This is a genomic window from Thioclava sp. F34-6 (genome assembly GCF_002213235.1).
Lineage (GTDB): Bacteria > Pseudomonadota > Alphaproteobacteria > Rhodobacterales > Rhodobacteraceae > Thioclava > Thioclava nitratireducens.
This window is the reverse complement of the sequence record NZ_NBOA01000005.1, coordinates 55,930-166,782: the sequence shown is the minus strand read 5'-3', so window position 1 is coordinate 166,782 and position 110,853 is coordinate 55,930. Positions and strand designations below refer to the sequence as shown.

General features: G+C 64.9%; 105 protein-coding genes (2 of these 105 cut by a window edge). 47 read left to right on the top strand and 58 right to left on the bottom strand.

Annotated features, from left to right (window positions below; translation table 11 throughout):
- The 18 genes from B6V72_RS12025 to groES all read right to left on the bottom strand — a co-directional run.
- On the bottom strand, nt 1–70 hold the beginning of the coding sequence (locus B6V72_RS12025; protein ID WP_075774595.1) for a hypothetical protein. 362 nt of this gene lie to the left of the window's left edge; the window shows 70 of its 432 coding nt (coding positions 1–70); the start codon lies at nt 68–70; the stop codon falls past the left edge of the window.
- Nucleotides 71–222: 152 nt separating this feature from the next.
- Complete coding sequence (locus tag B6V72_RS12020) at nt 223–570, bottom strand: hypothetical protein (protein ID WP_075774596.1); 348 nt, start codon at nt 568–570, stop codon at nt 223–225.
- 236 nt (nt 571–806) lie between these two features.
- A complete protein-coding gene (locus B6V72_RS12015) occupies nt 807–1,232 on the bottom strand; it encodes an excinuclease ABC subunit A (protein ID WP_088735672.1) in 426 nt (141 codons plus the stop codon).
- A gap of 188 nt (nt 1,233–1,420) precedes the next feature.
- Nucleotides 1,421–1,618: a DUF2892 domain-containing protein gene (locus B6V72_RS12010; protein ID WP_075774598.1), complete on the bottom strand. Its 198-nt coding sequence runs from the start codon at nt 1,616–1,618 to the stop codon at nt 1,421–1,423.
- 108 nt (nt 1,619–1,726) lie between these two features.
- Complete coding sequence (mmsB, locus tag B6V72_RS12005) at nt 1,727–2,599, bottom strand: 3-hydroxyisobutyrate dehydrogenase (RefSeq protein WP_075774599.1); 873 nt, start codon at nt 2,597–2,599, stop codon at nt 1,727–1,729.
- Nucleotides 2,596–3,642: an enoyl-CoA hydratase/isomerase family protein gene (locus tag B6V72_RS12000; RefSeq protein WP_075774600.1), complete on the bottom strand. Its 1,047-nt coding sequence runs from the start codon at nt 3,640–3,642 to the stop codon at nt 2,596–2,598. The genes mmsB and B6V72_RS12000 overlap by 4 nt, the downstream gene beginning before the upstream one ends.
- The gene (locus B6V72_RS11995; protein WP_088721723.1) at nt 3,639–4,784 is read right to left on the bottom strand and encodes an acyl-CoA dehydrogenase family protein; all 1,146 of its coding nucleotides are present in this window, start codon (nt 4,782–4,784) and stop codon (nt 3,639–3,641) included. Before B6V72_RS11995 ends, B6V72_RS12000 begins: the two co-directional genes overlap by 4 nt.
- Nucleotides 4,785–4,910: 126 nt before the next feature.
- Nucleotides 4,911–6,377, bottom strand: a complete 1,467-nt coding sequence (locus B6V72_RS11990) for a mannitol dehydrogenase family protein (RefSeq protein WP_088735671.1) — start codon at nt 6,375–6,377, stop codon at nt 4,911–4,913.
- Between the two features lies 1 nt (nt 6,378).
- A complete protein-coding gene (locus tag B6V72_RS11985) occupies nt 6,379–7,143 on the bottom strand; it encodes an L-iditol 2-dehydrogenase (RefSeq protein WP_088735766.1) in 765 nt (254 codons plus the stop codon).
- Nucleotides 7,140–8,135: an ABC transporter ATP-binding protein gene (locus B6V72_RS11980; protein WP_075774604.1), complete on the bottom strand. Its 996-nt coding sequence runs from the start codon at nt 8,133–8,135 to the stop codon at nt 7,140–7,142. Before B6V72_RS11980 ends, B6V72_RS11985 begins: the two co-directional genes overlap by 4 nt.
- A gap of 12 nt (nt 8,136–8,147) precedes the next feature.
- Complete coding sequence (locus tag B6V72_RS11975) at nt 8,148–8,978, bottom strand: carbohydrate ABC transporter permease (protein ID WP_075774605.1); 831 nt, start codon at nt 8,976–8,978, stop codon at nt 8,148–8,150.
- Nucleotides 8,979–8,982: 4 nt separating this feature from the next.
- On the bottom strand, nt 8,983–9,855 hold the full coding sequence (locus B6V72_RS11970; protein WP_075774606.1) for a sugar ABC transporter permease: 873 nt from the start codon (nt 9,853–9,855) through the stop codon (nt 8,983–8,985).
- Nucleotides 9,856–9,944: 89 nt separating this feature from the next.
- Complete coding sequence (locus tag B6V72_RS11965) at nt 9,945–11,264, bottom strand: sugar ABC transporter substrate-binding protein (protein ID WP_075774607.1); 1,320 nt, start codon at nt 11,262–11,264, stop codon at nt 9,945–9,947.
- 137 nt (nt 11,265–11,401) lie between these two features.
- Nucleotides 11,402–12,349, bottom strand: coding sequence for a sugar-binding transcriptional regulator (locus B6V72_RS11960; RefSeq protein WP_088725030.1), 948 nt, complete (start codon nt 12,347–12,349; stop codon nt 11,402–11,404).
- A 5-nt stretch (nt 12,350–12,354) separates the two neighbouring features.
- Nucleotides 12,355–13,023: an HAD family hydrolase gene (locus B6V72_RS11955; RefSeq protein WP_088735670.1), complete on the bottom strand. Its 669-nt coding sequence runs from the start codon at nt 13,021–13,023 to the stop codon at nt 12,355–12,357.
- A 72-nt stretch (nt 13,024–13,095) separates the two neighbouring features.
- The gene (locus tag B6V72_RS11950) at nt 13,096–14,235 is read right to left on the bottom strand and encodes a hypothetical protein (RefSeq protein ID WP_088735669.1); all 1,140 of its coding nucleotides are present in this window, start codon (nt 14,233–14,235) and stop codon (nt 13,096–13,098) included.
- 168 nt (nt 14,236–14,403) lie between these two features.
- The gene (gene groL, locus B6V72_RS11945; protein WP_075774611.1) at nt 14,404–16,047 is read right to left on the bottom strand and encodes a chaperonin GroEL; all 1,644 of its coding nucleotides are present in this window, start codon (nt 16,045–16,047) and stop codon (nt 14,404–14,406) included.
- A 65-nt stretch (nt 16,048–16,112) separates the two neighbouring features.
- Nucleotides 16,113–16,400 (bottom strand): co-chaperone GroES, encoded by a 288-nt coding sequence (gene groES / locus B6V72_RS11940; protein ID WP_075774612.1) that lies wholly within the window; start codon nt 16,398–16,400, stop codon nt 16,113–16,115.
- A gap of 198 nt (nt 16,401–16,598) precedes the next feature.
- Between groES and B6V72_RS11935 the strand changes: the two genes are divergently transcribed.
- Nucleotides 16,599–17,600 carry a TraB/GumN family protein gene (locus B6V72_RS11935; RefSeq protein ID WP_088735668.1) on the top strand — a complete coding sequence of 334 codons (1,002 nt, stop codon included), beginning with the start codon at nt 16,599–16,601 and terminating at the stop codon, nt 17,598–17,600.
- Nucleotides 17,601–17,760: 160 nt separating this feature from the next.
- Nucleotides 17,761–18,681: a manganese-dependent inorganic pyrophosphatase gene (locus tag B6V72_RS11930; protein ID WP_088735667.1), complete on the top strand. Its 921-nt coding sequence runs from the start codon at nt 17,761–17,763 to the stop codon at nt 18,679–18,681.
- A gap of 273 nt (nt 18,682–18,954) precedes the next feature.
- On the opposite strand, the gene B6V72_RS11925 is transcribed toward B6V72_RS11930, so the two are convergent.
- Nucleotides 18,955–20,472, bottom strand: a complete 1,518-nt coding sequence (locus tag B6V72_RS11925) for an acetyl-CoA hydrolase/transferase family protein (protein ID WP_088735666.1) — start codon at nt 20,470–20,472, stop codon at nt 18,955–18,957.
- A gap of 205 nt (nt 20,473–20,677) precedes the next feature.
- The gene (locus tag B6V72_RS11920) at nt 20,678–21,064 is read right to left on the bottom strand and encodes a response regulator (RefSeq protein ID WP_143597886.1); all 387 of its coding nucleotides are present in this window, start codon (nt 21,062–21,064) and stop codon (nt 20,678–20,680) included.
- Nucleotides 21,065–21,470: 406 nt separating this feature from the next.
- Between B6V72_RS11920 and B6V72_RS11915 the strand changes: the two genes are divergently transcribed.
- The 6 genes from B6V72_RS11915 (at nt 21,471) to B6V72_RS11890 (ending at nt 27,523) form a co-directional block, all read left to right on the top strand.
- A complete protein-coding gene (locus B6V72_RS11915) occupies nt 21,471–22,199 on the top strand; it encodes a Crp/Fnr family transcriptional regulator (protein WP_075774616.1) in 729 nt (242 codons plus the stop codon).
- 201 nt (nt 22,200–22,400) lie between these two features.
- Nucleotides 22,401–23,048 (top strand): Crp/Fnr family transcriptional regulator, encoded by a 648-nt coding sequence (locus B6V72_RS11910; RefSeq protein ID WP_075774617.1) that lies wholly within the window; start codon nt 22,401–22,403, stop codon nt 23,046–23,048.
- Nucleotides 23,049–23,527: 479 nt separating this feature from the next.
- Nucleotides 23,528–24,487, top strand: a complete 960-nt coding sequence (locus B6V72_RS11905) for a cytochrome ubiquinol oxidase subunit II (protein WP_088721714.1) — start codon at nt 23,528–23,530, stop codon at nt 24,485–24,487.
- Nucleotides 24,484–26,547: a cbb3-type cytochrome c oxidase subunit I gene (locus B6V72_RS11900; RefSeq protein WP_088718822.1), complete on the top strand. Its 2,064-nt coding sequence runs from the start codon at nt 24,484–24,486 to the stop codon at nt 26,545–26,547. Before B6V72_RS11905 ends, B6V72_RS11900 begins: the two co-directional genes overlap by 4 nt.
- Before the next feature lie 8 nt (nt 26,548–26,555).
- Nucleotides 26,556–27,170, top strand: coding sequence for a cytochrome c oxidase subunit 3 (locus B6V72_RS11895; protein ID WP_199224666.1), 615 nt, complete (start codon nt 26,556–26,558; stop codon nt 27,168–27,170).
- Nucleotides 27,170–27,523: a cytochrome C oxidase subunit IV family protein gene (locus B6V72_RS11890; protein ID WP_077701192.1), complete on the top strand. Its 354-nt coding sequence runs from the start codon at nt 27,170–27,172 to the stop codon at nt 27,521–27,523. Before B6V72_RS11895 ends, B6V72_RS11890 begins: the two co-directional genes overlap by 1 nt.
- Before the next feature lie 100 nt (nt 27,524–27,623).
- Here the strand turns inward: B6V72_RS11890 and B6V72_RS11885 are convergent, their stop codons facing one another.
- Together B6V72_RS11885 and B6V72_RS11880 are read right to left on the bottom strand one after the other, a co-directional pair.
- Nucleotides 27,624–28,205 (bottom strand): DsrE family protein, encoded by a 582-nt coding sequence (locus B6V72_RS11885; RefSeq protein ID WP_088718820.1) that lies wholly within the window; start codon nt 28,203–28,205, stop codon nt 27,624–27,626.
- Between the two features lie 201 nt (nt 28,206–28,406).
- On the bottom strand, nt 28,407–28,961 hold the full coding sequence (locus B6V72_RS11880; protein ID WP_075774621.1) for a DUF882 domain-containing protein: 555 nt from the start codon (nt 28,959–28,961) through the stop codon (nt 28,407–28,409).
- A gap of 367 nt (nt 28,962–29,328) precedes the next feature.
- Here B6V72_RS11880 and B6V72_RS11875 point away from each other — a divergent pair, with 367 nt between their 5' ends.
- From B6V72_RS11875 to B6V72_RS11860, 4 genes are read left to right on the top strand one after another with little or no spacing between them, the layout of a single operon-like run.
- Complete coding sequence (locus tag B6V72_RS11875) at nt 29,329–30,969, top strand: L,D-transpeptidase family protein (RefSeq protein WP_088735665.1); 1,641 nt, start codon at nt 29,329–29,331, stop codon at nt 30,967–30,969.
- A 56-nt stretch (nt 30,970–31,025) separates the two neighbouring features.
- Nucleotides 31,026–32,126: a UDP-3-O-(3-hydroxymyristoyl)glucosamine N-acyltransferase gene (locus tag B6V72_RS11870; protein ID WP_075774622.1), complete on the top strand. Its 1,101-nt coding sequence runs from the start codon at nt 31,026–31,028 to the stop codon at nt 32,124–32,126.
- Nucleotides 32,127–32,134: 8 nt separating this feature from the next.
- Nucleotides 32,135–32,416, top strand: coding sequence for an acyl carrier protein (locus B6V72_RS11865; protein WP_088735664.1), 282 nt, complete (start codon nt 32,135–32,137; stop codon nt 32,414–32,416).
- Nucleotides 32,416–33,621 (top strand): beta-ketoacyl-[acyl-carrier-protein] synthase family protein, encoded by a 1,206-nt coding sequence (locus tag B6V72_RS11860; protein ID WP_088735663.1) that lies wholly within the window; start codon nt 32,416–32,418, stop codon nt 33,619–33,621. The genes B6V72_RS11865 and B6V72_RS11860 overlap by 1 nt, the downstream gene beginning before the upstream one ends.
- Nucleotides 33,622–33,693: 72 nt before the next feature.
- Here the strand turns inward: B6V72_RS11860 and B6V72_RS11855 are convergent, their stop codons facing one another.
- Entirely contained in the window at nt 33,694–34,431 is a 738-nt protein-coding gene (locus B6V72_RS11855) for an invasion associated locus B family protein (RefSeq protein WP_088735662.1), read from the bottom strand.
- 561 nt (nt 34,432–34,992) lie between these two features.
- On the opposite strand from B6V72_RS11855, the gene B6V72_RS11850 reads away from it, so the two are divergent.
- Nucleotides 34,993–36,573 (top strand): helicase HerA-like domain-containing protein, encoded by a 1,581-nt coding sequence (locus B6V72_RS11850; RefSeq protein WP_088735661.1) that lies wholly within the window; start codon nt 34,993–34,995, stop codon nt 36,571–36,573.
- Here the strand turns inward: B6V72_RS11850 and B6V72_RS11845 are convergent.
- Nucleotides 36,565–36,951 carry a DUF6477 family protein gene (locus B6V72_RS11845; RefSeq protein WP_346394162.1) on the bottom strand — a complete coding sequence of 129 codons (387 nt, stop codon included), beginning with the start codon at nt 36,949–36,951 and terminating at the stop codon, nt 36,565–36,567. The two genes, B6V72_RS11850 and B6V72_RS11845, sit on opposite strands and share 9 nt — an antisense overlap.
- A 215-nt stretch (nt 36,952–37,166) precedes the next feature.
- Here B6V72_RS11845 and B6V72_RS11840 point away from each other — a divergent pair, with 215 nt between their 5' ends.
- Nucleotides 37,167–38,291 carry a DUF6456 domain-containing protein gene (locus B6V72_RS11840; protein ID WP_088735660.1) on the top strand — a complete coding sequence of 375 codons (1,125 nt, stop codon included), beginning with the start codon at nt 37,167–37,169 and terminating at the stop codon, nt 38,289–38,291.
- A 271-nt stretch (nt 38,292–38,562) separates the two neighbouring features.
- The gene (locus B6V72_RS11835) at nt 38,563–39,456 is read left to right on the top strand and encodes a hydrogen peroxide-inducible genes activator (RefSeq protein ID WP_088735659.1); all 894 of its coding nucleotides are present in this window, start codon (nt 38,563–38,565) and stop codon (nt 39,454–39,456) included.
- A gap of 57 nt (nt 39,457–39,513) precedes the next feature.
- Here the strand turns inward: B6V72_RS11835 and B6V72_RS11830 are convergent, their stop codons facing one another.
- A complete protein-coding gene (locus B6V72_RS11830; protein ID WP_075774627.1) occupies nt 39,514–40,062 on the bottom strand; it encodes a peroxiredoxin in 549 nt (182 codons plus the stop codon).
- A 300-nt stretch (nt 40,063–40,362) separates the two neighbouring features.
- On the opposite strand from B6V72_RS11830, the gene lipA reads away from it, so the two are divergent.
- The 3 genes from lipA to B6V72_RS11815 all read left to right on the top strand — a co-directional run bounded on the left by lipA (nt 40,363) and on the right by B6V72_RS11815 (nt 43,037).
- The gene (lipA, locus tag B6V72_RS11825) at nt 40,363–41,313 is read left to right on the top strand and encodes a lipoyl synthase (RefSeq protein WP_075774628.1); all 951 of its coding nucleotides are present in this window, start codon (nt 40,363–40,365) and stop codon (nt 41,311–41,313) included.
- 219 nt (nt 41,314–41,532) lie between these two features.
- On the top strand, nt 41,533–42,180 hold the full coding sequence (locus B6V72_RS11820) for a DUF3047 domain-containing protein (RefSeq protein WP_088735658.1): 648 nt from the start codon (nt 41,533–41,535) through the stop codon (nt 42,178–42,180).
- Nucleotides 42,181–42,275: 95 nt separating this feature from the next.
- Nucleotides 42,276–43,037, top strand: coding sequence for a DeoR/GlpR family DNA-binding transcription regulator (locus B6V72_RS11815; RefSeq protein ID WP_088718813.1), 762 nt, complete (start codon nt 42,276–42,278; stop codon nt 43,035–43,037).
- A 3-nt stretch (nt 43,038–43,040) separates the two neighbouring features.
- Here B6V72_RS11815 and B6V72_RS11810 read toward each other — a convergent pair whose 3' ends face one another.
- Entirely contained in the window at nt 43,041–43,802 is a 762-nt protein-coding gene (locus B6V72_RS11810) for an IclR family transcriptional regulator C-terminal domain-containing protein (RefSeq protein ID WP_088735657.1), read from the bottom strand.
- Between the two features lie 104 nt (nt 43,803–43,906).
- On the opposite strand from B6V72_RS11810, the gene B6V72_RS11805 reads away from it, so the two are divergent.
- The 3 genes from B6V72_RS11805 to pcaF are packed head-to-tail and all read left to right on the top strand — an operon-like array spanning nt 43,907 to nt 46,507.
- Nucleotides 43,907–44,629, top strand: a complete 723-nt coding sequence (locus B6V72_RS11805; protein ID WP_075774632.1) for a 3-oxoacid CoA-transferase subunit A — start codon at nt 43,907–43,909, stop codon at nt 44,627–44,629.
- On the top strand, nt 44,626–45,309 hold the full coding sequence (locus B6V72_RS11800) for a CoA transferase subunit B (RefSeq protein ID WP_088718810.1): 684 nt from the start codon (nt 44,626–44,628) through the stop codon (nt 45,307–45,309). Before B6V72_RS11805 ends, B6V72_RS11800 begins: the two co-directional genes overlap by 4 nt.
- On the top strand, nt 45,302–46,507 hold the full coding sequence (gene pcaF / locus B6V72_RS11795) for a 3-oxoadipyl-CoA thiolase (protein ID WP_088735656.1): 1,206 nt from the start codon (nt 45,302–45,304) through the stop codon (nt 46,505–46,507). Before B6V72_RS11800 ends, pcaF begins: the two co-directional genes overlap by 8 nt.
- Before the next feature lie 212 nt (nt 46,508–46,719).
- On the opposite strand, the gene B6V72_RS11790 is transcribed toward pcaF, so the two are convergent.
- Genes B6V72_RS11790 through B6V72_RS11780 form a run of 3 tightly spaced genes read right to left on the bottom strand, consistent with a single transcriptional unit; the run spans nt 46,720 to nt 49,854 of the window.
- Nucleotides 46,720–47,772 carry an ABC transporter substrate-binding protein gene (locus tag B6V72_RS11790; RefSeq protein WP_088735655.1) on the bottom strand — a complete coding sequence of 351 codons (1,053 nt, stop codon included), beginning with the start codon at nt 47,770–47,772 and terminating at the stop codon, nt 46,720–46,722.
- The gene (locus tag B6V72_RS11785) at nt 47,769–49,181 is read right to left on the bottom strand and encodes a sensor histidine kinase (protein ID WP_088735654.1); all 1,413 of its coding nucleotides are present in this window, start codon (nt 49,179–49,181) and stop codon (nt 47,769–47,771) included. The genes B6V72_RS11790 and B6V72_RS11785 overlap by 4 nt, the downstream gene beginning before the upstream one ends.
- The gene (locus B6V72_RS11780) at nt 49,174–49,854 is read right to left on the bottom strand and encodes a response regulator transcription factor (protein WP_088726744.1); all 681 of its coding nucleotides are present in this window, start codon (nt 49,852–49,854) and stop codon (nt 49,174–49,176) included. Before B6V72_RS11780 ends, B6V72_RS11785 begins: the two co-directional genes overlap by 8 nt.
- A 114-nt stretch (nt 49,855–49,968) precedes the next feature.
- Here B6V72_RS11780 and B6V72_RS11775 point away from each other — a divergent pair, with 114 nt between their 5' ends.
- The 3 genes from B6V72_RS11775 (at nt 49,969) to B6V72_RS11765 (ending at nt 52,980) form a co-directional block, all read left to right on the top strand.
- Nucleotides 49,969–50,934: a tripartite tricarboxylate transporter substrate-binding protein gene (locus B6V72_RS11775; protein ID WP_199224664.1), complete on the top strand. Its 966-nt coding sequence runs from the start codon at nt 49,969–49,971 to the stop codon at nt 50,932–50,934.
- Between the two features lie 66 nt (nt 50,935–51,000).
- On the top strand, nt 51,001–51,432 hold the full coding sequence (locus tag B6V72_RS11770) for a tripartite tricarboxylate transporter TctB family protein (protein ID WP_075774638.1): 432 nt from the start codon (nt 51,001–51,003) through the stop codon (nt 51,430–51,432).
- A 9-nt stretch (nt 51,433–51,441) separates the two neighbouring features.
- On the top strand, nt 51,442–52,980 hold the full coding sequence (locus B6V72_RS11765; protein WP_075774750.1) for a tripartite tricarboxylate transporter permease: 1,539 nt from the start codon (nt 51,442–51,444) through the stop codon (nt 52,978–52,980).
- Between the two features lie 105 nt (nt 52,981–53,085).
- Here the strand turns inward: B6V72_RS11765 and B6V72_RS11760 are convergent, their stop codons facing one another.
- The 3 genes from B6V72_RS11760 to B6V72_RS11750 are packed head-to-tail and all read right to left on the bottom strand — an operon-like array spanning nt 53,086 to nt 56,554.
- Nucleotides 53,086–53,889, bottom strand: a complete 804-nt coding sequence (locus tag B6V72_RS11760; protein WP_088735653.1) for a 3-hydroxybutyrate dehydrogenase — start codon at nt 53,887–53,889, stop codon at nt 53,086–53,088.
- Nucleotides 53,889–55,391 (bottom strand): AMP-binding protein, encoded by a 1,503-nt coding sequence (locus tag B6V72_RS11755; RefSeq protein ID WP_088735652.1) that lies wholly within the window; start codon nt 55,389–55,391, stop codon nt 53,889–53,891. Before B6V72_RS11755 ends, B6V72_RS11760 begins: the two co-directional genes overlap by 1 nt.
- Nucleotides 55,388–56,554 (bottom strand): acetyl-CoA acetyltransferase, encoded by a 1,167-nt coding sequence (locus B6V72_RS11750; protein ID WP_075774641.1) that lies wholly within the window; start codon nt 56,552–56,554, stop codon nt 55,388–55,390. Before B6V72_RS11750 ends, B6V72_RS11755 begins: the two co-directional genes overlap by 4 nt.
- A gap of 124 nt (nt 56,555–56,678) precedes the next feature.
- Here B6V72_RS11750 and B6V72_RS11745 point away from each other — a divergent pair, with 124 nt between their 5' ends.
- Nucleotides 56,679–57,215, top strand: coding sequence for a PAS and helix-turn-helix domain-containing protein (locus tag B6V72_RS11745; RefSeq protein WP_088719385.1), 537 nt, complete (start codon nt 56,679–56,681; stop codon nt 57,213–57,215).
- 56 nt (nt 57,216–57,271) lie between these two features.
- On the opposite strand, the gene B6V72_RS11740 is transcribed toward B6V72_RS11745, so the two are convergent.
- Nucleotides 57,272–58,378 carry a cache domain-containing protein gene (locus tag B6V72_RS11740; RefSeq protein WP_168173045.1) on the bottom strand — a complete coding sequence of 369 codons (1,107 nt, stop codon included), beginning with the start codon at nt 58,376–58,378 and terminating at the stop codon, nt 57,272–57,274.
- Nucleotides 58,379–58,664: 286 nt separating this feature from the next.
- Here B6V72_RS11740 and B6V72_RS11735 point away from each other — a divergent pair, with 286 nt between their 5' ends.
- Entirely contained in the window at nt 58,665–59,243 is a 579-nt protein-coding gene (locus B6V72_RS11735; protein ID WP_088735651.1) for a hypothetical protein, read from the top strand.
- 17 nt (nt 59,244–59,260) lie between these two features.
- Here the strand turns inward: B6V72_RS11735 and B6V72_RS11730 are convergent, their stop codons facing one another.
- Entirely contained in the window at nt 59,261–61,249 is a 1,989-nt protein-coding gene (locus tag B6V72_RS11730) for a cellulose synthase catalytic subunit (RefSeq protein WP_088735650.1), read from the bottom strand.
- 12 nt (nt 61,250–61,261) lie between these two features.
- The gene (locus B6V72_RS11725; RefSeq protein ID WP_088735649.1) at nt 61,262–62,401 is read right to left on the bottom strand and encodes an HlyD family efflux transporter periplasmic adaptor subunit; all 1,140 of its coding nucleotides are present in this window, start codon (nt 62,399–62,401) and stop codon (nt 61,262–61,264) included.
- A gap of 259 nt (nt 62,402–62,660) precedes the next feature.
- Here B6V72_RS11725 and yghX point away from each other — a divergent pair, with 259 nt between their 5' ends.
- Complete coding sequence (gene yghX, locus B6V72_RS11720) at nt 62,661–63,575, top strand: YghX family hydrolase (RefSeq protein WP_088735648.1); 915 nt, start codon at nt 62,661–62,663, stop codon at nt 63,573–63,575.
- 110 nt (nt 63,576–63,685) lie between these two features.
- Nucleotides 63,686–65,362 carry a thiamine pyrophosphate-dependent enzyme gene (locus B6V72_RS11715; RefSeq protein WP_088735647.1) on the top strand — a complete coding sequence of 559 codons (1,677 nt, stop codon included), beginning with the start codon at nt 63,686–63,688 and terminating at the stop codon, nt 65,360–65,362.
- 12 nt (nt 65,363–65,374) lie between these two features.
- On the opposite strand, the gene B6V72_RS11710 is transcribed toward B6V72_RS11715, so the two are convergent.
- The 3 genes from B6V72_RS11710 to B6V72_RS11700 all read right to left on the bottom strand — a co-directional run bounded on the left by B6V72_RS11710 (nt 65,375) and on the right by B6V72_RS11700 (nt 68,250).
- Entirely contained in the window at nt 65,375–66,070 is a 696-nt protein-coding gene (locus tag B6V72_RS11710) for an SDR family NAD(P)-dependent oxidoreductase (RefSeq protein WP_088721695.1), read from the bottom strand.
- A 328-nt stretch (nt 66,071–66,398) separates the two neighbouring features.
- On the bottom strand, nt 66,399–67,523 hold the full coding sequence (locus tag B6V72_RS11705) for a Gfo/Idh/MocA family oxidoreductase (protein WP_088735646.1): 1,125 nt from the start codon (nt 67,521–67,523) through the stop codon (nt 66,399–66,401).
- Between the two features lie 10 nt (nt 67,524–67,533).
- Nucleotides 67,534–68,250 (bottom strand): GntR family transcriptional regulator, encoded by a 717-nt coding sequence (locus B6V72_RS11700; RefSeq protein WP_088718798.1) that lies wholly within the window; start codon nt 68,248–68,250, stop codon nt 67,534–67,536.
- Nucleotides 68,251–68,342: 92 nt separating this feature from the next.
- On the opposite strand from B6V72_RS11700, the gene B6V72_RS11695 reads away from it, so the two are divergent.
- From B6V72_RS11695 to dctP, 6 genes are all read left to right on the top strand, one after another.
- The gene (locus tag B6V72_RS11695) at nt 68,343–69,497 is read left to right on the top strand and encodes an LLM class flavin-dependent oxidoreductase (RefSeq protein WP_075774650.1); all 1,155 of its coding nucleotides are present in this window, start codon (nt 68,343–68,345) and stop codon (nt 69,495–69,497) included.
- Nucleotides 69,497–70,387: an aldo/keto reductase gene (locus B6V72_RS11690; RefSeq protein WP_088735645.1), complete on the top strand. Its 891-nt coding sequence runs from the start codon at nt 69,497–69,499 to the stop codon at nt 70,385–70,387. Before B6V72_RS11695 ends, B6V72_RS11690 begins: the two co-directional genes overlap by 1 nt.
- Complete coding sequence (locus B6V72_RS11685; RefSeq protein ID WP_075774753.1) at nt 70,387–70,905, top strand: flavin reductase family protein; 519 nt, start codon at nt 70,387–70,389, stop codon at nt 70,903–70,905. Before B6V72_RS11690 ends, B6V72_RS11685 begins: the two co-directional genes overlap by 1 nt.
- 81 nt (nt 70,906–70,986) lie before the next feature.
- Nucleotides 70,987–71,574 (top strand): TRAP transporter small permease subunit, encoded by a 588-nt coding sequence (locus B6V72_RS11680; protein WP_075774652.1) that lies wholly within the window; start codon nt 70,987–70,989, stop codon nt 71,572–71,574.
- On the top strand, nt 71,574–72,863 hold the full coding sequence (locus B6V72_RS11675; protein ID WP_075774653.1) for a TRAP transporter large permease: 1,290 nt from the start codon (nt 71,574–71,576) through the stop codon (nt 72,861–72,863). The genes B6V72_RS11680 and B6V72_RS11675 overlap by 1 nt, the downstream gene beginning before the upstream one ends.
- Before the next feature lie 30 nt (nt 72,864–72,893).
- Nucleotides 72,894–73,964 carry a TRAP transporter substrate-binding protein DctP gene (gene dctP, locus B6V72_RS11670; protein WP_088725007.1) on the top strand — a complete coding sequence of 357 codons (1,071 nt, stop codon included), beginning with the start codon at nt 72,894–72,896 and terminating at the stop codon, nt 73,962–73,964.
- 84 nt (nt 73,965–74,048) lie between these two features.
- Here dctP and B6V72_RS11665 read toward each other — a convergent pair whose 3' ends face one another.
- The 6 genes from B6V72_RS11665 to B6V72_RS11640 all read right to left on the bottom strand — a co-directional run bounded on the left by B6V72_RS11665 (nt 74,049) and on the right by B6V72_RS11640 (nt 79,441).
- Nucleotides 74,049–74,285, bottom strand: coding sequence for a thioredoxin family protein (locus B6V72_RS11665; RefSeq protein ID WP_088735644.1), 237 nt, complete (start codon nt 74,283–74,285; stop codon nt 74,049–74,051).
- A gap of 11 nt (nt 74,286–74,296) precedes the next feature.
- A complete protein-coding gene (locus tag B6V72_RS11660; RefSeq protein ID WP_088735643.1) occupies nt 74,297–75,322 on the bottom strand; it encodes a permease in 1,026 nt (341 codons plus the stop codon).
- A gap of 198 nt (nt 75,323–75,520) precedes the next feature.
- Complete coding sequence (locus tag B6V72_RS11655) at nt 75,521–76,291, bottom strand: SDR family NAD(P)-dependent oxidoreductase (protein ID WP_088718792.1); 771 nt, start codon at nt 76,289–76,291, stop codon at nt 75,521–75,523.
- Complete coding sequence (locus tag B6V72_RS11650) at nt 76,288–77,226, bottom strand: SDR family oxidoreductase (RefSeq protein WP_088735642.1); 939 nt, start codon at nt 77,224–77,226, stop codon at nt 76,288–76,290. The genes B6V72_RS11655 and B6V72_RS11650 overlap by 4 nt, the downstream gene beginning before the upstream one ends.
- On the bottom strand, nt 77,223–78,125 hold the full coding sequence (locus B6V72_RS11645) for a bile acid:sodium symporter family protein (RefSeq protein ID WP_088735641.1): 903 nt from the start codon (nt 78,123–78,125) through the stop codon (nt 77,223–77,225). The genes B6V72_RS11650 and B6V72_RS11645 overlap by 4 nt, the downstream gene beginning before the upstream one ends.
- Nucleotides 78,122–79,441 (bottom strand): NAD(P)-binding domain-containing protein, encoded by a 1,320-nt coding sequence (locus B6V72_RS11640; protein ID WP_088735640.1) that lies wholly within the window; start codon nt 79,439–79,441, stop codon nt 78,122–78,124. The genes B6V72_RS11645 and B6V72_RS11640 overlap by 4 nt, the downstream gene beginning before the upstream one ends.
- Before the next feature lie 64 nt (nt 79,442–79,505).
- On the opposite strand from B6V72_RS11640, the gene B6V72_RS11635 reads away from it, so the two are divergent.
- Nucleotides 79,506–80,171, top strand: a complete 666-nt coding sequence (locus B6V72_RS11635) for a TetR/AcrR family transcriptional regulator (protein WP_206184175.1) — start codon at nt 79,506–79,508, stop codon at nt 80,169–80,171.
- A 4-nt stretch (nt 80,172–80,175) separates the two neighbouring features.
- The gene (locus B6V72_RS11630; protein WP_088735639.1) at nt 80,176–80,916 is read left to right on the top strand and encodes a sulfite exporter TauE/SafE family protein; all 741 of its coding nucleotides are present in this window, start codon (nt 80,176–80,178) and stop codon (nt 80,914–80,916) included.
- Between the two features lie 21 nt (nt 80,917–80,937).
- Here B6V72_RS11630 and B6V72_RS11625 read toward each other — a convergent pair whose 3' ends face one another.
- The 4 genes from B6V72_RS11625 to B6V72_RS11610 all read right to left on the bottom strand — a co-directional run bounded on the left by B6V72_RS11625 (nt 80,938) and on the right by B6V72_RS11610 (nt 84,639).
- Nucleotides 80,938–82,032: a site-2 protease family protein gene (locus B6V72_RS11625; protein ID WP_088735638.1), complete on the bottom strand. Its 1,095-nt coding sequence runs from the start codon at nt 82,030–82,032 to the stop codon at nt 80,938–80,940.
- A 115-nt stretch (nt 82,033–82,147) separates the two neighbouring features.
- The gene (locus B6V72_RS11620) at nt 82,148–83,137 is read right to left on the bottom strand and encodes an MBL fold metallo-hydrolase (RefSeq protein WP_088735637.1); all 990 of its coding nucleotides are present in this window, start codon (nt 83,135–83,137) and stop codon (nt 82,148–82,150) included.
- Between the two features lie 83 nt (nt 83,138–83,220).
- Nucleotides 83,221–84,144 (bottom strand): histone deacetylase family protein, encoded by a 924-nt coding sequence (locus B6V72_RS11615; RefSeq protein ID WP_088735636.1) that lies wholly within the window; start codon nt 84,142–84,144, stop codon nt 83,221–83,223.
- A gap of 186 nt (nt 84,145–84,330) precedes the next feature.
- Entirely contained in the window at nt 84,331–84,639 is a 309-nt protein-coding gene (locus B6V72_RS11610; RefSeq protein WP_233243080.1) for a hypothetical protein, read from the bottom strand.
- A 238-nt stretch (nt 84,640–84,877) separates the two neighbouring features.
- Between B6V72_RS11610 and B6V72_RS11605 the strand changes: the two genes are divergently transcribed.
- A complete protein-coding gene (locus B6V72_RS11605; protein ID WP_088735635.1) occupies nt 84,878–86,611 on the top strand; it encodes an AMP-binding protein in 1,734 nt (577 codons plus the stop codon).
- Between the two features lie 45 nt (nt 86,612–86,656).
- Here the strand turns inward: B6V72_RS11605 and B6V72_RS11600 are convergent, their stop codons facing one another.
- From B6V72_RS11600 to B6V72_RS11585, 4 genes are all read right to left on the bottom strand, one after another.
- Nucleotides 86,657–87,904: an MFS transporter gene (locus tag B6V72_RS11600; RefSeq protein ID WP_088735634.1), complete on the bottom strand. Its 1,248-nt coding sequence runs from the start codon at nt 87,902–87,904 to the stop codon at nt 86,657–86,659.
- A gap of 27 nt (nt 87,905–87,931) precedes the next feature.
- Complete coding sequence (locus tag B6V72_RS11595) at nt 87,932–90,340, bottom strand: plasma-membrane proton-efflux P-type ATPase (RefSeq protein ID WP_088735633.1); 2,409 nt, start codon at nt 90,338–90,340, stop codon at nt 87,932–87,934.
- Nucleotides 90,321–91,466, bottom strand: a complete 1,146-nt coding sequence (locus B6V72_RS11590; RefSeq protein ID WP_206185793.1) for an alpha/beta fold hydrolase — start codon at nt 91,464–91,466, stop codon at nt 90,321–90,323. The genes B6V72_RS11595 and B6V72_RS11590 overlap by 20 nt, the downstream gene beginning before the upstream one ends.
- A 150-nt stretch (nt 91,467–91,616) precedes the next feature.
- The gene (locus B6V72_RS11585) at nt 91,617–92,429 is read right to left on the bottom strand and encodes an alpha/beta hydrolase (RefSeq protein ID WP_088735632.1); all 813 of its coding nucleotides are present in this window, start codon (nt 92,427–92,429) and stop codon (nt 91,617–91,619) included.
- A 173-nt stretch (nt 92,430–92,602) separates the two neighbouring features.
- Between B6V72_RS11585 and kynU the strand changes: the two genes are divergently transcribed.
- Entirely contained in the window at nt 92,603–93,793 is a 1,191-nt protein-coding gene (gene kynU, locus B6V72_RS11580; RefSeq protein ID WP_088735631.1) for a kynureninase, read from the top strand.
- 21 nt (nt 93,794–93,814) lie between these two features.
- Here the strand turns inward: kynU and B6V72_RS11575 are convergent, their stop codons facing one another.
- On the bottom strand, nt 93,815–94,723 hold the full coding sequence (locus B6V72_RS11575) for a LysR family transcriptional regulator (RefSeq protein ID WP_075774669.1): 909 nt from the start codon (nt 94,721–94,723) through the stop codon (nt 93,815–93,817).
- A gap of 143 nt (nt 94,724–94,866) precedes the next feature.
- On the opposite strand from B6V72_RS11575, the gene B6V72_RS11570 reads away from it, so the two are divergent.
- Both B6V72_RS11570 and B6V72_RS11565 read left to right on the top strand, forming a co-directional pair.
- On the top strand, nt 94,867–95,550 hold the full coding sequence (locus B6V72_RS11570; RefSeq protein ID WP_075774670.1) for a type 1 glutamine amidotransferase domain-containing protein: 684 nt from the start codon (nt 94,867–94,869) through the stop codon (nt 95,548–95,550).
- Nucleotides 95,551–95,616: 66 nt separating this feature from the next.
- The gene (locus B6V72_RS11565; protein WP_088735630.1) at nt 95,617–96,300 is read left to right on the top strand and encodes an SDR family oxidoreductase; all 684 of its coding nucleotides are present in this window, start codon (nt 95,617–95,619) and stop codon (nt 96,298–96,300) included.
- A gap of 32 nt (nt 96,301–96,332) precedes the next feature.
- On the opposite strand, the gene B6V72_RS11560 is transcribed toward B6V72_RS11565, so the two are convergent.
- Complete coding sequence (locus B6V72_RS11560; RefSeq protein WP_088735629.1) at nt 96,333–99,476, bottom strand: efflux RND transporter permease subunit; 3,144 nt, start codon at nt 99,474–99,476, stop codon at nt 96,333–96,335.
- A complete protein-coding gene (locus B6V72_RS11555) occupies nt 99,473–100,861 on the bottom strand; it encodes an efflux RND transporter periplasmic adaptor subunit (protein ID WP_168173044.1) in 1,389 nt (462 codons plus the stop codon). The genes B6V72_RS11560 and B6V72_RS11555 overlap by 4 nt, the downstream gene beginning before the upstream one ends.
- A gap of 227 nt (nt 100,862–101,088) precedes the next feature.
- Between B6V72_RS11555 and B6V72_RS11550 the strand changes: the two genes are divergently transcribed.
- The 7 genes from B6V72_RS11550 (at nt 101,089) to B6V72_RS11520 (ending at nt 107,409) form a co-directional block, all read left to right on the top strand.
- Nucleotides 101,089–101,994 (top strand): ABC transporter substrate-binding protein, encoded by a 906-nt coding sequence (locus tag B6V72_RS11550; RefSeq protein ID WP_088735627.1) that lies wholly within the window; start codon nt 101,089–101,091, stop codon nt 101,992–101,994.
- 11 nt (nt 101,995–102,005) lie between these two features.
- Complete coding sequence (locus B6V72_RS11545; protein ID WP_088735626.1) at nt 102,006–103,178, top strand: ABC transporter permease; 1,173 nt, start codon at nt 102,006–102,008, stop codon at nt 103,176–103,178.
- A complete protein-coding gene (locus B6V72_RS11540) occupies nt 103,175–104,110 on the top strand; it encodes an ABC transporter ATP-binding protein (RefSeq protein ID WP_088721673.1) in 936 nt (311 codons plus the stop codon). The genes B6V72_RS11545 and B6V72_RS11540 overlap by 4 nt, the downstream gene beginning before the upstream one ends.
- Nucleotides 104,107–104,862, top strand: a complete 756-nt coding sequence (locus B6V72_RS11535; RefSeq protein ID WP_088718773.1) for an ABC transporter permease — start codon at nt 104,107–104,109, stop codon at nt 104,860–104,862. Before B6V72_RS11540 ends, B6V72_RS11535 begins: the two co-directional genes overlap by 4 nt.
- Nucleotides 104,863–105,103: 241 nt before the next feature.
- The gene (locus B6V72_RS11530) at nt 105,104–105,874 is read left to right on the top strand and encodes an amino acid ABC transporter substrate-binding protein (RefSeq protein ID WP_075774678.1); all 771 of its coding nucleotides are present in this window, start codon (nt 105,104–105,106) and stop codon (nt 105,872–105,874) included.
- A gap of 72 nt (nt 105,875–105,946) precedes the next feature.
- Complete coding sequence (locus B6V72_RS11525) at nt 105,947–106,627, top strand: amino acid ABC transporter permease (protein WP_088735625.1); 681 nt, start codon at nt 105,947–105,949, stop codon at nt 106,625–106,627.
- Nucleotides 106,624–107,409 carry an amino acid ABC transporter ATP-binding protein gene (locus tag B6V72_RS11520; RefSeq protein WP_088735624.1) on the top strand — a complete coding sequence of 262 codons (786 nt, stop codon included), beginning with the start codon at nt 106,624–106,626 and terminating at the stop codon, nt 107,407–107,409. The genes B6V72_RS11525 and B6V72_RS11520 overlap by 4 nt, the downstream gene beginning before the upstream one ends.
- A 19-nt stretch (nt 107,410–107,428) precedes the next feature.
- Here B6V72_RS11520 and nrdF read toward each other — a convergent pair whose 3' ends face one another.
- The 3 genes in view from nrdF to nrdI are tightly spaced (at most 8 nt apart) and all read right to left on the bottom strand, a layout consistent with a single transcriptional unit that may run on beyond the window.
- Entirely contained in the window at nt 107,429–108,406 is a 978-nt protein-coding gene (nrdF, locus tag B6V72_RS11515; RefSeq protein WP_088735623.1) for a class 1b ribonucleoside-diphosphate reductase subunit beta, read from the bottom strand.
- 8 nt (nt 108,407–108,414) lie between these two features.
- Nucleotides 108,415–110,574 carry a class 1b ribonucleoside-diphosphate reductase subunit alpha gene (gene nrdE, locus B6V72_RS11510; RefSeq protein WP_088735622.1) on the bottom strand — a complete coding sequence of 720 codons (2,160 nt, stop codon included), beginning with the start codon at nt 110,572–110,574 and terminating at the stop codon, nt 108,415–108,417.
- A protein-coding gene (nrdI, locus tag B6V72_RS11505) for a class Ib ribonucleoside-diphosphate reductase assembly flavoprotein NrdI (RefSeq protein WP_088735621.1) crosses the window boundary here: on the bottom strand, nt 110,556–110,853 show its 3' portion. Its footprint extends 125 nt past the window's final position; 298 of the gene's 423 nt are visible here — the last part of the coding sequence; the start codon falls outside the window, past its right edge; its stop codon occupies nt 110,556–110,558. The genes nrdE and nrdI overlap by 19 nt, the downstream gene beginning before the upstream one ends.

Sequence of the window (110,853 nt, the reverse complement as noted above, 5' to 3'; positions counted from 1 at the left end):
GCGCCGATCCTTCGGCAGAGGCGAGGGCGGGCAGGGCGCAGGTCAGCGCAATCAGGGCGAGTGGGCGCATCACGATCCTCATCTTGAAAGCCTATCCACGCGCGTGTCATCGGGCAACGAAATTGAGAATCGATACATCTTTCTGTCCTCCAACCTTTCGAGGACAATAAAAAACGGGCGGAGTGGTTCCGCCCGTTTTTCAATTTCCGTCCGGACTGTGGCTCAGAAGCCGACGATGTCCGTGGCCTTGCCGACCTGGGCGAGCACTTCGCCGCTCTCGGGGCTGACTTCGTAGATGTAGCCGAACGAGCGCCAGTAGGTCGCGTCAGCCTTCAGGCCGAACGCGGCGGGCTGGCGGAGGCGAACGTGGTTCTCGGTGATCTGCTGGCCAACTTGCCAAAGCAGGTCGTTGCGAACCGAGGGCTTCTGGTCATGCGACTGGTTCGCGACCGAGACGCTTGCTGCCATTTTCGAACCTGCGGCGCTCATCGGACCATCTGCGAGAGCTGCCATCGGGGTAAAAGCTGCGCCGATCACCGCGATCAGCGCGACACGGGGGAGATAAGTCATGCGCGTTTTCCTTTCGTCGTGAGGGACCAAATGCCGCATTGCGGCGAAAAGGTCCATTGCAGATTCCGCATTGCCGCCATGCGTAGAAGCGAAAGCTGTTGCGCGCTGTAAGTTGCTGTTATTGCTTAATAAAAAATTACGATATTTCCGTGTCAAATCACAAAGGCCTCCACTTTACGTGAAGGCCTCGTGTTCAGATGCGGCGCTATGTCGCGGTTGACGCTGCGTCTGCGAAGTCAGTAGCCGAGGATCGAACGCGCGAGTCCGATCAGAGCGAGCACTTCGCCGGTCTGGCGGTCGACCTGATAGACGTAGCCGTTGGAGCGCCAATAGGTGCGATTGTCGTTCAGGCCGTAGCGGTTCGGGTCGCGGATCAGGACGTAGTCGCCGGTGATCCGGTCACCGCGGCGCCAACGGCGCTCCGCGTCCCGCCATTCGTCGTCGCGCTCGTCGTCGTGGCGATAGCTTTTCTTGGCGAGACCGGGCGGACGGCAGCCATTGTTCTTCTTGGCCAGTCCGGGCGGGCAGCCCCTGTAATCGCGCTCTGCGTGGCCGCGGTCGTTCTTCCATTTGCCGTGGCCATGGCCGTCAGCAAGGGCGGACCCGGGCAGAAGGCTCGCCCCGAGGGCAGCGGCAAGGGTAAGCTGGGTCAGGTGTTTCATGTGACCTCTCCTTTCCTGACGCGCCTCATGCGCGTGTTGGGATATAAATGAACGTAGCTGGCCAGCCGTTCCATCGCGGAATCGGGCTTTGTCCACGCGCAACCCTCTCACAAGCAAGACCCCGCCGAAGACGCGCGGTCATTCGGCGGGGTCCGGCTCGCCCTCGGGGCGAAATCAGGCTTCTGGGGTTACTTCTTACAGGTATTGACGCCGAGCATCGAGTAGAGCGGGCAGGTGCCCAGCAACCCGGTCCCGAGCGGAATCAGCCCCACCCAGAAAAGCCAGCGATAGGGGCCGGGCGGGGTCATGAAGAAGGCGATGATCAGGGCCAGCCCGACCACGATGCGCAGAGTGCGGTCGATGCCGCCGACATTGTTCTTGAACATTCAAAGCCCTTTCCGTGGCGCAGCTTCCTTGCAACTTGATACTGTTACGCGAACTCAGGCGGCAAGGATTAACTGCGGGAGGCGCGATGACGCGCCTCCGCTCGGAATTCAGGTGCGGCTGCGCTTTTCGAAACGCGGCAGCATGGCCGAGAAGTCACGGCCCTTGCCGCCTTCGGTTTCCACGAAGGCCGAATAGAGCGCGGCGGCCAGCTTGCCCATCGGCGTGTCGGCATCGGCGCTCTCGGCGGCCTGCTGGCTCAGCCGCAGGTCCTTGAGCATCAGCTCGGCGGCGAAGCCCGGCTTGTAATCGTTGTCGGCGGGCGATTGCGGGCCGACGCCCGGCGCCGGGCAATAGGTGTTCATCGACCAGCTCTGACCCGAGGAGGTCGAGACCACGTCGAACATCTTCTCGCGGTCGAGGCCCAGCTTGTCGGCCAACGCGAAGGCTTCGCACGTCGCGATCATCGTCACGCCGAGGATCATGTTGTTGCAGATCTTGGCCGCCTGACCCGCGCCCGCTTCGCCGCAATGCACGGCCTTCTGGCCCATCACGTCGAAGAGGGGCTTCACGATCTCGAAGCTTTTCGCGTCACCACCCACCATGAAGGTCAGCGTGCCGTTGGTCGCGCCGCCCACGCCACCGGAGACAGGCGCGTCGAGCGAACCGAGGCCGCGCTCTGCCGCCATCGCCGCGACCGCTTTCGCGCTGTCGACATCGACGGTCGAGCAATCGCACAGCACCGCATCTTCCTGCATCGCCGGGATCACTTCCTTCGCGACGTCGCGCAGGATCTGGCCGTTGGGGAGCATGGTGATGACGACCTCGGCCTCCTGCGCCGCCGCCGCTGCGGTCGTCGCCCGACCCACGCCCTCGGGCGGCGGGGCGGTGAGGTCGAAGCCGATCACTTTGTGACCCGCGGCGACCAGATTGGCCGCCATGGGCCCACCCATGTTTCCAAGCCCGATGAATGCGATTTTCATGTCGTCTCCTCCCAGATGGCCCATTCGGGGCCGAGCGGCTCCAGCATCTGCGCGACCGCCTCTTCCGGCAGCGCATCCAGAGCATATTTCCATTGCGGATTGCGATCCTTGTCTATGATCTGCGCCCGCACGCCCTCAAGAAAATCACCTAGCTCCGCCGCACGCCAGGTAAAGCGGAACTCATGGGTGAGGGCGGCGCGGATCGTGTTCTCGGCGCGGGTCATGCGGATCAGGCGCAGCGTCGCCTCCATCGACAGCGCGGAGTTGCGCAGCACCGTCTTGTAGGTCTTCTCGGCGAACTCGCTGCCCGAAGTCTCGAGCTTGGCGACGATCGCGCTGAGGTTCTCGGCCCAGAAGATGCGGTCGATCTCGGGGCGCAGGCCCTCGAGCTTGCCGGGTTCGGGCGGGGTGCGCGGATGGGGCAGGGTGTCGATATTGCCGGTCTCGATGAGCCGGGTCTTCAACTCCTCCCAATCGGCCTCGGGCACGAACATATCGGCGAACCCGGCATAGAGCGCGTCGGTTGCGTTCATTCGCGCCCCCGTGAGGCCGAGATATTCGCCCACGTGGCCCGGCGCGCGCGCCAGCAAGAGCGTGCCGCCCACGTCCGGGATCAGCCCGATCCCGCTTTCCGGCATCGCGACCTGCGTGCTTTCGCCCACGATCCGGTGGCTGGCATGGCCGCCGACGCCGACGCCGCCGCCCATCACGAAGCCCTGCATGAAGGCGACGATGGGCTTGGGATATTCCGCGATCTTTGCGTTCATCCGGTATTCGTCGCGCCAGAAGTCGCGTCCCGGTGCATAATCGCCAGCGATCCCGGCCCGGTACACGGCGGCGATGTCGCCGCCCGAGCAGAAGGCGCGATCACCCGCTGCGTCGATCACGACAAGATCGACCTCCGGGTCGTCGCGCCATGCGTCGAGCGCCGCCTCGATCGCCATGGCCATCTCGTGATCGAGCGCGTTGAGCGCCTTGGGTCGATTGAAGGTCAGCCGTCCGGCGTGGCCTTCCTTTCTCGCGATCATCGTTTCTTCGGTCATCCACGCTCCGCCAGCATCGCGCGGCTGACGATCAGCCGCATGATTTCATTCGTGCCTTCAAGGATCTGGTGCACGCGCAGGTCGCGCACGATCTTCTCGATCCCGTAATCGGCAAGATAGCCGTAACCACCATGCAATTGCAGGCATTGGTTTGCCACATCGAATGAGGCATCCGTCACATAGAGTTTAGCCATGGCGCAGAACTTCGTCGCATCATGGGTCTTGTTGTCGAGCTTCCATGCCGCCTGACGCAGGAAGGTGCGCGCGGATTCCAGCTTCACCTCCATATCGGCGAGGCGGAATTGCAGCGCCTGGAACTGGTCGAGCGATTTACCGAAGGCCTTTCGCTCGCCCATATAGGCCAGCGTCTTGTTGAGCGCGGCCTGCGCGCCGCCCAGGGCGGAGGCCGCGATATTCAGACGCCCGCCATCGAGACCCGCCATCGCATAAGTAAAGCCTTTGCCCTCTTCGCCCAGCAAGTTCTCCGCCGGAATGTGGCAATCGTCGAATTGCACCTGCGCGGTCGGCTGGGCTTTCCAGCCCATCTTGCGCTCGAGCCCGCCGAAGCTGAGCCCCTTTGCACCGTCCTCGACCACGACCGTCGAGATGCCCTTGGGCCCCGGATCGCCGGTGCGGACCATGGTCACATAGACATCCGAATAGCCGCCGCCCGAGATGAACGCCTTGGTGCCGTTCAGGATCCAGCCCTCGTTCGAGCGCTCGGCCTTGGTCCGCAGCGCCGCGGCGTCCGAGCCCGAACCCGGCTCGGTCAGGCAGTAGGAGAAGACCTTTTTCATGCTGACCAGATCGGGCAGCCAGCGCGCCTTGTCCTCGTCCGAGCCGAACTTGTCGATCATGCCGCCGCACATGTTGTGAATCGACAGGAACGAGCCCACGGCGGGGCAGGACATTGCGAGCGCCTCGAAGACGAGCGTGGCATCGAGGCGCGACAGGCCCGATCCGCCATAGTCTTCGGAGACGTAGATGCCGCCCAGACCCAGCTCGGCCACTTTCGGCCAGAGCTCTTTCGGGATCGTGCCAGCCTCTTCCCACGCGTCCGCATGGGGGGCGATCTCGTCCTGCCCGAAGGCATAAGCCATGTCGAAAATGGCCTGCTGTTCCTCGCTGAGCGCGTAATCCATGAAACTCCTCCCCGAGCTCACTTTCGGCAAAGGCTCGACCTCAACCGGATGAATTGAACACCCGTTTAATTTCGAATCCTTGCGAGAGTTTTGCAAGGGGGAGCTTGTGCAAGTGCAAGCGTGCCGTCAGCCCGCCAGATAATCCGCGATCACCGAGTGCGACCCGCGTGCCCAGACGTCGTTAAGAAGCGCGGTGAATTTCGCCACGACCTCGGCATTCTCGGCCAGATCGCCGTAGATCTCGGACATCTCCAGCCACGCGGCGGGACGCTCCTTCGCCAGCTTCGACTGCGCGACGAGGCGATCCCAATTCGGATCGTTCGGCGCGATCTCGGCGCCGGTCTCGCTGGTGCCGTAGCAATAGCGGCACCAGAGCGCGCTCTCGAGGATCAGCCCGGTGCAATCCCGGCCCTGAGCGAGGCAATCGCTGATCGAGGTGATGATGAACTTCGGTTGCCGGTTCGAGCCGTCATGGCACAGGCGGCGGATCGTGTCGGCCACTTCCGGGTTCGAGAAGCGGCTCAAGATCAGCTGCTTGTAATCGTTCAGGTCGGTGTCGGGCACCGGCGGCACGATGGGCAGGATCTCGGTCGTCTCGATCTTGTCGAGATAGGCGCGGATCTGATCATCTGCCATCGCCTCATGCGCGTATTCGATGTCCCGCAGGCCTGCGGCATAGGCGATGATCGCGTGCCCGCCATTGAGGATACGGATCTTCATCGTCTCGAACCGGTCGACCGCATCGGTGAAGGTCACGCCGACTTTCTCCAGCGCGGGGCGGCCCGCAGGGAAATTGTCCTCCATCACCCATTGCCGGAAGGGCTCGCAGGTGACGGGGGCGGCGTCTTCGATCCCGAAGCTTTGGGCAAGCGCACGTTCGCGCGGGCCGGTGGCGGGGGTGATCCGGTCCACCATCGAGTTCGGAAAGGCGACATTGGTCTTGATCCATGCGGCCAGTTCCGGGTCCGACAGTTCCGCCAGTCCGCAAACCGCGTCACGTGTGACATGGCCGTTATGGGGGACGTTATCGCAACACATCACGGTGAAGGGCGGCACGCCCGAGGCTCGGCGCGCCTTCAGCGCGGCGATGATCGCGCCGAACGCGGTCTCGGGATGGTCCGGATTGGCCGCATCGGCCTGAATGTCGGGATGGGTCGGGCTGAACGTGCCGGTCTTCGGGTCGATGTAATAGCCGCCCTCGGTCACGGTAAGCGACACGATCCGAACGCTGGGCTGCGACATGGCGGCGATCAGCGGCGCATTTCCGGAGGCCACTTCGGCAAAACCAACCATCGAGCCTATCACGCGGGCCGATTTCGCCGCCGGGTCCAGCTCGATCACGCTATAGAGCCCGTCCTGTGCTAGAACCGCATCGCGCATCTTCGCATCGCCCGGTCGAACGCCCGCGCCCATGAGCGCCCAGTCATGGCCTTCGCCCAAATTGAACAGATCGTCGAGATAGACCGCCTGATGCGCCCGGTGGAAATTGCCGCAGCCGATGTGAACGATGCCGGGGGTGAGCGCCGCGCGGTCGTAACCGGGGCGCGCCACGTCTGCGGGAAGCTCGGAGAGGGTGTCGTTGGAAAGTGTCATGTCAGCTCATCCAGTTTCCGCCGTCGACATTGTAGGTCTGGGCGACGATGTATTCGGCCTCGTCCGAGGCGAGGAAAACGGCCATGCCGGTCAGGTCGGCGGCGGTCCCCATGCGGCCATAGGGGACGGACTCGCCGACCTCTTTCTTCTTCTGGCCCAGGGGTTTGTTCTCGTATTTCGCGAAGAAGGCATCGACGCCGTCCCAATGCTCGCCATCGACCACGCCGGGCGCGATCGCGTTCACGTTGATGCCATGTTCGATCAGGTTCAGCCCCGCCGATTGCGTAAGGCTGATGACGGCGGCCTTGGAGGCGCAATATACCGCGACCAATGCCTCGCCCCGACGTCCGGCCTGAGACGCCATGTTGATGATCTTGCCGCCACGGGCCTGCGCGATCATCTCCTTCGCCGCCGCCTGCATCATGAAGAGCGTGCCTTCGACATTGATCTTGAAGACGCGGGCGTAATCCTCGCGGGAGATTTCCACGAGCGGCGCGGCGGTGAAGATCGCGGCGTTGTTGATCAGGATGTCGATCCCGCCCGAGGCGCGCATCTTCTCCATCGCGGCGTCGATGCTCGCCGCGTCGGTCACGTCGAGCTTGAGCGCGACCGCGCCGATCTCGGCCGCGGTGTCCTCGGCCCGCGCGATGTCGATATCGCCGATCACGACCTCCGCGCCTTCCGCGATGTATTTCTCCGCGAAAGCGCGGCCGATCCCACGGGCTGCCCCGGTGATCAGGGCGCGTTTGCCATTCAGTCGCATCAGATTGCCTGTCCTTGCGCGTCGAATTTGTGGAGTTGGTTGAGGTCGGGGGTCAGGTAGACCTTGTCGCCCGAATGCAGCCCGATCTCGCCGCCGCCGCGCACGTTGATCACGCCATGCTTCGTTTCGACATGCAGGAACGTGTCGGAGCCCAAGTGCTCGGACACGCCGACCGTGCCCTCCCACGCGCCTTCGGTCGTCGAGACCTCGATATGCTCCGGGCGGATGCCGATGCTGTCGGCGCCGTATTTCGCAGCTTCGTCGCCCTCGATGAAGTTCATCTTCGGCGAGCCGATGAAGCCCGCGACGAACTTGTTGCGCGGCGAGCGATACAGTTCCAGCGGCGAGCCAACCTGTTCGATCCGGCCGGCCTGCAGCACGACGATCTTGTCGGCCATGGTCATCGCCTCGACCTGATCGTGGGTGACGTAGATCATCGTGGTCTTGAGCTTCTGGTGCAGTTCCGAGATCTCCAGCCGCATGTTCACCCGCAGCGCCGCATCGAGGTTCGACAGCGGTTCGTCGAAAAGGAACGCCGCCGGTTCGCGCACGATGGCCCGACCGATTGCGACGCGCTGGCGCTGACCGCCCGAAAGCTGGCCGGGGCGACGGTCGAGATAGTCGGTCAGGTTGAGGATGCGCGCGGCATTGTCGACCTTCTCTTTGGCCGCCGCCGCGTCCAGCTTTGCCATCTTCAGCGGGAAGGCGATGTTCTTGCGCACCGACATATGCGGGTAGAGCGCGTAGCTCTGGAACACCATCGCCAGACCGCGCTTGGCGGGGGGCAGGTCGCTCGAAGGTTGACCGTTGATCTCGATTTCGCCGCCCGAGACGTCTTCCAGACCCGCGATCAGGCGCAGAAGGGTGGATTTGCCGCAGCCCGAGGGGCCGACGAAGACGACGAACTCGCCTTCGTTGATTTCCAGATCGAGCGGCGGGATGACCTCGACATCGCCGAAGGCCTTGCGGACGCCCTTGAGGGTAATCTGTCCCATGGGTTTAGCTCCTTATTTCACGGCGCCGAAGGTCAGGCCACGCACCAGCTGTTTCTGGCTGAACCAGCCGAGGATCAGGATCGGTGCGATAGCCAGCGTCGAGGCGGCAGAGAGTTTCGCGTAGAACAGCCCTTCGGGGCTGGAATAGGCGGCAATGAAAGCGGTGAGGGGGGCGGCATTCGCCGCCGTCAGGTTCAGCGTCCAGAAGGCTTCGTTCCAGGCGAGGATCACGTTGAGCAGAAGCGTCGAGGCGATGCCGGGAACGGCCATCGGGGTCAGCACGTAGAGGATCTCGCCGCTCAAGGTCGCGCCATCCATGCGGGCGGCCTCGAGGATGTCCTTCGGAATTTCCTTGAAATAGGTGAAGAGCATCCAGATCACGATCGGCAGGTTCATCAGGCACAGCACGATGACCAGACCGGTCCGGGTATCCAGCAGGCCCCAGTCGCGGAACATCAGGTAGATCGGGACGAGCACCCCCACGGCGGGCATCATCTTGGTGGACAGCATCCACATCAGCACGTCCTTGGTGCGCTTGCCCGGCACGAAGGCCATGGCCCAGGCCGAGGGGATCGCGACGATGAGCGCCAGCAGGGTGGAACCGAACGAGATCACCACCGAATTCATGAAGTGGCGGAAGTAGTTCGAGCGCTCCTGAACGAGATGGTAGCTGTCGACGGTCCAGGCCGAGGTCAGCACGTCCCACGGGGCCTTGATCGCGTCGCCCTCGGTCTTGAACGACAGGATGATCGTCCAGAGGATCGGGAAGAAGATCACGAAGGCCAGCGCCCATGCGATCACGGACATGATCGTGCGGCGGCGGTTGGAGATTTTGCGCGCCATTGGATTACGCCTCCAGGTTCTTGCCGATCATCCGCATCAGGAAGATCGCGACGATATTTGCGAGGATCACGGCGATCACACCGCCCGCGGCGCCTCCGCCCACGTCGAATTGCAACAGCGACTGGACATAGACGAGGTAGGTCAGCGTGGTGGACGCGTTGCCCGGCCCGCCATTCGTGGTCACGAGGATTTCCGCGAAGGTCGAGAGCAGGAAGATCGTCTGGATGAGGATCACCACGGTCGCGGCCCGCGCGAGGTGCGGCAGCATGATGTAGAAGAACCGCGACAGCGCGCCCGCGCCGTCCATCTCGGCGGCTTCCAGCTGCTCGGAATCCAGCGATTGCAGCGCGGTCAACAGGATCAGCGTCGCGAAGGGCAGCCACTGCCATGCCACGATTATGGTGATCGAAAGCATCGGCGCATGGGCGAGAAAGTCATATGGCTGTAGCCCTATCGCCTTGGCGATATAGGCGAAAATGCCGTTCACCGGATTGTAGAGCATGTTCTTCCAGACCAGTGCGGACACGGTCGGCATGACGAAGAAGGGCGCGATCACGAGAACCCGTACGATGCCCTGGCCGAAGATCGGCTGATCGAGGAGCAGCGCCAGCAGGATGCCCCCGATCACGGTGATCAGCAGCACGCCCCCCACCAGCACCAAAGTGTTCTTGAGCGCAGTGAAGAAGGCGGGATCGGTGAGGAAGTAATAGTAATTGTCCCAGCCCACGAAGCCGCCCTGACCGGGCATCAGCAGGTTGTAGCGCTGGAACGAGAACCAGATCGTCATGCCCAGCGGCACGGCCATCCACATGAACAGCAGGATGACGGATGGCGAAATCATGAGACGCGCGGCAGAGCGCGAGGCTTGCGTGGACATCGGTCCGGCTCCGGTTATCGGAAGTTGAAAAAAAAGAGGCACGGGGCGGTCAGACCCAAAATGACCGCCCCGGCCGGGGAGGGGCCTGGTTACTTGATGTAACCGGCCTTCTTCATCTCGCGCTCGGTCAGGCTCTGTGCGTTTTGCAGTGCCTGATCGCCGGAGATTTGCCCTGCGAGCGCAGCCGAGAACTGCTGACCGACGGCGGTGCCGATCGCCTGGAACTCGGGGATCGCGACGAACTGGACGCCGGTATAGGGAACCGGGTCAACCGTCGGATTGGTCGGGTCAGCCGCGTTGATCGAGTCCAGCGTCAGCTTCGCGAAGGGAGCCGCTTCGAGATATTTCGGGTTCTCGTAGAGCGAGGTGCGGGTGCCCGGGGGCACGTTCGCCCACCCCTCTTTCTCGGCCACGAGCTCGGTATAGTGCTTCGAGGTCGCCCATTCGATGAAGGTCTTCGCGGCGTCTTCCTTCTGGGTGCCCGCCGGGATCGCCAGCGACCAGGCCCAGAGCCAGTTCGCGCGCTTGTCGACGCCTTCCTTGTTCGGCGCGAGCGCGAAGCCGACCTTGTCGGCCACGGTCGAGTCCTTGGGGTTGGTCACGAAGGACGCAGCCACCGTGGCGTCGATCCACATGCCGCATTTGCCTTGCTGGAACAGTGCGAGGTTCTCGTTGAAGCCGTTGGCCGACGCGCCGGGCGGGCCGTATTTGTTCATCATGTCGAGGTAACGCGACATGGTCTCTTTCCACGGGGCCGTGTTGAATTGCGGCTGCCAGTTCTCGTCGAACCAACGTCCGCCCATCGAGTTGTCCATCGTGGTCAGGAAGGCGGCGTTCTCGCCCCAACCGGCCTTGCCGCGCAGACAGATGCCGTAGACTTCATTGTCCTTGTCGGTCATCGCGGCAGCGGCTTTTTCGATGTCGGACCAGGTCGGCTTCTCGGGCATTTCCATCCCGGCCTTTTCCATCAGGTCCTTGCGATACATCACGAAGGAGCTTTCGCCGTAGAAGGGCGCTGCATAGAGCTTGCCATCCACGGTGAGGCCTTTGCGGATCTGCGGCAGCAGGTCGTTCACGTCATAGCTGTCGGGCATGCCGTCGAGCGGCACGAGCCAGCCCTGCTTGCCCCAGATCGGAACCTCGTAGGTGCCGATGGTCAGCACGTCGAACTGGCCGCCCTTGGTGGCGATGTCGGTGGTGACCTTCTGGCGCAGGACGTTCTCTTCCAGCGTGACCCATTCCACCTTGATGTCGGGATGCTCGGCATAGAAGTCGTCCATCAGGCCCTGCATGCGGACCATATCGCCGTTGTTCACGGTTGCGACGGTGATGGTGGTCTCGGCTGCCGCAGCAGTCGCAAGCGCGCCGAGAGCACAGGCGCCCATGAGCGCCCGGATCGTATAAGTCATAGATTTCCTCCCTTGCGGTCTGAGCATATGCCCAAACTGTGAGAAAATATTCACAAACAGAACCCAAGCTGTCAATCAAGAATTACTGCGATGTCTTGATTTATTATGAACGCCGTCTCTAACGCCTTGTTTCGGCGTCAGTCTTCCAACAGGGCCTGAGCCGTCGGCTCGTCGGTCACGAGCCCGTTGAGAAGCCCGCCTTCCAGAGCGGCACGAATCGCGACCAGTTTCGAGCTGCCAGCGGCGATGCCGATCACCGGGGCGTCGCGCTTGGGCTCGATCCGGAACGAGCCGAAACGCGTCGTGGTGGGAGTGGTGATGTAGTTGCCCTGCGCATCGTAGAACGAGCCCACGAGCTCGCCCACGCCGCCAGCCGCGCGCAGCTCCTCGAGTTCGGCGAGGGTGACGAAGCCGTCCTTGTGCACCGGCGCGTCCTCGCCCAGCTGGCCGACGCCGACGAAGGTCGCATCCGCCTCCGCCGCGAGCCGCTTCACGGCCTGCACCGGCTTGAGCCGGTCGAACATCGCACGTTCCTCCACCGTTTCCGAGATCACCGGAACCAGCATGGGATAATGCGGCAGGCGCAGCTTGTCGGCCATCCGCATGATGACGTCATAGAACGAGGCAGAACCGTCCGGGGCGATGTTGCCGATCAGCGAGACGATCTTGTGCTCGGTCGCGGGGCGCTGCATCACCTCGTTCACCATCGCAGAGAGCGAGCGGCCCGTCCCGAAGGCGATCACCTGCGGCTCGGACCGTGCGAGGATCCGTTCGAGAAGCGTGGCGGCGAAAGCGGCGGTGGCCGTGGCCGGGTCGCCGCGTTCACCCAGCGACGGCGCGACGCGCACCGTCTGCAGCCCGAAGCGACGCATCAGCGCCGCTTCCAGTTCCAGACAGGCGCCGATCTTGTGCTCGATCCGCACCCGCACCAGTCCTTCTGAAACCGCGCGGCTCACCAGCCGCTGCGCGCGCTGACGCGACACGCCGAGCTCGGCGGCGATCTGGTCCTGCGTCATGCCGCCGACGTAATAGAGCCATCCGGCCCGTGCCGCCTCGTCATCGCGCGAAGTTTCGGCCTCATTCATACGGCTCACGACTCTTTCTCCCTGATGAGTCCATTCTGGAAGAACTCGGTGAAATGCGCAAATTCGCGATGCGGACGGGCATCCTCGGGCGGCGTCAGGTCGCGCCCGGCCAGATGGCTGCCGCCGGTGAAACGCCAGACTTCCATCCCCGCCGCAAGCCCTGCACGAATGCCGTTGAGGCTGTCCTCGATCACCAGCGTGCGGGCAGGGGCCGCGCCCATCTTCTCCGCCGCGTGCAGGAACAGGTCGGGTGCGGGCTTTCCATGGGCGACCTCGCTCGCGGTGAACAGCCGATCGCCCACCCGGTCGCGCAGGCCTGCGATTTCCAGCGAGCGTTCGGCGCGCGGCAGGCTCGACGACGTGGCCACGCACCATGGCACGTCGAGTGCCTCCAGCACATCGGCCACGCCCTGAGTCACTCGCAGGTCCCGCTCGAACGCGTCGAGCAGACGCGCGCGATACTGCGCCTCGAACTCCTCCGGAAGATCAAGCCCGAACTCGGAGCGGATCTGCTTCATCACCGTGGGATAGGACCGGCCGAGGAAATGGTGCGCGACGTAATCGAGGTCGATATTCACTTGCAGCGTGGCCAGCTCGTCGATCAGCATCTGCGCCGAAATGATCTCGGAATCGATCAGCACCCCGTCGCAGTCGAAAATCACCAGATCGGTCATGGTTCCTCCCCCCTGTCATTCGCGCAGCGATAGCGTGCGAAACCGGGGATGGCCAGAGGCGGAAACGGTCTGTCAGACCATGGCCTCCTGCGCACCGATCCCGGTCACCCGAAGCACGATCGCGCCCGCGCCGAACAGGAAGATCGCCATCACGCCGAGCCAACCGACCCACGGGATGATCCAGATCAGCGCGCCGATCGCCGCGCCACCGAACGCCGCGAGGGCGCATTCGCCCGGCGTGACCGGCTGGCCGCGCCCGATCAGATCATGCAACCACGCGCCGATGACCCAGATCCCCACGATATAGCCGCCGAAGCCCAGCACCAGCGCTCCGAGCAGCGAGAACGGCACCAGCACCAGCCCGATCACGGTCATCGCAAGCAGCAAGATCGATCCCACGAGCGCCGAGAGCCCGACGAACCCCGCAAGGCCCGCGCGCAAGGGATGGGCGAGGCTGCGCCGGCGCATGCGGTCCATCAAGCCCGGCGCGAAGACCGCGAGAAGCGTGGCCACGATCCCGACCACGAGCACGCCGCCCAGCCAGTCGCGGATCTCGATCAGGTAATTGCGCGCCGGGGCAGGGCGTGCCTTCGCCTCTTCGAATTCCTTCGCCTGATGAATGCTTACCCGTTCGGCCGGGGCGACGCTGGAGGGGACGGTCACCTCACCGGGCGTGTCGGTATAGACCTGAACCTTGCCTGTGACCGTCGCGCCATCGCCCCAGGTGACGGTCTTTGTTCCCAGCACGAGATCGCCCGAAATTTCGGCGTCGATCAGCGCCTCGTCGGCGCCGATGACCGCGCTGCCCGCGACAGGAGCCTCGAGCCGAACCTGCTGCCCCATCGCGCGCAGGTTGCCCGAGATCGTCCCCTTGACGGTAAGCGCCTGACCCGCGAGCGTCGCCGCACCCGCGACCGGGGCCGCGAGGTCGATATCCTGACCCGCCGCATAAAGGTCGCCGCCCACCCGTGCGCCGATCACGATATTCTGGCCCGCGAGATGCGCCGCGCCCGTGATCGGGCTACCCATAGTGACGTGCTGACCAGCGGCGAAAAGATCGTGGATGTTCTCACCCGTGGCACTCACGGTGCGGCCCGCGAGATAGGCGTCGCCGCCGAAGCGCCAGTCTTGAGTTTCCTCGGCCGCCGCGACCGAGGCGGCCAGAGCGACAGCGAGGCAGGCGAGGGATTTGACGAGGAAATTGCGCGACATAACCGGGGCCTTCCAGCGAAATTGACGATGGGGAAGTGTAACACCAATCGTTCACGGCCACGTGACATAGCTCAATACGGGCATAAAAACCTGCGATTTACGCATGTGAAAAGGGGCGCCCCTTCCGGAGCGCCCCTTCCCATAGATCCCTGAAGCGGGAACGGCCGATTACATCATGCCGCCCATGCCGCCCATGCCGCCCATGTCGGGGGCACCGCCAGCGCCTTTCGGCTCCGGCTTCTCGGCGATCATCGCTTCGGTGGTGATCAGCAGGCCAGCAACCGAGGCCGCGTCTTCGAGCGCGGTGCGGGTCACTTTCGCCGGGTCGATCACGCCGAACTCGAACATGTTGCCGTACTCTTCGGTCTGCGCGTTGAAGCCGAAGTTCAGGTCGTCGCTCTCGCGGACCTTGCCGGCCACGACAGCACCGTCCACACCGGCGTTTTCTGCGATCTGACGCAGCGGCGCTTCGAGGGCGCGCTTGACGATCGCGATACCGGCTTCCTGGTCGGAGTTCGCACCGGAGAGACCGGCGAGCACTTTCGCGCCCTGAACGAGGCTGACGCCACCGCCGACAACGATGCCTTCCTGAACGGCCGCACGGGTCGCGTTCAGAGCGTCGTCCACACGGTCCTTGCGCTCTTTCACTTCGACTTCGGTCATGCCGCCGACGCGGATGACAGCCACGCCACCGGCCAGTTTCGCGACGCGCTCTTGCAGCTTCTCGCGGTCGTAGTCCGAGGTGGTTTCCTCGATCTGGGTGCGGATCTGGCTGACGCGCGCTTCGATCTCGGCCTTGTCACCAGCGCCTTCGACGATGGTGGTGTCGTCCTTGGTGATGCTCACCTTCTTGGCGGTGCCCAGCATGTCCATGCCGACGTTCTCGAGCTTCATGCCGAGGTCTTCCGAGATCACCTGGCCGCCGGTCAGGATCGCGATGTCCTGCAGCATGGCCTTGCGGCGGTCGCCGAAGCCCGGTGCTTTCACGGCTGCGATCTTCAGGCCGCCGCGCAGCTTGTTGACCACGAGGGTCGCGAGCGCTTCGCCTTCGACGTCTTCAGCGATGATGAGGAGCGGCTTTTGCGACTGGATGACCTGCTCGAGCAGCGGCACCATCGGCTGCAGCGACGAGAGCTTCTTCTCGTGGAGCAGGATGTAGCAGTCTTCGAGTTCCGCGACCATCTTGTCGGGGTTGGTCACGAAGTAGGGCGACAGGTAGCCACGGTCGAACTGCATACCTTCGACGACTTCGACTTCGGTCTCCATGCCGCGGGCTTCTTCCACGGTGATGACGCCGTCATTGCCGACTTTCTGCATCGCGTTGGCGATCATCTTGCCGATGGCTTCTTCGCCGTTCGCCGAGATGGTGCCGACCTGAGCGACTTCGTCCGAGTCCTTGACCGGGCGGGCCGCGCTCTTGATCGCGTCGACGACTTTCGAGGTCGCGAGATCGATGCCGCGCTTGAGGTCCATCGGGTTCATGCCAGCGGCCACGGCTTTCAGGCCGTCCTTGACGATCGCCTGAGCGAGCACGGTGGCGGTGGTGGTGCCGTCGCCAGCCTCGTCATTGGTGCGCGAGGCGACTTCTTTCACCATTTGCGCGCCCATGTTCTCGAACTTGTCCGAAAGTTCGATCTCTTTGGCGACCGACACACCGTCTTTGGTGATGCGCGGCGAGCCGAACGACTTTTCGATCACGACGTTGCGGCCTTTCGGGCCCAGCGTGACCTTCACCGCGTCGGCGAGGATGTTGACGCCGTCGAGCATACGATCGCGGGCGTCGGTGGAGAATTTCACGTCCTTGGCTGCCATGTTTGTTGGCTCCTTGACTGAGTTGTTCTTGGGATATCAGGGGGTCTCGGTAAGGGCAGGGCGCCTTACGAGATGATGCCCATGATGTCGCTTTCTTTCATGATGAGCAGCTCTTCGCCGTCGAGGGTCACTTCCGTGCCCGACCACTTGCCGAAGAGAACGCGGTCGCCAGCTTTGACGCCCGGTGCGATCAGCTCGCCCGATTCCTTGCGCGCGCCGTCACCCACTGCGACGACTTCACCCTCTGCGGGCTTTTCCTTCGCGCTGTCGGGGATGATCAGGCCACCCTTGGTTTTTTCTTCGCTCTCCACGCGCTTGACCAGCACACGGTCATGAAGCGGTTTGAATGCCATCTGGGTCACTCCCTAAAGGTTCCAGGTTCGAAAACTTTTAGCACTCGTTATTGGTGAGTGCTAACGATGGCGGAGTTAGTCACTGAGGCGGGCGGCTGTCAATAACCGAAAAGCGAATTTTTTGCGTCAATTCGAACGATCGGGGCGCGGCGATTTCGCCTCTATGCGGAACGCATATCGCGTGGCACTCTCGCCCTCATGAAATTCGCCAAGCTCCTTCGGCCTTTGCTGGCCCCCGCGCTTTCTCTCTGCCTCGCACTACCCGCATGGGCGGAGTGCCGCGGCTCGAATATCTTTGACGCGCTGCCCAAGGCCGAGCAGGAGGCGCTGACCGCCGCCGCCGATTCCGCGCCCTTCTCTCGCGGATTGCTGTTCTCTGCAACCAAGGGCACGGAAAAGATCACGCTGGCCGGCACCTACCATCTGCCTGATCCGCGCCATGACAAGCTGGTCGGGGCGCTCTCGAAGGCGCTCGAGAAAGCGTCGCGGCTGCTGGTGGAGGCGGGCCCGGACGAGCAGGCGCGGCTGGAGCACGCGATCCAGACCGACCCGACGCTGATGTTCTCGACCGGCAAGACCCTGCCACAGATGATGTCCGAGCAGGACTGGAACATGACCAAGGCGGCGCTCGCGGCCCATGGGATGCCCGCTTTCCTCGCCGCCAAGATGCGCCCCGCTTTCGTCGCGATGACGCTGTCGCTGCCGCCCTGTGCCACGGCCGAGCTCGCCAAGGGGGAGGGCGGTCTGGACCTGCAGGTAATGACGCAGGCCGAGGCCGACGGCGTGCCGGTCGAGGCGCTGGAGCCGTGGGACACTGTCTTCAAGCTGTTCAACGGCATCACCGAGACCGAGGCACTGGAAATGCTCCGCGCGGCAGTGATCGGCGCGCCCTTGGCTGACGATATGGGCGTGACGATGGGCGATCTCTATTTCCGGGGCGAACCGCGCCTGATCTGGGAACTGGCGCGCGAACAGGCCGTCACGGCAGGCATGAATGCCGATGAGGTCGAGCGCCAGATGAAGCTCTCCGAGGATCTGCTGATGGTCGCCCGCAACCGCAACTGGCTGCCCAAGATCGAAGCCGCGGCGAAGCAGGGGCCGGTCGTGGTCGCGGTGGGCGCGCTGCACCTTTCGGGTAAAGAGGGGTTGTTGCGGTTGCTCGAGAAGGACGGCTGGAGCATCGAGCGGCTCGATAGCTGAGACGTCGAAATGCAGCTTGCCCCGGGGTGCCCCGCCCCGGTCCGCGCCTGTCCGGTTGCTCGCTTGCGGCCCTTTCCGCATCGCCAGCCCCCTAGGTGACAAGCCCAGACACAGCGCCTATAACCTGCGCCGACAGTTGATTATCCGAGAGGATCTCCCCATGACGATTAAGGTTTTCGGCCACAAGGCCCCCGACACCGACTCGACCGGCTCGCCCATTGCCTGGGCGTGGTATCTCAACGAAGTCAAAGGCACCCCGGCCAAGCCCTGCCTGCTGGGAGAGCCCAATACCGAGGCGGCTTTCGTCATCGAGCATTGGGGCCTCGACAAGCCCGAGATCATCTCTGACGTGGAAGAAGGCGAGGACGTGGTCGTCGTCGACACCAACAACCCCGCCGAGCTGCCGAGCAGTATCAACGCTGCCAACGTCATCCAGATCATCGATCACCACAAGCTGACCGGCGGGATCGAGACCAAGGGTCCGATCGACATCACGATGCGCCCGCTCGCCTGCACCGCGACCATCCTCTACGATCTGATGGGCGACGACGTGGCGAAAGCGCCGCGCGGCATCAAGGGCGCGATGCTCAGCTGCATCCTGTCGGATACGCTGGAATTCCGCTCGCCCACCACGACCGATCACGACCGCGCCGTCTGCGACGCGCTGGCGAGCGATCTGGGCATCGACATGCACGAGCTGGCCGAGAAGATGTTCGAAGCGAAATCGGACGTCTCCGCCTTCACCGATGCAGAACTGCTGCGGATGGATTCCAAGGAATACCCGGTCGACGGCACGACCTTCCGCGTTTCCGTGCTGGAGACCACCGCGCCGAAGATGGTGCTGGACCGGAAGGCCTCGCTGATGACCTCGATGGAAGAGGTCGCGAAGGAAGACGGCGTCGATCAGGTGCTGCTGTTCGTGATCGACATCCTGAAGGAAGAGGCGACGCTGCTGGTGCCGAACGATCTGGTGAAGGGCGTGGCCGAGAAGAGCTTCGACGCCACGGTCGAGGGCGACACGGTGGTGCTGCCCGGCGTTATGAGCCGCAAGAAGCAGATCATCCCGTCGCTCAAGGTCTGAGCTTTCGGGATTTGAGGTAGGGAAGGGGCGTCCGGTCGGGCGCCCCTTTTTTCTTATTTGGTCGCCCAGTTCGGGCGCAATCGCGAAGCGGGAGCATTTTGCTCTGGCGCGGGGCGACCAGCCCCGAGCCGCGCCGCGCCCGACCCTCCCCCCGGGAGGGCGCATTGGCGATGTCAGCGCGGGCTCGAACGTCATTCGGGCTTGCGAGATAGACCGCCAAGCCACCCGCCGATCGAAGCGCTCACCCGAGGCTCAGGCCCGCAACTTATTGCCTCACTCTTCCATCGTCCCCGTTTCCACGAAGCGCTGGTGCCAGCTCAGCGCCTCGCCCAGCAGGTTCGGGGCATGATTGGCGAAGCTGCCCTTCTTGGCGCGCTCGAAATAGTCGCGCAGCATCGGGCGATAGGCGGGATGGGCGCAGGTCTCGATGATCGTCTCGGCGCGCTGCTTCGGAGACAGCCCGCGCAGATCGGCCAGACCGTGCTCGGTCACGATCACCTGCACGTCCTGCGCGATGTGATCGACATGGGCGGCCATCGGCACGATCGCCGAAATCTTACCACCTTTGGCGACCGACGGAGTCATGAAGATCGAGACATAGCCGTTGCGCGCGAAATCGCCCGAACCGCCGATGCCGTTCTGGATCTTCGAGCCCATCACATGTGTCGAGTTCACGTTGCCATAGATATCCGCTTCGATCAGCCCGTTCATCGCGATGCAGCCCAATCGGCGCACCAGCTCTGGATGGTTCGAGATTTCCTGCGGGCGCAGGATCAGCTTGTCGCGGAAATAGGCGGCGTTGTCGTTGAAATACTGCGCCTTCTCGGGCGAGAGCGAAAAGGCGGTGGCCGAGGCCATGCGCAGCTTGCCGGCCTCGATCATGTCGAGCATCCCGTCCTGAATGACCTCGGTGAAGGCGGTCATCTGGTCGAAGGGGGCCTCGATCAGCCCGGCCATCACCGCGTTCGGCACGTTGCCCACGCCGGATTGCAGCGGCAGCAGCGCGCGCGGCAGGCGGCCCTGTTTCACCTCGTTGCCGAGAAAGTCGAGGATATGGCCCGCAATCGCCTCGGCCACCGCATCGGGCGGGCTGAAGGGCGCGTTGCGGTCGGGCGCGTCGGTCTCGACCACGGCCACGACTTTCTCGGGATCGACCTCGAAATAGGTCTGGCCGATGCGGTCGTCAGGCTTCACCAGCGGAATCGGCACGCGGTTCGGGGGCAGGGCGGTGCCGTAATAGATGTCATGCATCCCCTCCAGCATCGGTGACTGCCAGCGGTTCACTTCGAGGATGATCTTGTCAGCACAGTCGAGCCACGTCTTGTTATTGCCGACCGAGCTCGACGGGATCAGCTTGCCATCCTCGGTGAAGCCGGAAATCTCGATCACCGCCGTGTCGAGCTTGCCCATGAACCCCATCCACGCCATCGGGGCGACCTGGCTCAGGTGCATGTCGAAATATTTCATCTGACCCGCATTGATCCGTTCGCGCGCGATCGGGTCGGAATTGTAGGGCAGGCGGAATTCGATCCCGTCGGCCTTGGCCAGAGCGCCGTCCAGCTCGGGGCCCGTCGAAGCGCCCGACCAAATCTTCACCTTGAACGGGCGGCCCGCCGCGTGCTCGGCCTCGATCCGGGAAGCGAGCGCCATCGGCACCGCCTTGGGATAGCCCGAGCCGGTGAAGCCCGACATGCCGATCGTCGCGCCATTGTCGATCAGGGCGGCGGCGTCTTCGGCGGACATCACCTTGGCGGCGAGCCCGGCATGGGCTTTGCGGATCGTGTGGTTCATGAGCAAGCGCCTCCTTCGCGATGGTTCGGTCGCGATGGCGCGGAGCGGGGCTCCTCTCTGCCTCCCATCGCCGCGCGACCTCGTGTTCCGCTGACGAGGAACGCGAGGTTGCGCGGGATGTCCATGTTTGGCCGGTATGCGCTGGACGCATGACTCATGTCGCTGGGCGCATGGCGTAGAGTTTGCGGCGCCGGGAGCGTTGAGATCAGGCTTCGACAAACCCCATCGAAATCAGGGCTTGGGCGAAATCGTCGTCGGTGAAGGGCTTGATCAGTATTTTGCCTTCAGGGAAACCATCCATCATCACGGATTTTTCATCATAGCCGGTCGAATAGAGGATTGGCACCGCGCGTTCGCGCAGCGCCTTGGCAGCTTCCAGCGAGGTTTCGTCGCCGAGATTGATGTCGAGCAGCGCCATCGAGATATCGTTGCCGCCAGCGATGTGCTGCAACGCTTCATCGACGGTGCCGAAGATGACCACGTCGCGCGCACCGAATTCGCTTAGCATCGCGGCCGCGTCATAGGCCACGATCATTGCGTCTTCGAGAACCAGCGCGGTGCCGTCGATCCGAGGTGGCGCACAAAGAGTCACGAGGACCGCCTAGCCGCGCGGCGGGCATCGCTTGCGCGATTCTCGCTTCGTTCGTGCTGGATATTCCGGGGCATCAGCATCCTGTCCTTGCAGATAACTGCGTTCGAAGGGGGAAGGGATCGTAGTTGATCCGGCGTCGCATCTGAAATTTAGGCGTCAGTCCCGGTCGACGGTGCGCTGAGAGGCCTCGTGAACCTTAATGCACGTCATAATCTTCGGGGTCATTTAACTATGACATACCTTCGCAATTCGTCTAGCCGCTTGTTTCCGGCTCTACAAAGCATCGTGAACGCCTGTCGGCGGAAACGTGAGGCAAATAACGGGAAACACTCGCTTCCTCCCGAAGATCGAAAGGAACCCGCCAAGGCCATCCGCGTTGCCTTATGACGCAAAAGTGAGCCAAGGCATGACAAGTAACTGTAGAAATTGCCCCTTCGTCGATAATCCCGCCTTCATGGCGCCGGATCCGGGTGAAGAAGCGATCACTGAAGCCGCCCGGGCGGGCGAGCTGCGGATGCCCTCGGGCCAGGCCGTGGTGATGGAAGGGAACGAGCCGCAGCGCTTTTTCACTCTGCTCGAGGGTCAGGCGATGCGCTACCGGATGCTGGAAGACGGACGGCGGCAGGTACTCAATTTCCTCTTTCCCGGCGATCTGATCGGTCTCGACGCGATCATGATGGGCGTGGCCTCGCATACCACCGAGGCGCTGACGCCGGTGAAGCTCAGCGTATTCGACCGCAGACAGGTCTGGGAACTGTTCTCGAAAATGCCGCAGCGCGCGATGATGCTGACATGGCAGGTCGCGCGCGAGGAGCATTTCCTCGGCGATGCGCTGGTGACGGTTGGCCAGCGCTCGGCGCGCGAGGCGCTCGCATGGGCCTTCGTGACGCTCTACGAGCGCGGCATGCAGACCGGGCTGGTGCGCGATGGCAAGATGCCGTTCCCCGTCCGCCAGCAGGATCTTGCGGATGCGCTTGGGCTGTCACTGGTTCACACCAACAAGACTCTCGCCCGCCTGCGCAGCGAAGGGTTGGTTCAGTGGGCGCAGGGGATTCTCCAACTGCCAGATCTGGAAAAGCTCGCCGACATAGGAGTCGTCGAGCTCGGATCCGGGAAGCCACGCTACTATTTGTAGTGGCGTAGTTCCCCAGCCCGACCGCAGCCGCACACCGATTCTCGAAGCTTTTCACATAGGCGAAAAGCGATTTTTCGCAGGGTGACGCAGAGGAATACCGGAAAAGATCTGCAGCGATGTCCTATGACGTAGCGCGTTCATCGGTTTCGCGGCAGATGCTGGCTTTCTTCGAATAAGTTAACAAAACGGAACCGAGCAAGCTTGGAAGACCTGTCTCGAAAATCTGACTTCGCCAATCTGGCGGACGTTTCCCATTCGCAACGCGCGGTGCCCGTGGGCGCGGCGCTTCTGCCCGAGTCCACGCCGCTGATCGCGCGGATCGAGCGCGGCATCGCCATGCGCTATACTCTGATCGAAGACGGGCGTCGGCAGGTCGAGGCGCTGGTTTATCCCGGCGATCTCTGCGGCCTCACCAGTGTGCTGCACGGCCCCGGGGCGAGTTACTACGAGGCGCTCACGCCGGTGATACTGTCGAGCTTCGATCCGGCCGATCTGCGCCAACCCGCGATCAACGGCCCAGATCGCGACACTGCGCTTCTTTGGCTGATGACGCGCGAACTGACGCGGCTTTCGGGCTGGCTGGCCTCCGTCGGGCAGCGCAACGCCAACGAGGGCATCGCCTGGTTCGTGATGCACGCATGGGAGCGCGCCGAGGCGGTCGGTCTGATCGAGAAGGACAGCGCCCCGTTCCCCTTCGCCCAGCAGGTCGTGGCAGATTCCCTCGGGCTCTCGCTGGTGCATACCAACAAGACGATCCGCCGTCTGCGCGATCAGGGGCTCTTCCGCATCTCCGGCGGGCGCGTAAGGATTTCCTCGCTTCCGGCGCTGCGTCGGGCGGCCGCTCTCTAAGCTCTTCCCTGTCGCCCAAACGACGCGCTGCGACCTTGTTTGGCGCCGGTCCGACACAGCGCCCAGGAGGGCCAGATCAGGCCTCCAAAGCGAGTCCCGCATCCGGCGACGCCCCTCACATCCGGCGTGACCTCAAGCGCGCGTGATCGGCTAAGTTGCTCATTTTGCTCACGGATCGCTCACCGCTGCATCACAAGCGCGAGAGATTGGCCCGTTTGCCCCTGTGTTTCGATGCGCGCGTTCAAGCCCAACCCCCTTTATTTATTGGGAATTTTTTCGTGTGTCGCAGGACTGTGATGGAAATTGTGCATATATTTCATATGTTTGCGGCTGTTCCTGCGACAATTTGTCAGGACCGATTGACCTCAAGGGCGCTGCCCTAGAGTGGAAGGCAACGCGCGGGATGGGAGCCCTCGCGGCCTCCCCCGAGAGACCCCTATGCCCCCGCGCCAAGAAGAGGGAATAGGAAAGGTATTTCCGTGTTGTTTGAAAAAATCTACAAGCGGCCCAGCCGCCTCGCTGCCCCGGTCCTGTTGACCGTCGCGGCTGCATGGCTGTCAGGTTGCGCGGAGAACGGGGTGATGACCCCGCTCGGGCCGGTCGCGGCCGGAGAACGCGCGCACTTGATCAGCTTCTTTCTCTGGATGCTGCCCATCACGTTGCCGATCCTGATCGGTACGCCGTGGATCGCGATGCGCTATCGCCGCCATGGCGGCAAGGGCAAGTACGACCCGAACTGGGCACACTCGGTTGGGGCCGAAGTCGTGATCTGGGGCGGTGCCACGCTCACCTTCCTCATCGTCGGCTGGCTCACCTGGGGCCACGTGCAGGGCGAAGACCCCTACAAGCCGACGGGCAAGGACCCGATGCATGTGAAGGTCATCGGTTCCGAGTGGAAATGGATGTTCATCTATCCCGGCAAGGTCGCCGCCGTGAACCGGCTGGTTCTTCCCGAGAACACCCCGGTCGAGTTCGACCTGACCGCGACCGGCGCGATGCAGAGCTTCTGGATTCCGCGTCTCGCGGGCCAGATCTACGCGATGCCCGGCATGAAGACGAAGATGAACCTGACCACCTCGGAGAACCCGTCGCAGACCTATGGCTTCAACAGCCAGTTCAACGGCGCGGCTTTCCCGCTCAACAAGTTCGAAGTGGACGTGGTGAGCCAGGATCAGTTCAACGCCTTCCTGCAAGAGCCCAAGCACCCCTTCGCCCAGCTCGAGAAGCAGTTCAAGAAAACCGCGACCTGGTCGGGGCCTGAACTCTTCGAGCCGCCGGAGACCGGTTTCTGGGACAAGGTGGCAATGAACCCCGACATGCTGACCGATGGTGGCGCCGCCATCCTTCCCGACAACGCGCCCGAGCAGAAACAGATCGATGACGCGATCCGCGACGAGCTGCATGTCTCGCAAATTCAACCTCAAGGGGACGCGCAATGAGTATTCTTGGTAGTCTCGACTGGAACGATATCTTCATCGTTCCCTTCTTTACGGAGCCGTCTCTGTCCACCGGGATCGCGGCCGGCGCCGGCGGCGTCGTCGTGCTCGGCGCGCTCGCGGTCATGGTTCTGCTGACCGTCAAAGGCTGGTGGAAACCGCTCTGGTCCAACTGGATCACTACGCTCGATCACAAGAAGATCGGCGTCATCTACATCGTTCTTGCCCTGATCATGCTGATCCGCGGCGTGCTCGAGGCGGTCGTGATGCGCGCCCAGCAGGTCTCGCCCGCACCGGGCTTCCTGTCGGTCGAACACCACGCAGAGCTGTTCTCGACCCACGGCACGATCATGATCTTCTTCGTGGCGATGCCCTTCCTGACCGGCGTCATCAACGTCGTCATGCCGCTCCAGATCGGTGCGCGCGACATGGAGTTCCCCTTCATGAACGCGGTTTCGCTCTGGCTGTCGATCGGCGGTGCGGCGCTCGTGATGGCCTCGCTCGTCGTCGGTCACTTCGAGACCGGCGGTTGGACCGCTTACCCGCCCTACACGGGCATCAAGCTGTCGCCGAACGAGGGCGTGGATTACTGGATCTGGTCGCTGGGCCTGACATCGGTGGGCTCGACGCTTTCCGGCATCAACTTCCTCGTGACGATCTACAAGCAGCGTGCCCCCGGCATGAAACTGTTCGACATGTCGATCTTCGCCTGGGCGACGCTGTGCACCGCGATCCTGATGATCTTCGCAATGATGCCGCTGACGGTGGCCTCGCTGATGCTGGCGCTTGACCGTCAGGCGGGCTTCCACTTCTTCACCGCCACCCAAGGCGGGAACATGATGAACTTCGCCAACATGTTCTGGCTGTTCGGTCACCCGGAAGTCTACATCCTGATCCTGCCGGCCTTCGGCGTGTTCTCGGAAGTCATCCCGACCTTCTCGGGCAAGAAGATCTACGGCTACACCTCGCTGGTCTGGGCCACCATTGCCATCGCAGTGCTGTCCTTCACGGTCTGGGTGCACCACTTCTTCACTATGGGCCAGACGGCCAACCTGAACGCGATCTTCGGGATCGCCACGATGACGATCGGCGTGCCGACGGGCGTGAAGGTCTTCAACTGGATGCTGACGATGTGGCGCGGCAAGCTGCGGTTCTCGACCGCGATGCTGTTCTCCACCGGCTTCATCTTCACCTTCGTGATCGGCGGGATCACGGGCGTCATGCTCGCCAACCCGACGATCGACTTCGCAACCCACAACTCGCTGTTCCTGGTGGCGCACTTCCACAACATGCTCATCCCGGGCCTGCTGTTCGGTATGTTCGCGGCCGTGAACTTCTGGTTCCCGCTCTGCTTCGGCTTCCGCCTGGACGAGAAATGGGGCCGTCGCAGCTTCTGGCTGTGGATGATCGGCTTCTACGGGGCCTTCATGCCGCTCTACGCGATCGGCCTGATGGGCGCGCCGCGCCGCATGGCCTTCTTCACCGAGCCGGCCTACTTCCCGTGGCTGGTGATCGCGATGCTCGGAGCGCTCTGCGTGCTGGCGGGTCTGACCGCGCAGGTCATCCAGATCTGGGTCTCGGTCAAGAACCGTGAGAGCCTGATGGTGCCGGCGGGCGATCCGTGGGACGGTCGTGGTATCGAATGGTCGCTGGGCTGCCCGGTGCCGGAATACGACTTCACCACCATTCCCGCGATGACCTCGCGCGAGCCGTGGGTCGATGCGAAGGAAGCGGGCAAGCGGATCATGGATCCGACCGAGTTCGTCGACATCCATCTGCCGAAGCCGACCGGTATGCCCTTCCTCGTGGGCCTCGTCGCGACGCTCTTCGCGTTCGCCATGATCTTCCAGATGTGGCTGATCGCGGCGGTGGGCTTCGTGGCCATGTGGGTGCTGGTGCTGATCCGCTCCTACGACACCGATTGGGAAGAAACCATCACTGCGGAAGAACTGCGTGAGGGCTATGAAGCCCATAAGCGCCTCGTCGAAACCACGCCGCAAATCCGGCTCGACGATGAGTTCACCACCAAGAACCGCGGCCTGATCATGGAGACGCAGGTATGAGTGCAACTATGAGCAACACGGGGGCAGCGCACGCTGCCTCCCACGATCACGGCCATCACGACAAGACGGGCACGGTGATCTTCGGCTTCTGGATCTTCCTGATGTCGGATCTCATCGCCTTCTCGCTGATGATCGCCAACTACGCCGATGCCGAATGGCACGGCATCGCGAACGGGCCGAGCCCGCATGAGCTGTTCAGCCTCGGCCTGCCCACGATCGAGACGATGGCGCTGCTGATCTCGACCTTCACCTTCGGCATCTGCACGCTGGGGATGAAATACGGCGCGTCGATGAAGCGCACCGTGGGCTGGCTCGTCCTGACGCTGGCGCTCGGCGCGATCTTCCTCGGGATCGAACTCTACGAATTCCACGAGTTCTGGACCGAGGGCAACACGCCGCAAGTGTCGGGCTTCCTGACCGCCTATTACTCGCTGGTGGGTCTGCACGGTCTGCACGTCACCTCGGGTATCATCTGGGGCATCCTGCTGATGGTTCAGATGAAGACCTTCGGGATGAACGACCTGATCAAGTCGCGTCTCGTGCGTCTGGGCCTGTTCTGGCACATGCTGGACATCGTCTGGATCGCGCTGTTCACGAAAGTCTACCTGATGGGGGTGCTGTGATGGACTATATCAACTCCGACGTCGGCATGGACTCGGCTGAGTACAAGCACGACATGGCGCGCTATGTCTGGGGCTTCGCCCTCTCGGTGGTCCTGACGCTCGCAGGCGTCGTGATCGTCGCGGGCGGCATGTTCTCGGTCGGTGTCGCATGGTCCCTCGTGGGGCTGCTCGGCATCGCGCAGCTGGTGATCCAGTTCTGGGCCTTCATGCACCTCGATTTCTCGAAAGAGGCGCGGCCGGACCTGTATCTGGTGCTGTTCACCTTCCTGCTCATCATCCTTATGGCCGCGGGCACCGTCTGGGTGCTGGCCGATCTGGCAAGCCGGATGGGTATGGGCGCCGGCAGCATGTGAGCCGAGGGGTCGGGGCCTTCGGTCCCGCGCCGCCAAGACAAAAAGAAACGCGGGCAGCGAAAACTGCCCGCGTTTTTTCATGTCCGCCTTTGCTGCGCGGTCACATCGGGAAAAGCTGGTAGCCTTGGCTCTCGAGCACCGGAACCGCCGCCAGCGCGGAGAGCGCCACATCCACATTCGGCCCGACCTGATCCTCGCTGAAGCCGTGATCGGCCAGCGCCTGCCCGCAGACGTAGAGCGTGACGCCTGCCTCCGCGAGCTCCTTCTTGAGCTTCGTGTCTGGATCATCGTTACCGAATTTCTTCTTATACGCTTCCGGCGAGAGGGCGAGCTTGGTCGCCGCGCCGTGCAGCACCACCGCGAACTTGCGATGCTCCTTGTCGACCCCCGCATTGCCGTAGACGTTGACCGCGCGCGCGACATGCCAGAGCGCCGCGTTCACGCCGTCTTCCATCGTCTTGTCGCCGCCGACGTCGAAGACGATCTTCCAGTCCTTTTTCGGGTCAGGGGTCAGCGCGCCATCGGGCACGGGATGCATCTTGCCGTAATCCTTCACGACCGGGTTGATCCATTCGGTCTGACCGGAGCCTGTTCCGGGATCGTCCGAGGCGGCATAGGCCATGGTGCTGCCAAGCGCGATCGCGGCGAAATAGGGGATGACGAGGCGGGCGGGATAGCGCATCGGGAAACTCCTCGGATTGCAGGTGCCTTCGGGCTGCGAAATCGCAGCTCAGGGACAATCCGAAGACGGGGGCGCACGTTCCTCTACGATTTCTCACGCGCGATCCAGTTTTTGTGAGCGCAGGTTCGGGCGCGAGAACGCAAAGAAAAACGCCGCTCGAATAAGCGGCGTTCAGGGTGGTCTAGACGGTGCAGGCGGGGCTCAGGAGCCCCAGTGCCGCACCGGACCGCAATCCATATGCACGAAGTTCGAGCGCGAGTACTTGCCCACGCCGCCGGCATGGCAGGCGGTCGCTGCCTTGTACATCTGGCTGACCGAGCGCGACTTCAGCCGCAGGTCCATCGCCAGCCCCTTCATGTGCAGCGAGTTCTTCGCGACGCCTTTCGAGCGGGCGCGCAGCATCGCGTTGGTCTTGGGCGAGCGGTAGCCCGAGAGCAGCATGTAAGGTTCGTTCGATTCCATCAGGTTGTGTGCGGCCGCCGCGATGTCCACGGTGCGCGCGTCGATGTTTTTCAGCTGGTTGGTGCGCCAGTCGCGGGCGAAGTAGGTGATTTCCTTCAGCGCGTCCGGGATATACTCGCCTTCGATCCAGTAAACGGTGTCGAGCGTCTCGCCGGTACGACCGTTATACATCTTGATCCGTCGGATATCCCCAGCGCCCTTGAGTAGACCGAAAGCGTTACTCATGGTGGGGGCTGCCGTCACCATGGTCGCAGCAAATGCGCCCAGAAGGCCGCGCCGGGAAATCGTCGTCATAGCAAGTTCCTGTGTTCGCCTGTCTCTCGATTTACCCGCCCTGTTTCGGGCGGTTGAGGGATGGTAGACCCAAACTTCTCACTTCTTATGGCATAGACCGATTAATCGATAAAGAACGGAACTGATGCATCTTTGCCATAACAAGGCGGGTCGGCAAAAATTCGCCTGCCGGTAGTAAAAATCTCCTCACAGCCATGTGGGAGCGGCGCGAGGCCGCGGCTCCGGGTGGAGGAAAGGCGCTGTTGCGCGCCTGCATCTTTCCTCGGGCCTCGGCTCAATTCGTTGCGCGCAGGCAACGCTTCGCTGGACAGTTGCGGGTAAGTTTGGAACATCTGGAACGAAGGGTCCGGGCAGGGGTTTAGACGCCATGACGCGCAATTTCCGTAAGATAGGGCTGGCCTTCGCGCTGGCTACGCTCGCCGCCGGCGCCCAGGCGCAAGGCACTGCCCAGATCGCCGCCCAAGGGGCCATGTCGCCATTGGCAGGGGTCGAACTCTCGGGATTCACCCAAGCTGTCGCCGAAGCCGCCGCCAAGACTCCCGCCCTCGCCGCCTTCTACGCCGCGCGCGATTACCGACCGATCTGGACCGCCGCCGGGGATGCCGACCGCCGCGCGGCCTTCATGCGTGCGCTCGACCTGTCGAGCCTGCAGGGACTTCCGACCGCGCATTACGATCCCGCGGGTCTGCGTGTCGCCTTCGCCGCCGTCCAGTCCGAGCGCCAGCGCGGTCTGCTCGAAGTGAAGATGAGCCAGATCTTCCTCGATTACGCGCATGACCTGTCGCATGGCGTGCTCGATCCGCACAGCGTGATTTCCGATATCAAGCGCGAACCCAAGCGCGCCGATCCCGAGGCCCGGATCACTGCCTTCGCGGCCTCGACGAACCCCGCGCTGTTCCTGCGCGAACTCGCTCCGCAGATGCCGCAATATGCGCAGCTCGTGAAAGCGCGTCTCGATCTGGAGCATCAGATAGAAGCGGGTGGCTGGGGGCCGACGGTGCCCGGCTCCAAACTCGAGCCCGGCGACACCGGGCCGGACGTGATCGCGCTTCGGGACCGGCTGCAGAAGATGGGCTATCTGGGCCGCACCGCCAGCGCGAGTTACGACGCCGATATGCAGAAGGCGGTGCAGGCCTACCAGGCCGATCAGGGGCTCGCGACCGACGGCATCGCCGGGCCGAGCACGCTGGGCGAGTTGAACAAGAGCCCGGAGGCGCGGATGAAATCCATCCTCGTCGCGATGGAACGTCTGCGCTGGATGAACGGCATCGATTTCTCGCAACGCTACGTCTGGGTCAACATCACCGATTTTTCGGTTCGCGTGGTCGATCATGGAAAGACCATTTTCCGCTCGGTCACGGTGGTCGGGCAGAATAGCTCGGATCGCCGCACGCCGGAGTTCTCCGACGAAATGGAGCGGATGGTCATCAACCCGGCCTGGCATGTGCCGCGCTCGATCGTGACCAAGGAATATCTGCCGAAGATGCAGCGCAATCCGAACGCGGCGAGCCAGCTTCAGTTGATCGACAGCCAAGGCCGGGTCGTGCCGCGCTCGGCGGTGAATTTCGCGGCTTATAATGCGAGCAACTTCCCCTTCGCGATGAAAGAGCCGCCATCGAGCCGCAATGCGCTCGGGCTGGTGAAATTCCTGTTCCCGAACCGCTGGAATATCTACCTGCACGACACGCCGTCGAAATCGCTCTTCCAGAAAGAGACGCGGGCGTTCAGTCACGGCTGCGTGCGCGTCGGCGACCCCTTCGATCTGGCATATACCCTTCTGAGCGCGCAAAGCGACAATCCCGAGGCGGAGTTCAAGCGCATCCTCAATTCGGGGCGCGAAACTGTGGTGCCGCTGGAAAAGCACGTTCCGGTGCACCTGACCTACTTCACCGCCTGGCCGACCGCGACCGGCCATGTCGAGTATCGCCGCGACGTCTACGGGCGTGACGCGATCCTCTTCGACGCGCTGCAAAAGGCCGGGGTGGAATTGGGTGCGCAGGACAGCTAAATCTCTGGCAACGGGGGCGGTACTCCCGCCCCCAAGCGACCATGAGAGGATCGGCCATGTCCCAGACAATCGAGCAAATCGCGAAGGCGCTGGAGGCCCGCGCCGAAGGCGACCTGACGATCGAGGTGACGGGAGCTTCCGAGCCCGCCGCTGCGGGGCCCGACCAGATCGCGCTGGCGATGAGCGAGAAATACGCCGAAGGTCTGCAAGCCGGGAAGGCCCGCGCCGCGCTGGTATGGGAAGGCGCGGATTGGCGCGCCTACGGGCTGGAGGCCGCGGTTTTCGTGACCCGGCCCCGGCTCGCGATGGCGGGGCTGTCGAAAGCCTTCGACCCGGGCCCCTCGATCGCCTCCGGCGTTCACCCCTCCTGCGTGATCGACCCGACCGCCGTGATCGGCGCGGACGCGGCCATCGGTCCGTTCACCATCGTCGGGCCGGACGTGCGGATCGGCCCGGGCGCGCGCATCGTCGGGCAGGTCACGATCGGTGAGGGCGCCCGGATCGGGGCCGAGGCGCTGATCCATGCCGGAGTGCGCATCGGCGCGCAGGTGGTGATCGGCGACCGGTTCGTCTGCCAGCCCGGCGCGGTGATCGGCTCGGACGGGTTTTCCTTCGTTACGCCCGATCCCTCCGGCGTCGAGGAAATCCGCCAAACGCTCGAGCAGCGCGAAGAGATCACCGAGCAGAAATGGACCCGCATCCATTCTCTGGGAACGGTCGAGATCGGCGACGATGTCGAGATCGGCGCCAATACCTGCATCGACCGTGGCACCGTGCGCGCGACGGCCATCGGCTCGGGCAGCAAGCTCGATAACCTCGTCCATATCGGTCACAACGTGCAGGTCGGCGAGGATTGTCTGCTCTGCGGGCAGGTCGGTGTCGCGGGCTCCACCCGGATCGGGCACCGCGTGGTGCTCGCAGGCCAATGCGGCGTGTCGGACAATATCACCGTGGGCGACGACGTGATCGCGGCGGGCGGGACCAATATCTACACCAACGTGCCGAAGGGCCGCACGATCTGGGGCAGCCCGGCGGTGAAGATGGAAACGCAGCTCGAGATCAACAAATCTCTGCGCAGACTGCCGAGATTGTTTGCGCAAATGGCCGAGCTTCGAGAAACTGTTACGAAACTCACGCAAAAAGGCGGCACGGAGTAACGCCAGACATGAGGTCAGACGTGCAAGACCAGGTTTTCTCGATCATCGCCCGCGAAGCCCTTCGTGAGCCCTCCGAGCTTTCGCCCGAAATGACCCTCGACGAATTGGGGCTCGACAGTCTCGGTCTGGTGGAGGTGATCTTCGCCATCGAAGAGACGTTTGACGTTTCGGTGCCTTTCAACGCCAACGAGCCCGCCGCCTCGCAATTCGACATGTCCTCGATCGGGGCGATCGTCGGCGCGGTGGAGCGTCTCGTCTCGGGTGGCAAACCCTCGACCGCCGTCGCCTGATGCGGCGCGTCGTCATCACGGGCGCGGGCACGATCAACGCGCTTGGAGAGGGCGTTGCGGCAACCAAGACGGCCATGGCGGAGGGGCGCAGCGGTATCGGGCCGCTCTCCTTCGCTGATGTGGAGCGGTTGAGCATTCGCATCGGCGGCCAGATCCACGGCTTCGATGCCACCAGCCGCTTCACCTCGGCGCAGCTCGCGCAATACGATCCTTTCACCCAATACGCGCTGGTCGCGGGGGCGGAGGCGATGGCTCAAGCCGGGCTTGAGCGCGCCCCCGATCCCGCGGCCTGGGGCTGCATCATCGGCACGGCGGGCGGGGGACACACCACCGCGAACAACGCCTATCGCGCTGTTTTTGCCGACCAAAAGAACCGCGTTCACCCGCTGACGGTGCCCAAGCTGATGGGCAATTCCGCGCCTTCGCATCTCTCGATCCGCTACGGGCTGCAGGGGCCGAGCTTCGCCGTCGCCACCGCCTGCGCCAGTTCGAACCACGCGATCGGCCTCGCCTTCCAGATGGTGCGTTCCGGCATGGCCGAGGGGATGCTCGCGGGCGGCTCGGAAGCGATGCTCAATTTCGGTGGGCTGAAAGCGTGGGAAGGGCTGCGGGTGATGTCGCCCGATGGCTGCCGCCCGTTTTCGGCGGATCGCAACGGCATGGTGCAGGGCGAGGGCGCGGGCGTTTTCGTGATCGAAACGCTGGAAAGCGCCGAGGCGCGCGGCGCGCGGCCCTTGGCCGAGATTGCGGGCTTCGCGATGAATTCCGATGCGCGTGACGTCGTAATGCCCTCGCGCGAGGGGGCGAGCGCGGCGATCTCAGGCGCGCTGCGCGATGCGGCTATGGCGCCTGAAGAGGTCGGCTATATCAACGCCCACGGTACCGGCACGGCGGCCAATGACCGGATCGAGACAGCCGCGATCCGCGCGGCGCTAGGTCCGACGGCCGATCAGGTCGCGGTTTCCTCGACCAAGGCGCTGCACGGCCACTGCATCGGCGGCACGGGGGCGGTGGAGCTGATCGCCTGCCTGATGGCGCTTGGCGACGGGGTGATCGCGCCCACGGCGAATTACACCACACCCGATCCCGACTGCGATCTCGATTACGTGCCCAATACCGCCCGCAAGGCACAGGTCGGCGCGGCGCTGTCCAATGCTTTCGCCTTCGGTGGGCTCAACGCGGTTCTCGCGCTGCGTGCGATATGAAAACGCCGCGCCCGGATCGGGCGCGGCGTCTTTGAACTCAAATGGTTATGAGCCAAAGCTCATCCCTCCAGCTTACTGCTGAATGCCATTTTCCTTGTTGGTTTTCACGGTTTCCTCGAAGGCCTTGGTGAAGCCCTTGAGCGAGATATCCGCTTTCACCTTCTGCTGCGGGTTGGACAGCGGCGTGATCGTGATCGTCGCCTTGCTGCCTTTCTTGAGCGAGTCCAGTTCGGCCTTGCTGACACCGAAACGGGCGAAGCAGCCCATCATCCGCGGGTCGCAGAAGGAATAGGGGTAGACCATCGGCTTGCCGCCATCGACCTGCATCACGAGGTTCTGCGACAGGAGCGTCTGGATCGGCACCATGATGGTGAGGCCGGCTGCGGCCTGGCTGCCATCGGGCAGGCCGATCACCGAGATGTCGGCCACGTTGCCGCCATTCTGGTCCTTGATCACCTGGTACATCTGGCAGGGATCCTTGCCGTCGGGCGACTTGGCGCATTGCAGCTCCCAGTCTTCGTAGGTCGCCTTGACGTAGGTCTGCGGCTCCTGCGGCTTCTGGGCCTGCTGGTCGGCGCCGGGCATGGTCGGGGCGTCCGCAGCCGCATCGGGCGCGGTCTGGCCGTCGGTCGCCTGATCGGTGTTGGTCGCATCCGCAGCCGGGGCCGTCGTGCCATCGGCGCTTGCGCCTGCGGTCGCATCCGCCGACGGGGTCGTGGAGGTGTCGCTCGACGTGGTGTCTTGTGCCCAAGCCCCGCTTGCAAGGCCGAGGGCCAGAGCGAGGGCGAGCGGTTTCGTCAGTTGAGACATATTACTCTTCTCCTGAAACGTATTGGGCGAAGGCTTAACACGGGTCCGCGGCGCTGTCAGTGATGAATTCGGCAGCCGCGCTCACGGATAGGCGGCATGCTGCCACAGTTTCGTGAGGTGCCGGGACGCGCGCGTCGGGCTGGCTGTGAGCGGGAAATGCCGAGAGGCTCAGAGGGGCGATTCATCTGCGACGGGCGCGGGTGTGACGGGGCGTTTCGGGGCCACGATAGAGGGGCTTTCCAAGCGAAAGGGGCCCGTTCAGGACCCCTTCCTTTTCCCCCTGTCGGACTGGCCGACTTCGTCATTGACGCCACGCTAGGCTGTAATTTTTCACAGGTCAACAGGCAAAGTTGAGGAAGTGTTACGCGCGGTGAGGGGATGAGGCGCGCGGCGCAATCCCTTGGCATGCAAGAAAAAGACCGCGCCGAGGAGGGCGCGGCCAGTCTGACAGGGAGGAAGTGCCCCCGTCTGCGCAAAAGCGTAACCCGAGGGCAGGATCACACTGGCGCAAAGGGGTTAAGATAGTATTGTCTGAGCCGGGATTTGTTTGGCGAGGGCGAAATGACAGGTGTTCTGACCGAAGAGGGCGTGTTCGTTGGTGGCGGCGGCGAAGGCTACGCGACCCCGCAGGAATTGAAGCTCCAATACGGCAACCGTCACGGGCTCGTGGCGGGCGCGACGGGCACCGGAAAGACGGTGACGCTGCAGATCCTCGCCGAGGGATTTTCGCAGGCGGGCGTGCCGGTCTTCATGGCCGATGTGAAGGGCGATCTTTCGGGTATCGCGGCCTCCGGCTCGACCGAGGCCAAGCTGCATGACGCCTTCATGGAGCGCGCGCAGACGATCGGCTTCGATCTGGACTACCGCGCCTATCCGACGGTCTTCTGGGACATGTTCGGCGAGAAGGGCCACCCGGTGCGCACGACCGTCTCCGAGATGGGGCCGCTGCTGCTGAGCCGGCTGCTGGGGTTGTCCGAGGCGCAGGAAGGCGCGCTTAACATCGCCTTCCATATCGCCGACAAGGAGGGGCTGGCGTTGCTCGATCTCGATGATCTGCGCGCGATGCTACGCCATATCGGCGAGCGCGCGGACGAGATCGCGCTGGAATACGGCAATGTCGGCACCGCGACGATCGGGGCGATCCAGCGCGACCTGCTGGTGCTGGAGAACCAGGGCGGCGGGCAATTCTTCGGCGAGCCGGCGCTTGACCTGACCGACCTGATCCGAGCCGATGAGAACGGGATGGGCCAGATCAACATCCTTGCTGCCGACAAGCTGATGGGAAATCCGCAGCTCTACGCCACCTTCCTTTTGTGGCTGCTTTCGGAACTGTTCGAGGAACTGCCCGAGGTCGGCAACCCGGACAAGCCGAAGCTCGTGTTCTTCTTCGACGAGGCGCACCTGCTGTTCGACGACGCGCCCAAGGCGCTGGTCGACAAGGTAGAGCAAGTGGCGCGGCTGATCCGCTCTAAGGGGGTGGGCGTGTTCTTCATCACCCAGAATCCCGGTGACGTGCCCGACGGCATTCTCAGCCAACTCGGCAACCGGGTGCAGCATGCGCTGCGGGCCTTCACCGCGAAGGATCAGCGCGACCTGCACCGCGCGGCCGAGAACTACCGCGCCAATCCGAGCTTCGACACCGAGATCGCGATAAAGGAGGTCGGCACCGGCGAGGCTGTCACCTCTTTCCTCGAGAAGAAGGGCGTGCCGGGGATGGTCGAGCGCACGCTGATCCGCCCGCCGCAATCGCGCCTCGGCCCGCTTAGCGATACCGAGCGCGCCGCGGTAATCGCGGAAAGCGGTTTGGGCGACAAGTATGACACGCCGGTGGATCGCGAGTCGGCGCAGGAAATCCTTGCCAAGCGCGCCGAACTGGCCGCGCGCGAGGCGGCGGAGGCGGAAGCGCGCGAGAAGGCCGCCAAGACCGCCGCGGGCCGCTCCGAGCTCGATGCGGGGTTCGAGAATTTCAACAACGCGCGGCGCTACGATCCGACGGCGAAGTCGAAGCCGACGCGCAGATCCTCGAGCCGATCCGATACGATACTCGAGACCTTTGGCAAGAGCCTCGCGCGTCAGCTGGGCACCAAGACGGGCCAGACGATCGTGCGCGGGGTTCTCGGCTCGCTCTTCAAGTCACGCTGAGGCTGACATCGATTTTCGGGCCAGCCGGGCTTCGGCGAGCAGGGCGATCAGCACTTCAAGATGGCGGGCGACCGAGTAGGTGGCCTCGCCCGCGCGCCGCGCCTGATCGAGCGCCATTTCCTCCGCCATCAATGCGCGCAGCGCCGCGCCGGGGCGCGGCAGCTCGCTCATCCGCATCACACGCTTGAGGTCGCGTTTACGGCTGTAATCGCTCAGTCCGAAGCGCGCGGCGCGGATCAGCAGGCGCGGGCGACGCATTCTCGCGACCCCGGCGACGGGATCGGACGCGACGCTAGCGGGTGCCGTGGTTTCGACGAGATACAGTTGAGCGGAAGGGCGGAGAGCGGGCGTGTTTTTCTGGCGAAATGCGGCGGTCATCGGAAACTCCCTTGAGGTGAGATCCCGAGCGTGACGCAGCTTCACACGGTGTTGCGCAAATTTCGGCGTCAGCGCGCGCCCGGCAAAGCTTTGTTTAGGAAGTTTAAGGAATTCTTGCTGGCGTCCCGTTTGTTAACGAACGGGTAACCAAAGCAACTCACGGTTGTTACCGGACGGACTCGCCGAGCTTTGCCCGGCGTAATCTGGGGGACAGTATGAATTCGATCGCACCGGCCCCGGCGGAACTTCCCGCCTGGCTGCCCAAACATGCCCAACTCTATCTGCGCCATGTCGAAGACGGCATTCCGATCAGGGAGTTGGCACGGGCCGAAGGCTGTGCGGCCTCGACAATCCTGCGCCGCGTGCGCCGGATCGAGGCGCGTCGGGATGATCCGCTGGTCGACGAGGCGCTGGAACGTCTCGGCCGTGCGGCCGGATCGGGCGCTGCCAATCCCTCTATCGCTCCGGGACCGACCGTGCTCCAGAAGGACACGCCCATGACTGCAGCTTTCCGCCCTAGTGAAACTCCCGCCAACGAAGAGCAACTGCGCCGCGAGACGCGCCGCATCCTGCGCCGCCTGTCCGAGCCGGGCGCGCTGTTGATCGTGGGGCGCGAGATGGACAAGGCCGTGGTGCTGCGTGGCACGGTGCGCACGGCGGTGCTGGAGCGGGCGGTGGCGCAGGCCTTCGCACTGAAGGACTGGATCGAGGTGGCCCATGAGGGGCGCGTCACCAGCTACAAGATCACGCATGCGGGGCGCGCAGCGCTGAAGCGTGTGCTAGAAGAAGAGGCGGCCGCGCGCGGGGAGACCGCCGCCAGTCCCTTCGCTGCGCAACATGGCGAGTTCGCCCAGGAGACGCGCGCCGACGCCCACGGGCACCAGCGCCGTGTGCGCGCCAATCTCGCCGAGAGCCCGCTCGCAGTGCTGGCGCGGCGGCGCGACAAGCAGGGACGGCCGTTCCTGAGCGCCGATCTGGTCGCCGCAGGCGAGCGGCTACGCGAGGATTTCGAATTGGCGCAGATGGGTCCGCGGGTCGGGCAGAACTGGGAACGCTTCCTGACCGGCGGTGGCGGGCGCGGGCAGTATCGCCCCGAACTTGCGATGGGCGGCGGCTCCGACACCGCGCGGGAGCGGGTGGCGCTGGCACTGCGCGATCTGGGGCCGGGCCTGGGCGACATGGCGCTGCGCTGCTGCTGTTTCCTCGAAGGGCTGGAGACGGCGGAGAAGCGGCTGGGCTGGTCGGCGCGGTCGGGCAAGATCGTCCTGCGGATCGCCCTGCAACGCCTCAAGCGGCATTACGACGAGACCTATGGCGGGGCCAGTCCGATGATTGGATGAGCGGTGAGGCCGTGAACGCGCAATGCGCCACCCAATGCTCAAACCTAACGGGTCGCTAAAGTTAAGGTATCACTTCAATTAAGACCCGTAGGTGACTAGAAAATATAAGAAAAGGCGCGAAAAAATTTTTCGCCGTTTTCACTGTTCGCGGGCCAACGTCTTCCTCGCTGCGAGAATTTTAATTGGAGAGTGGCCTCTTCGTATGCGTCCTTTATCAATATTTACATAAAGAGAAATTGTAAAAATATCCAAGTTTCGATAATTGAAGACTATGAATATAACGCTTCGCCAACTCACCTATCTGCGTGCGCTCGCCCAGGCGCGCTCGTTCTCGCGCGCCGCCGAACTGGTCCATGTCAGCCAACCCGCGCTCTCGGTCCAAATCCGCGAGCTGGAGGAGCAGGTCGGTCAGCCGCTGGTCGAGCGCCGCCCGCGCGACGTGCGGTTGACGCGGGCGGGTCGGCGGGTGCTGGAGACCGCCGAGCGCGTCGCGGGCGAGTTGCGCGATCTGCAGTCCGAGGCGCGGCGCGGGCTGGGGCAGATCAATCTCGGCGTGATCCCGACCATCGCGCCCTATCTGCTGCCCGCCGCCTTGCCCGGGCTGCGCGCGCAAGGGGCGCTGCGGCTGCGCGAGGCCACGACCGAGACGCTGCTGACCGAGATTGCCGAGGGCCGCCTCGATGCCGCGATCATCGCCACCCCGGCACCGGAACTGTTCGAGGTCCCGCTGTTCGAGGATCGCTTTCTGCTGGCGGGCACGCCGGACCAGCTGACGATGGTGCGCGGCCTCAGCCCGCAGGCGATCGACCCGGATCAGTTGCTGCTTCTGGATGAGGGGCATTGCCTTGCCGATCAGGCGCTCGCGCTGTGCGGGCTGACGCGGGCGGCGCAACGCATCGACCTTGGTGCGTCGTCGCTGAGCACGCTCTGTGCGCTGGCGGGGCAGGCGATGGGGCTGACGCTGGTGCCCGAGATCGCGAGCCTGCAGGAAACGCGCGCCGTCCCGACGCTCGCGCTCAGCCGTTTCGACGAGGAGCCCGCGCGGATGGTCCGGCTGGTGCGGGCCCGCGAGGTCTCCGATGCCGAGGCATGGTTCGATCCGCTGGTGCGCGTATTGCGAAAGGCGGGCGAGGGGCTGGTCGCGCAGGGGCGCAGACGGTTCTGATACCCGCCGTGCGCCCCGTGGCTTAGAGCGCCGGCCCGAAACCGGGCCGGCAGTTGGTCACGCCGCCGCTTCGGCGTTGGCGTCGACCAGCCAGTTCAAGACGGTCTCGGGCGAGGACACGCCGTAGGGATCTTCGCCGTGGTTGTCTTCGAGGCCGGGCTCCTCGAACCAGGCTTCGATCACGCCGTCATTGACGACGGCCGCATAGCGCCACGACCGCAGACCGAAGCCGAGATTGTCCTTGCGTACCAGCATGCCGACGCGGCGGGTGAACTCGCCCGAACCATCGGGGATCACCTGCACGTTCTCGAGGCCCTGCGCCTTGGCCCACTGGTTCATGACGAAGCTGTCATTGACCGACAGGCAATAGATCGCGTCGATGCCCTGTTCGGCGAAATCGTCGAAGCCCTTCTCGAAACCGGGCAGCTGGTAGGTCGAGCAGGTCGGCGTGAAGGCGCCGGGCAGCGCAAACAGCACCACGCGCTTGCCAGCGAAGAAATCCGCGGTGGTCTTGTCCTGCCAGCGGAACGGGTTCGGCCCCTCGATGCTTTCGTCGCGCACGCGGGTGTGGAAGGTGACGTCGGGCAGTTTCGAACCGGGAAGCATAGGGAGGTCTCCTTGATCGGTTGGGAAGGTTGCGTTTTGGAGAGAGGCCTGACTAACGGATGTCGCTTTCGGTCGCAATCGCTGACTTTGCAGATGCAGCATTCGCCGCGCGACCTTCACAAGAGGCCGTTGGCGGATGTCGGCGTTGCGAATGTTCGTCCCCGCTCTGTCCGCTTGCCACGGCCTCGGGCAGATCGCGCAGCCTCGCGCGGTGTGCAATACTGCCTTTGGGCCTGCGCATTTGCATCCTGCACGCAATCGGCTTATGTGACGATCAACCGCACTCCGAAAGGATGGATCATGCGCGATCTCAAGATGCCCGGTGAACGCCACCCCGAAAAGGCGCATCGCGCCGACAATGCTCAGCCCAAGAAACCCGACTGGATCCGCGTGAAAGCGCCGGTTTCGGAAGGCTACAAGAAGACGCGTGACATTCTGAAGACCAACAAGCTGGTCACCGTCTGCGAAGAGGCGGGCTGCCCGAATGTCGGCGAATGCTGGAGCCAGGGCCACGCCACCATGATGATCATGGGCGAAATCTGTACCCGTGGCTGTTCCTTCTGCAACGTGGCCACCGGTCGCCCCGACGCGCTCGACGTGTTCGAGCCGGGCCGCGTCGCCCACGCGGTCGAGACGCTGGGCCTGAACCACGTCGTGATCACCTCGGTCGACCGCGACGATCTGGACGATGGCGGGGCGGAGCATTTCGCCCAGACGATCCGCGCGATCCGTCACCGCTCGCCCGACACCACGATCGAGATCCTGACGCCGGACTTCCTCAAATGCGAGCCCGCCGCGCTGGAGAAGGTTGTCGAGGCGCGCCCCGACGTGTTCAACCACAATCTCGAAACCGTGCCGGGCCTCTATCCCGGCGTGCGCCCCGGCGCGCGCTACTTCCACTCGCTGCGTCTGCTGCAGCGCGTGAAAGAGCTGGACCCGTCGATGTTCACCAAATCGGGCATCATGGTGGGTCTGGGGGAAGAGGCGCCGCAGGTCCGTCAGGTGATGGATGACATGCGCTCGGCCGATGTCGATTTCCTGACCATCGGGCAATATCTGCAGCCGACGCCGAAGCACCACGCGGTGATGCGTTTTGTCACGCCGGAAGAGTTCCGCGACTATGAGAAAGCGGCCTACGGCAAGGGCTTCCTGATGGTCTCCGCGACGCCGCTGACCCGCTCGAGCTATCACGCGGGCGACGACTTTGCGCGGCTGCGCGAGAACCGGCTGAAGAAGCTCGGCCTGAGCTGAGCGCGCCAGAAGCGATTTGAAAGAACCCGGCCCCGGTGGCCGGGTTTTTCATTTCGCGAGTCGGGTGAGTTTTTCTCCACGCCGAACAGGTCGCGAAACTGCAGCGCATCGCGCGCGCCCTGTCTTGACGGTCTGCGACCTGCGGGCATCATCCGGGCCAAGTGATCCGGCGCGCCGATTGCCTGCGTAGCCCTGTCAGCCAAGCAAGAGGAGAGTGTCATGCGCCGCCTGCCGATCGCCTTTCTCGCATCAAGCTTCTGCGTGGGGCTGATGCCGGGCCTAGCCCCGGCCTCGATCTTCGGTGGCTGGACCGAGCAGCGGTTCTCGCTGTTTTCCTCGAATGACTGGGAACAATCGCCAAACGGCGTGGAGATGCGCTCGGACGGGGCGGTGTCGTTGATCTGGCGTGCGCTGCCTCAGGCAGATTGGGGCGCGCGCAAGGCCGCGTGGCAATGGTCGGTCAGCCAAAGCGTCCCGCCGACGAAGCTCGACCGAAAGGGCGGCGACGATCGCGACCTCTCGCTCTATTTCGTCTTCATGCCGGAGGCGGTCGCCCGGGCCAATCAGGGGGCGGGCATCCGCAAGCTTCTGGCGGTGAAGGAAGCGCGGGTGCTGATGTATGTCTGGGGTGGTGCGCATGGGCGCGGGGCGCTCTTGCCGTCGCCCTATCTGGGTGCGCGCGGCAAAACGGTGGTGCTGCGCCCGGCGGGCACCGGATCGCATTCCGAGAGCGTCGATCTGGCGCGCGACTATCAGCGCGCCTTCGGGGGCCAGCCGACGCAGCTCGTGGGGCTGGCGCTGTCAGGGGACAGCGACGACACTGACAGCGCGATCCGTGCCCGGATCTCGGGGCTGAAGCTGAACTGACCGCGCCACACGGCCTCCGGTGATTTCACACAAAAACACTGCCAAGACATGACTTTGTCGGTAACCTGTGGCAGCAAGACCCAAAAGGGGGCAGGATGGCGCTCAATTTCCGACAGTCCGAAATTCTCGAGATCGCGCGCGACGAGGGCCGTGTGGTGGTCGAAGCCTTGGCCGAACGCTTCAATGTGTCAGTCCAGACGATCCGGCGCGACCTGACGGAGCTCTCCGAAGCTGGGCATCTGGAACGCGTGCATGGCGGGGCGGTGATCCGCACCGGCGTTGTGAATTTCGCCTATGAAGAGCGCCGCCGGATGAACGAGGCGGCGAAGGCGGCGATCGGACGGGCCTGTGCGCAGGCGATCCCCGACAACAGCTCCATCGTGCTGACGCTGGGCACCACGACCGAGGCGGTGGCGCGAGAGCTTCTGCATCACCGCAACATCACCGTGGTCACGAATAACATCAATGTCGCCAATATCCTGCTGGCCAATGAGAGCTGCGATATCCTCGTCGCGGGCGGCAATCTGCGCCGCTCGGATGGCGGGCTGGTGGGTGACCTGACGGCGGATTTCATGGGCGAATTCAAAGCCGATTTCGCGGTGATCGGGACCTCCGCGCTCGATTCCGACGGCGACATGCTCGATTACGATCTCGCCGAAGTGCGCGTCAGCCGCCGGATCTTGCGGCAGGCGCGGCAGAGCTTTCTGGTGACCGACGCGTCGAAGCTGGAACGCTCCGCGCCGGTGCGGCTCGCCTCGCTCTCCGACATCGACCGGGTTTTCATCGACAAGCCCTTGCCGGATGCGCTCACGGCGCTTTGCGCGCAATGGGACACCGAGATTACCGTGGCGGGGTGAGGCTCAGCGCATCACGCGCCGCAGCCCCGTCTGCACCCGCGTGAGTTCCGGCAGATAGGTCTCTATCAGCGTCTCCGCCGGATCGGCGCTCGCCGCCATCCCGGTATTGAGCGCGGCCACGACCCGCCCATGGATGTCGTAAAGCGGCACCGCGATGGAGCGCAGCCCAATCTCCACCTCCTGATCGATCACCGCATAGCCGTCGCGGCGCACCTGATCGATGCGCGCGAGGATTTCGCCCGGATCGGTGAGGCTATAGGCCGTGCGCGGCGTCAGGTCCGAGGCCTCCACGGCTGCGCGGGCGTCCTCCGGGGGCAGGGCGGCCAGCAACACGCGCCCCATCGAGGTACAATGCGCGGGTAACCGCGAGCCCGGCATCAACCCGATCGACATCACCCGCCTCTGCGCCGCCCGCGCGAGATAGACGATTTCGGTGCCGTCGAGGATCGAGACCGAGCAGCTTTGCCCGATCCGATCGGTCAGCTGATCGAGCCACGGCTGCACGATCTGCGGCAGCGGTAGCGAGGCCAGCGCCCCCATCCCGAGCCGCAGAACCTTCGGCGTCAGCGTGAAGAACTTGCCGTCGTATTCCGCGTAGCCCTCCGCATTCAGCGTCAGCAGGCAGCGCCGCGCCGTGGCCCGGTCGAAGCCCGTCGCCTGCGCCACCTCGGCAATCGAGAGCCGCGGCGTCTCGGCCCCGAAACATTCGATGACGCGTAGTCCCTTGGCGAAAGAGGCGATGAAATCGGTCGGTTTGTTCAACATGCGAACAGGTTTTCGCGCGATGCGAACAAATGTCAAGATGCGCACGAAATCCGTGGAAAGCCGTCCCACGCAGGTCTAAATCCAAGCCCTCAGGAGGACCGCAAATGGACAAGAGACTTTCCTCGCTGACCGAGGCCGTGGCCGATATTCAAGACGGCGCCACGGTGATGGTCGGCGGTTTCGGCGGCTCGGGCGCGCCGATCGAACTGATCCACGCCCTGATCGACCGCTATCTGGAGACCGGATCGCCCAAGGGGCTGACCGTGATCAACAACAACGCAGGCAACGGCCATGTCGGCATCGCCGCGATGATCGAGCAGGGTATGGTCAAGAAGATGATCTGCTCTTTCCCGCGCTCGGCCGATCCGACGGTGTTTACCGAACGCTATCTGGCGGGCGAGATCGAGCTGGAACTGGTGCCCCAGGGCACGCTCGCCGAACGTATCCGCGCAGGCGGCGCGGGCATTCCGGCCTTCTTCACGCCGACCTCCGTGGGCACCGATCTGGCCGAGGGCAAGCCGGTGCAGCAATTCGACGGCCGCGACTACGTGATGGAGCGCTGGCTCAAGGCCGATCACGCGCTGATCAAGGCCGAGCAGGGCGACGCTCTTGGCAACCTGACCTACCGGATGGCCGCGCGGAACTTCTCGCCGCTGATGGCGACGGCGGCAGACAAGGTCGTCGTTCAGGTGAGCAAGGCGGTCGAGCCGGGCGAGATCGACCCGGAAGTCATCGTCACCCCGGGCATCTTCGTGGATGCGATCGTCGAGGTCGCCAATCCCGCCCAGGAAGAAGAGTTGAACCGCGCCGGAGCCCATCACCCATGACCCAGAAACTGAGCAATGCACAGATCGCCTGGCGCGCCGCGCAGGACATCGAGGACGGCGCCTATGTGAACCTCGGGATCGGCTTTCCCGAGATGGTCGCGCGCTTCCAGCCTGAAGGCCGCGAGGCGATCTTCCATACGGAAAACGGCGTGTTGGGCTTCGGTCGTGCGCCCGAACCCGGTCAGGAGGACTGGGACCTCATCAATGCCGGGAAAAAGGCGATCACGCTGAAGCCCGGCACCGCGTTTTTCCACCATGCCGACAGCTTCGCAATGGTGCGCGGCGGGCATCTCGACGTGGCGATCCTCGGCGCTTATCAGGTGGCCGAAACGGGCGATCTGGCGAACTGGTCGACCGGGCCGAAAGGCGTGCCGGCCGTGGGCGGGGCGATGGACCTCGTGCATGGCGCGAAACGCGTGGCTGTCATCACCGACCACGTCACCAAGAAGGGCCAGCCGAAGCTGGTGGAAAGCTGCACCTTCCCGCTGACCGGCGTGGGCTGCGTGACCCGCGTCTATACGTCGCTCGCCGTCGTGGACGTGGTCGATAGCCGCTTCGTCCTGCGTGAAAAGCTCCCCGCGATCTCGATGGAGGAGCTGCAATCCGTCACCGGCGCGACCCTCCATGTCGAGGGCGAGGTGGGTGACCTGATCTGTCCCGAGGAGTTGGCCGATGCGTGACGCTTATATCTGCGACTATATCCGAACCCCGATCGGCCGTTTCGGCGGCGCTCTGGCACCTGTCCGCGCCGACGATCTGGGGGCGATCCCGCTGAAAACTCTGATGGCGCGCAATACGGGCGTCGATTGGGAAGCGGTCGACGACGTGATCTTCGGCTGCGCCAATCAGGCGGGCGAAGACAACCGCAACGTGGCGCGGATGTCGGCGCTGCTCGCGGGTCTGCCGGTGAACGTGCCGGGGACCACGATCAACCGGCTTTGCGGCTCGGGGATGGATGCGGTCATCACAGCCGCCCGCGCGATCAAGGCGGGCGAGGCCGATCTGATGATCGCGGGCGGCGTCGAGAGCATGTCGCGCGCGCCCTTCGTGATGCCGAAAGCCGAGGCCGCCTTTAGCCGCGCCAATGCGGTCTATGACACGACCATCGGCTGGCGCTTCGTGAACAAGCTGATGAAAGAAGCCCATGGTGTCGACTCGATGCCCGAGACGGCGGAGAACGTGGCCGATGATTTCGGCGTGAGCCGCGAAGATCAGGACGCCTTCGCGGTCCGCTCGCAGGAGGCTGCGGCCAAGGCGATGGAAGCGGGCCGTCTGGCCGAGGAGATTACCCCGGTCACGATCCCGCAGCGCAAGGGAGATCCAGTCGTGGTCGACACTGACGAGCACCCGCGCCCCGGCACGACGCTTGAGGCGCTGGCCAAGCTGCGGCCCATCGTGCGCCCCGACGGCACGGTCACGGCGGGCAATGCGTCCGGCGTGAACGATGGCGCGGCGGCGCTGATCATCGCCTCCGAGGAGGCCGTGCGCAAACATGGGCTGACGCCACTGGTGAAGATCTCGGGCGGGGCCGCGGCTGGCGTGCCGCCCCGGATCATGGGCTTCGGACCCGCTCCTGCCAGCAAGAAGCTGATGGCGCGGCTGGGACTCGCTCAGGACGCCTTCGATGTTATCGAGCTGAACGAGGCCTTTGCCAGCCAAGGTCTGGCCACGCTGCGCGATCTCGGCATTGCGGATGACGATGCGCGCGTGAACCCCAATGGCGGGGCGATCGCTCTGGGGCATCCTCTGGGCATGTCGGGCGCGCGGATCACCGGCACCGCGGCGCTGGAGCTGGTGCGCCGCAAGGGCCAACGGGCGCTGGCCACGATGTGCATCGGCGTGGGTCAGGGCATCGCCGTGGCGCTGGAGGCGGTGTAACCGAGACTGCGCCCGCTACGTGCCGAAGGCGCAGGGCGTGCGCCAGTCCGTCCCGGCGGGCTGGCGCATCTGCCATTCGCGCGCCGCTCGGCGAATGGAGGGGCGGGGCGGGGATTGACCGCCCAGCCCGAGGGTCGCGTGCGCCATCCCACGGACCGGCGCACACCCTTTTCAGATGGAGCGCGTCTCTGCTTGAGCCGCCCCTCCGCCACTCATTGCGCAAAGGTATCGCGCCAGCGCTCCAGAAACCGCGCGGCTTTCATCGTGTCGGTCGCAACCAGCAGCGGCGGGCCCAGTGCGATGAGGCGTTGCAAGGTCAGCGTCTCGTCGCTGTCGCTGCCGCCCCCGTCATTCGCGATCGGGTCGATCAGCTTGGTCTGCGCCAGCGCCCGTTGGCCCGCGGGTGAGAGCAGAAAATCCAGCAGTTTGGCGGCGGTCGGATCGGGCTCGGGCCCCGGGAGGTAGGCCGCGCGCGAGAGCACCAGCGTGTAATCGGCGGGCGCGATGATACCCAGATCGGGATTGTCGCGCGCCGCCTGCGCCGCGTAGGAGCCGAGGATGTTGTAGGCGATCAGGTAGCGGCCGCCCGCGACACCGTCGATGATCTCGGCCGAGCAGCAGGTCGCGACCGCGCCGGAGCGCGCAAAGGCTTCCATCAAGCCGCCGAAGGTGCTGGCCTCTTGGCTGTCGAGAAAAGCGAAGAGGAACCCCAGCCCGGAATCCGCTATGTCATAGGTCGCGATCTTGCCGGTATAGGGCGATTGCGCGGGCCGCAGCAGGTCCACCAGATCGAAACGCGTGCGCGGCACGTCCTCGGGCGGAACCAGCGCGCGGTTGTAGATCATCACCGCGGGTTCGCGCGAGATGCCCCAGACCTGATCGCGCCAGCGCAGATCCTTCGGCAGTGCCGTCGTCTCGGGCGAGATCCATGTGGCGGCGCAATTGTCGTTCACCAGCTTGACCACATGTTGCACGCCCGAGCTGATCACCAGTTCGGCGCCGGGCTTGCCCTTCGCGCAGTCGGCCTCGGAGATATCGTAGAGGTCGTTCGAGCCCCATTGCTCGAACCGGATCGCGAGGCCGGGCTGGGTGTCGAGAAACGCCTTGATCGCGGGGGCGAGGATATTGACGTCGGTCGTGGTGCGCAGGGTGATCTTGCGGGCGGGCTGATCTGGGCCGAAGGTGCGGACGGCCTCGGGCTCTGCGGCCAAAAGGGGGACGCTCAGGCACAGCCAGAGCGTCAGGGACAGGAGCGTGCGGATCATGGTGCCTCCTCGGCTCGGGGCAGGGTGATCGCGATGGTGAAGCCTGCCGCATCGCTTTCCATCTCCAGCGTGCCGCCATAGGTCTCGGCCACCGATTGCGCAATGGCGAGACCCAGCCCGCTGCTCGCGCCGCGCCGCCGCGTGTCCGTGCGCCCAGGCGCGAAACGCTCGCCCAGGCGCGCGCGCAGTTCGGGGGAGGGGCCGGGCCCCGCATCGCGCACCCAGACCCGGGCGCGCCCGTCGCGCAGCTCCGCGCCGATGGTGACCGGGGCCTCGCCATGCGCCAGCGCGTTACCCAGCAGGTTCTTGGCTGCCTCTGACAGCGAGAGCTCATCGGCCAGCACGGGCACCTCCGCCTCGGCGATCTCCAGCCGGATGTCGCTGCCCGGCGCGAGAGCCGCATGATCGCCTTCCTCGAAGATATCCAAGGCGATGTTGCGCAGATCGACCCGCTCGCGCCGCGCACTGTCGGCGCGGTGGATCACAAGCGCGCGCGACAGCATCTGGTCGAGCAGGCGGCTCAGCCGCACCGTTCCGGAATGCATCTTCGCGACGATCTGGTCGCGCCGCGCCGGGTCGTCTTCCTCGGCGGCGAGGTCGGATTGCGCGCGCAGGGCGGCGACGGGTGTCCGCAACTGATGCGCGGTGTCCGAGATCAGGCTTTTCATCGTGGCGAACTGCCGGTCGAGCCGCCCCATGAACCCGTTCGTGGCCTGCACCAGCACATCGACCTCGCGCGGGACGGCGGCGCGGATCGGGGTCAGGTCCTGTGGATCGCGTTCCGAGATGCCATGAGCCAGCCGCTCCAGCGGGCGCAGCGCGCTATGCACGATGATGATCGCGAAAGCGAGCATGGCGATGCCGCCGACCGCCAGCCCGCCAAGCGCGTTGCGAGTGATGCTGAGCGCAAGCTGGGTGCGCGCCCGCAGGGTTTGCCCCACGATCACCTCCACCGTGCCGGAGAACTGGCGTTCCGCGAAACGGCGCGTGACCCGGATGTAGCGCGCGGGCTCTCCCTTGAAGCGCGCATCGTAAAGCTCCGAGTCCTGTGCCGTCGTGTTCGGGCGGGGAAGGTCCTTGTAGCCTGTGAGCACCGCGCCTTTAGGCCCGCTGACCTGATAGGCGATGCGGTCGTCGGGGGCGAGGGCCAAGAGTTCGAAGGCTGAGACCGGAAGATCGACCACCGGCGCGCCGTCGCGGATCGAGATCGAAGCGGCGATGTCATTGGCGGCCCCCACCAGCAACCGGTCGAAGGCGTCGCGGGCCGCCGTGCGCCCATAGGCGAAGGCTGCGAGCGCGAGGATCAGTCCGCCGACGATCATCAGCCCCGACAGCCCGGTCACCAGCCGCGCGGTCAGGGATCGCGTGGCGGCGAGGCCGGTGTCGTGGGAGCGCGCGCCGTCAGACATCGCCGCCGCGCGCCGCCAGACGGTAGCCGCGTCCGCGCAGGGTCTCGATCTCGACCCCGCTGCCGGTAAGCTTCTTGCGCAGCCGAGCTATATAAAGCTCGATCGCGTTGTCGCCCGGCACGGCGTCGTCGAAGGCGTAAAGCCCCTCGTGCAGCCGGTCCTTCGACATCACTTGCCCCGCATTGCGCATCAGAATTCCCAGCAGCGCGAATTCGCGGCCCGTCAGTTTCAGCGCCTGATCTCCGACCGAGGCGCTGCCCGCCGTTGCGTTGTAGCGCAGATGTCCGAGTTCGAGATCGGCGGAGCGGTCGGTCGCCTGACGTCGCCCGATCGCATGAAGTCTTGCTTCCAACTCGCGGTGATCAAAGGGTTTTACGAGGTAGTCGTCCGCCCCGAGCTGGAAGGCGGAGATCTTGTCGTCGACCGAGAATTGCGCGGTCAGCATCAGCACCGGCATCATCGCGGCCTGCGCGCGCATCTCGCGCAAGAGGTCGGTGCCGCTGCCATCGGGGAGGTTGATGTCGAGGATCACCGCGTCATAGGCCTGCACCGCCAGAAAATCGCGCGCCTCCTCTACGGTGGCGGCGAGATCGCAGGCCATGCCGGACCGCGCAAGCCGACGCTGCGTGGCCTCGGCCAGTTCCTCGGCATCCTCCACTAGCAGAAGCCGCATCCATCCTCCCCGTTTCGGCTCCGAACCTGTGACAGGTTCGTGACAGGTTCAAGCGGTAAAACCCGTCCCATAGCCCGCTGCGGGAGGCAACGGGCGGACAGTGGAGGATATACCATGGCTTTTAAACTCATGCGCGCGGCGATTGCTGCCGCGGCGCTCACCGTCGCGACCGGCGCGTCGGCACAGGAATGCATCGCACCGGCGAACCCCGGCGGCGGCTGGGACTTCACTTGCCGTCAGGTCGGCAAGACCATGCAGGATCTGGGGCTGATCGACTCGACCATGCAGGTCGTGAACCTCGCCGGCGGCGGCGGTGGCGTGGCCTTCGCCGAAGTGGTGAATAAGCGCAACGACGACGATAACCTGATCGTCGCGGCCTCCTCGGCCACCGCGACCCGTCTGGCGCAGGGCGCCTATCCGGGCAACTCGATGGATCAGGTCCGCTGGGTCGGATCGATCGGCGCGGATTACGGCGTGATCGCCGTGGCTGCCGACAGCGACATCCAGACGCTTCCGGAACTGCTCGACAAGATCAAGGCCGACCCGAACTCGGTCTCCGTCGCGGGCGGCTCGGCCGTGGGTGGCTGGGACCACCTCAAGGTTCTGATCGCGGCTGACGCTTACGGCATCGACGATGTGCGCAAGGTCAAGTACATCGCCTTCGACGGCGGCGGCGAAGCGGTGACCCAGCTTCTCGCGGGTTCGGTCCAAGCCTTTACCGGCGATCTGTCGGAAGCCAAGGGCTTCGTCGATTCCGGCGATATCCGCGTGATCGCGGTGCTGGCACCCGAGCGTCTGGACGGTGAATTCTCGAAATTCCCGACCGCGAAAGAGCAGGGCATCGATGCGATCGGCGCCAACTGGCGCGGCTTCTACGCACCGGGCGGCATGTCCGACGAAGCCTATCAGGCTTGGGTCGACAAGGTCGGCAAGCTCTACGCTTCGGACGAGTGGAAGCAGGTGATGGCGGCCAACGGTCTGGCCCCGCTCGACCTGCAGGGCGCCGAATTCGAGGCCTTCGTCGAGAAGTCGGTCCAGCAGATCCAGGACATCTCGCGCCAGATCGGCATCATCAAGTAAGCGAGACACCCATGCGCGCGGCGGGCCCAAGGGCGCCGCCGCGCCTTCATTTCAAGGGAGGGGATCATGAGTGATCGCATCTTCGGCGCCGTCGGCCTGTGCCTCGCGCTGTTCTACGGCTGGGCGACGCTGCAAATCCAAGAAAGTTTCCTGTCGGATGCGGTGGGGCCGAAAACCTTTCCGCTGGTGATCGCGGTGATCCTCGGGCTAGCTTCGCTCGCGATCCTGCTCAAGCCCGATCCCGACCCGGTCTGGCCGAGCCTCTCGCGGCTCGCTGAAATCCTCGCCGCCGTCGTGGTGATGATCCTCTATGCGGAATTCCTGCCCATCGCGGGCTTCCTGATCGCGACCGCTTTTGCCAGCGCCTACCTGACATGGCGGCTGGGCACGCGTCCGCTGCAATCCGTCGTCGTCGGCGTCGCCACCTCGATCGGTATCTACGTAATTTTCAAGCTGGTGCTGGGGCTGTCGCTCGCCAGCGGCCCCTTCGGTTTCTGAGGTGAAATGATGGACACCCTGATGTCACTCGCAGACGGTTTTCACACCGCTCTGACCTTCGAAAACCTGCTGCTCGCGCTTTTGGGCACGTTCCTCGGCACCATGATGGGCGCGCTGCCCGGCCTCGGCCCGTCCAACGGCGTCGCGATCCTGATCCCGCTGGCGTTTACGCTGGGGCTGGGAGCCACGCCCTCGCTGATCTTGCTCACGAGCGTCTATTACGGGGCGATGTATGGCGGGCGGATCAGTTCGATCCTGCTGAATATTCCGGGCGACGAACCCGCGATGATGACCTGTCTCGACGGCTACCCGATGGCCAAGAAGGGGCTTGCGGGCGAGGCGCTGTCGCTCTCGGGTATCGCAAGCTTCGTGGGTGCTTTCATCGCCACCTGGGGCCTGATCCTGCTGGCACCGCAGCTGGTGAAATTCGCGCTGCTGTTCGGTCCGGCGGAATATTTCGCGCTGTTCGCGCTGGCCTTTGCCACGCTGGGCGGGGTCTCCTCGACCAATCAGGCGAAATCGGCCTTCGCCGCGATGCTGGGCCTCGGCCTGTCGGTGATCGGGGTGGACACGCAGACCGGCGTGCCGCGTCTGACCTTCGGCGAGGTGCACCTCTATGACGGGCTCGATTTCCTCGTCGCTATCGTCGGTCTTTTCGCGCTGTCGGAAGTGTTCATCTTCCTCGAGCACCGCCACGGTTCGGCCACCGGCGCGGGTCACAAGGTCTCGGTCGGGCGCATCACACCCCCGTGGAAGATGGTGAAAGAGACGACGCCGACCATGCTGCGCTCGTCGCTCTTGGGCTTCGTCGCGGGCGTGCTGCCGGGGGCAGGGGCGTCGCTGGGCTCCTTCATCTCCTACTCGATGGAGAAGAAGCTGGTGGACCGCAAGAACACCTTCGGCACGGGCGACCCGCGCGGTGTCGCGGCCCCCGAGGCGGGCAACAATGCGGCCGCAGGCGGTGCGCTTGTGCCGATGCTGGCGCTCGGCGTGCCGGGCTCGGGGACGACCGCCGTGCTGCTGGCAGTGCTTCTGTCGCTCAACATCACGCCCGGCCCCTTGCTGTTCCAGAACAACCCCGATGTCGTCTGGGGCCTGATCGCGGCGCTCTTCATCGCCAACTTCATGCTGCTTGCGATGAACATCCCGATGGTGGGCATCTTCACCCGCGTCCTGATGATCCCGCCGCGCATCCTGATGCCGATCGTCGCGATGGTGTCCTTCGTGGGGATCTACGGGATTTCCGGCTCCAGCTTCGATCTGCTGGTGATGATCGGCTTCGGCGTGATGGGCTGGGTACTGCGCAAGCTCGACGTGCCGCTGGTGCCGATCATTCTCGGCACCCTTCTGGGCAACACGATGGAGAACAACCTGCGCCGGGCGGTCACGATCTCGAATGGCGATTACGGAACGCTGGTCGGCAGCCCGCTGGCAATCGGCCTGTGGACGGTGGCGATCGTCGGCTTCATCCTACCGCTATTCCTCGGGCGCTTCGTGAAAGCGCGGATGCATGAGCGCCGCGATGACGAGGGTGCGATCGAAGACTGATCGCACCCCCAAGCGCAGGCACCGCACCTCCCCCGCGGTGCCTGCGCCGGATTGAAGGCAGGGGCGGCGGTGGTCAATCCGCCGCCCCTTTTTGCCTCCGATCCGTTACTGCGTGGTCCAACCACCATCGACCGGAATGGACGTGCCGGTCACGTTGTGGGCGATCGGCGCACAGAGCCAAAGCGCGAGCGCCCCGATCTCGGACGGGTCCGAGAGACGTCGCGTCGGCTGCTTCTCCGCCAGAAGATCCGCGATCCCCGCGGCCCGGTCGCCGCCATGGGCTGCTGCGCGTTCCGCGATCTGCGGCCCGAGAATGTCGGTCTCGGTCCAGCCCGGGCAGATGCAGTTCACCGTCACGCCGCCCGCTTCACGCGTGCCCGCCTGCGCATATTCCAGCGCCGCGACGCGGCTCATGCCGACGAGGCCGAATTTCGAGGCGACATAGGGCGCCTTGTTGGCCGAGGCCACAAGCCCATGCACCGAGGCGATATTGATCACCCGCCCGTAGCCGCGCTCGGCCATGTCCGGCATCGCGCGGCGCATCGTATGGAATGCACCCGAGAGGTTCACCGCGAGCACCGCGTTCCAGATCTCGGGCGTGGCGTCGGCAAGGCTGGTGGTGCGCTGGATGCCTGCGTTGTTCACGAGGATATCCGCGCCGCCCCACTCCGCGACCGCGTCCATCATCGCGTCGATTTGCGTGGGATCGGCCATGTCGGCGTCGAAGAACTTCACCTCGGGCGAACCCGCCTTTTCCAGCACCGCCGTCGCCATGGCGATCTGCGCCTCATCGGCCAGCCCGTGCAGCGCGATACGCGCGCCCGCCTCGGCCAGCGACTTGGCGATGGCGAGCCCGATCCCCTGCACCGAGCCTGTGACCAGTGCGGTCTTTCCCTCCAGTTGCGACATCAATCCTCCTCCGTCACCAGTTTGCGAAGCTCGGTTTTCAGAACCTTGCCGTAATTGTTCTTGGGTAGCTGCGCGATCACGCGATACGCCTTCGGGCGCTTGAAGCGTGCGATCTGCTCGCAGCAGTGTTGATCGAGGGCGGCCGGGTCGATCTCGGCTCCCGGCGCGGGCGTGACGAAGGCCACGACGCTCTCGCCCCATTCCGGGTCGGGTTTTCCGACCACCGCGACCTCGTGGACGGAAGGGTGCAGCAGCAGAACCTCCTCGACCTCGCGGGGATAGATGTTGGTGCCGCCCGAAATGATGACATCCTTGGAGCGATCCTGCAGCGTGACGAAGCCGTCCGCATCCATCGTGCCCAGATCGCCGGTCCAGAGCCAGCCGCCGCGGAGCGCCTTCGCACTCGCCTCCGGGTTTTGCCAGTAGCCCGACATCACCGCCGCGCCGCGCACGAGGATCTCGCCGGTCTCGCCAGCGGGCAGGGGGCGGCCATCGGGATCAGCGATCCGCACCGAGACCGGGCTATGCGCGAGTCCGACCGAGGCCAGTCGTTCGCGCCAGCGCGGGTGGGTGCGATCCGCCACCAGCTCGCGCGACAGGGCGGTGATCGTCATCGGGCTCTCGCCCTGGCCGTAGATCTGCACGAAGCGCGGCCCCATCACCTCGACTGCCTCGATGATATCGGCGACATACATCGGCCCACCGCCATAGACGATGGTCTTGATGCCCTCGCCGGTTTGCCCCGCGGCGCGGGCGCGGTCCACCAGACGACGGATCATGGTGGGGGCGGCGAACATCGAGACATGTTGCAGCTTCGGCGCGAGGTCGAGAATTTCGTCGGCCTCGAACCCGCCCGAGCGCGGCACCACATGGCGCGCGCCGCGCATCACATGGACGAAGTTGTAAAGCCCCGCGCCATGCGACATCGGCGCGGCGTAGAGGATCGCGTCCTGCGGCTCGACGCTGTCGACGTCCGAGAAATACCCAAGACACATCGCCTGCACATTGGCCGAGGTGATGCACACGCCCTTGGGCCGCCCGGTCGTGCCGGAGGTGTAGAACAGCCAAACCGTCTGGTCGGCGGCGATCTCGACCGGGGCGAGCATCGGGACATGGTGCAGGAGATCGGCATAGGCCGGGCCTCTCAGGTCCACCGTCTCGACGCCCAAATCGCTTTCCGGCCCCCCGGTGAAGGCAAGCTTCGCCTCGGAGGCTTCAACGATCCATGCGGCCTCGCGCGGGTGCAGCTTGCCGTTGATCGGCACCGCCACTGCGCCTGCGAACCACGCGCCATACATCGCCTCGAGATATTCCGGGCAGTTCTTGGCGAACAGCGCGACGCGGTCGCCCGGAGCGATCCCTTTCGCGACCAGCGCAGCCCCGATCCGGGCGGCGCGATCGGCGAATTCCGCATAGGTGGCGCGCAGCTCCTCGCCCTGAAGCAGCGCGGGGGCGTCGGGGGTGCGGATCGCGCTGCGGATCAGCCACTCCGCCGGGTTCATGCCGCGCGCTCCGCTTCGAGGATCGAGCAGTAATTCGCGACGCCCGAGCCGCCCATGTTGAAGACGCAGCCCAGTTCCGCGCCGGGCAGTTGCATCTCGCCCGCCTGACCGGTGAGCTGCATCGCGGCCAGCACATGCATCGACACGCCGGTCGCGCCCACGGGATGCCCCTTGGCCTTCAGCCCGCCCGAAAGGTTCACCGGAAGCTTCCCGTCGCGCAGCACGAGCCCGTCGTCGATGGCGCGCGCGCCGGCGCCTTGCGGCACCAGCCCCATCGCCTCGTAGACGAGCAATTCCGCGATGGTGAAACAGTCATGGACCTCGGCGAAGGAGAGATCACCGACCCCCACGCCCGCCGAAGCATAGGCACGGCGGAAAGCCTCCGCCGGGCCCTCGAAGGCCAGCAGATCGCGGCGCGACATCGGCAGATAGTCATTGACCTGCTCGGCGGCGCGGAAACCTATGGAATTGGCGAAATCGCCCGCGCGGTCGTCCGCGACCATGACCAGCGCCGCCGCCCCGTCGGAGATCAGCGAGCAATCGGTCATCCGCAGCGGCGGGGCGATCATCGGGTTCTTGTCGCTCACCGTGTTGCAGAACTCGAACCCCACATCCTTGCGCATCTGCGCCAGCGGGTTGGCGAGCGCATTGTGGTGGTTCTTCGCCGCGATCCGGGCCAGCGCGGCCGAGCGGTCGCCATGCGACTGATAATAGGCCTGCGCGAAACGCGCGAAAATCTGCGGGAACGAAACGCCCGCCTCCTCCATCTGGTAAGATGCCCCGGCCAGTGCCTCGGTCACGCCAGCGGTGTCCTTCGCGGTCATCTTCTCGGCCCCGATGACCAGCGCGGCCTTCACCCGGCCCGAGCGGATCGCATCGCGCGCGGCATAGATCGCAGCCGAGCCCGACGCGCAGGCGTTCTCGACGCGGGTCGCAGGCGTGAAGCGCAGCTTGTCGTCGATCCCCAGCGCCAGCGAGCTTGCGAACCCGTCCGGCACCAGCCCGGAGTTGAAATGCCCCAGCCAGATGCCGTCGATCTCTGCCGGGTCGATCCCGGCGTGCTCCAACGCGCCGCCGCCCGCTTCGAGAACCAGATCCTCGAGCGTGCGCCCCTCCAGCTTGCCGAATTTCGTATGGCCCCAGCCGACGATCTTCGCGTCCATGCGGCTCTCCTCCCAATGGTTCTCCGTTGCGGCGGAGACTAGCGCAGGGGCGGCACGACCTCTATTCGTAGAACTACGCTATCGGGAGAAGAGGATGGAGCAGGACCTGCTGGACAGCGATGACATGGCGGTGCTGGCCTTCGATCATGCGCCGGTCGGGCTGGCGGTCACCCGCAATCGGGTGATCGAGCGGTGCAACGCGCGGTTTTGCGAAACCTTCGGCTATGCCGAAGACGAGTTGCCGCAGCGCTCGCTCGCGGTGCTCTACCCGTCGCAGGAGGAGTTTCTGCGCATCGGCGAGATCGGGTTGCGGCGGATGCGTGAGACCGGGCGCTATGCCGATGAGCGGATCATGCAGCGCCGGAACGGGGCACTGTTCTGGTGCCGGGTGCGCGGGCAATCCCTGACGCCGGACGATCCTTTCGCGCGCGCGGTCTGGAGCTTTGCGGATCTCTCGGAATCGCGCCCCGTCGCCGATCTGACGGCGCGAGAGCGGCAGGTGGCAGCGCTTCTGGCCGAGGGGCAGACCAACAAGGAAATCGCGCGGGTGCTGGAGCTGTCGCCGCGCACGGCAGAGGCGCATCGCGCGCGGCTGCAGGCCAAGCTCGGCGCGCGCAACACTGCCGAATTGGTGGCGCGGCTGACGGGGCTGCCGCTGTAAGGCTAATTCCAGATGAAAAAGGGGCGCCCGAGCGCCCCTTCGAGTTCGCTCCCTCGTCAGGGATTGGGTTTGGGTTCCCGTGGGACGCCGTTCTTGGGCGATAGCTTGCTCTGGATGATCGCGAGAGCGCTCGACAACGAGGCGGCCTCACGCGAGCTTGTCGCCTCTTCGGGGAAGACGTAATTGCCGTCCGCGATGCTCTTGGCATCCCGTGCGAGCCGCTCGACCGGGCGCAGCAGCAGCTTGAGGAAGACCAGCGTCACGATCAGCATGCACAGCGCCGCCGCCGCGACCGTCGCCAGCGTCACCTGCGTCAGCATCGGAAGATCGGTCGAAACGTTGTCGCGGCGCAGGACCGCGAAGACCCGCCAGCCGAAGTTGGGCAGCTCGTCCTCGACGAAATTCGGTGCGAAAGCATAGGTTTCCCCGTTCTTGTCGTCCACGATGTGGAAGACGCCGGAGGACTTGCTGCGCAGGCTCGCGCCCGATGTCAGATTGTCGGGGAGGGGGGTGCCGTGGTGACGGGTGTCGATCACGGTATCGCCGTTGATGTCCTGCACGACCACGTCGATGCCAAGCTCCTTGCTGGCTTCGAACAGGAAACTGCGCACCCACGCGATCCGCACGCGGTAGACCAGCACACCGGCCTTCTGTCCGTTCGCGCCTTTCACCGGGGTCGAGAGGTTCAGGTAACGCTCCGGCTCGCCGGTCTGCGCATTGGTGATCACCTCGGTGATGGAATCGATCGACGGCACGCGTATGCCGTCGCGGAACCACCGCTTGGAGCTGACATTCTTGCCGACGTCATAGCCGTTCGAGCCGGAGATGATCGTGCCATCGGGCGCGGCGAAGCCTGCCCAGGCGACCTGACCGCCGGTCCGCGAGACGGCGTCCATGAACCTGTCGATGTCGTCTTGCGTTGCAGAACCGAGGGCCCGCGCCACGGCGTGCATACTGTCCCATTCCCGCGTCAAAGCCGTGTTGAAGCTGAGCGCGATCGCGTCCGAGCCTCGGAGGACCAATTTGTGCTCGATAGCTACCTGGTACTCGTGGGCCCGGTCCGAGACGATCTTTGCGACGAAGACTGCAGTCGCGGCCACGACAAGTACCATCGCCATAGCGGTACGCAGGAAAATGCCCCCGAGATTGTGATTTCGACGCATGGTCATCCTCGTTTCAATCCTAAGTTATGTACAGGAGGGAACGCCTATAAGTCATAGTTAATGGTTAATTACGGCGAGAAAGTGGTGTCGGGTTGTTGTTGTGAACCTTTTTGAGGGACCGGGGTCAGGCCGCTTGCAAAGCGCAAATCGACGCCGAACACTCGCCATCGAAGGATACGCGTTGTTCCCGTATTGGACGGCGCTGAAAAACATGAGTTTCCCTAAGGTTAAGGGGAATCAGAGGAGGCCGCCAAGGTCTCAGGCAGAGCTATACAGGATTCGCAGAATGCACAAGATTCACTGGCTGAGCGTCGCGCTCGCGACGTCGCTGACACTGTCGCTGGGGCCGGTCTCGCCCGCCCGTGCAGACGGGACGTTCTTGCAGGCCGATCTCGGGACGAACACCTCCGATGCGGTGTTTGCGATATCGCGCGGCAAGGTGAGTTTCGGAGCGAATTTCTCTGATTACGAGGGCGGCTGGTCGACCGGGGCCGTGGTGACGCGTGACTTCGCGCTTGGGGGAAGCGGAACGCTGAAGGTCGGGCCCAGCATCGGGCGGACGCTGTCGGACGATAACTGGCGACTCGGGGTGCGGGCGGGACTGGAGCACTATTCGCCGACTCGTTTCGGGCATGTCTTCCTGCTGGCCCAGTACAACACGATCGATCAGGATTGGTTCGCGCTGTTTCAGGCCGGGAATCGCTCCGGTCTGGGGCTCGAGCTTTCGGCGGGGGGAAGCGACACTTATTCCGAGCGGACGATTGCGGTGACCCAGAAAATCGGCGACGGGCCGGTCTCGATCCGGGCTGGCTGGCGGGCCTTCGCCAAGGAAGCCTTCGTGGGTCTTTCCATCAACACCTATTGATGCCTGCCGTCGCGGGGTCACTCGTCCGACGAGTATTTCGGCAGGAAACGGCGGTAGATGTCGTGCAGGAGGGCGCCCGGGCGGACATGGCTGACGCCGGGCTCGTCGCCTTCCGCGTAGAAGCGCACGAATAGCTGTTCGCGCTGCTCCTCGGTCGGGAGCAGCTGCAACCGCGCGCCGTCCCGCGTCTTCGCGATGACGTAGCACTCGATCGGGCCGGTGATCTGGTCGATCGTCAGTTTGCCGCGGGTCTGTTCCGGTAAGGTCAGGCCGCGAAGGCGCACCGTGTCCATCGTGAAAGAGGTCATCCAGACCCAGTATTCCACGCCGTCGGAGTCGAAGGAAATCCGCTCGGGCTTGTCCGCGACATGGATTTCCCGCCGGGGCAGCTCAACACAGGCGCGACAGGTCGCGGCGAGCAGGAACAGATTGTAGATGGTCCAGAACAGGATCACCCATTTACCGTCCCCCGCGTCGAAATAGGCGAAGCGATCCCAGATGATCCCGATCAGAAGGCCGCCCAGCGTCAGGAAAAGCAGGATCAGGAAGGGCATCATGATCCGCCACTGCACGACGACTTTCGACCGATCCCCGCCTTTCGCGGTCACCGAGAACGGGTGGCCATGGGGGCGCAGCAGACCTGTGAAGGCGGCGCGAGCGATCGGGATCGCGCCGATCAATTGGCTGACATCGTTCAGGATCGGCACGACCATACCGCGGCTGAGCATGTTGAGCGTCATCAGGCTCCACAGGTAGTAGACACCGAAATAGCTCAGTACGTCCGCGAGGCCCGCATTCACCACCGTGATGTTGAAATACCAGTAGAGCAGCGGATAGCAGATCGCCGCGATCCGGAAGGGGAAGGTCGTGGTCCAATAGAGGATCGAGTCGATCACGCTCCAGCGGTCGCGCAGGCGCAGGTTGCTCTTCGAGAACGGTCCGAGCGAGGAGCGCGCGATCTGCATCAGGCCGAGGCACCAGCGGGCGCGCTGGGTGATGTATTCCTTGAGCCCTTCCGGGGCGAGCCCCTCGGTCAGTGGCTCGGCCAGATAGACGGTGCGCCAGCCCGCGTTCTGCAACGCCAGCGTCAGCATGAAATCCTCGGTCACGCTCTCGGTGTTAAAGCCGCCGATCTCGCGCAACGCGCTCCAGCGGCAGACCGAGGAGGTGCCGCAACAAAAGGCGATCCCCCAGCCGTCGCGCGACGGCTGCATCTGATCGAAGAAGAAACGCTGCTCGTCGGGATAGGAGCTGTCGAGGCGGAAATTGTGCTGGATCGGGTCGGAGTTGAAGAAGTGTTGCGGCGTCTGCACGAGCCCCACTTCGGGGTCGTGAAACAGCGCCAGCGTGCGTGAGATGAAGCCGCGATGGGGCACGAAATCCGCATCGAGGATTGCGACGAAGTCGGGCTGCACCTCTTCTTCGGCCAGCCGGTCCAGCGCGTGGTTGATATTGCCCGCCTTCTGCCCTTCGTTGTCGGCCCGGCGCATGTAGCGCACGCCCTTGGCCTCGCAGAAATCGCGCAGCCAGTCGCGGCGGCTGTCGTCGCAGACGATGATCGTCTTGTTGCGGTGACGCAGGAACTTCGCGCCCACGATGGTGCGTTCGAGAACGTCGCGATCCTCGTTATAGGTGGCGATCAGGATCGCGACGAGCGGCTCTCGCTCGGTCGGGAGATTGACGTATCGATCCGCGTCCTCGCTGCGCAGCTTGATCCGCGACAGGACCAGAAAGGCGCTGAGCGAGCCGATCATGGTGAGACCTTCGAGTGCATAGAGCGACCAGCTCGCCAGCGCGTCCAGCGTCAGGCCGGGCGGGGCGAGGGTCTCGGTTCCGCGCCACCAGATATAGCGCAGCGCCAGAACGGCGCTGATCCCCAGCAAGACCGTGCGGTGCCAGTTGCGCCGCGTGTTGACGAAGCTCGGCAGGATGGCCGTGATGCCCACCACGAGGATGAGCTGCATCGCCGCCGAGCCAAGCTCTCCCAGTTGCGGATAGAAGAACATGCCGTCCCGCCCTCAGCGCAGGAAGTCGAGGGGGCGGCGCTCGAAGAATACCCGCCCGGTCCGCCCCACGGGACAGTCGAGATCGGGATCCGATTTCAGTTCCGGGACGAGAAGGGTCACGTCGTAACGCTCGAGATGTTCCTTGTTCGGCGCGATCGCGAGATGCTGGTAGACCTCCGCCGCGCCACTCCCTGCGAGCCGGGCGACCGTCGCGTCGTAAATCCTGTCGCGCGAAGCCAGTTTGAACGTCGCGGAATCGCCCACCTTGAGGCTGTTATAGACCCCTTCGCTCACCGAGGCGGTCACCAGCGGGACGTCGCAATCGACAAGCTCCATGATCGGATCGCCCCGCTGCACCGTCACGCCATCCGCCTGCAGTGTCTCCCAGTAGATCCCGTTCGCAGGCGAGGTCACATGGCTGGAGGACATCGTGGCCACCCGCGTCTGTTCCTGCGCGCGGCGGTCTTCCAGCGTCTTGAGGCGGGTCTGGGCCTCCGTGAGGTTCGCTTCGAGCGAGGCGATCGCCCCGTCCAGATCGGCACCGCGCTGTTCGGAGCTCGGCGCGTCGTTATAGCCGTCGCCGAGAAAGACGCCCGACTTGGCCGCGTCGAGCGAAATTTCGAGCAGCGCCACGTCTTCGCGCGCCTGCATCAGAGGAGCGGTGTCCGTGGTGGCGGGCGGGGCGGTCTGCGCAACCTTGGTCGCGCTCGTCTCCGAGCCTTGCGCCTTCGGCTGGAGCCGGTCGAGCCGCGCGCGGGCGAATTTCAGCTTGGTCTCGATCTCGGCAATGCGATGTTCGCGATAAATCTTGGTGCGCTCGCCATAGGATTTGCGTTGCGCCCGTTTTGCGTCGAGATCGCTCTCGATACGATCGACGGTCGCCTGCGCGTTCGCGACCTCCATCCGCAGGTCGTCGAGCCGCGTCCTGTCGGGCAGGCTGTCATCTACAGTGGCAAGTCGTTCGCCCTTGGCGACATCCGCGCCGAGCGGGCGCTTCGGCATCGAAAGCTTGCCCGCAGTGCTACTGCGCACGGTGACGACGGGCGCATTGACGACGGCGTCGGCACTGACGCCCGACATCTGCTCTCCGACGATGACCCACAGAGCGCCCGCGACGAGGACAAGGCCGATGACGGGGCGTAGCGTTTTCAATTCGAGGCTCCTCGAGAATGCGCGTTTCAGCGGGGCGGGGCGATGACGCCAGACAACTTATAAACGTAACGTAATTGCAAGATGCAACCCAAGGCCGATAGGGAAATTTGATCTGTGATCTATGCGCTATGCCCATGCGGCTGGCGGTGGCGGCAGCGGCGGCGTTGGGCGGGCGCCTTGCCTGAACTATCCGTCAATAAGATGAGGGCAATTCACGCGTCCGTGATATGCTTCTTCCTCTCAGGAGGAGGATTCATCCATGACCGACCCAGCCAACGCGCGTCGCTTGACGGCGGCCGATTTCGACCAGGAACTTCTCGATCTTTATGACTATTATGTCTATGGCAAAATCTCGAAACGGGAATTTCTCGACCGCGCGGGGAAATGGGCGGTGGGTGGCCTGACCGCCGTCGCGATTCTCGGGGCGCTCGCGCCGAATTACGCGCTCGCCCAGCAGGTGGCCGAGGACGATCCCGACATTCAGGGCGAGGACATAACCTATCCCAGCCCGAATGGCACCGGCGAGATCACCGCCTATCTGGTGCGCCCGACGCAGATCGACCCGGACAATCCGCCGGCCGCTATCCTCGTCGTGCACGAGAACCGCGGCCTCAATCCCTATATCCGCGACGTCGTTCGCAGGCTCGCCAAGGCGGGGTTCGTGGCGATGGGGCCCGATGGGTTGTCCTCTCTCGGCGGCTATCCGGGCAATGACGACGAGGGCCGCGAGATGCAGCGCAGTCTCGATCAGGGGGCGCTGCTCAATGATTTCTTCGCGGGATTCGAGTATCTCCAGACGCTCGACGGCACCAACGGCAAGGTCGGCGCGACCGGATTCTGCTATGGCGGGGGCGTGGTGAACAAGCTCGCTGTCGCCTACCCGGAAATGGGCGCGGGCGTGTCGTTCTACGGGGCCGCGCCCGACAGCGCACAGGTCGCAATGATCGAGGCGCCGCTACTGATCCAACTCGCCGCGCTCGATCAGCGCATCAATGCGATGTGGCCCGAGTATCAAAAGGCGCTCGAGGAAAACGACAAGCGCTACGAGGCTTATATCTATCCGGGCGTGAACCACGGGTTCCACAACGACACGACGCCGCGCTACGACGAGGCCGCCGCTAAGCTGGCAGAGGAGCGCATGATCGCGTGGTTCCGGACCTACCTCGCCGGGTGATCTGCCGCGCTTGCGACGTGCCGGGGGTGCGCTCGGATTTGGCGCGTGCTACGCCTCTCGCAGATCCGCGCCGAAGCGCGGAGCGGCACAAGAGGGAGAGAGGCGCGCGCATGAGAAACGGTGGTCAACTTCTGGTCGAGAGCCTCGTAGGGCTCGGTGCGCGCAAGGCGTTCGGGGTGCCGGGCGAAAGCTATCTCGCGGTGCTCGATGCGCTGCACGACACGCAAGGCACGCTCGATTTCGTGCTGTGCCGTCAGGAAGGCGGGGCGAGTTTCATGGCCGCCGCATATGGTAAGCTGACCGGGGAGCCGGGCATCTGCATGGTGACGCGCGGCCCCGGGGCGACCAATGCCTCGATCGGGGTGCATACCGCGATGCAGGATTCCGCACCGATGATCCTCTTCGTGGGGCAGGTCGGCACCGATATGAAGGGCCGCGAGGCGTTTCAGGAGCTCGATTACAAGGCGGTTTTCGGGACGATGGCGAAATGGGCGGTCGAGATAGACCGGGTCGAACGTATCCCCGAAATTCTGTCGCGGGCGTGGACGATGGCTGTGAGCGGGCGGCCCGGCCCGGTCGTGGTTGCGCTGCCCGAGGACATGCTGACCGCGAGGACCGAGGCCGCGCCGCTTGGCGCGCCCGTCCGGATCACCGAGCCGCAGCCCGATCCGACGGCGATGGGCGAACTGCGCGAGATGCTCGCCGGGGCCGAGCGTCCCTTGATCCTCTACGGTGGGTGCAACTGGCGCGGGGACGGCACGTCGCCCATTAAGTTCTTCGCGGAAGCTTCTGATATCCCTGTGCTTTCGGTCTTTCGCTATCAAGACCAGTTCGACAATAATTCACCCGTTTTCTGTGGCGATGCGGGCGTCGGGATGGCGCCGCATGTGAAGCGTCTGATGCGCGAGGCCGACGTGATCCTCGCGATCAATGCACGCTTTGGCGAGAATACGACCGACGGCTACACGCTCTTGGATGTGCCGCAGCCCGCGCAGCGGCTGATCCATGTCCACGGCTCAGATCTGGAGATCGGCAAGATCTACCGTCCCGAACTTGGCATCCATGCCGGACCGAACGCCTTTGCCGCCGCACTTGGCGCAATGGACCCGGTCAAAGGCGGCTGGGCCGATTGGCGCGCCGAGGGACGGGCGGCCTATGACGCTGGCTTCGATCTGCCGGAGCTGCCCTCGCCGGTCGATATGGGCAAGGTCTGCGCCTATCTGCGCGAGGAACTGCCCGAGGACATGATCCTGACCAACGGGGCGGGCAATTTCGCGGTCTGGCCGGGGCGGTTCTTCCGCTTCGGGCCGAAGGCCACGCTGCTTGCGCCGCAATCGGGCGCGATGGGCTATGGGGTGCCCGCCGCGATTGCCGCCAAGGTGGCGCAGCCCGAGCGGACCGTGGTCTGCTTCGCGGGCGACGGCGATTTCCAGATGACCTCGCAGGAGCTTGCCACCGCCGCGCAGGCGGGCGCACAGCCGATCATTCTGATCCTCAATAACGGGATTTACGGCACGATCCGCGCCCATCAGGAGCGCAATTATCCGACCCGCGTGTCGGGCACGACGATGGCGGTGAACCCGGATTTCGCGGCGTTGGCGAAGGCCTATGGCTTCCACGGCGAGCGGGTCGAGCGGACGGAGGATTTCGCCGCCGCCTTTGAACGTGCGCGGGCGTCCGAGACCGGCGCGGTGCTGGACCTCGTGATCTCGCCCGAGGCGCTGACCCCGCGCCAGTCGCTCTCGGCGATGCGTTCGGCGGCACTGGAGGCGGGCAAGGGGCGCTGAGCGCCTGCCGCCTCAGAACGTCTCGACCCAGGGGCGCAGCGTGATCTCGTTTGTCCAGGCGCTGCGATCCTGCTCGATCAGTTGGCGGTAGGTCTTCGCGATCGCCTCGGGGCGCAGCATCGAGCCGGGCTCGTCCGGCGCCTCGTTGCGACCGGGGTTGAGGATCATTCCGTCGATATTCACCCAGGCGACATGGATACCCTTGGGGTGCAACTCTCGCGCCATGCTCTCCGCCAGCCCGCGTTGCGCGAATTTGCCCATCGCGAAGGGGGCGGAGCGTGCGAATCCTTTCACCCCGGCGGACGCTCCGGTGAACAGGATCGTGCCGCGAGTGCCGTCGGCGGGCTCCGCCGTCAGCATCCGGCGCGCGGCGTGTTTGCCGGTGAGAAACGCCCCGATCGCAGTGATCTCGACGGCGGCGCGGACCTCTTCGGCGTCGAGCTCCGCAACCGGGCCGCGCACCCGTCCCGAGGGGTTGTAGACCACGACGCGCGGCGGCTCTGGCAGAGCGTCGAACAGCGCCGCGATGGCGGCCTCGTCGGTCGCGTCCAGCTGCACCGTGCGCGCACCGATTTCCTCGGCCAGCGCCTGCATCCGCACGGTGCTGCGGGCCGCGAGAGTCAGATCATAATCGGGCGCAAGCTCCCGCGCCACGGCGGCGGAAAGCCCGTCGCCCACCCCGATGATCACCGCCTGTGCCTTGCTCATGGCCTGTCCTCCTTGCTCGGTTTCGGTCCCGCGCGCGCCGCGGATGCCCTATGACATAGTCCGGTGCGACAGTGGCCCAAACCGGGCCTCGCGTCCGCGCCAGCGACAGCTTACCCGAAAAGTTTAAGATGCGAGCGCCTGATCACGATCGGGCAGACGGCCCCGAAACCGGCGAGCCCGGTTATCGAACAGACCAGCAGGCGGCCCGGCCAGTGGCGGCGACCGGCAGATGATCGGTCAGCAGGATTGCCTGCAGCGGGGTCGCGGGCGCGCCGTCAGCAGCGCCACGCCCACGCCCTGCGTACAGGCCCGGCTGACCGTTCTGTCTTCAGGCCACGCGGCGCCAAGGCTGCGCAGGGAAGTGCACGGCCTCGCCGGTCTCGATCGAGCGTTGCACGGCCTGACCGATCGCGACCGCGGCCCAACCATCTTCCAGCGTGACCTCGGGTGCTGCGCGCTCCCCGCGCACGAGAGCGAGGAAGCCGACATGCTGGTGATAGGTGGAGCCGTTGTGATCGCCAGCGGCGAGCAATTCCTCGGGCACGGGCAACTCGCGCTCCACCGGGCCCTTCGGATCGCGCGGCGAGATCACCAGCTTCGGTACCGGCGGCAGACCCAGATGCTCGGGCCAGAAGCGGGTCGGGCCGGGCACCAGCGCCTCGATCTTGCCGTTGGGCCCGACGGCGGTGACCTCCTCCTGATAGCGCGCGCCCTCGGCATACATGCACAGTTCCAGCATCGCCCGCGCGCCGTTCTCGAATTCGACGATCGCGAAGCCCGCGTCGAGGATGTCGGGTGCTCCGTCCTCGGAGACGTGGTTCACCGGCGCAGGAGCCGAGGCCATGACGCGCACCGGCTCGGACTTCAGCGCGAGGCGCATCAGGTCGAAGAAGTGGCAGCATTTCTCGACGAAGGTGCCGCCGGTATAGCGATTGAAGCGGTTCCAGTTGCCGACCTTGAACAGGAAGGGGAAGCGGTGTTCGCGGACCGTTAGCATAGTGATCCCGCCCGTCGCTGCCTCGGCCTCCTCAAGGAAGGCGGCGATCGGCGGCATGTAGCGATATTCCATCGCGACCCAAACCGGGGCGGGGTAGTTGTCGCGGAAGGCTTGCAGCCGCTCGGCATGGGTCGGGTCGGTGAAGAGCGGCTTTTCCACGAGCACCGGCAGCGGGCGTGTCGATGCGATTTCTTCGAGCTGTTCGAGATGGCGGAAATTCGGGCTGGTGATGACGAGGCAGTCGAGCGCCTCCACCGCCAGAAGCTCCGCCACCGACGCCACCATCTGCGCCCCCGGGGCGAGCGTCTGCGCGGCCTGCGCCATCTCTGCGTCGGGCTCGAAGATCGCCGCGACCTCCGCCCCGTCGAGCAGTGCGATATTGCGCAGGTGTTCCTGTCCCATCATGCCGCAGCCGATCATGCCGTAGCGAACGGGTTCCGTCTTGGTGGCGCTCATCCGAGCCTCCTCATCTCATGCGTTGAACGTAATGCGCGCGGCTGGTGTCGAACCATGTGCGCGAAAATTCGACCGGGGCAGACCCGTCGGCCCAGCTGAAGCGCTCGATATAGCCAGCGGTCTCACCGGGGCGGCAGTCGAGCTCCGACGGCCCCCAGTCCGGCATCGGGGCGAAGCTGACCCGGTCTTCGGCGCTCGCGATCCAGAAACCGAGCGCGCGTTGGTAGTAGGCGTAAAGCGAGTCCTCGAGATCCTCGGCTTTCACCTCGCCCTTCGAGGCGTCGAGCCAGATTTCTTCCGCCGCGACTGGCGTCTCATCGAGGAAACGCAGGCGGCGCACCCGGCTCGCACGCGAGGCTGTGCCGAAGGCAGGCAGGTCGGCGGGCTTGTCCATCACGTCGACCGAGAGGATGCGGGCATTCGGGAAGCCGCCGCCCGAGAGCAGTTCGATCCGCAGCATGGAGTAGAAATGGTCGCGCAGGTTGCGGGTGCGGATGTAATTGCCCGAGCCTTGCACACGCTCCAGCAAGCCTTTCTCCTCGAGATCCTCCAGCGCGCGCCGCAACGTCCCCACTGCGATCTTCAGCTGCGCGGACATCGTTCGTTCCGGGGGCAGGCGCTCCCCGTCGGTGAGTCGTCCCGCCGCGATATCTCGAATCAGCATCTCGGAAATCTGCTGATAGATCGGCAGTCCGGTGCGCTCTGACCCTTGATTTGCCTGTGTCACTTGGTCGCCCCAAAAATTGATACAGTATTGATCTATATCAAGGCGGCTGCTAAGTGAAGGGAAATCGAACGGGAATCGCGAGGGAGGAACGCATGACTGTTGTGCCGGTAAGATCGGCCGATCTCGATGCCGCGGAGGTGTCCTGGTTCTCGGCGCTTTGCTCGGATGATTATCGCTATCTGGGCCAGCCCGAAGGCGATCTGCGCTCCAGCTGGGCGCATTGCTCCGACATCGTGCGCGAAGCCGAGCGGCAGGGGTTCCGCAACATCCTGTGCCCGTCGAGCTATCAGGTGGGCCAAGACACGCTGAGCTTCGTCGCTGGCGCCAGCCAGATCACGAACCGGATGAATTTCCTCGCCGCCGTGCGCTGCGGGGAGATGCAACCGATCATGCTGGCGCGGACCATCGCCACGCTCGACCACATGCTCGAGGGGCGTCTGACGGTGAACATCATCTCGTCCGATTTCCCGGGCGAGAAGGAAGAGAGCGAATTCCGCTACCAGCGCTCGCGCGAAGTGGTGGAGATCCTCAAACAGGCATGGACCCGCGACGAGATCAATTACGAAGGTCAGATCTACAATTTCAAAGGCCTCACCACCGACCCGGCGAAGCCTTATCAGCAGGGCGGCCCGCTCCTTTATTTCGGGGGCTATTCCCCGGCGGCGGTCGAGCTTTGCGCAGAGCATTGCGACGTCTACCTGATGTGGCCCGAGACCAAGGAAGAGCTGGAAGGCCGGATGAAGGTCGTCAACGAGGCCGCCGAGCGTCATGGCCGTGTGCTCGATTACGGGCTGCGGGTCCATGTGATCGTGCGCGACACCGAGGCCGAGGCGAAGGAATACGCGCAGGAGCTGGTGTCCAAGCTCGATGACGAGGAAGGTCGCAAGATCCGCGAGCGGGCGCATGATGCAAGCTCGCTCGGCGTGTCGAAACAGGCGCGCAACCGCGAGATCGCGGATGAGAGCGGCTATGTCGAGCCGAACCTCTGGACCGGGGTCGGGCGCGCGCGCTCTGGCTGCGGTGCGGCGCTGGTGGGTTCGGCCGATCAGGTGCTCACGAAGCTCGAGGAATATCGCAAGATGGGCATTCGCGCCTTCATCCTCTCGGGCTATCCGCATATCGACGAGGCCCGCCAGTTCGGCCGTCTCGTGATGCCGCATCTCGACACGGTCTCGCTGCCCGAAGTCTATGGCCGCGTCCCGATGGGACCGCCCGCAACACCGCTCGCAGAAGGGGAACGCCGTTAATGGAAAAGATCGACCTCACCTCCGACGTGGCGCTCAGCCGGATCGTCTATGGCATGTGGCGCCTCGGCGACGATGCCGATACCTCGCCCGCCCATGTGCGCGCCAAGATCGACGCCTGTCTGGAGCAGGGGATCACCACCTTCGACCATGCCGACATCTATGGCGGCTACACGGCGGAGGGCATCTTCGGCGCGGCGATGCGCGAGGACCCGTCGCTGCGCGATCAGATGGAAATCGTCACGAAATGCGACATCATCGTCTCGGCGGGGCGTCATTCCCACCGCAAGGTGAAGCACTACGATACCTCGCGCGCGCATATCGAAGCCTCGGTCGAGACCTCGCTGCGGGAGCTTGCCACCGACCGGATCGATCTGCTGCTGATCCACCGCCCCGATCCGCTGATGGATCATCACGAGACAGGCGCAGTGCTCGATGATCTCGTAGCCTTGGGCAAGGTGCGTGCGGTGGGCGTGTCGAACTTCCGCCCCTGGGACTGGGAACTGCTGCAATCGGCGATGAAGACGCCGCTCGTGACCAACCAGATCGAGATCAGCCTCGGCTGCCTCGCGCCCTTCACCAATGGCGACCTGGCCTTCCACCAGCGTCAGTCCCAACCCCCGATGGCATGGTCGCCGCTGGGTGGCGGCGCGCTGATGACAGGCGAGGGCCCTGTGCAGGCGGTGCTCGACGAGATCGCACAGGCGCAGGGCGTTGATCGCGCAGCTGTCGCGACCGCTTTCCTGCTCGCCCATCCGGCGCGGATCATCCCGGTGATGGGCACCAACAATCTCGAGCGCATCGCGAAGCTCTCCGATGCTTTGAAGGTTCAGATCGACAGGGAGACGTGGTTCCGCCTCTACGAGGCCGGACTCGGTCAGGAGGTCCCATGATGAACGCCACCCGCCAGTTTACCCCGCGCACCTTCGTGCCGGGCCCCGAGAACACCCGCCTGCTGCGCGACGCCTTCGGGCGTTTCGCGACAGGCATCACCATCGTGACCGCCGCCAGCGAGAATGGCCCGGTCGCGATCACGGCGAACAGTTTCTCTTCGGTCTCGCTCGATCCTCCGCTGGTGATCTGGGCCCCGGACCGCAATTCGCGACGTTTCGTGCATTTCGAGAAGGCCGAGCATTACGCGATCCACGTGCTCGCCGCCGATCAGGACGATCTCTGCTTTGCGACTACGAAGAACGCCCACGCGCTGCTCGATCACGCCTATCACCTGAACGATCACGGCGTGCCGCTGATCGACGGTTGCCTCGCGCGGTTCGAATGTCACCGCGTGGCCTGTCACGAGGGCGGCGACCACCTGCTGGTGCTGGGTCAGGTCGAGCGCGCGGTGATGCGTGACGATGGCGATGCGCTGGCCTTCTACCGCGGCCAGGTGCGGCGCATCGAGATGAACTGAGACGGCACATATACGGCCCGGGCCGCGCAGGAGGAGCGCGGCGCCGGGCCTTCAAGGGATCGCGAGGGAGGAAACGCGCGCATGACCCTGCTGACAATCCTGGCCAGGCCTCTGGTCCGGCTGAACGACATCCTGCTCGCGATCGGACGCTGGGCGGGCGTCGTCGCCGTGGCGGCGATGGTCATCGCGATCCTGATCCAGATCTGGTTTCGCTACGTGCTCAACAACGCGCTGCCCTGGCCTGACGAGGCGGCGCGGTTCTGCATGCTCTGGATGGGGGGGCTGATGGCGCCCTCGGCCTTCCGCTCGGGCGGGTTCGTGGCGATCGACATGCTCGCGGCGATGCTGCCGAAGCTCGTCGCGCGCGGCCTGACGCTGGTGCTTCTGGTGTTCTCGCTGATGGTCTCGGTCGCGGCGCTGAAACTCGGCTGGGACGGGATCACCGGCTTTGGCGGCAAATTCGCGACCGCCTCTCTCTGGGTGCCCGACAGCCTTGCCTTCGACGCTTGGATCCGTGTGCCGCGCAGCTGGATGATGGCCTCGCTCGTGGTGGGCTTCGCGCTTCTGGTGCTGGTCAATATCGAGCTGATCCTGCGCAACCTGCTGGCCCTGCGCACCGGGGACGACCCGCTGCCGCCCGTGCTCGCGATCGCTGGAGGGGCAGAGTGATGCTGGTCTGGTTCCTTCCGCTTTTCCTCGTCCTGATCCTGATCGGCTTCCCGATCTTCTTCGCGCTGCTCGCGGCCCCGGGCGCGATGCTGCTCCTGAACGGGCAGGAGCGCGACTTCGCGCTGCTTTACCGCAACCTCTACAACGGGATGGACAGCTTCCCGCTGCTTGCCATCCCGTTCTTCATGCTCGCCGGCGAGATGATGAACTCGGGCGGCATCACGCGCCGTCTGGTGGAGTTCTCCGAGGCGATGATGGGCCATCTCCGCGGCGGCCTCGCGCATGTGAATATCCTGTCCTCGATGCTGTTCGCGGGGCTTTCGGGCTCGGCAGTGGCCGATACGTCCGCGCTGGGCTCTATGCTGATTCCGGCGATGGAGCAGCAGGGCTACACCCGTAAATTCGCCGCTGCGATCACCGCGGCCAGTTCGGTGATCGGGCCGATCATCCCGCCTTCGGGCATTATGATCATCTATGCCTATGTGATGGGCCAGTCGGTCGCGGCGCTTTTCCTTGCGGGGATCGTGCCTGGCGTTCTGGTCGGTGTCGGGCTGATGGTGATGGTCAAGTTCATGGCCAACAAACACGGGTTTCCGCCCGCCTCGAAGAAACACACATGGCCCGAGCGGGGACAGGCGAGTTTGCGCGCCTTCTTCCCGCTGATGACGCCGGTCATCATTCTGGGCGGTATCTTGGGCGGCGTCTTCACCCCGACCGAGGCCGCCGCGATCGCCGTGGCCTACGCGCTGATCGTCGGCCTCTTCATCCTGCGCACGCTGCGCTGGAGCGACCTGCCGCATATCCTGATGCGGGCGGGGCTGACGTCCTCGGTGGTGCTGCTGCTCGTGGGCGCGGCGATGGCGTTCAAGACGGTCGTCAGCCTGTCGCACGCCCCCGAAGCGCTGGCGGAGTTCATCCTCGGCCTGTCGCAGAACCCGCTGATCCTGCTGTTCCTGATCAACATCCTGCTGTTCATCGTCGGGATGTTCCTCGACGCGGGCCCGGCGATCATCGTGCTGGGGCCGATCCTCGCGCCGATCTTCACCGGGCTCGGGGTCGATCCGATTCATTTCGCGATCATCATGAGCGTGAACCTGACCGTGGGGCTCGCCACGCCGCCGATGGGGCTGGTGCTGTTCGTGGCCGCCGCGGTGTCGAAGGAACGGGTGGAGACCATCGCCCGTGCGATCCTGCCGTTCCTCGCGGTCGAAGTGGCCGTGATCTTCCTGATCACCTACTTCCCCGCGATTTCGATGACCATTCCCCGTCTGACGGGGTTCGCCAACTAAAACGATACTGAAGCATATAGGGAGGAAATGATGCTCAGAACTTTCGTGAAATCGCTTGCGCTGGGGGCCGTTCTGGCCTCGGGGCTCGGCATGGCCGCACAAGCTCAGGACGATACGATCACGCTGCGCGCGGTCGCCAACTCGAACACGAATGACGAGGATTACGACGGTCTCGTCGTGTTCAAGAACTATGTCGAGAACGCCTCGAACGGGAAGATCAAGGTCGACCTCTTCATCGGCACGCAGCTGTGCTCGAACGGGGCAGAGTGTCTGCAGGGCATCGCGGATGGCTCGCTCGACATCTACATCTCGACCTCGGGCGGGGCTGCGGGGATCTTCCCCTATGTGCAGGTGCTTGACCTGCCGTATCTGATGCCGAACGACCGGGTTGCCGAAGAGGTGCTGACCCATACCGACTTCACCTCGCAGCTGCGCAAGATGGCGCTGGCGGACAGCGACAACATGATCCGCCTGATGACGATCGGAAACACCGGCGGCTGGCGCAACTTCGCCAACACCAAGCACACGGTGAAAACGCCCGAGGATCTGAAAGGCATGAAGATCCGCACCATCGTCGCCGACCTGCCGCAGGAACTGGTGAAAGCGATGGGTGCCTCGCCGACCCCGATCCCGTGGCCGGAACTGTTCACCGCGCTGCAGACCGGCGTCGTGGACGGCACCAAGAACGGCATCACCGACATCATGAACATGAAATTCCCCGAGGCCGGGCTGAAATACGTCACGCTCGACGGGCATGCCTACATGGCGGCGCTGTGGTGGATGAACAACCAGAAGTTCAAGGACATGTCGCCCGACATGCAGCGCGTGATCGTGGACGGGTTCGCGGCGCTCCAGCAGGCGACCTTCGCTTCGCCCAAGCGCAAGTCGATCGCCGCCTATGAGGAGTTCAAGAAGGACGGCGGCGAGATCTACGTGCCGACGCCCGAGCAGAAACAGCAGTTCCAGGATGCGGCGCAGCCGGTCTATGGCTGGTTCAAGGACAACGTCCAGAACGGTGGCGAAGTGTTCGACGACCTGCAATCCGCGGTCGACGAGGCTTCGAAGACGGTCGATGCCGAGCGCGCGAGCGAACTGAACTGAGCCTTCGCGCTTTGAAATGAGAGACCCCGCGCCACCCGGCGCGGGGTCTTCTTTTTGGCTAACTTTCGGTGGGGTAGGGTTCGCTCAGGCCGATAGCCACCGCTCGAGCTTGCCGCTATCCGGCAGGCCGCCCGTATGCACCAGCTTCCCGTCGACCGAGACGCCGGGGGTCGACATCACGCCTGCCATGGCGATCGCACGGGGGTCGGTAACCTTCTCGACCGACACCTCGATGCCGAGCTTGGCGGCCGCTGCCTTGACCAACTCCTCGGTCTTTTCGCAGCGCTTGCAGCCGGGGCCGTAAACCTTGACGTCCTTCATATCTTTTCTCCTTAGAACAATGCGTTGAACAGGAAGCCGACGGCAAGGATCCCGCTGGCGACGACCCCGATGAACACCGCGATCAGGCGCAGTTTCAGGACCTGACGCAGGATGATCATCTCGGGCATCGACAGCGCGATCACCGACATCATGAAGGCCAGAACCGTGCCGAGCGCCGCGCCCTTGCCCAGAAGCGCCTCGACGATCGGGATGACGCCAGCGGCGTTGGTGTACATCGGTACGCCCATCAGCACCGCCGCGGGCACCGACCACCACGTGCCCGAACCCATGATACGCACCATCAGGTCTTGCGGCACATAGCCGTGGATCAGCGCGCCCATCGCGATACCGATGATGATCCAGATCCAGACCCTGGAGAAGATCTCGCGCACCGCCTCGAGGCCAAGGCGATAGCGGTCGGTCATACTTAGTTCGTCGCTCTCGACCGCGCCCGGGGTGGTCGCGCCGGAATGGATGTCGCGCACCCAGTCCTGCAGCCAGCCCTCGACATGGAGCCTGCCGATCACCCAGCCCGCGACGATCGCGATGGCGAGGCCGAAGCCGAGATAGACCAGCGCCACGGGCCAGCCGACGAGGCCGATGAGCAGGATCAGCGCCACTTCGTTGACCATCGGGGCTGCGATCAGGAACGAAAAGGTGACGCCCAGCGGAATGCCCGCGGAGACGAAGCCGATGAAGAGCGGCACCGCCGAGCAGGAGCAGAACGGCGTCAAGACGCCCAAGCCCGCCGCCATCACATTGCCGACGCCCTCGCGCTTGCCCGAGAGAAGCGCGCGGGTTTTTTCCGGGCTGAAGAAGCTGCGCACGACCCCCATCGCGAAGACGATCAGCGTTAGCAGCATCATCACTTTCGGGACGTCGTAGAAGAAGAAGGCCAGCGCCTCGCGAGTATGCGTGTCGCGGGCGACCGGCAGCAACGAGACGATCCATTCGGAGAGGGCCGGGAGCTGGCGGTAGATCCCCCACCACGCAACGAGGCCTGCCGCGACGACCACGCTCCACGCCCAGCCGGGCATCCCGCCATGCGGGGTTTCATGCTGTGTCACACTCATGTCGCGTTCCCCTTGAAGCTCGTTCGGTGAGGGGGGCGCAAAACGCGACCCGGTGCCTCATCACGGGCAGATTAGCGCCGGGGGCACGGGTCGCTTCAATGCGCTCGATCAAGTTGGGCGCAATTTCTCATGTCCTGCTGCGAAAGGTCGCGGCTGCGGAAGTCAGGAAGGATCGCGCGCGATGTTACGCTCCATGAGCCGCTGGAACAGCCCGGGCGAGGCGCGGTTGATCCACCACGCGAGCCGCGCGACGCGGCCTACCGGGATCATCGGGCGGTTGCGCTTCAGCCCGGCGAGGATCACCTGCGCGGCAGCCTCGGGCGTCATGTAATCCACCCCGTCCGCAGCCGCTCCGGGACGTGCGATGCCGTCTGATTGCCGCTCGGCCCGGTCTAGATTTGTCGCCACGAAGGAGGGGGCTGCGATCTGCACGCGCACGCCGTGAGGGGCCTCCTCCGAACGCAACGATTTGAAGAACCCTTCCAACGCATGTTTCGACGCGGCATAGGCGGTGCGGTGATAGAGCGGCGAGAATCCCGCCACCGAAGAAATCGCCAGATGCGTGCCGTGGCTTTCCCGCAGCGGTTCGAGGAAATGCCGCGCCATCGCGGTTGCCGCGAAATAGTTGATTTCGAAGACCTTGCGATGTGCGGCCTCGCTCAGCTCGGAGAACGGCCCGATCTGGGTGACGCCCGCGTTGTAGATCGCGAGCTCGATCCGGGGGTGACGTGCGCGGATGTCATCGCAGGCTGTCTCCAGTTGCGCCGGATCGGTCAGATCGCAGGCGATGGCCTCTTCATTCGGCGCGGCGGTAAGGCCCGAGATATCCCGGTCGAGCAGCACGACCTGCCAGCCCTCGGCGCGCAGCCCCGCCGAGAGCGCCTGCCCAAGCCCCCCGGCGCCGCCCGAGATTACCGCGACGCGCGCGCTCATAGCCCGGCCTCGCGCGCCCAGAGGTCAAAGACTTCGGCGCTGGTCAGCTCTGGCGTGTAGCCGAAGACTTCCTTCAATGCGTCGTTCGCAAGGACGGGGCGGTATTGCAGAAAGCGCACCTGTTCGGGCCCGTAGCGGCTCAGGCCCAGCGGATGGGCGATGGCAAGCGCGGCCTTGATGCCGAGCGCGGGCAGGCGGCGCACCGGTTTGCCCAGACGTCTTGCGAGGTCGGTGACGCCCAGTGCGCCGTCTCCCGCGACGTTGAAGATGCCAGGCGGGCCATCGGTCGCGGCACGTATAAGGATGCGCGCCAGATCGCGGGTCCAGATGAAGACGAAAGGGCTCTCGCAACCCCGGATCGCGAGCAGGCGCGGCTTGCGAAACAGCGCGGTGATCTGGTTGTCGGTGCCCTTCCCAAGAACCGTTCCAACCCGCAGCACGACCTGCTCGAGGGCAGGGTGGGTGGCGCGCGCTTCGGCCAGCATCTCCTCGACCTGCCGCTTGTGATCGGCATAGGCGAACTCGGGATTGCCGCGCACCGGATCGCTTTCGCGCAGCGGCACGGGGTTGTCGGCGTGATAGCCATAGGCCGCGCCCGAGGAGGTCACGACAAGTCGCCGAACCCCGACCGAAAGCGCAGCCGCGAGCACCTTGCGCGTGCCCTCCACATCGACGCGGTAGGCTAGCTCACGCCCCATGCCGGGACCGGGCGTCACGATGGAGGCGAGATGCACGATCACCTCTGGCCGTTCGCGCGCGATGACCTTGCCGGGGGCGTCGGTGGTGACGTCCATCGCCACGAAGCGCACGGCTTTAGGCAGGGTCTCGGGGGATGCCAGATCGGTCGCGATGACCTCGTGGCCACTTTCGGCGAGTTCGGCGGTCAGCACGCGGCCGATCATGCCGCCCGCACCAGTAATCAGGATCCGGGTCATCGCGCGGCCTCCTTTCGTCTCATGAATGTCGAGATCGCGAAGCCCGCGATGATGTGCCAGATGCCCCAGAAAGCCGCGACGATTGCCATGCCGCCCAAACCTCCGAAGAAGGCGAATATCAGCACGAGGCCGAGACCTGAATTCTGGATACCCGTCTCGATAGTGATCGCGCGCCGGTCGAAGGGCGAAAGCCGCGCCAGCGTCGCGGTGCCATAGCCGCCCGCGAAGGCCAGTGCGTTGTGCAGCACCACCATCCCTGCGATCAGCCCGACGAATTGCACGAAATACTGCCAGTTGGCGCTGAGCGAGAGCGCCACGAAAGCCCCGAAAATCGCCATCGACACCCATTTCAGCGGATCACGAATGCGGGTCGTCAGATCGTAGCGGTAATGGTTCAGCGCGATCCCGGCGATCAGCGGCAACAGCAGCATGACACCCACGGTGATCGCCACGCTCACCGGGTCGATATGGGTCTCGTGCAGCAGCGCGCGCGTCGGGGCGTAAAGGCTGCCCCAGAACGCGATATTGAGCGGCGTCAGCACGATCGCCGCCACCGTGGCGAAGGCGGTCAGCGAGACCGACAGCGCCGTGTTCCCGCCCGCCCGATGGGTGAAGAAGTTCGAGACATTCCCGCCGGGACAAGCCGCGACGAGGATCAGCCCGAGCGCAATCGACGGGCTGGGCTGCAGCGCCAGCACCAGCCCGAAGGTCAGCGCGGGCAGCACCAGAAACTGCGACGTGAACCCCACGATCAGCGCCCAGGGCCTGCGCACCAGCGGGCGGAAATCGCGGGGGGAGAGGTCGATCGCGACCGAGAACATGACGATGCCGAGGATCGCGTTGAGCAGATGCAGGGCGCCGGGGCTGAAATTCAGCCGGACCGCGTCGAGCCCGGTCATGCCGGGGCCTTCCCGCCGAGCGCCTTGATCCAGCCGGTGACCGCCTTGCGATAGGTCGCCTCGTCCACGTAATAAGCCATCCGCGCGAGCTTGAGATAGGCCATGCCGCCGGTCGCACGCTCGAACCCCTCGGCCTTCTTCGCCTGCAGGCGCTTCGCGGCCTCCGATCCCTCGCGCAGCCCGCGAATGTAGCGCGCCACCATCTCGGCTTGTTCGTGACGGCCCTGCCAGCCAAGCCCGCTCGCCTCGAGCATTCCCAGCACGAAGAGATCGTCGCGCTTGGGGTGCATCGCGTTAAGGTACAGATGCGGTGCGTCGCCTTGCCAGTTCAGCAGCTCCGGCGCGATGAAGGGGTAGTGCAGCTTGTAGCCGGTGGCCGCGAGGATCATGTCATACTCGGCCTGCGCGCCATCCTTGAAGTGCACCGTTTTGCCGTCGAGCCTTTCGATATCCGCGCGCACTTTCAGATCGCCGTGACCTGCGTGGAACAGCACCAGCGAGTTCACGATCGGATGGCTCTCGTAGAGTTTGTAATCGGGCTTGGGAAACCCGTATTTCTGCGGATCGCCGACGAACCATTTCAGCAGCGCGCCGTCGATCTTGCGCTTGAGCCACATCGGCAGCTTGATCGCCCCGCCCAGCGTGTCGGCGGGTTTGCCGAAGACGTATTTCGGCACGAAGTAATAGCCGCGCCGCATCGAGAGATCGCAGCTTTTGCCGTGATGGATCGCGTCCACCGCGATGTCGCAGCCCGAATTACCCGCGCCCACGACGAGCACGCGCTTGCCGGTGAATTGCGACGGGTCGCGATAGGCCGAGGAGTGGATCAACTCGCCGTCGAACTGGCCGGGGAACTCCGGCATGTTCGGTTCGGAGAGCGTGCCATTGGCGATCAGCACGCCCGCATAAATCTCGGAATGCTCGCCCTCGCTATCGCGCCAACCGACCCGCCAGCCTTCGCCATCGCCTCCCAGCGGTTCAACCTTCGTCACCTTGGCGTTGAAGCGGTAATGGCGCCGAATGTCGAAATGATCGGCGAAATCGCGGAAATACTGCGCCATCTCGCGGTGGCTGGGATATTCCGCCACCTCATCGCGCATCGGGAAATCGGTGAATTCCGTCATCCGCTTCGAGGAAATCAGATGCGCGCTTTCATACATCGTCGAATGCGCGCCCTCGATATCCCAGAGCCCGCCCACATCGCTGTGCAGTTCGAACCCCTGATAGTCTACCCCTTGTTCGCCCAGCACCTTGGCCGCGGCCAGACCCATCGGGCCCGCGCCGATCAGGGCGAACCTGCCCCTCGTATCTGTCATCTTGCGTCTCCTCCCAGACGTTCTTAAATTGAACCATTGTTCAAAATAAACAAGCCCCGATCTGATGACGAAAAAGACGACCGAGAAACAAAGGCTTAGAGCGCCGTCGAAGCGCTCTCTCGCGAGTCGTTCACGGATTCTCGATGCGGCGGAAACGGTGTTCGCGCGGGACGGATTCGAGGGCGCGAAGGTGCGCGACATCGCCGCGCTGGCCGAGGTGCCGCTGGGTCTGGTGAACCATCACGGGGGCTCAAAAGAGGCGCTGTTTCGCGAAGTGGTGGAGCGGCGCGCCGAAGAGCTGGCGCGTCTGCGTCTGGAGGCTCTGGCGCAGGCGAAGGGGCAGGGGGCGCTCGATCTGACGGCGATCCTCGGCTGCTTCTTCCGGCCCTATCTTGCGAAGGCGGCAGGCAGCGATCCGCAATGGCTGGCCTATGCGCGGCTGGTGGCGATGGTCTCGGCCGATCCGGCCTGGGCCGATATTTCTACCGATCTTTTCGACCCGACCGCACAGCGTTTCATGGATGAAATCTGCGCGCTGCATCCCAAGGTGGGCCGGGCGGTGGTGGCAGAAGGGTTCGTCTATTCGGTTGCAGCCCTTCTGGCCTTCCTCACCTCGGAATGGCGGATCGCGGCGCTGGCCTCGCAGTCCGATGCGCAAGCCTCGGTCGAGGGGCTGGTCGCCTTCTGTGCCGCAGGCTGTGCAGCGCGCATCGCGCAGGCCGAGACGTGACCGGATGCTAAGCGCAACGACCCTGCTGGTCATCACCGCCGTGTTCTTCTCGGCCTTCCTGCGCGGCGTCGCGGGGTTCGGTTTCGCGCTGGCCGTGGTGCCGATCGTCTCGCTGATGGTGCCGCCGATCGAGGCGGTGACGCTGGCGGTGCTGCTGCAGGTCGTGGTCGGGTGCCGCGATCTTTTCACGCTTCACGGGCATGTGCACAAACCCTCGCTTGCGCGGCTGTCGCTGGGAGCGATTGTGGGCACGCCGGTCGGGATTTTCGCGCTCAGCACGGTCAGCGCCGATGCCGCGCGGGTGATGATCGCGCTCGCCGTACTCGCGGGGCTGACGCTGCTGTTGCGCTACAAGCCTGCGCGCCCGCATCCCCATGGCGGGCTCGCGCTGCTGGCGGGCGTCGCCTCGGGCGCGTTTTCCGGGCTCGCGGCGATGCCGGGGCCGCCCGCAGTGGCCTATTACCTCGGGGCAGGCACCACGGCGATGCAGACGCGGGCCTCGTTGCTGCTATTCTTCTTCGTGGCCTCGCTGTTGGCAACGCCCGGGCTGATCCTTGCGGGGGCCGTGAATGGCGATGCGCTCTGGCTGACGCTGGTTTCGGTGCCCGCGCTGGCGCTCGGCACATGGGCGGGCACTACGGCCTTCGCGCGGCTCGACAACGCCCAGTACCGGACGATCGCCATCGTGGTCATGGCGATTTCGGCTGTGCTTGCGGGCTGGCGAGGCTTGTCGGTCTATCTCTAGAGCAGGGCGCCGCTTTCGGGCTTACCCTCCGCGCCGCACGCTAGGGGCGCGGGCGAGGATGAACCATTCGCCGATATTCTCGCGGTTGATGAAGCCCACGAAATTGCCGTTCGCCCCCACCACCGCCACCGCCGGGATGCGCTGCCGCGCGAAGGCGTCGAGCACGTCGTCCATCCCGGTCTTCAGCGAAACGACCGGCACATCGCTGAACATGATCTCGGAGACCGGTGTCTGTCGGAACTCGGGATCGGGCCGGGCCAGCACGCTCTCGCGGGTGATGAAGCCGAGGATCTGTCCTTCGGGCGAGAGCACGGGAAACTCCGATTGCGAGCTGTGCAGGATCGCCTGCGCGGCGGTGCCGATCGTATCTTCCGGTGTCAGCGACACGAAGGAGGTGATGACGGCGTCGCGCGCCGCCGCCCGATGGGCCAGACCGCGCATCGCCGCGTCAGAGCTTTCCGATCCCGCCGCGAAGAAGATGAATACCGCGATCAGCACGAGGATTGGGTTGCCGTTCGTCAGACCCCAATAGGCGAAGAGCAAGGCGATGACCTGTCCGGTTCGGGCCGCGACCTGCGTCGCTTTCACCCGGTCCATGAACAGCGCGAGAGCCGCTCGGAAGACCCGCCCGCCATCCATCGGGAAGGCCGGGATCAGGTTGAACGCGACGAGAAGCGCGTTGACCAGCGCAAGCCGGCCCCAGAAACTTTGCGCGGGATTGTCGAGCGATTGCAGATCGCTGAGCCAGCCGCGACCGCCGAGGAAGATCGTCAGGATCAGGAAGATCACGACATTGACCGCGGGCCCCGCCACGGCGATCAGGATTTCCTGCTTGGGATTTTCCGGAATCCGCTCCAGCCGCGCGAGGCCGCCGATCGGCAGAAGCGTGATGTCGGGCGTTCGCACGCCGAACCGCGCCGCCATCGTCGCATGGCCGAATTCATGGAGTACGACGCAGGCGAAGACCGACAGGATGAAGAGCATGTTGACCAGCGCCGCCTGCGGCCCCTCCGCTGCCCAGGCGGTGGCGGTGATCCAGATGATCAGCAGAACGAAGGTGACATGGACCCTGAGCACAGTGCCGCCGATCTTGCCGAGTGAATAGGACCAGCTCATCTCAACCCTCTCTTTCCGCCGCGTGATCGTCCCGGGGAAGGGGACGGCACAGCCGAATTCCCGCTGCCCTCAATTTGACCGCTCGATTGCGTTACCACAAGAAGGTGCGACGCTGTTACCCTGTCGAGGGTGCCAGATAGACCTCGCCGGGCGCGAAGGCTCGGAACCGGTCCGCCGCGATCCCGGAGGCCGCGAGGCTTTGACCGAGCAGGGTGGGCGGCTCCTCGCGCGGCTCGTCGGTCAGCTGGAACGTGCCCCAATGACAGCCGAGCGCTTGGGCGGGGCCGATATCGGTGAAGATGCGCACGGCCTCTTCGGGCGCGACATGCTGGGGCTGCATGAACCAGCGCGGCTCATAGGCTCCGATCGGGATCACCGCGATGTCTGGCGCACCGTGCCGGGCGCGGAGGTCGCGAAAAATCGCCCCGTCGCCATAGCCGGTATCGCCCGCGAACCAGATCCGGCTCTGCGGCGTGTCGATCCAGAAGCCGCTCCAGAGAGCCATGCGCCGGTCGCCGAGGCCCCGTGCCGACCAGTGGTTCGCGGGCGTCAGCGTGACCGAGATCTCTGGGGTCAGCGCGATGCGGTCGTGCCAATCGCCGGTCTCGATCCGCGCCCCGCGTACCGCCTTTCGCACCGTCGCATCGGTCCCCAGCGGCATCACCATCCGTGGACGGTGGCGTTTGTGCAGTTTGCGCAAAGTGACGGTGTCGAGATGGTCGTAATGGTTATGGCTGATCAGGACCGCGTCGATGAGCGGAAGGTGGTCGAAGGCGATCCCGGGCGCGGTGACGCGCCTAGGCCCGGCAAAGCGCAGCGGGCTCGCGCGGTCCGACCAGACCGGATCGGTCAGCAGGTTAAGCCCCGCGACCTGAATGAGAACCGAGGCATGACCGACCATGGTGAGCCGCGCCGCGTCGCTGCGCTCGGGCGGCACGCTCGGCTCAATGGGGACGTGCTTGGGCCACCGGGCGCGCTGCCCTTCGCGCCGCCATTTGAGGATGTCGCGAAAGGAGCGATCCGTGGACGGCTGGCCATGCGGGTGAAAACGCTCGCCGTCGAAATGGTCGCTGACCGGGCCGGTGTAATAGCGGTTAGGTGCCATTTCGTGCCTGCTTCAGGTTTTCGCGGAAACTGAGCGGACCGGGCATCGCCTGTCGCGCCCCTGATATGAGCGCGCCGCGGCGATCACTGCGCAAGCGCCTCGAGATGCGCGGCTGCGCCTTCCGCGAGCGCGGTCGGGTTGTAGCCGCCTTCGAGGCAGGAAACCAAGCGTCCGTCGCAGCAACGGCGCGCGACGCCACGGATCGCGCTCGTCAGCCACCAGTAATCCCCGGCGGTCCAGAGCAGGCCCGAGATATCGTCCTCGCGATGCGCGTCGAACCCGGCGGATACGATGATCAAATCTGGATTGAAGGCCTCCAACCGGGCAAGCCCGTCCTCCCAGGCGACCTTCATCTCGGACGCGCCGCTGCCACTGGCGAGCGGCAGGTTGAGCACGTTGTCATGCGCGCCCGTCTCCGACCGCGCCCCGGTGCCGGGCCAGAGCGACTTGGGCTCCTGATGCGACGAGATGAACAGGCTGCGCGGCTCGTCCCAAAGGATGTCCTGCGTGCCGTTGCCGTGATGCACGTCGAAATCGAGCACCGCGACGCGCGACAGGCCGTGACGTTCGAGCGCATGCAGCGCCGCAAGCCCGGTATTGCCGTAGATGCAGAACCCCATCGCCCGCGTCCGCGTTGCGTGGTGCCCGGGCGGGCGAGTCGCGACGAACACGCGCTCGGCCTCGCCCGTGAGAACGAGATCGACGGCCTGCAAGGCCCCGCCCGCGCCCAGGCGGCTCGCACGGCGCGAGCCCGGCGAAACATGCGTGTCCGAATCGAGATCTGCATGTTCCTCACGTGCGAAGACCTCTTCGAGCGCTTCAAGATAAGCCGCGTTGTGGCCCAGCAGGAGATCCTCGTCGCTCGCCTCGCGCGCCTCGATGACCGGCAGCTCCATCTCGTCGATCAGGCCGCGCACCGTCTCGAGGCGCCACGGCCGCTCGCGATGGGTGGGCCCGGTGTCGTGAGCGAGGCAATCCTCGTGGGTGATCGTGACGAACGTGCGCATGAAGCTCTCCAGAAAGGTCGTATCGGGGGCCTATCGGCGAGTCGCGACCCGCGCCGCGCCGTCGCTCGAACGGTGCTGCCCGTTGCGAAGCTGCGTCAGAGTTTTGGAAATGACAAGCACCCCCGGACGGAGGACACGTGCCGCCGCCGTCCTGTCGGGTGAAATCTGCGAGTGCGTCGCCCTTGCTCAGCAGGGCGGCCCGATCAGAAACACGGGCGGCAGCTCGCGCGCGCGGCGCTCTGCCAGTCGCCGTTTCGCAGTGGCCAGTTTGACCTGCGTGACTTCTAGGCGCAGCAGCGCCCGGCTGCGCGCATCGTAAAGCCGTCGGATCGGCGAACCCGGATTTCCGATCAACCCCGGACGACGGTTCGCGCTGCGCGGAAACCAGTCGTTCAAGCCCACGAGCGCGTCGCGCCACGCCTTGTCCGCCTCGATGTAACGCTCGAACGCGAGACGCAATGCGCGGCGGCGTGTCATGAGTTCCGGTCGCATCATCGCTCCTCCCTCAGAAGATTAGACCACTTCCAACTATAGCAGAAATGCCGCGAGTCGTCAGGTTTTGCAGGGCTCCGAAGGCGCGATCGCCTCGAACACGGTTTCGCGAGCGCAGCATGATTTTCTTGTTTCTGCGGTTTAGGGTTGCATTAAATGAACCATCGTTCATTTAATGTGAGCGCCCCAAGGAGGATCATCGGCCGAATGTGCCGGCGATGGGGAGCCAGAGGAGGAAGTCATGCAAAGCGAGAGCAACCCGCACTCAGATCTCGGCGTGGTGCCGAAACGTGGTCTGGCCCATGTAGCCGGGCCGACCGATACCCCGCTGATCGAGGATACGATCCCGGCCGTGCTCAAGCGCACTGCCGAGCGTTGGCCCGATCGCGACGGCGCCATCTTCACCTCGGAGGGCATTCGCTGGACCTGGGCGGAGTTCGCGCAGCGGGTCGACCGGCTCGCCTCGGGGCTGCTCGCGCTCGGGCTTCGGCATGGCGACCGGCTCGGTATCTGGTCGCCCAACCGTTCGGAATGGCTGCTGACGCAGTTCGCGACGGCGCGGATCGGGGTGATCCTCGTGAACATCAACCCGGCCTATCGCCTGCACGAGCTGGAATTTGCGCTGCGCAAGACCGGCTGCCGGGCGCTGGTGCTGGCCGAGACCTTCAAGAGCTCGGATTACCTGTCGATGATCCAGCGCCTGCTGCCGGAGCTTGCGAAGAGTGAGCCCGGTCAGCTGGAAACCATGAAACTGCCCGATCTGCGCGACATCATCACTCTGGGAGAGACCCAGCATCCCGGCTGTCATCGCTTCTCGGATGTCGAGGCGATGGGCGCGACGCAGGACCAAGGCGCGCTCGACGCTGTCACCGAACATCTCGACCCGAACGAGCCGATCAACATCCAGTTCACCTCCGGCACCACCGGATCGCCGAAAGGCGCGACCCTGACGCATCGCAATATCGTCAACAACGCGCATTTCGTGACCCGCGCGATGCTGGCGACCGAACAGGACCGCGTCTGCATCCCGGTGCCGTTCTACCATTGCTTCGGGATGGTGATGGGCACGCTGGGCTGCGTCACCAAGGGCGCGGCTATCGTCGTGCCGAGCGAAGGCTTCGACGCGCCCGTCACGCTGGCATGTGTCGCGGCCGAACGCTGCACCGCACTTTACGGCGTGCCGACCATGTTCGTCGCGATGCTGGAGCATCCCGATTTCGCGAACCATGACCTTTCGTCGCTGCGCACCGGCATCATGGCGGGCGCACCCTGTCCGATCGAGGTGATGAAGCAGGTGCAATCGAAGATGCACATGTCGGAAGTGACGATCGCCTACGGGATGACCGAGACCGCCCCGGTCTCCTTCCAGTCGGCCACCGATACACCCTTGGAAAAACGTGTGTCCTCGGTGGGTCAGGTGCAGCCGCATCTCGAGGTGAAGATCGTGCGCGAGGATGGCTCGCTCGCCAATGTGGGCGAGCAGGGCGAGCTGCTGACGCGTGGCTACTCGGTGATGTGCGGCTATTGGGGCGAGCCCGAGCGTACGAATGATGCGCTCGATGCGGATGGCTGGATGCATACGGGCGATCTCGCCCGGATCGACAGCGAGGGCTATTGCAACATCACCGGACGAGTGAAGGACATGATCCTGCGGGGCGGCGAAAACGTCTATCCGCGGGAGGTCGAGGAGTTCCTCTACACCCATCCCGATATCAGTCAGGCGCAGGTCTTCGGCATCCCGGATCACCGGCTGGGCGAGATCGTCGCCGCATGGATCGTGCCGCGCAATGGCGCCGAGTTGACCGAGGAGGCTATCCGCGAGTTCTGCCGCGACGAGATCGCGCATTTCAAGATTCCGGCGGTGATCCGGTTCAAGGAGAGCCTGCCGCTGACGGTTTCCGGCAAGCCGCAGAAATTCGTCATGCGCGATGCAATGATCGAGGAGCTGGGGCTCGCGGTCGAGGAAACTGCCTGATCTGACGAAAGCGCCGCGCGTCTTCCGCGCGGCGCAATTTTTGCGTCAGCAGCCTACGCTCTTGGGCTTGTGCGTCCCGTTGAGCCGGCTGCGCAGCGGCAGCAGGCCCAGCACCGCCGTCGTCGCGAAGCCCGCGCCCGCAAGGAAGGTCCATTGCGCGCCGCCGAACTCCCATAGCGCCCCTGCGATCACGCTGGCGATCAGCAACGCCACGCCGGTGACGAGGTTGAACATGCCAAAGGCGGTGCCGCGCAGCTCTGCCGGGACGGCTTCGGCCACCAGCGCGGCCAACAGCCCCTGGGTGAAGCCCATATGCATTCCCCACAGGAGCACACCGATCGCAAGACCGCCGATCCCGCCGACCAGCGCGAGCGTCAGGTCCGCCGCGATCAACAACCCCAGCCCGACCAGCAGCAGCCCGACACGACCGACCCGGTCGGAAAGCGCCCCGACCGGATAGGCGATCAGCGCATAGACCGCGTTCATCCCCACCAGAACCAGCGGCACCAGCATCACCGGGATGCCGTCGTCATTGGCGCGCAGGATCAGGAAGGCCTCGCTGAACCGGGCGAGCGTGAACAGCGTCGCGACGACCACGACCCACCAGAACACGTTACCCAAGAGCTTGAGCTCTGACCGGGCGAGGGGGTTGCGCACCTGCCGCTGCGCGCGGGGATGGGCGGGCTCTTTCACCACGAACAGGATCAGCCCGAGCGACAGGAAAGCCGGGATCACCGCGACCCAGAAGACCGAGCGGAAATCGTCCGAGAACAGCCACATCAGCCCAATCGCGGCGAGCGGCCCGAGGAAGGCGCCCACCGTGTCGAGCGATTGCCGAAGCCCGAAGGCGGCACCGCGCATCTTGCCCGGCGCAAGGTCGGCGATCAGCGCGTCGCGCGGGGCGCCCCGGATGCCTTTGCCCACCCGGTCGATGAAGCGCGCGGCCACAAGCCAGTCGAAGGTCGGCGCGAGCGGAAAGATCGGTTTCGTCACAGCCGCCAGCCCGTAGCCGAGCGCGGCCAGCTCCTTGCGCCGCCCGATCCGGTCCGACAGCGCCCCCGAGAAGACCTTGGTGATCGCGGCGGTGGCTTCGGCGATCCCTTCGATCACACCCACCGCCAGCGCCGTCGCGCCAAGTCCGGTCATCAGGTAGACCGGCAGCAGCGCATGGATCATCTCGGAGGAGACATCCATGAAAAGCGACACGAACCCCAGCGCCCAGATGCCGATCGGCAATCCGCGCCCGCGTTTACCTGTCGGGGTTTCCATTGCCTCTTGCGTGTCGTCCGTCATGTGCCTCCTGCAAGCGCCGTGATGGGCTTACTGCCCGCGCGCTTGTGCCCTGCGATCATAAAGCGCGCGTATGAGCAAGGCCATCGCCCCCTCGAGGGGCAGCCAGACGAGGCAATAGAGCCAGACCAGCAGCGCGGGCCCCCAGCCGATCGGCGTCACGAACAGCCCATAGACCGCGATCAGCGTGCCCAGCAATTGCGTAGCCTCCGTCGTCGCGAACAGGCGCAGCGCCGGGAAGGGGCGCCGCCAGAACCAGCTTTGATGGCGCGTGACGAACAGCGTCATGTGCCCCGAGACGAGAAGCTTGAGGAAGATGATCGTCTGGATCTGGTCGCGCGGCAGGCCGAGATAGGCATCGACGAACCAGAACAGCACGAAGGTCTCGATCACCCCGGTCACGCCAAGCGTCGCCGCCACCGTCAGCACGCGCCGCATGTCCCAGCGCACCGGGCGTGGCGAGACCGAGACATTGTCGTAGGCGATCATCATGATCGGGAAATCATTCAGCACCGCCAGCAGCACGATCATGATCGCAGTGACAGGGTAGAAATCGAAGACGAGAATCGAGAGCGTCATGAATAGCAGCACCCGGATCGTCTCGGCGACGCGGAAGGTGGCATAGCTCGTCATCCGCTCGAAGATGCGGCGGGCTTCCTCGATTGCCGTGGTGATGATCGACAGGCCCTTGTCGGTCAGCACCAGATCGGCGGCGGCGCGCGCGGCATCGGTGGCCCCGCTCACCGCGATCCCGGCATCGGCCTTGCGCAGGGCAGGGGCGTCGTTCACGCCGTCCCCGGTCATCGCGACGATGGAATGTCCGGCCTGCAACACCTCGACGATCCGGAACTTGTGTTCGGGCAGGACCCGCGCGAAACCGTCGGCGGCGCGGACATTGGCCTCCACCGTGGCCGGGTCGCCGTCGAGCAACTCGCCTGCGGGATAGATCTTCTGCCCGAGGTCGAGTTTGCCCGCGATCTGGCGCGCGATGGCTTCGTGGTCGCCGGTGATGATTTTGACATCGATCCCCATGCCGCGCGCGTCCGCGATGGTGCTGGCCGCATCCGGGCGCGGCGGATCGATGATCGGCAGCAGACCGAGGAATTCCCAGTCCTGCCCGGCGCGTTTCTGTGCGGCCCCGAGCGCGCGGTAGCCCTGCTGCGCAAGGGTTTCGACTTCGTCCTCCACCGCCTTGCGTGCGTCATCTGTCAGGGCTGCAAGCTCCACGATCACCTGCGGCGCGCCTTTCGCGACTTGCCAGCGATCGGCCTCGTGGCGCAGCTCCGCCTCGCTGCGTTTGCTGACCGGATCGAAGGGCGTGAAGCTGAGGGTCTCGATAGCGTCGAGCGCGATGCCCTCCGCCGCCGCCAGCACCGCGGTGTCGATCGCATCGGGCGCGTCGCGGTCGCAGGCAAGCGCCGATGCGCGCAGCAGGTCTCCAACCGCGATGCTCTCTGCCGGGCGCGGGTCCTCGACGGTCAATTCGTTGAGTGTCAGGGTCCCGGTCTTGTCCGAGCACAGCACATCGACGCCCGCCAGCTCCTCGATCGAGACCAGCCGCGAGACGATCGCCTTCATCCGCGCGAGCCGTTCCGCGCCCACCGCCATCGTCACCGACAAAACCGTGGGCAGCGCGACCGGGATCGCCGCGACCGTCAGGATCAGCGCGAACTGGATCACCTCGAGCGGCGGGTTGTTCCGCTGAAACGAGACGATCACGATCATCGCCACCAGAACCAGCGCCGCTGCGATCAGGAAATTCCCGATCTGCATCACGGCTTTCTGGAAATGCGATTTGCCATTCGTGGTCTGCACCAGCGAGGCGGTGTGCCCGAAATAGGTCTCCATCCCGGTCGCGGTGACCTCGCCGGTCATCTCGCCCAGCTTCACGACCGAGCCGGAATAGGCGCTGTCACCGACCGCCTTGTCGACGGGAAGGGACTCGCCCGTCAGAGCCGCCTCGTCGATCGAGAGATATTTGCCCTCGAACAGTGTCAGGTCGGCTGGGACGATCTGGCCGATCGACAGGCGCACGATGTCGCCGGGCACCAGATCACGCGCCGCGATCTCCTGCCATGTCCCGTCGCGTTTGACCCGCGCACTCGGCGCCAGCTGCGCCTTGAGCGCCGCGATGGCGGAACTCGCCTTGCTCTCTTCCTTGAAACCCACGGCCGCGTTGAGCAGCAGCATCACGAAGATCACGCCGAAATCGGACCAGTCGCGCAACACGAGCGACAGAAGCGCTGCAAGTTCGATCAGCCACGGGATCGGCCCCCAGAAATACCCCGCGATCCGCTGTAGCAGAGTTTTCTCGTCGCTTTTGAGCGCGTTCGGACCGTATCGCTCGAGCCTCTCTGCCGCCTCTGCCGCGCTCAGACCTGTCTTGCGGTCTGTTTTCGGCACATCCTGCGTCATCGGTTCAGCGACGGTCTGGTCCATTGTGCGTGTCTCCAGCTTTGGCCCCGAGCTTTCCGAGCCATTGGCCGATTTCCGGCCAGACATTCGAAAGGGTATGGCTGCCCATGAAGAGGCCGATATGCCCGCCTTCGACGAGGCGGCTCACGATATCCTTGCGCGGCGTGCCGAGCAGCGTCTCGGCGGCAAACACCTGTTCGCGCGTGGTGATGTCGTCCGCCTTGCCCGCCAGCAGGAAGGCCGGGCAGGTGATCGCGCCCAGATCGAGCTTGCGCCCGAGGCCCACGAACTCTCCCTTGGCGAACAGGTTCTGTTTGAACAGCAGGTCGATCGCCTGCAGGTAATAGCGCCCCGGCAGGTCGATGGGGTTCTCGTACCAGCTCTCGAACCGCTCGGTGCGCTTCATGAAGTTCCGGTCGTCGATATGCTGGTAGAGATCGACGAACTTGCCGAAATACTGCTGATCGGCATGCATGTTCTTCCAGCCGGTGAGCATGAACCGCCCCGGCATCCGGCCTTCACCCGCCTCGACCATCTCCTGATAGGCCGAAAGCGGCATCTCATGGGCGAGCTTGCGTATCGGCCCGTGCCCGGCATCGGTGTCGATGGGCGAGCCCGCCAGCACGAGACCCGCGACCTTCTCGGGGAAGCGCGCGGCATACATCGCCGACATCCAGCCGCCCTGACACAGCCCCACCAGCATCACCCGCCCGCCGAGATCATCGACCGCGACATTGATCTCGGCCAGATACTTGTCGATGTCGAAATCGCGCATCTCGGGCGTCGCGCTTTTCCAGTCGGTGCAGAGAACACGCCCCAGCCCTGCATCCAAAAGCGTCTCGATCAGGCTCTGGCCCTTGGCGTAATCCGCGATGGTCGAGGAATGCCCGGCATAGGGCGCATCGACGATCACCGGAATGCCGCCGCCCGTGCCGCCGAAATCGCGCAGCCGCATCGTGTCGAGATCGAGCAGCACGTCGTTCTTCGTGGCCCATTCCGGGTCTGGCGGGTGCGTGATCTTGGCCGCCTCGTCGAGATAGGTCAGACCTTTCTCGACCGCGTCGAGCCCGATCTTCTGCCATTCCATCGCCGCAGCCATCGGCCAGAAGAAGGGAACGCTGTGTTCGTAGGTATTCTTGGCATCGCTCATGTTCGACACTCGCAAGACGCTTTGGTGCACAGATGCACTCTTTTGAGACCCCAAGGCCCGTTAGAATGCAAGTGCAGCGAAGCCCGAGCGCGCGAACGTGAAGCTGATGTGTGGAACGGTGAGGCGGTTTGGGCGGCGGATGACGCTTTCTTAATCCGTGCTCAGAAGCGCCGTGATCAGCGCGCTGGACGGGTCCGACAGCTCCTCGATCACGTCGAAATGGTGCCGCGCGTAGGCGGCGACCAGATCGGAAGACGACCAATGCTCGGCCAGCAAGGACGACTGGCGCAGGAATTCCGGACGCTCCGCCGCGCCGACCCAGACGGTGACTTTTACGCCTGGGCGCAGCTTCAGAAGGGCGGGGCTCTCGCTCGCGGCGATCTCGGGCGTGATCCCCAGCCGCGCATTCATCGAATGCATCTGCAGCGGACGCAGATCATGCACACCGCTTACCGAGATCACCCGCCGGATGCGCGCCGCGGTTTCGTCGGAGAGCGCGCTCCCCGACGAAACCGACCGCGTCACGAGATGCCCGCCCGCGGAATGGCCGACGAGATGGATCGGGCCCTCCACCAGCCCCGCCGCGTGATCGATGGCCCGCGCGATCTGCTGCGCGATGCCGGGGATGCTGTTTTCCGGGGCGAGCGTGTAGCCGGGCAGGGCGACGGTCCAGCCCTGAGACAGCGCGCCTTCCGCCAGATGGGACCACATGTCCTTGCTGAATTTCAGCCAGTAGCCGCCATGCACGAAGACCACGAGCCCCTTGGACGCGCCGTCGGGGCGGAAGATGTCGATCCTTTCGCGGGGCGCATCCCCATAGGCCACCTCGCTCATCCGATCGGCATGGCGCGACCGGAATTCGGCGGCGCGCTTGGCCCACAGATCCGGGTAGCTGCTGCCATTCTCGATATAGCCGCCATTCTCGAAAGCGTCTTCCCAGTCGATCCCGCTCAGGTCTTCCATGTTCTCTCCCGCTCGTTTCGCATCCTGTACGGAGACAGAGCATATCGCGCGGGATATTGCGAGGGCAGGGTTCGCCGGGTAGCGTGCGCCCGACCCGAAACTTTCGTGATGCATCAGCAGATTGCCGGGTTTGGAGCCGCGCCGCGGGCCGCGACAACAAGAGGAAGACCATCATGCCGAACCTGCCGAGAAAGCACCTATTCGATCTGCCCGAGGGGGTGATCTATCTCGACGGGAACTCGCTCGGGCCGCTGCCGCGCGGCGTGGCGGAGCGGCTGGAGAGCTGCGCGCGCGACGAATGGGGGCAGATGCTCATCCGGGGGTGGAACGAGGCGCAATGGATGGATCAGCCCGCCCGCGTCGGCAACCTCATCGGTCGGCTGATCGGGGCGCCGGAAGGGTCGGTCGTGCTGGGCGATACGCTCTCGATCAAGGTCTATCAGGCGCTGGCGGCAGCGCTGGAAATGCGCCCCGACCGCAAAGTGATCCTGTCGGACACGGGCAATTTCCCGACCGATCTCTACATGGCGGATGGGCTCATCCGCTCACTGGGTCGCGGGCATGAGCTGCGCACGCCCGCCCCGGAAAATGTGGCGGACGCGATCACCGGAGAGGTCGCGGTGGTGATGCTGACGCAGGTCGATTACCGCACGGGCCGGATGCACGACTTCGACGCGATCACGCGCAAGGCCCACGCGGTCGGGGCGGTGATGATCTGGGATCTCGCACATAGCGCCGGCGCGGTGCCGGTGGACATGACGGCGAACGGGGCCGAATTCGCCGTCGGCTGCACCTACAAATATCTCAATGGCGGCCCCGGCGCCCCGGCATTCATCTATGTCCGCCCCGACATTGCCGAGACGGTGCGCCCCGCACTCAGCGGCTGGCTCGGCCATGAGGCGCCCTTCGCCTTCGATCTCGACTATCGCCCCGGCCGCGCGGTCGAGCGGATGCGCGTCGGCACGCCGCCGGTCCTGCAGATGACCGCGCTCGAAGAGGCGCTCAAGGTCTGGGACGGGCTGACGATGGATGAGGTGCGGGCGCGCTCCGTCGCGTTGTCGGAGCTGTTCATCCGCGAGGTCGAGGCGCGCTGCCCCGAGCTGACGCTGCTCAGCCCGCGCGGCCCGGAGGCGCGCGGCAGCCAGGTCTCGTTCGGTTTCGCTGACAGTTACGCCGTGGTTCAGGCCCTCATCGCGCGCGGAGTGATCGGGGATTTCCGCGCCCCGGATGCGATGCGTTTCGGCTTCACGCCCCTTTACCTCGATGAGGGCGACGTGACGCGCGCCGCCGAAATCCTCGGCGAGGTAATGGCCGAGCGGGCTTGGGATACCCCCGCTTTCAAGGCGCGTGGGCGGGTCACTTGAGCGGACGTATTAGAACTTCCGTCAGTCCGGCGACGTGAATTCGGCGACGACCTCTCGGATCAGCTCGCGCAGCCAGACATGGCCCTGATCGCGGCGCAGATGTGGGTGCCATGCGATCTGGCTGGGAAAGGTGCCGAGGTCGACCGGCACAGGCACGTTGCGCAAGCCGTAGGGGCCGGCGGTCATCGCGGCCACACGGGCTGGCACCGTGGCGATGCCGCCCAGCCGCGCGACGGCGGGTGCAGCGGTCAGGAAATGCGTGACCACGACGGCCGTGTTGCGGCGCAGACCAGTCGCTTCCGTGCGCTTGTGAACGCCAGTGCGCCAATTGCCGGGCGGCGAGACGACCACATGCGGCAGGCTCTCGTAGAGGTCACGATCCAGCATCACGCTTTCCGGCAAGGCTTGCGGCGCGACGATACAGCGGAACCCGTCGTCGAACAGCTCCGAGACCACGAGATCCTCAGGCGGCGAGTCGAAGCGCCCGACCGCCAGATCGAAGGCCCGACCGGCGAGTTGTCGCGGGTCCAGGTCGGGCCCGATCGGCGCGATCTCCAGCCGGGCCGACGGGGCCCGCTCCGCAAAGGCGGCAGCGAGCTCCGGCACCAGCACGATCTCGGCGTACGGCCCCAGCAAGAGCCGGAAGCGGCGCGTGGTGCGCGCGGGATCGAAGGGCTCGGCGGCACGGAAGGCCTGTTCCAGCCGTTCCAGTCCGGCGGCGATGTCGGGCGCGATCTCGAGCGCCTTCTCGGTCGGTTCCACGCCGTAGCGGGCGCGCAGGAACAGCTCGTCACCCAGCGCCGCACGCAGACGTGACAGCGCAGCGCTCACCGTGCTCTGGGATTGGCCGAGCCGTTGGGCCGCGGCGGTGACATTGCGTTCTTCCATGACCGCATGGAACACGCGCAAAAGCGATATGTCGGGCGTCATGTCTCCAGAATATCGATTTCTGACGTGGCGTGCATCAATTTCTCGATCAGTAAACGCAACCTATCTCTGCTGGGACGCGTTGACGGCCCGAGACGAACAGGACCGGAAATGCCCTGAAACGCACAACCAAGGAGGCCAAACCCATGGCACGCATTCTTATTCTTTCGACCGCAGCCGATGCCCTTGGCGATACCGGCAAGTCCACCGGTGTCTGGTACGAGGAACTGGCGACGCCCTATTACGCCTTCCTCGATGCCGGTCACGAGGTGAAAGTCGCCACGATCGGCGGCCGCTCGATCCCGATCGACCCGAATTCGGACGTGACCGGCGACGACGCTCCGGCCTCGGTCACCCGCTTCCGCGACGATGCAGAGGCGAAGGCGGTTCTGGAAAACCCCTCGCGCATCGAAGACGAGGACATCACCGCCTACGACGCGCTCTACATTCCCGGCGGCCACGGCGCGATGTACGACCTCGCCGAGAGTGATATCGCCGCGAAGGCGATCAGCACCGCCTGGGATGGCGGCAAGATCGTCGCCTCGGTCTGTCACGGCCCGGCGGCCTTCGACAAGGTGAAGGACAAGAATGGCGACTCCATCGTGAAAGGCCGCAAGGTCTCCGCCTTCACCGACAGCGAAGAGCGTGGCGTTGGTCTTGCCGATGTCGTGCCCTTCCTGCTGGAGACCCGCCTGCGCGAACTCGGCGCGAAGTTCGAGAGCGTCGACGACTGGCAGCCCCATGCGGTCGCCGACGGGCGTCTGGTGACGGGCCAGAATCCGGCGTCGTCCGAGGCGGCGGCGAAAGAAGTACTGGCCCTGCTGGGCTGATATCGAGAGGCGCTGCCCGGTCCGGGTGGCGCCTTCTTCGTGCCCACCAAATTCAGAGAGGCTGACATGTCGAAAATCATTCTCATCACCGGCGCATCCACCGGGATCGGCGAGAGCTGCGCGCGCCATGCGGTCGAGGCGGGTCACAAGGTGGCGTTGGTCGCACGCTCCGCGGACAAGCTCGAAGCGCTGGTCAAGGATCTGGGCGAAGAAAACGCCCTCGCGCTGCCCACCGATGTGACCGACCCCGATGCGCAGGAGCGCATGGTCGCCCGCGCGGTGGAGCATTACGGTCGACTCGACGTGGTTCTGGCCAATGCGGGCGTCGGCGCCTCGGCGCGCGGCACCGAGGCCGGATCGGTCGAGAGCTTCCAGAAGATGATCGAGGTGAACTGCCTCGCCGTGACCTACACCGCGAAATTCACCCTGCCGCATCTGCGCGCCTCAAAGGGGCATATGGTGCTGACCGGCTCGAAGGCGTCGCAGGGCGCGATGTTCGGCTCGGTCTATTCGGCGACCAAGTGGTTCATCCGCGGCTATGCCGACAATCTCGGCGAGGAGCTAGGTGAAGCCGGTGGCCGCGTCACCTGCCTGCATCCGGGCATGGTCGATACGCCGTTCTTCGACGAGGCGAAACCCGACGCGCTGCGCCCCGACGACATCGCGCGCGCCTTCCTCTTCGCGATCGATCAGCCAGATCACGTCCTGATCCCGCATCTGCCGGTTTATCCGAAGCCGAAGAAAGACTGATCGGGTCGGGGCGCGTCTGTTCGCGCCCCGTCTCAGACGGGCAAGGCGTCGACCGGGTGTTCGACCGGAGGCTCCGGCGCCTCCGGCTCGGGATCGGCGGTGCGGACGCCGAAATCCTCGAGCACGGCGAGGATCGCCGGTGTCACGAAGAGCGACAGCACCGTCGCCGCGCTCAGACCGAAGGCGAGGCTCGCCACGATCGGGCGCAGGAATTGCGCCTGCGTCGAGCTCTCCAGCAAAAGCGGGCCGAGCCCGACCACCGTCGTCAGCGAGGTCAGGAAGATCGCGCGGAAGCGGTCGCGCACGGCCTCTTTGCCAGCCTCGAGCATCGGGGTTCCGGTCGCGCGTCTCTCGCCGATGAAGGCGTCGAGCAGGATCGCGTCGTTCACCACGACGCCCGCCAGCGTCGCCAGCCCCACGAGGCTCGGCAGCGAGAGAGGCAGGCCAAGCAGCACATGCCCCCACATCACGCCGATCAGGCTGAGCGGGATCGTCGCGATCACCGCGACGGGTCGGATGAAGCTGCCCATGTAGAAGGCCAGCAGCAGGTAGACCCCGACCGCGCCCGCCGTCATGAAACGCACGAGCGACGCGCCGGTGGTCGCGGTGTCCTGTTCCTCGCCCAGAACCTGCACCTTCACGTCGGGACGCTTCTGCGCCAGTTCGGGCAGGTAATCGGCCCGCATTGCCGCCATCAGCTCGCGCGAATTGGCCCGCGTCGGGTCGATCGTGCCCTGCACCGAGACCGCGCGCTGCCCGTTCACATGGGTGATCGTGGTGTAACCGCGCGTCTCGCTGACCGTCGCTACCGCCGAGAGCGGCACCAGCGCGCCGTTCTTGCCGGGCACCCGCAGCGTCAGAACGTCGCCGATAGCGCGCCGCTCGGAGGGCGCGAGCCGGGCCACGATATCGACCTGACCGCGCGCATCGGCAAAGCTGACCGCGCTGTCGCCACGGAAGGCCGCGCGCAACTCACCGGCCAGCGCGGCAGGCGTCACGCCCAGCAGGTTTGCGACGCCCGGCTTCATCCGCACCACCAGCTCGGGCTTGCCCGGCTGCAGATCGAAGGTCACGTCGCGTACCCCGTCGAAGCCACGGAAGAAGCGGCGCAACTCGCGCGCGGTGGTCGCCAGTTCGCCAAGATCCGGGCCGGTGACGAGCAGATCGATCGGTTTGCCGCCCGCGCCGCGCTCCTTGTCGGTGATCCGGAAAGCGGCCATGTCGGGCATCTTGCCGACCAGCTGCTTCCAGCGATCGAGCACAGTGCCGACATCGGTGGTGCGCGTCCCTGCGGGCAGAAGCGAAGCGCTCACCGTGGCCATGTTCGGCCCCGTGGTCGGGCTGTCGGCATTGCTGCCATAGGTGATCGTGTAGCTTCGGACGAGCGGCTGGCCGTCTGGTTGAGCGGGGCTCAGTTCGGCATCCATCTCCTTGAGCGCTTTGACGACCTTGCTCACCCGCGCTTCGGTCAGCGAAAGCGGTGCGCCCGCAGGCAGCAGAAGCCGTGCCTCGACCGTGTCGCTCTCCAGCGTCGGGAAGCTCTGGTATTTCAGGAAGCCCCCGGTGAAGGGCGCGATCGAAAGCGACACGAGGAAGATCGCGAGCCCTATGGTCAGGTAGCGCCAGCGTAGCGCCACCCCGGCAAGCGGCACGATGACCCGGTCGCGCAGCCGATCAAACGCGCCGTTCACCGCGCGCTGCACGGGGCCGGGACGCATGTCGTGGCGCAGCGAGTGGCGCATATGGGCGGGCAGGATCAGGAAGGCTTCGATCAGGCTGACCGTCAGCGTGATGAGCAATACGATGGGGATGTATTTCAGCAGCGCGCCGATATTGCCGGTCAGGAAACTGAGCGGCCCGATCACCATTGCCGTGGTCAGGAAGGAAGCCAGAACGCCGGGAAAGACCTGCATCGTGCCTTTGACGGCAGCGACTTGCGCAGGTTCGCCCTGTTGCCGACGGCGTACGATGTTTTCGGAGATCACGATCGCATCGTCCATCAACAGGCCCGTCGCGACCAAGAGCGCCACCATCGTCATCATGTTGATCGTGTAGCCGAGGAATTGCATCGCGAAGATCGCGCCGAGGAAGCTGATCGGCAGGCCCATCGCGACCCAGAAGGACATGCGCAGCCCGAAGAACAGCCACATCGCGACGAGCACGAGGATCAGACCCTGCAACCCGTTGATCCCGATGATGCGCAGGCGCTCCACGATGTTGCGCGTGGAATCCGCCGAGATCGCGAGCTGGATATTGCCCGGTGCCTCGGCCTGCGCCTGCGCCATCTCGCGATCGAGCGCGGCCCGCACCCGCAGCGCATCCTGCGAGGCGGTCTTCTGGACCGAGACGATGGCGGCGCGCTTGCCGTCGAAATAGGTGGCCTGCGAGGGATCGGCGAAGCCTTCGCGGATCGTGGCGACGTCGCCCAGCCGCACCTCGCCGCCCGCAGCACTTCCCGCAATCGGAATCTGCGCCAGCTCGGCAGGCGTGCGCCTCTCGCCGAGGAATCGGATCGCCACCTCGCCCGAGCGCCCCTCGAGCGAGCCCGCGGGCATGTCGAGGCTGTAGCGCGCCAGCGTCGCACCCACGGCGCCCATGTCGAGCCCGAAGCGCTCCAGCGCGGAACGGTCGAACTCGATCGCGATTTCGCGGTCGGAGAAGCCGTTCACCGAGACCAGCGAGATCGCGGGATCGGCGCGCAGTTGATCGGCGAAGCTCTGGGCATAGGCGTAGAGGACCGCCGGATCGTCCGGCCCGGTCACCGCCACCGACGAGACCGAGGCAGTGCGCTCGACGATCTGCACCACCGGATCGTCAGCCTTGTCGGGGAACGAATTGATCCCGTCCACCGCGTCCTTGATGTCGTTGTAGAAGCGCGTCATATCCGCGCCCTCGATCATCTCTGCGGTGATCTGGGCGCTGTTGTCGCGCGCGAGGCAAGTCAGCTTCGCAAGGTTCTCGACCCGCGTGAGGATCGGATCGGTCACGGTGCAGATGCCGGTCTCGACCTCCGAAGGCGCGGCGCCCGGGTAGGTAATACGGACCGAGACATCCGAGGGCGGGGTCGCCGGGAAAGTGTCGCGCTGCAGGCTCGGCAGCGCCATCAGCCCGAGGCCCGCAATCGCGATCATCGCGATATTGGCCGCCGTGCGATGGCCGGCAAAAAGCGCGATCATTGCGCGGCCCCCGCGGGCTTGGCGGCGTCGCCCTCGGGCGCGGCTCCTTTGCCGCCGCCGCCGCCGCCACCGCCACCGCTGCCCGGTTGCGGGCTCGAAGGTGTCTGACCGATCGCCTCGGCGGCGATCTCCGACTTGCGAGCCTCGTCCTCGGTCGCTTTCACCGCCATGCCCGGTACCGCGATCGACGGGTCGGTGATCACCAGTTGATCGCCCGCCTTGAGGCCCTGTGCGATCACCGCCAGATCGCCCGAAACGAAGCTGGTCTTAACTGCGCGCTTCGCCAGCGTCCCATCCTCGGAGACGACCATTGCACTCCCAACCGCCACCGCTTCGGCGGGCACGACGAGCAGGCTCTGCTTGGGCGCGGCGAGTTCCACCGCGACGACCATGTTGCGCCGGAGGGGCGGGCGCTCGCCCGCCTGCGCCTGACCCAACGGATCGTCGACCCGCACCACGACGGGCGCGCTTTGCGTGGTCTCGTCGATCGCGTCGCCCATCCGCTCGACCCGGGCCTTCCAGACAATGGGATGCTCGGGTTCGGGCAGGGTGACGCGCGCCTTCAGATCCGTGACCTTCGTGCCGTCGCCCGCGAGCCGGAGCAGGGGCCCCATCCGCCCGATCGGGAATTGCGCCGAGATGTCGACGGCCTCGATGCCTTCGCCGCTCAGCAGGACCTGACCGCGATTGACGTATTGCCCGAGATCCGCGTCGAGCGAATTGACCCGCAGGTCGAAAGGCGCCGTGATCGTCGACAGCCCGATCGCACGGTCGATCGTCGCCGCCTGCGTATCCAGCACTTCGCGCTCTGCCTCGTTCAGCTTCAGCTGGCTTTCGAGATCGGCGACCTTGGTCTGCGCGGTCAGCAGTTGGCGGCGCACCCCGTCGAGTTGGGTCTGAGTGATCCGGCCCAGATCGTGGAGAGATTTCTGCCGGTCGAACTCATCCTGTGCCAGCGCGAGGTCGGATTGCGCCAGATCCAGGCTCGTGCGCACCGTGTCGTCCTTGACCTTCGAGGCGGCGACCTGCGCCTCGAGACTGGCGCGCTGCAGTTTCAGATCGCTGTCGTCGATGGTGAAAAGCGGCGTACCTTTCGCCACGATGTCACCGGGCGCGAGCGGCTTGGCGATGTCGCGGATCTCGCCCTCGATCCGGGCGATGGCGCGCCACTCGCGCACCGGGGCGACCATGCCGTAGCCGCTGACGCGCGGGATCATCTCGGTGGGCGCGAGCGTGATCACCCGCACCAGCGCCGCCGGGCGGTTCGCCTCGCTCGGACTGGGCAGCGATTTCAGATCGCCCGCAAAGACGATCGCCGCCACACCGAGCGCGGTCGGCACCGCCACCATCGCGAGCCTTGCCAGACCCGTGCCAATTCCCGCCATGATGTCCCTCATCACTCATGTCATTTCACTATCTACCCAGAACTTCGCGCATCGACCTAGCGTAAATGTGACGCACCCCCCGGAGGGAGGGGGACGCGCGCGGCGCGAGCCTCTCAATACCAAAGACGATCGGAGCAAGGCTTGGCGGGCGCGGGCCGGGCCCTACACTCAACCTAGATCACATCTCGAGACGACCACAGCCACCTGTTCAGGGAGCCAGACACGCCATGAAATATCCTCTTATCCTGGCCGCCGCGGTCTTCGGGGGCGCACTCGCCTCCACCGCGCAGGCCGATATCACCGTCTCCTCCAAGATCGACACCGAGGGCGGTCTCTTGGGCAATATCATCGCGCTATCGCTGGAAAATGCCGGGATGCCGGTGGAGCGGCGGCTGCAATTGGGCGGCACGCAGGTCGTTCGCAAGGCGATCCTCGCGGGCCAGATCGACATCTATCCCGAATATACCGGCAACGCGGCCTATTTCTTCAACGAGGCCGATAGCGATATCTGGAAGGATGCGGCAAAGGCCCATGATCGCGCGGCCGAACTGGACAAGCAGAACGATATCACCTGGCTCGATTCCGCGCCGGCCAACAACACCTGGGCGATTGCGGTGACGGGCGATCTGGCCAAAAAGAACGACCTCACCACGATGTCCGATTTCGGCAACTGGGTGTCGAATGGCGGTGACGTGAAGCTCGCGGCCTCGACCGAATTCGTTTCGTCCCCCGCCGTGCTGCCCGCGATGGAGAAGGCTTACGGATTCAAATTGAGCCCCGATCAGACCGTGGTTCTCTCGGGTGGCGACACGGCGGCGACCATTCAGGCGGCGGCGCGCGGCACTTCGGGCGTGAACGCGGCGATGGCCTATGGCACCGATGGTGGCGTGGGCGCGGCGGGGCTCGTCGTGATGGAAGACGACAAGGGCGTGCAGCCGGTCTACGAGCCCACCCCGATCGTGCGCGACGCGGTGCTGAAGGAATATCCGAAGATCCCCGAAGTGCTGAACCCGATCTTCGACAAGCTCGACATGCAGACGCTTCAGAAACTTAACGGCCGTATCCAGGTCGGCGGTGAACCTGCCGAGGCGGTCGCGAAGGATTACCTGACGCAGATCGGGGTGTTGAACTGAGCGCCGCAGCGATGCGTGTGCGGGGCGTGACCGCTGGCCTCTCGCCGCCCGGGGTGCTCTTCGCGCTCTTGGGGCTGGCTGCGATCTTCACGCCTTTCCTCACGCTCGCCGCGAACCGGATCGTGGCGGGCGAGGGGCGCGCCCTGTGGACCGTCGCCGCGCCGCAGGTCACGGCGCCCGCGATGGCGCTGATGCTGCTGGGGCTCGCCTTTGGCCTGCCCGCCGCGCGGCCTTACTTGCGCATCGCGGGCGCGGCGCTTGGCCTCGCGGGACTGGTCTGGCTGCTGATCGCGGGCGCGTCGTTTCTGCTGACCGAGGCGGGCGAGTATGCGCGTGTCTCGCCGGCTGCCGGGTTCTGGTTCCTGCTGGTGGTCTTCGCGCTGATGATGGCCGACGCGCTTTCCGCGCTGTCGCCGGGGCCTGCAGCGCGGGCGGGAATTTTAGGGCTGGTGATCGCGCTCGTCGCGGCGCTGCTGTGGTCGGGGGCGCTGAGCGATCTGTCTATCGCGCAGGAATTCGCGAGCCGCAAGGACGCCTTCTACACCGCGAGCCTGCGCCATCTGGGCCTTGCCTTCGGCTCGCTGCTGGCCGCGGCGGTGATCGGCCTGCCGCTGGGCGTGATGTGCCACCGCAATGCGGCGCTGCGCGGTGCATTGCTTCCGGTGCTGAGCTTCCTGCAGACGATCCCCTCGCTCGCGATGTTCGGGCTCATGATCCCGGTGCTGAGCTGGCTGAGCGGGATCATCCCCGGCGCCCGCGCGATCGGTATTGCGGGGATCGGCTTCGCGCCTGCCTTCCTTGCACTCACCCTCTATTCGCTGCTGCCGGTCGTCGCCAACGTGCTGGCGGGTCTGCGCAGCGCACCTGCCTCCGCGCTCGAGGCTGCGCGTGGGATGGGCATGACATGGCGCCAGCGTCTCGCGCGGGTGGAACTGCCGCTGGGCTTGCCGGTGGTGCTGGCCGGGCTGCGCATCGTGCTGGTTCAGAATATCGGGCTGGCAGTGATCGCCGGGCTGATCGGCGGCGGCGGCTATGGCACATTCGTCTTTCAGGGCCTCAACCAGACGGCGGGCGACCTGATCTTGCTGGGCGCGCTGCCCACTGTCGCCCTGGCGCTGGTTTCGGCCATCGCAATGGACATCCTCGTCGAACTGACGACCCCCCGAACGGAGCGTGAAGAATGATCGAAATCGACGAGATCACGAAGCTCTATGACGACACGACGGCGGTGGACCACGTTTCGATGACGGTCGAGACCGGAACGATCACGGTGATCGTGGGCACCTCCGGTTCGGGCAAGACGACGCTTCTGCGGATGATCAACCGGCTGATCGAGCCGAGTTCCGGCGAGGTGCGGATCAATGGCGAGTCCACCGCCGCGCTGCCCAAACACGAGCTGCGCCGCCGGATCGGCTATGTCATTCAGGGCGACGGGCTGTTCCCGCATTATACGATCGCGGGCAATATCGGCGCGGTGCCCAAACTGCTCGGCTGGTCCAAGGACAAGACCAGCGCCCGGGTCGACGAGTTGCTGGACCTGTTCTCGATGGAGCCCGCGCAGTTTCGCGACCGTTATCCGGCGGAGCTGTCGGGTGGTCAGCAGCAACGTGTGGGCGTCGCCCGCGCCTTGGCCTCACGGCCCGATCTGCTGCTGATGGACGAGCCTTTCGGCGCGCTCGACCCGATCATTCGCGCCCGGGCGCAAGCCGATCTGCGGCGCATCCAGCGGCAGCTGGGGTCGACCATCGTGCTGGTGACGCATGACATGGAAGAGGCGATCCATCTGGGCGACCGGGTGGCGGTCATGGATGGCGGCAAGCTTCTGCAACATGGCACGCCCGCCGAGATCATCGCCGAGCCCGCCACCGATTTCGTCGCGCAGATGGTGGGCGGGGTTGATCGTCCGCTCCGGCTTTTGTCGTTGATCCCGGTCTCGGACGTGATGGAAGACGGGACGGCCGAGGGCGAGCCGATCGCGCCCGACACCAGCCTGCGCGATGCGCTGTCGCTGTGTCTTTGGCGCGGCTGCGAGGCGCTGCCGGTGGCGGATGGCGACCGTCCGCTTGGGCGGGTCACTCTGGCGACGATCCGCGCCCGCGCGGCGGAGCTGGCATGAGCCGCAGCGGCGCGATCCGGGCCACCTGCGTGGCGCTGCTGCTGGCGCTGGTGCTGCGTCCGCATTGGTTCGCGCCGGTCTTTGCGCCCTTCGCCCCGGCGGGCGGGCCGGTGATCTACGAGCGCGCCTCGATCCTGTCGCTCTCGCTCAGCCATCTGGGGCTGGTGGCGCTGGCCTCCGGGCTGGCGACGCTGGTCGCGGTGGGCCTTGCCATCCTCGTGACGCGACCTGCGGGCGCGGCTTTTCTGCCGCTGTCGCGCACGATCACCAATATCGGCCAGACCTTCCCGCCGGTTGCGGTGCTGGCGCTGGCGGTGCCCGCGCTCGGCTTCGGGGCCGGGCCGACGCTGGTGGCGCTGTTCCTCTACGGCTTGCTGCCGATCTTCGAGACGGCCATTGCCGGGCTCTCGACTCTGCCGCCCGCGACGATGGAGGCCGCCCGCGGCATCGGCCTGACCCGCTGGCAGCGCCTGATCCGGGTGGAATTGCCGCTGGCCCTGCCGGTGATCCTGACGGGCATTCGGCTGTCGGTGGTGATCGCCATCGGCACGGCGACGGTCGGCTCCACCGTGGCCGCGCGAACTTTGGGCGAGGTGATCATCGCCGGGCTTTTGACCAGCAACACGGCCTTCGTCCTTCAGGGCGGCGTGATCGTGGGGTTGTTCGCGGTGCTCGTCTATGACGCCCTGAGCCTGCTGGAGACCGCCCTCACACGCCGTCTGGGGCGTCCCTCCGCCGGGGCGGAAGCGTAGCGCACGGCCCGGTGAAGGACGATAGCGTTTCGCCGAGACCGCGCGCCGTGGAACAGGCTTTCTTTCGCGTAGGACATTGATGGAATTCGTTCCGATTCCGCTCGACGAGATGGGATAAAAGACTAATTTTATCAGATGCTTGTCTGGCGCATCGACTCCGGTATGCGGCGTTACTAGGTAAGGCGCCTGTCATTCCGACGCGCCCCACGGCGGCGTCTTCGACCTATCGGAGGTATCTCGCATGAAACCCGTTCGCACCCTCATCGCCATCGCAGCCCTCGCCGGGATCGTGGCGCCCGCGGCCCAGGCCGCGAGCCTCGCTGATATCCAGAAAGACGGCGTCTTCCGCGTCGGCACCGAAGGCACCTATCCGCCCTTCACCTACCATGACGAATCGGGAAAGCTGACCGGCTTCGACGTCGCCATCGCGCGCGCCATCGGCGAAAAGCTGGGCGTGAAGGTGAAGTTCCTCGAAGGCCGCTGGGACGGCCTGATCGCAGGGCTCGATGCCGACCGCTACGACGCGGTGATCAACGAGGTGGGCATCACCGATGCGCGCAAGAAGAAATACGATTTCTCGCAGCCCTATATCGCGTCGAAAGCGGCGCTGATCGTGCGCAAGGACGAGACCGACATCACCGGCTTCGACGATCTGAAAGGCAAGACCGCCGCCCAGACGCTCTCGAGCAATTTCGGCAAGATCGCCTCGGATCACGGTGCCGAACTGATCGGCACGAACGGGTTCGATCAGTCGATCGCGCTTGTCATCCAGAACCGCGCCGATGCGACGGTGAATGACAGCCTGTCCTTCCTCGACTTCAAGAAGAACAAGCCGGACGCCCCCGTGAAGCTGGCCGCGACCATGCCCGATGCGAACTATTCCGGCGTGATCATCGCGAAGGACCAGCCCGACCTGCTGGCTGCGATCAACAAGGCGCTCGACGAGATGAAGGCCGACGGGACCTACCAGAAAATCTCCGAAGAGTATTTCGGGGAAGACGTCTCGAAGTAAGCCGAATGTCGAGTCGCGCGCGCCTTCGGGGTTCGGCCCGGAGGCGCGTGAGGCTTGCAGAAAGGATCCGCTATGGCTGACTGGTTGCCCCTGATGTGGTCATCGCTCGTGCCGCTTTTGCAGGCGACGGTGACCTTCACGATCCCGCTGACGCTCATCACCTTCACGCTGGGCCTTGCGCTCGGGCTGCTCTGCGCGGTGATCCGGCTGTTCGGGCCGCGTCCGCTGGTGTGGATCGTGCGGTTCTATGTCTGGGTGATCCGGGGCACGCCGCTTCTGGTGCAGCTTTTCCTGATCTTCTACGGGCTGCCGAGCCTCGGGATCACGCTCGACGCCTTCGTGGCGGGGCTGATCGGCTTCACGCTGAATGTCGGCGCCTACACGTCGGAAATCCTGCGCGCGGCGCTGTCCTCGGTGTCCAAGGGGCAGTGGGAAGCGTCCTATTCCATCGGCATGAACTGGCGGCAGACGATGACCCGCACCATTGTGCCGCAGGCCTCGCGCGTCGCGGTGCCGCCCTTGTCGAACAGCTTCATCTCGCTGGTGAAGGATACGTCGCTCGCCGCAGCGATCACCGTGCCGGAACTGTTTCAGGCGGCGCAGCGGATCGTCGCGACCACCTATGAACCGCTCGTCCTCTATGTCGAGGCGGCGCTGATCTATCTCGCGCTCTGCTCGGTCCTGTCGGCGCTGCAGGGGCGGCTCGAGCGGAGCCTCGGCCAATATGGCGGCTTTCTGGAGGAACGCACATGATCGAGCTGTCGAATATCACCAAGCGGTTCGGCGAGAACGAGGTTCTGTCGGGGATCTCGCTGTCTTTGCCTGAGGGCTCCGTGACCGCGTTGATCGGCCCCTCGGGCGGCGGCAAGAGCACGCTTTTACGAACGATCAACCTGCTGGAGGTGCCGACGAGCGGCACGCTTGCCATCGGCGACGCTTCGGTGACGCTGACCGAGGGCGGGCGGCTCTCGCGCGGCCAGATCCAGTCGATCCGGCAACAGACCGGGATGGTGTTCCAGAACTTCCAGCTCTTCCCGCATCGCACCGCGATCGAGAACGTGATGGAGAGCCTCGTGACCGTGCAGAACTGGCCTGCCGCGAAAGCCCGCGAGCGCGCGATGTCGCTCTTGGAGAAGGTCGGAATGGCGCATAAGGCCGATGCCTGGCCCGCGACGCTTTCGGGCGGGCAGCAGCAGCGCATCGCGATTGCCCGCGCGCTCGCCCCGTCGCCGAAAGTGCTGCTCTGCGACGAGCCGACCTCGGCGCTCGATCCGGAACTGGCGGCGGAAGTCGTTGACGTTCTGGCACAGCTGGCCCGCGAGGGCACGACGATGGTGATGGCCACCCACGATTTGCGGCTGGCCTCGCAGATCGCCGAGCGGGTGGTCGTGCTGGAAAGCGGCGGGGTGGTCGAGACCGGCCCGGCGCGGCAGGTCTTCGATGCGCCCGAGCGCGAGCGCACCAAGCGGTTCATCGCCACGCTGAAATCGACCGGCGAGACCGCAGCCCCGGATACTGCCCCGCGCCCCGTCTGAGGCGCGGGCGGCGGCGGGTTCAGAACGCCCAGTCCTCGTCCTCGGTCGCGACCGCCTTGCCGATCACGTAGCTCGATCCCGAGCCCGAGAAGAAGTCGTGGTTTTCGTCCGATCCGGGCGAGAGCGCGGCGAGGATCGCGGGGTTCACGCGCGTAGCCTCTTCGGGGAAGAGCGCCTCGTAGCCGAGGTTCTGCAGCGCCTTGTTGGCGTTGTAATGCAGGAAGTGCTTCACATCCTCCGTCAGGCCCAGACCGTCATAGAGCTGCTCGGTATAGCGGCCCTCGATGTCATAGAGGTCGAACATCAGCGAGAAGGCGAAATCCTTGATCTCGGCGCGCTCGGCTTCGGTCACATGCTCCAGCGCGCGCTGGAACTTGTAGCCGATGTAATAGCCGTGGATCGCCTCGTCGCGGATGATCAGGCGGATCAGGTCGGCGGTGTTGGTCAGGCGCGCGCGGCTCGACCAGTGCATCGGCAGGTAGAAGCCCGAATAGAACAGGAAGCTCTCGAGAAAGACGCTCGCCACCTTGCGCTTCAGCGGGCTCGCCGTCGCGTCGTATTCGTCGAGGATCAGCCGCGACTTGGCCTGCAGATGCGGGTTCTCCTGCGACCAGCGGAAAGCCTCGTCGACCTCGGCGGTGTTGCACAGCGTCGAGAAAACAGACGAATAGCTGCGCGCATGCACGGCCTCCATGAAGGCGATGTTGGACAGCACCGCTTCCTCATGGGGCGTCGCCGCATCCGCCATCAGCGCAGGCGCGCCCACGGTGTTCTGGATCGTGTCCAGCAGCGTCAGCCCGGTGAAGACCCGGATCGTGAGCGTCTGTTCATCCTCGGTCAGTTGCGACCAGCTTTGAATGTCGTTCGACAGCGGCACCTTCTCGGGCAGCCAGAAATTCGACGTGAGCCGGTTCCAGACTTCGAGATCCTTGTCGTCCTGAAGGCGGTTCCAGTTGACGGCACGGGGGACGGGGCGGGATGTGTGCAGATCTTTCATGGCGGGCCTCACAGAGAACACGAAACGCAGCCCTGCACCTCGGTTCCCTCGAGGGCCGCTTGGCGCAGGCGGATGTAATAGATGGTCTTGATGCCACGCCGCCATGCGTAGATCTGGGCGCGGTTGATGTCGCGGGTCGTGGCCTCGGCCGGGAAGAACAGCGTCAGCGAGAGACCTTGATCGACATGCTCGGTCGCTGCCGCATAGGTGTCGATGATCGCCTCGGGGCCGATCTGATAGGCGTCGCGGTAGAACTCGAGATTGTCGTTCGTCATGTAGGGCGCGGGGTAATAGACCCGGCCGATCTTGCCTTCCTTGCGGATCTCGATCTTCGCGGTGATCGGGTGGATCGAGGCGGTCGCATTGTTGATATAGCTGATCGAGCCGGTGGGCGGCACGGCTTGCAGGTTGCGATTCCACAGGCCGGACTCCATGACCCGGTCGCGCAGCTCGGCCCAGTCGGCGCGGGTGGGCAGGGTGATCCCGAAGCGGTCGAACAGGGCCGTTACGGTGTCGCTCTCAGGCAGCCAGTCGCGGGTGACGTATTTCTCGAAGAAGCTGCCATCGGCGTAAGCCGAGGCCTCGAACCCCTTGAAACTCCGGCCATGCTCGGCGGCCAGCCGGTTCGACTCCGCCAGCGCGTGATGGGCTACGGCGGCGAAATAAACGGAGGTGAATTCGATCCCCTCGGGGCTGCCATAATGGATGCGCTCGCGGGCGAGGAAACCGTGTAGGTTCATCTGACCCAGACCGATCGCGTGACTTTCCTCGTTGCCCTTGCGGATCGAGGGGACGGCGTTGATCGCACTCATCTCCGACACCGCCGAGAGCGCCCGGATCGCGGCCCCGACGCTCGCACCCAGATCGCCGCCATCCATCACCTTGGCGATGTTGAGCGAACCCAGATTGCACGAGATATCCGTGCCCATCTGCGCGTAGCCCAGATCCTCGTCGAACTCGGAAGGCTCGGCCACCTGCAGAATCTCCGAACACAGGTTCGACATGGTGATCCGTCCCGCGATCGGGTTGGCGCGGTTCACCGTGTCCTCGAACATGATGTAGGGATAGCCGCTTTCGAACTGGATCTCGGCCAGCGTCTGGAAGAAGGCGCGGGCGTTGATCTTGCGTTTGCGGATGCGCGCGTCGTCGACCATTTCGTGGTATTTCTCGGTCACGGAAATCTCCGAGAAGGCGCATCCATAGACCCGCTCCACGTCATGGGGCGAGAAGAGATACATCTCCTCGTTCTTCTTCGCGAGTTCGAAGGTGATGTCGGGGATCACCACGCCGAGGCTCAGCGTCTTGATCCGGATTTTCTCGTCCGCATTCTCGCGCTTGGTGTCGAGGAAGCGCAGGATGTCGGGGTGATGGGCGTGCAGATAAACCGCGCCCGCGCCCTGACGCGCGCCCAGCTGGTTGGCATAGCTGAAGCTGTCTTCGAGCAGCTTCATCACCGGGATCACGCCCGAGGACTGGTTCTCGATCCCTTTGATCGGCGCGCCATATTCGCGGATATTGGTCAGCATCAGGGCCACGCCGCCGCCGCGTTTCGACAGTTGCAGCGCCGAGTTGATGCCGCGCCCGATGCTTTCCATGTTGTCTTCCAGTCGCAGCAGGAAGCAGGAGACGAACTCGCCCCGCGCCTTCTTGCCCGCGTTGAGGAAGGTCGGCGTCGCGGGCTGGAAGCGTCCTGCCAGCATCTCCTCCATGAGGCGCATCGCCAGCGCCTCGTCGCCGCGCGCAAGCGTCAGTGCCACCATCACCACCCGGTCCTCGTAGCGCTCGAGATAGCGCTGCCCGTCGCGGGTCTTCAACGTGTAGGAAGTGTAGTATTTGAACGCGCCGAGGAAGGTCGGAAAACGGAATTTTGCCGCGAAAGCCGCCTCCCAGATCGCGCGCTGGAAGTTGCGCGAATACTGATCGAGCACGGCGGCGTCGTAATAGCCTTCCTCCACCAGATAGCCGAGCTTTTCGTCCAGCGAATGGAAGAAGACCGTGTTCTGGTTCACGTGACGCAGAAAATATTGCCGCGCCGCCATCCGGTCGGCGTCGAAGCGGATATTGCCCTCCGCGTCATAGAGGTTGAGCATTGCGTTGAGCGCGTGGTGATCAAGCCCCGCGAATTCCGAGGCCGTGGCCCCGCTCGGTTTCACGTCGCTGTCGAGCATTCCAGCCTCCAGAAATTGTCGAGACCCGCGCGCACGCGGTCGATGTCAGTATCGGTCCCCGCCAGTTCGAACCGGTAGAGCACGGGGATATTGCACTTGCGCGCCAGCAGATCGCCCGCGCAGGCGAAAAGCGCGCCGAAATTGCGATTGCCGCTGGCGATTACGCCGCGCAGACCCGCGCGGCGGGCGGGATCGTTGAGAAAGGCGATTACCGGTTTCGCGACCGCGCCGCGCCCCTTGCCGTCGGCGTAGCTTGGGCAGATCAGGACGTAGGGGCAG

What these genes read in the sequence shown, in the direction of transcription:
- B6V72_RS11855 (WP_088735662.1), bottom strand. Translation starts at nt 34,431, where the DNA reads ATGTCTCAACTGACGAAACCGCTCGCCCTCGCTCTGGCCCTCGGCCTT.
- B6V72_RS11535 (WP_088718773.1), top strand. Translation starts at nt 104,107, where the DNA reads ATGAGCCGCAGCGGCGCGATCCGGGCCACCTGCGTGGCGCTGCTGCTG.
- B6V72_RS11715 (WP_088735647.1), top strand. Translation starts at nt 63,686, where the DNA reads ATGAGAAACGGTGGTCAACTTCTGGTCGAGAGCCTCGTAGGGCTCGGT.
- B6V72_RS12010 (WP_075774598.1), bottom strand. Translation starts at nt 1,618, where the DNA reads ATGTTCAAGAACAATGTCGGCGGCATCGACCGCACTCTGCGCATCGTG.
- B6V72_RS11990 (WP_088735671.1), bottom strand. Translation starts at nt 6,377, where the DNA reads ATGACACTTTCCAACGACACCCTCTCCGAGCTTCCCGCAGACGTGGCG.
- B6V72_RS11875 (WP_088735665.1), top strand. Translation starts at nt 29,329, where the DNA reads ATGACGCGCAATTTCCGTAAGATAGGGCTGGCCTTCGCGCTGGCTACG.
- B6V72_RS11770 (WP_075774638.1), top strand. Translation starts at nt 51,001, where the DNA reads ATGAGTGATCGCATCTTCGGCGCCGTCGGCCTGTGCCTCGCGCTGTTC.
- B6V72_RS11650 (WP_088735642.1), bottom strand. Translation starts at nt 77,226, where the DNA reads ATGACCCGGATCCTGATTACTGGTGCGGGCGGCATGATCGGCCGCGTG.
- B6V72_RS11545 (WP_088735626.1), top strand. Translation starts at nt 102,006, where the DNA reads ATGCGTGTGCGGGGCGTGACCGCTGGCCTCTCGCCGCCCGGGGTGCTC.
- kynU (WP_088735631.1), top strand. Translation starts at nt 92,603, where the DNA reads ATGCCGAACCTGCCGAGAAAGCACCTATTCGATCTGCCCGAGGGGGTG.
- B6V72_RS11520 (WP_088735624.1), top strand. Translation starts at nt 106,624, where the DNA reads ATGATCGAGCTGTCGAATATCACCAAGCGGTTCGGCGAGAACGAGGTT.
- B6V72_RS11625 (WP_088735638.1), bottom strand. Translation starts at nt 82,032, where the DNA reads ATGAGCTGGTCCTATTCACTCGGCAAGATCGGCGGCACTGTGCTCAGG.
- B6V72_RS11800 (WP_088718810.1), top strand. Translation starts at nt 44,626, where the DNA reads ATGACCCAGAAACTGAGCAATGCACAGATCGCCTGGCGCGCCGCGCAG.
- B6V72_RS11850 (WP_088735661.1), top strand. Translation starts at nt 34,993, where the DNA reads ATGACAGGTGTTCTGACCGAAGAGGGCGTGTTCGTTGGTGGCGGCGGC.
- B6V72_RS11590 (WP_206185793.1), bottom strand. Translation starts at nt 91,466, where the DNA reads ATGAGCGATGCCAAGAATACCTACGAACACAGCGTTCCCTTCTTCTGG.
- yghX (WP_088735648.1), top strand. Translation starts at nt 62,661, where the DNA reads ATGACCGACCCAGCCAACGCGCGTCGCTTGACGGCGGCCGATTTCGAC.
- B6V72_RS11695 (WP_075774650.1), top strand. Translation starts at nt 68,343, where the DNA reads ATGACTGTTGTGCCGGTAAGATCGGCCGATCTCGATGCCGCGGAGGTG.
- B6V72_RS11525 (WP_088735625.1), top strand. Translation starts at nt 105,947, where the DNA reads ATGGCTGACTGGTTGCCCCTGATGTGGTCATCGCTCGTGCCGCTTTTG.
- B6V72_RS12015 (WP_088735672.1), bottom strand. Translation starts at nt 1,232, where the DNA reads ATGAAACACCTGACCCAGCTTACCCTTGCCGCTGCCCTCGGGGCGAGC.
- B6V72_RS11610 (WP_233243080.1), bottom strand. Translation starts at nt 84,639, where the DNA reads ATGATGCGACCGGAACTCATGACACGCCGCCGCGCATTGCGTCTCGCG.
- B6V72_RS11680 (WP_075774652.1), top strand. Translation starts at nt 70,987, where the DNA reads ATGACCCTGCTGACAATCCTGGCCAGGCCTCTGGTCCGGCTGAACGAC.
- dctP (WP_088725007.1), top strand. Translation starts at nt 72,894, where the DNA reads ATGCTCAGAACTTTCGTGAAATCGCTTGCGCTGGGGGCCGTTCTGGCC.
- B6V72_RS11895 (WP_199224666.1), top strand. Translation starts at nt 26,556, where the DNA reads ATGAGCAACACGGGGGCAGCGCACGCTGCCTCCCACGATCACGGCCAT.
- B6V72_RS11605 (WP_088735635.1), top strand. Translation starts at nt 84,878, where the DNA reads ATGCAAAGCGAGAGCAACCCGCACTCAGATCTCGGCGTGGTGCCGAAA.
- B6V72_RS11740 (WP_168173045.1), bottom strand. Translation starts at nt 58,378, where the DNA reads ATGCGTCGAAATCACAATCTCGGGGGCATTTTCCTGCGTACCGCTATG.
- B6V72_RS12020 (WP_075774596.1), bottom strand. Translation starts at nt 570, where the DNA reads ATGACTTATCTCCCCCGTGTCGCGCTGATCGCGGTGATCGGCGCAGCT.
- B6V72_RS11735 (WP_088735651.1), top strand. Translation starts at nt 58,665, where the DNA reads ATGCACAAGATTCACTGGCTGAGCGTCGCGCTCGCGACGTCGCTGACA.
- B6V72_RS11935 (WP_088735668.1), top strand. Translation starts at nt 16,599, where the DNA reads ATGAAATTCGCCAAGCTCCTTCGGCCTTTGCTGGCCCCCGCGCTTTCT.
- B6V72_RS11595 (WP_088735633.1), bottom strand. Translation starts at nt 90,340, where the DNA reads ATGGACCAGACCGTCGCTGAACCGATGACGCAGGATGTGCCGAAAACA.
- B6V72_RS11645 (WP_088735641.1), bottom strand. Translation starts at nt 78,125, where the DNA reads ATGACCGGGCTCGACGCGGTCCGGCTGAATTTCAGCCCCGGCGCCCTG.
- B6V72_RS11900 (WP_088718822.1), top strand. Translation starts at nt 24,484, where the DNA reads ATGAGTATTCTTGGTAGTCTCGACTGGAACGATATCTTCATCGTTCCC.
- B6V72_RS11665 (WP_088735644.1), bottom strand. Translation starts at nt 74,285, where the DNA reads ATGAAGGACGTCAAGGTTTACGGCCCCGGCTGCAAGCGCTGCGAAAAG.
- B6V72_RS11970 (WP_075774606.1), bottom strand. Translation starts at nt 9,855, where the DNA reads ATGTCCACGCAAGCCTCGCGCTCTGCCGCGCGTCTCATGATTTCGCCA.
- B6V72_RS11785 (WP_088735654.1), bottom strand. Translation starts at nt 49,181, where the DNA reads ATGTCTGACGGCGCGCGCTCCCACGACACCGGCCTCGCCGCCACGCGA.
- B6V72_RS11915 (WP_075774616.1), top strand. Translation starts at nt 21,471, where the DNA reads ATGACAAGTAACTGTAGAAATTGCCCCTTCGTCGATAATCCCGCCTTC.
- B6V72_RS11705 (WP_088735646.1), bottom strand. Translation starts at nt 67,523, where the DNA reads ATGAGCGCCACCAAGACGGAACCCGTTCGCTACGGCATGATCGGCTGC.
- B6V72_RS11780 (WP_088726744.1), bottom strand. Translation starts at nt 49,854, where the DNA reads ATGCGGCTTCTGCTAGTGGAGGATGCCGAGGAACTGGCCGAGGCCACG.
- B6V72_RS11620 (WP_088735637.1), bottom strand. Translation starts at nt 83,137, where the DNA reads ATGGCACCTAACCGCTATTACACCGGCCCGGTCAGCGACCATTTCGAC.
- B6V72_RS11980 (WP_075774604.1), bottom strand. Translation starts at nt 8,135, where the DNA reads ATGGGACAGATTACCCTCAAGGGCGTCCGCAAGGCCTTCGGCGATGTC.
- B6V72_RS11790 (WP_088735655.1), bottom strand. Translation starts at nt 47,772, where the DNA reads ATGATCCGCACGCTCCTGTCCCTGACGCTCTGGCTGTGCCTGAGCGTC.
- B6V72_RS11925 (WP_088735666.1), bottom strand. Translation starts at nt 20,472, where the DNA reads ATGAACCACACGATCCGCAAAGCCCATGCCGGGCTCGCCGCCAAGGTG.
- B6V72_RS11635 (WP_206184175.1), top strand. Translation starts at nt 79,506, where the DNA reads ATGACGAAAAAGACGACCGAGAAACAAAGGCTTAGAGCGCCGTCGAAG.
- B6V72_RS11555 (WP_168173044.1), bottom strand. Translation starts at nt 100,861, where the DNA reads ATGGCGGGAATTGGCACGGGTCTGGCAAGGCTCGCGATGGTGGCGGTG.
- B6V72_RS11870 (WP_075774622.1), top strand. Translation starts at nt 31,026, where the DNA reads ATGTCCCAGACAATCGAGCAAATCGCGAAGGCGCTGGAGGCCCGCGCC.
- B6V72_RS11820 (WP_088735658.1), top strand. Translation starts at nt 41,533, where the DNA reads ATGCGCCGCCTGCCGATCGCCTTTCTCGCATCAAGCTTCTGCGTGGGG.
- groES (WP_075774612.1), bottom strand. Translation starts at nt 16,400, where the DNA reads ATGGCATTCAAACCGCTTCATGACCGTGTGCTGGTCAAGCGCGTGGAG.
- B6V72_RS11805 (WP_075774632.1), top strand. Translation starts at nt 43,907, where the DNA reads ATGGACAAGAGACTTTCCTCGCTGACCGAGGCCGTGGCCGATATTCAA.
- B6V72_RS11745 (WP_088719385.1), top strand. Translation starts at nt 56,679, where the DNA reads ATGGCGGTGCTGGCCTTCGATCATGCGCCGGTCGGGCTGGCGGTCACC.
- B6V72_RS11730 (WP_088735650.1), bottom strand. Translation starts at nt 61,249, where the DNA reads ATGTTCTTCTATCCGCAACTGGGAGAGCTTGGCTCGGCGGCGATGCAG.
- B6V72_RS11815 (WP_088718813.1), top strand. Translation starts at nt 42,276, where the DNA reads ATGGCGCTCAATTTCCGACAGTCCGAAATTCTCGAGATCGCGCGCGAC.
- B6V72_RS11540 (WP_088721673.1), top strand. Translation starts at nt 103,175, where the DNA reads ATGATCGAAATCGACGAGATCACGAAGCTCTATGACGACACGACGGCG.
- B6V72_RS11710 (WP_088721695.1), bottom strand. Translation starts at nt 66,070, where the DNA reads ATGAGCAAGGCACAGGCGGTGATCATCGGGGTGGGCGACGGGCTTTCC.
- B6V72_RS11560 (WP_088735629.1), bottom strand. Translation starts at nt 99,476, where the DNA reads ATGATCGCGCTTTTTGCCGGCCATCGCACGGCGGCCAATATCGCGATG.
- B6V72_RS11885 (WP_088718820.1), bottom strand. Translation starts at nt 28,205, where the DNA reads ATGCGCTATCCCGCCCGCCTCGTCATCCCCTATTTCGCCGCGATCGCG.
- pcaF (WP_088735656.1), top strand. Translation starts at nt 45,302, where the DNA reads ATGCGTGACGCTTATATCTGCGACTATATCCGAACCCCGATCGGCCGT.
- B6V72_RS11975 (WP_075774605.1), bottom strand. Translation starts at nt 8,978, where the DNA reads ATGGCGCGCAAAATCTCCAACCGCCGCCGCACGATCATGTCCGTGATC.
- lipA (WP_075774628.1), top strand. Translation starts at nt 40,363, where the DNA reads ATGCGCGATCTCAAGATGCCCGGTGAACGCCACCCCGAAAAGGCGCAT.
- groL (WP_075774611.1), bottom strand. Translation starts at nt 16,047, where the DNA reads ATGGCAGCCAAGGACGTGAAATTCTCCACCGACGCCCGCGATCGTATG.
- B6V72_RS11675 (WP_075774653.1), top strand. Translation starts at nt 71,574, where the DNA reads ATGCTGGTCTGGTTCCTTCCGCTTTTCCTCGTCCTGATCCTGATCGGC.
- B6V72_RS11755 (WP_088735652.1), bottom strand. Translation starts at nt 55,391, where the DNA reads ATGAACCCGGCGGAGTGGCTGATCCGCAGCGCGATCCGCACCCCCGAC.
- B6V72_RS11630 (WP_088735639.1), top strand. Translation starts at nt 80,176, where the DNA reads ATGCTAAGCGCAACGACCCTGCTGGTCATCACCGCCGTGTTCTTCTCG.
- B6V72_RS11810 (WP_088735657.1), bottom strand. Translation starts at nt 43,802, where the DNA reads ATGTTGAACAAACCGACCGATTTCATCGCCTCTTTCGCCAAGGGACTA.
- B6V72_RS12000 (WP_075774600.1), bottom strand. Translation starts at nt 3,642, where the DNA reads ATGACCGAAGAAACGATGATCGCGAGAAAGGAAGGCCACGCCGGACGG.
- B6V72_RS11930 (WP_088735667.1), top strand. Translation starts at nt 17,761, where the DNA reads ATGACGATTAAGGTTTTCGGCCACAAGGCCCCCGACACCGACTCGACC.
- B6V72_RS11550 (WP_088735627.1), top strand. Translation starts at nt 101,089, where the DNA reads ATGAAATATCCTCTTATCCTGGCCGCCGCGGTCTTCGGGGGCGCACTC.
- B6V72_RS11760 (WP_088735653.1), bottom strand. Translation starts at nt 53,889, where the DNA reads ATGTCGCAACTGGAGGGAAAGACCGCACTGGTCACAGGCTCGGTGCAG.
- B6V72_RS11690 (WP_088735645.1), top strand. Translation starts at nt 69,497, where the DNA reads ATGGAAAAGATCGACCTCACCTCCGACGTGGCGCTCAGCCGGATCGTC.
- B6V72_RS11845 (WP_346394162.1), bottom strand. Translation starts at nt 36,951, where the DNA reads ATGACCGCCGCATTTCGCCAGAAAAACACGCCCGCTCTCCGCCCTTCC.
- B6V72_RS11585 (WP_088735632.1), bottom strand. Translation starts at nt 92,429, where the DNA reads ATGGAAGACCTGAGCGGGATCGACTGGGAAGACGCTTTCGAGAATGGC.
- B6V72_RS11880 (WP_075774621.1), bottom strand. Translation starts at nt 28,961, where the DNA reads ATGACGACGATTTCCCGGCGCGGCCTTCTGGGCGCATTTGCTGCGACC.
- B6V72_RS11950 (WP_088735669.1), bottom strand. Translation starts at nt 14,235, where the DNA reads ATGTCGCGCAATTTCCTCGTCAAATCCCTCGCCTGCCTCGCTGTCGCT.
- B6V72_RS11835 (WP_088735659.1), top strand. Translation starts at nt 38,563, where the DNA reads ATGAATATAACGCTTCGCCAACTCACCTATCTGCGTGCGCTCGCCCAG.
- B6V72_RS11570 (WP_075774670.1), top strand. Translation starts at nt 94,867, where the DNA reads ATGGCACGCATTCTTATTCTTTCGACCGCAGCCGATGCCCTTGGCGAT.
- B6V72_RS11830 (WP_075774627.1), bottom strand. Translation starts at nt 40,062, where the DNA reads ATGCTTCCCGGTTCGAAACTGCCCGACGTCACCTTCCACACCCGCGTG.
- B6V72_RS11955 (WP_088735670.1), bottom strand. Translation starts at nt 13,023, where the DNA reads ATGACCGATCTGGTGATTTTCGACTGCGACGGGGTGCTGATCGATTCC.
- B6V72_RS11890 (WP_077701192.1), top strand. Translation starts at nt 27,170, where the DNA reads ATGGACTATATCAACTCCGACGTCGGCATGGACTCGGCTGAGTACAAG.
- B6V72_RS11765 (WP_075774750.1), top strand. Translation starts at nt 51,442, where the DNA reads ATGGACACCCTGATGTCACTCGCAGACGGTTTTCACACCGCTCTGACC.
- B6V72_RS11575 (WP_075774669.1), bottom strand. Translation starts at nt 94,723, where the DNA reads ATGACGCCCGACATATCGCTTTTGCGCGTGTTCCATGCGGTCATGGAA.
- B6V72_RS11600 (WP_088735634.1), bottom strand. Translation starts at nt 87,904, where the DNA reads ATGACGGACGACACGCAAGAGGCAATGGAAACCCCGACAGGTAAACGC.
- B6V72_RS11530 (WP_075774678.1), top strand. Translation starts at nt 105,104, where the DNA reads ATGAAACCCGTTCGCACCCTCATCGCCATCGCAGCCCTCGCCGGGATC.
- B6V72_RS11965 (WP_075774607.1), bottom strand. Translation starts at nt 11,264, where the DNA reads ATGACTTATACGATCCGGGCGCTCATGGGCGCCTGTGCTCTCGGCGCG.
- B6V72_RS11655 (WP_088718792.1), bottom strand. Translation starts at nt 76,291, where the DNA reads ATGAGCGCGCGCGTCGCGGTAATCTCGGGCGGCGCCGGGGGGCTTGGG.
- B6V72_RS11865 (WP_088735664.1), top strand. Translation starts at nt 32,135, where the DNA reads ATGAGGTCAGACGTGCAAGACCAGGTTTTCTCGATCATCGCCCGCGAA.
- B6V72_RS11995 (WP_088721723.1), bottom strand. Translation starts at nt 4,784, where the DNA reads ATGGATTACGCGCTCAGCGAGGAACAGCAGGCCATTTTCGACATGGCT.
- B6V72_RS11640 (WP_088735640.1), bottom strand. Translation starts at nt 79,441, where the DNA reads ATGACAGATACGAGGGGCAGGTTCGCCCTGATCGGCGCGGGCCCGATG.
- B6V72_RS11840 (WP_088735660.1), top strand. Translation starts at nt 37,167, where the DNA reads ATGAATTCGATCGCACCGGCCCCGGCGGAACTTCCCGCCTGGCTGCCC.
- B6V72_RS11750 (WP_075774641.1), bottom strand. Translation starts at nt 56,554, where the DNA reads ATGGACGCGAAGATCGTCGGCTGGGGCCATACGAAATTCGGCAAGCTG.
- B6V72_RS11685 (WP_075774753.1), top strand. Translation starts at nt 70,387, where the DNA reads ATGAACGCCACCCGCCAGTTTACCCCGCGCACCTTCGTGCCGGGCCCC.
- B6V72_RS11615 (WP_088735636.1), bottom strand. Translation starts at nt 84,144, where the DNA reads ATGCGCACGTTCGTCACGATCACCCACGAGGATTGCCTCGCTCACGAC.
- nrdF (WP_088735623.1), bottom strand. Translation starts at nt 108,406, where the DNA reads ATGAAAGATCTGCACACATCCCGCCCCGTCCCCCGTGCCGTCAACTGG.
- B6V72_RS11860 (WP_088735663.1), top strand. Translation starts at nt 32,416, where the DNA reads ATGCGGCGCGTCGTCATCACGGGCGCGGGCACGATCAACGCGCTTGGA.
- mmsB (WP_075774599.1), bottom strand. Translation starts at nt 2,599, where the DNA reads ATGAAAATCGCATTCATCGGGCTTGGAAACATGGGTGGGCCCATGGCG.
- B6V72_RS11565 (WP_088735630.1), top strand. Translation starts at nt 95,617, where the DNA reads ATGTCGAAAATCATTCTCATCACCGGCGCATCCACCGGGATCGGCGAG.
- B6V72_RS11660 (WP_088735643.1), bottom strand. Translation starts at nt 75,322, where the DNA reads ATGCCCGGCTGGGCGTGGAGCGTGGTCGTCGCGGCAGGCCTCGTTGCG.
- nrdE (WP_088735622.1), bottom strand. Translation starts at nt 110,574, where the DNA reads ATGCTCGACAGCGACGTGAAACCGAGCGGGGCCACGGCCTCGGAATTC.
- B6V72_RS11960 (WP_088725030.1), bottom strand. Translation starts at nt 12,349, where the DNA reads ATGAATGAGGCCGAAACTTCGCGCGATGACGAGGCGGCACGGGCCGGA.
- B6V72_RS11775 (WP_199224664.1), top strand. Translation starts at nt 49,969, where the DNA reads ATGGCTTTTAAACTCATGCGCGCGGCGATTGCTGCCGCGGCGCTCACC.